Annotated in this window: 101 protein-coding genes, 3 tRNA genes and 1 pseudogene (2 of these 105 running past the window's edge); 56 read left to right on the forward strand and 49 right to left on the reverse strand. The window is 68.5% G+C overall.

The annotated features are described in order from the left end of the window. Together ACIHFB_RS21180 and ACIHFB_RS21185 are read right to left on the reverse strand one after the other, a co-directional pair. On the reverse strand, nucleotides 1–243 hold the start of the coding sequence (locus ACIHFB_RS21180; RefSeq protein WP_400127600.1) for a globin domain-containing protein. The gene continues 1,515 nt to the left of window position 1, outside the view; 243 of the gene's 1,758 nt are visible here — the first part of the coding sequence; the start codon lies at nucleotides 241–243; its stop codon lies off the left edge, out of view. A 416-nt stretch (nucleotides 244–659) separates the two neighbouring features. Beyond that, nucleotides 660–1,292 (reverse strand): HAD family hydrolase, encoded by a 633-nt coding sequence (locus ACIHFB_RS21185; RefSeq protein WP_400127602.1) that lies wholly within the window; start codon nucleotides 1,290–1,292, stop codon nucleotides 660–662. Between the two features lie 217 nt (nucleotides 1,293–1,509). On the opposite strand from ACIHFB_RS21185, the gene ACIHFB_RS21190 reads away from it, so the two are divergent. After that, complete coding sequence (locus ACIHFB_RS21190) at nucleotides 1,510–2,376, forward strand: GNAT family N-acetyltransferase (protein ID WP_365271605.1); 867 nt, start codon at nucleotides 1,510–1,512, stop codon at nucleotides 2,374–2,376. A 62-nt stretch (nucleotides 2,377–2,438) separates the two neighbouring features. Here ACIHFB_RS21190 and ACIHFB_RS21195 read toward each other — a convergent pair whose 3' ends face one another. Continuing rightward, nucleotides 2,439–3,647, reverse strand: coding sequence for an MFS transporter (locus ACIHFB_RS21195; RefSeq protein WP_365271608.1), 1,209 nt, complete (start codon nucleotides 3,645–3,647; stop codon nucleotides 2,439–2,441). Between the two features lie 143 nt (nucleotides 3,648–3,790). Between ACIHFB_RS21195 and ACIHFB_RS21200 the strand changes: the two genes are divergently transcribed. Next, nucleotides 3,791–4,249: a MarR family transcriptional regulator gene (locus tag ACIHFB_RS21200; protein WP_365271610.1), complete on the forward strand. Its 459-nt coding sequence runs from the start codon at nucleotides 3,791–3,793 to the stop codon at nucleotides 4,247–4,249. 9 nt (nucleotides 4,250–4,258) lie between these two features. Continuing rightward, entirely contained in the window at nucleotides 4,259–4,711 is a 453-nt protein-coding gene (locus ACIHFB_RS21205; protein ID WP_400127604.1) for a GNAT family N-acetyltransferase, read from the forward strand. Nucleotides 4,712–4,771: 60 nt separating this feature from the next. On the opposite strand, the gene ACIHFB_RS21210 is transcribed toward ACIHFB_RS21205, so the two are convergent. Next, nucleotides 4,772–6,157 (reverse strand): serine hydrolase domain-containing protein, encoded by a 1,386-nt coding sequence (locus ACIHFB_RS21210; protein WP_400127605.1) that lies wholly within the window; start codon nucleotides 6,155–6,157, stop codon nucleotides 4,772–4,774. A 238-nt stretch (nucleotides 6,158–6,395) separates the two neighbouring features. Between ACIHFB_RS21210 and ACIHFB_RS21215 the strand changes: the two genes are divergently transcribed. Next, nucleotides 6,396–6,959: a dihydrofolate reductase family protein gene (locus tag ACIHFB_RS21215; RefSeq protein ID WP_365271619.1), complete on the forward strand. Its 564-nt coding sequence runs from the start codon at nucleotides 6,396–6,398 to the stop codon at nucleotides 6,957–6,959. Between the two features lie 214 nt (nucleotides 6,960–7,173). On the opposite strand, the gene dnaB is transcribed toward ACIHFB_RS21215, so the two are convergent. Continuing rightward, complete coding sequence (gene dnaB / locus ACIHFB_RS21220; protein WP_365271621.1) at nucleotides 7,174–8,646, reverse strand: replicative DNA helicase; 1,473 nt, start codon at nucleotides 8,644–8,646, stop codon at nucleotides 7,174–7,176. A gap of 460 nt (nucleotides 8,647–9,106) precedes the next feature. On the opposite strand from dnaB, the gene ACIHFB_RS21225 reads away from it, so the two are divergent. Continuing rightward, nucleotides 9,107–10,444, forward strand: coding sequence for an MATE family efflux transporter (locus ACIHFB_RS21225; protein ID WP_365271624.1), 1,338 nt, complete (start codon nucleotides 9,107–9,109; stop codon nucleotides 10,442–10,444). Between the two features lie 207 nt (nucleotides 10,445–10,651). Here the strand turns inward: ACIHFB_RS21225 and rplI are convergent, their stop codons facing one another. The 4 genes from rplI to rpsF all read right to left on the reverse strand — a co-directional run bounded on the left by rplI (nucleotide 10,652) and on the right by rpsF (nucleotide 12,400). Next, the gene (gene rplI, locus ACIHFB_RS21230; protein WP_210592323.1) at nucleotides 10,652–11,098 is read right to left on the reverse strand and encodes a 50S ribosomal protein L9; all 447 of its coding nucleotides are present in this window, start codon (nucleotides 11,096–11,098) and stop codon (nucleotides 10,652–10,654) included. Between the two features lie 18 nt (nucleotides 11,099–11,116). Then, the gene (gene rpsR / locus ACIHFB_RS21235) at nucleotides 11,117–11,353 is read right to left on the reverse strand and encodes a 30S ribosomal protein S18 (protein ID WP_003949403.1); all 237 of its coding nucleotides are present in this window, start codon (nucleotides 11,351–11,353) and stop codon (nucleotides 11,117–11,119) included. Between the two features lie 71 nt (nucleotides 11,354–11,424). Beyond that, complete coding sequence (locus tag ACIHFB_RS21240; protein WP_365271627.1) at nucleotides 11,425–12,033, reverse strand: single-stranded DNA-binding protein; 609 nt, start codon at nucleotides 12,031–12,033, stop codon at nucleotides 11,425–11,427. 76 nt (nucleotides 12,034–12,109) lie between these two features. Continuing rightward, nucleotides 12,110–12,400: a 30S ribosomal protein S6 gene (gene rpsF, locus ACIHFB_RS21245; protein WP_073787253.1), complete on the reverse strand. Its 291-nt coding sequence runs from the start codon at nucleotides 12,398–12,400 to the stop codon at nucleotides 12,110–12,112. Between the two features lie 277 nt (nucleotides 12,401–12,677). On the opposite strand from rpsF, the gene ACIHFB_RS21250 reads away from it, so the two are divergent. The 3 genes from ACIHFB_RS21250 (at nucleotide 12,678) to ACIHFB_RS21260 (ending at nucleotide 15,376) form a co-directional block, all read left to right on the forward strand. Beyond that, the gene (locus tag ACIHFB_RS21250; protein ID WP_365271630.1) at nucleotides 12,678–12,992 is read left to right on the forward strand and encodes a hypothetical protein; all 315 of its coding nucleotides are present in this window, start codon (nucleotides 12,678–12,680) and stop codon (nucleotides 12,990–12,992) included. 165 nt (nucleotides 12,993–13,157) lie between these two features. Then, complete coding sequence (gene femX, locus ACIHFB_RS21255) at nucleotides 13,158–14,279, forward strand: peptidoglycan bridge formation glycyltransferase FemX (protein WP_400127606.1); 1,122 nt, start codon at nucleotides 13,158–13,160, stop codon at nucleotides 14,277–14,279. A gap of 65 nt (nucleotides 14,280–14,344) precedes the next feature. Next, entirely contained in the window at nucleotides 14,345–15,376 is a 1,032-nt protein-coding gene (locus ACIHFB_RS21260) for an alanine racemase (RefSeq protein WP_365271636.1), read from the forward strand. A 111-nt stretch (nucleotides 15,377–15,487) separates the two neighbouring features. On the opposite strand, the gene ACIHFB_RS21265 is transcribed toward ACIHFB_RS21260, so the two are convergent. Next, complete coding sequence (locus tag ACIHFB_RS21265) at nucleotides 15,488–17,005, reverse strand: glycosyltransferase 87 family protein (RefSeq protein WP_365271639.1); 1,518 nt, start codon at nucleotides 17,003–17,005, stop codon at nucleotides 15,488–15,490. A gap of 121 nt (nucleotides 17,006–17,126) precedes the next feature. After that, complete coding sequence (locus ACIHFB_RS21270) at nucleotides 17,127–19,814, reverse strand: transglycosylase domain-containing protein (protein ID WP_400127607.1); 2,688 nt, start codon at nucleotides 19,812–19,814, stop codon at nucleotides 17,127–17,129. Between the two features lie 384 nt (nucleotides 19,815–20,198). On the opposite strand from ACIHFB_RS21270, the gene ACIHFB_RS21275 reads away from it, so the two are divergent. From ACIHFB_RS21275 to ACIHFB_RS21290, 4 genes are all read left to right on the forward strand, one after another. Beyond that, entirely contained in the window at nucleotides 20,199–20,879 is a 681-nt protein-coding gene (locus ACIHFB_RS21275; RefSeq protein WP_365271645.1) for a PadR family transcriptional regulator, read from the forward strand. 44 nt (nucleotides 20,880–20,923) lie between these two features. After that, nucleotides 20,924–22,006: an inositol-3-phosphate synthase gene (locus ACIHFB_RS21280; protein WP_365271648.1), complete on the forward strand. Its 1,083-nt coding sequence runs from the start codon at nucleotides 20,924–20,926 to the stop codon at nucleotides 22,004–22,006. A gap of 79 nt (nucleotides 22,007–22,085) precedes the next feature. After that, the gene (locus tag ACIHFB_RS21285; RefSeq protein WP_400127608.1) at nucleotides 22,086–23,348 is read left to right on the forward strand and encodes an MFS transporter; all 1,263 of its coding nucleotides are present in this window, start codon (nucleotides 22,086–22,088) and stop codon (nucleotides 23,346–23,348) included. A gap of 121 nt (nucleotides 23,349–23,469) precedes the next feature. Further along, entirely contained in the window at nucleotides 23,470–23,970 is a 501-nt protein-coding gene (locus ACIHFB_RS21290; protein WP_400127609.1) for a hypothetical protein, read from the forward strand. Nucleotides 23,971–24,085: 115 nt separating this feature from the next. Here ACIHFB_RS21290 and ACIHFB_RS21295 read toward each other — a convergent pair whose 3' ends face one another. Beyond that, on the reverse strand, nucleotides 24,086–25,552 hold the full coding sequence (locus ACIHFB_RS21295; protein WP_400127610.1) for a CCA tRNA nucleotidyltransferase: 1,467 nt from the start codon (nucleotides 25,550–25,552) through the stop codon (nucleotides 24,086–24,088). A gap of 299 nt (nucleotides 25,553–25,851) precedes the next feature. Here ACIHFB_RS21295 and ACIHFB_RS21300 point away from each other — a divergent pair, with 299 nt between their 5' ends. From ACIHFB_RS21300 to trxA, 7 genes are all read left to right on the forward strand, one after another. Then, complete coding sequence (locus ACIHFB_RS21300) at nucleotides 25,852–28,239, forward strand: DUF6049 family protein (protein ID WP_400127611.1); 2,388 nt, start codon at nucleotides 25,852–25,854, stop codon at nucleotides 28,237–28,239. Between the two features lie 44 nt (nucleotides 28,240–28,283). Beyond that, nucleotides 28,284–30,536 (forward strand): murein biosynthesis integral membrane protein MurJ, encoded by a 2,253-nt coding sequence (gene murJ / locus ACIHFB_RS21305; RefSeq protein WP_400127612.1) that lies wholly within the window; start codon nucleotides 28,284–28,286, stop codon nucleotides 30,534–30,536. 138 nt (nucleotides 30,537–30,674) lie between these two features. After that, on the forward strand, nucleotides 30,675–32,396 hold the full coding sequence (locus ACIHFB_RS21310; protein WP_365271663.1) for a protein kinase family protein: 1,722 nt from the start codon (nucleotides 30,675–30,677) through the stop codon (nucleotides 32,394–32,396). A gap of 31 nt (nucleotides 32,397–32,427) precedes the next feature. Next, complete coding sequence (gene sigM, locus ACIHFB_RS21315) at nucleotides 32,428–33,153, forward strand: RNA polymerase sigma factor SigM (RefSeq protein WP_400127613.1); 726 nt, start codon at nucleotides 32,428–32,430, stop codon at nucleotides 33,151–33,153. After that, nucleotides 33,150–34,049, forward strand: coding sequence for an anti-sigma factor family protein (locus ACIHFB_RS21320; RefSeq protein WP_400127615.1), 900 nt, complete (start codon nucleotides 33,150–33,152; stop codon nucleotides 34,047–34,049). Before sigM ends, ACIHFB_RS21320 begins: the two co-directional genes overlap by 4 nt. Nucleotides 34,050–34,218: 169 nt before the next feature. Continuing rightward, entirely contained in the window at nucleotides 34,219–35,187 is a 969-nt protein-coding gene (trxB, locus tag ACIHFB_RS21325) for a thioredoxin-disulfide reductase (RefSeq protein ID WP_365271672.1), read from the forward strand. Nucleotides 35,188–35,228: 41 nt separating this feature from the next. Then, nucleotides 35,229–35,561 carry a thioredoxin gene (trxA, locus tag ACIHFB_RS21330; RefSeq protein ID WP_123998972.1) on the forward strand — a complete coding sequence of 111 codons (333 nt, stop codon included), beginning with the start codon at nucleotides 35,229–35,231 and terminating at the stop codon, nucleotides 35,559–35,561. 73 nt (nucleotides 35,562–35,634) lie between these two features. Here the strand turns inward: trxA and ACIHFB_RS21335 are convergent, their stop codons facing one another. The 9 genes from ACIHFB_RS21335 to rpmH all read right to left on the reverse strand — a co-directional run bounded on the left by ACIHFB_RS21335 (nucleotide 35,635) and on the right by rpmH (nucleotide 42,545). Continuing rightward, complete coding sequence (locus ACIHFB_RS21335; RefSeq protein ID WP_365271676.1) at nucleotides 35,635–36,252, reverse strand: GNAT family N-acetyltransferase; 618 nt, start codon at nucleotides 36,250–36,252, stop codon at nucleotides 35,635–35,637. Between the two features lie 329 nt (nucleotides 36,253–36,581). After that, complete coding sequence (locus ACIHFB_RS21340; RefSeq protein WP_365271679.1) at nucleotides 36,582–37,676, reverse strand: ParB/RepB/Spo0J family partition protein; 1,095 nt, start codon at nucleotides 37,674–37,676, stop codon at nucleotides 36,582–36,584. After that, nucleotides 37,673–38,746 carry a ParA family protein gene (locus ACIHFB_RS21345; RefSeq protein ID WP_365273362.1) on the reverse strand — a complete coding sequence of 358 codons (1,074 nt, stop codon included), beginning with the start codon at nucleotides 38,744–38,746 and terminating at the stop codon, nucleotides 37,673–37,675. The genes ACIHFB_RS21340 and ACIHFB_RS21345 overlap by 4 nt, the downstream gene beginning before the upstream one ends. A 265-nt stretch (nucleotides 38,747–39,011) precedes the next feature. Further along, nucleotides 39,012–39,728 (reverse strand): 16S rRNA (guanine(527)-N(7))-methyltransferase RsmG, encoded by a 717-nt coding sequence (gene rsmG, locus ACIHFB_RS21350; RefSeq protein WP_365271681.1) that lies wholly within the window; start codon nucleotides 39,726–39,728, stop codon nucleotides 39,012–39,014. 127 nt (nucleotides 39,729–39,855) lie between these two features. Continuing rightward, nucleotides 39,856–40,368, reverse strand: a complete 513-nt coding sequence (locus ACIHFB_RS21355; protein ID WP_400127616.1) for a protein jag — start codon at nucleotides 40,366–40,368, stop codon at nucleotides 39,856–39,858. Between the two features lie 15 nt (nucleotides 40,369–40,383). Further along, the gene (gene yidC / locus ACIHFB_RS21360) at nucleotides 40,384–41,661 is read right to left on the reverse strand and encodes a membrane protein insertase YidC (RefSeq protein ID WP_365271686.1); all 1,278 of its coding nucleotides are present in this window, start codon (nucleotides 41,659–41,661) and stop codon (nucleotides 40,384–40,386) included. A gap of 3 nt (nucleotides 41,662–41,664) precedes the next feature. Then, complete coding sequence (gene yidD, locus ACIHFB_RS21365) at nucleotides 41,665–42,018, reverse strand: membrane protein insertion efficiency factor YidD (protein ID WP_210585434.1); 354 nt, start codon at nucleotides 42,016–42,018, stop codon at nucleotides 41,665–41,667. Continuing rightward, nucleotides 42,015–42,386, reverse strand: a complete 372-nt coding sequence (rnpA, locus tag ACIHFB_RS21370; protein ID WP_365271689.1) for a ribonuclease P protein component — start codon at nucleotides 42,384–42,386, stop codon at nucleotides 42,015–42,017. The genes yidD and rnpA overlap by 4 nt, the downstream gene beginning before the upstream one ends. A 21-nt stretch (nucleotides 42,387–42,407) precedes the next feature. Then, nucleotides 42,408–42,545: a 50S ribosomal protein L34 gene (rpmH, locus tag ACIHFB_RS21375; RefSeq protein ID WP_005482975.1), complete on the reverse strand. Its 138-nt coding sequence runs from the start codon at nucleotides 42,543–42,545 to the stop codon at nucleotides 42,408–42,410. Nucleotides 42,546–42,910: 365 nt separating this feature from the next. Here rpmH and dnaA point away from each other — a divergent pair, with 365 nt between their 5' ends. The 9 genes from dnaA to ACIHFB_RS21420 all read left to right on the forward strand — a co-directional run bounded on the left by dnaA (nucleotide 42,911) and on the right by ACIHFB_RS21420 (nucleotide 55,721). After that, entirely contained in the window at nucleotides 42,911–44,848 is a 1,938-nt protein-coding gene (dnaA, locus tag ACIHFB_RS21380; protein WP_365271692.1) for a chromosomal replication initiator protein DnaA, read from the forward strand. Between the two features lie 860 nt (nucleotides 44,849–45,708). Next, on the forward strand, nucleotides 45,709–46,839 hold the full coding sequence (dnaN, locus tag ACIHFB_RS21385) for a DNA polymerase III subunit beta (protein WP_210585431.1): 1,131 nt from the start codon (nucleotides 45,709–45,711) through the stop codon (nucleotides 46,837–46,839). 197 nt (nucleotides 46,840–47,036) lie between these two features. Beyond that, nucleotides 47,037–47,912: a phosphogluconate dehydrogenase (NAD(+)-dependent, decarboxylating) gene (gene gnd / locus ACIHFB_RS21390; protein ID WP_365271695.1), complete on the forward strand. Its 876-nt coding sequence runs from the start codon at nucleotides 47,037–47,039 to the stop codon at nucleotides 47,910–47,912. Between the two features lie 57 nt (nucleotides 47,913–47,969). Beyond that, nucleotides 47,970–49,091 carry a DNA replication/repair protein RecF gene (gene recF / locus ACIHFB_RS21395; RefSeq protein ID WP_365271698.1) on the forward strand — a complete coding sequence of 374 codons (1,122 nt, stop codon included), beginning with the start codon at nucleotides 47,970–47,972 and terminating at the stop codon, nucleotides 49,089–49,091. Next, on the forward strand, nucleotides 49,088–49,630 hold the full coding sequence (locus ACIHFB_RS21400; RefSeq protein ID WP_365271701.1) for a DciA family protein: 543 nt from the start codon (nucleotides 49,088–49,090) through the stop codon (nucleotides 49,628–49,630). Before recF ends, ACIHFB_RS21400 begins: the two co-directional genes overlap by 4 nt. 387 nt (nucleotides 49,631–50,017) lie before the next feature. Continuing rightward, entirely contained in the window at nucleotides 50,018–52,078 is a 2,061-nt protein-coding gene (gyrB, locus tag ACIHFB_RS21405) for a DNA topoisomerase (ATP-hydrolyzing) subunit B (RefSeq protein WP_365271702.1), read from the forward strand. Between the two features lie 42 nt (nucleotides 52,079–52,120). Continuing rightward, nucleotides 52,121–54,712, forward strand: a complete 2,592-nt coding sequence (gene gyrA / locus ACIHFB_RS21410; RefSeq protein ID WP_365271705.1) for a DNA gyrase subunit A — start codon at nucleotides 52,121–52,123, stop codon at nucleotides 54,710–54,712. Between the two features lie 18 nt (nucleotides 54,713–54,730). Continuing rightward, nucleotides 54,731–55,519, forward strand: a complete 789-nt coding sequence (locus ACIHFB_RS21415; protein ID WP_365271708.1) for a DUF3566 domain-containing protein — start codon at nucleotides 54,731–54,733, stop codon at nucleotides 55,517–55,519. A gap of 125 nt (nucleotides 55,520–55,644) precedes the next feature. Then, nucleotides 55,645–55,721: transfer RNA gene (locus tag ACIHFB_RS21420), tRNA-Ile, on the forward strand. A 155-nt stretch (nucleotides 55,722–55,876) separates the two neighbouring features. On the opposite strand, the gene ACIHFB_RS21425 is transcribed toward ACIHFB_RS21420, so the two are convergent. Beyond that, a complete protein-coding gene (locus tag ACIHFB_RS21425) occupies nucleotides 55,877–56,212 on the reverse strand; it encodes a DUF6344 domain-containing protein (RefSeq protein WP_365271711.1) in 336 nt (111 codons plus the stop codon). Nucleotides 56,213–56,539: 327 nt separating this feature from the next. Here ACIHFB_RS21425 and ACIHFB_RS21430 point away from each other — a divergent pair, with 327 nt between their 5' ends. Next, the gene (locus ACIHFB_RS21430; RefSeq protein ID WP_003999697.1) at nucleotides 56,540–56,668 is read left to right on the forward strand and encodes a DLW-39 family protein; all 129 of its coding nucleotides are present in this window, start codon (nucleotides 56,540–56,542) and stop codon (nucleotides 56,666–56,668) included. Nucleotides 56,669–56,866: 198 nt separating this feature from the next. Continuing rightward, nucleotides 56,867–58,228 (forward strand): hypothetical protein, encoded by a 1,362-nt coding sequence (locus ACIHFB_RS21435; RefSeq protein WP_400127872.1) that lies wholly within the window; start codon nucleotides 56,867–56,869, stop codon nucleotides 58,226–58,228. Nucleotides 58,229–58,267: 39 nt separating this feature from the next. On the opposite strand, the gene ACIHFB_RS21440 is transcribed toward ACIHFB_RS21435, so the two are convergent. Next, complete coding sequence (locus ACIHFB_RS21440; protein WP_400127617.1) at nucleotides 58,268–59,923, reverse strand: protein kinase; 1,656 nt, start codon at nucleotides 59,921–59,923, stop codon at nucleotides 58,268–58,270. Between the two features lie 270 nt (nucleotides 59,924–60,193). After that, nucleotides 60,194–60,742, reverse strand: coding sequence for a DNA-binding protein (locus tag ACIHFB_RS21445; RefSeq protein ID WP_210573411.1), 549 nt, complete (start codon nucleotides 60,740–60,742; stop codon nucleotides 60,194–60,196). 182 nt (nucleotides 60,743–60,924) lie between these two features. Here ACIHFB_RS21445 and ACIHFB_RS21450 point away from each other — a divergent pair. Then, nucleotides 60,925–60,997: transfer RNA gene (locus ACIHFB_RS21450), tRNA-Ala, on the forward strand. 428 nt (nucleotides 60,998–61,425) lie between these two features. On the opposite strand, the gene ACIHFB_RS21455 is transcribed toward ACIHFB_RS21450, so the two are convergent. Next, nucleotides 61,426–62,127: a DUF5324 family protein gene (locus ACIHFB_RS21455; protein WP_365271719.1), complete on the reverse strand. Its 702-nt coding sequence runs from the start codon at nucleotides 62,125–62,127 to the stop codon at nucleotides 61,426–61,428. 319 nt (nucleotides 62,128–62,446) lie between these two features. Here ACIHFB_RS21455 and ACIHFB_RS21460 point away from each other — a divergent pair, with 319 nt between their 5' ends. After that, nucleotides 62,447–62,980 carry a peptidylprolyl isomerase gene (locus ACIHFB_RS21460; protein WP_365271722.1) on the forward strand — a complete coding sequence of 178 codons (534 nt, stop codon included), beginning with the start codon at nucleotides 62,447–62,449 and terminating at the stop codon, nucleotides 62,978–62,980. A 109-nt stretch (nucleotides 62,981–63,089) separates the two neighbouring features. Then, complete coding sequence (locus tag ACIHFB_RS21465) at nucleotides 63,090–63,998, forward strand: rhomboid family intramembrane serine protease (RefSeq protein WP_400127618.1); 909 nt, start codon at nucleotides 63,090–63,092, stop codon at nucleotides 63,996–63,998. A gap of 272 nt (nucleotides 63,999–64,270) precedes the next feature. Here the strand turns inward: ACIHFB_RS21465 and crgA are convergent, their stop codons facing one another. Beyond that, nucleotides 64,271–64,525: a cell division protein CrgA gene (crgA, locus tag ACIHFB_RS21470; RefSeq protein WP_365271727.1), complete on the reverse strand. Its 255-nt coding sequence runs from the start codon at nucleotides 64,523–64,525 to the stop codon at nucleotides 64,271–64,273. A gap of 142 nt (nucleotides 64,526–64,667) precedes the next feature. Between crgA and ACIHFB_RS21475 the strand changes: the two genes are divergently transcribed. Genes ACIHFB_RS21475 through ACIHFB_RS21500 form a run of 6 tightly spaced genes read left to right on the forward strand, consistent with a single transcriptional unit; the run spans nucleotide 64,668 to nucleotide 69,030 of the window. After that, nucleotides 64,668–65,447: a DUF881 domain-containing protein gene (locus ACIHFB_RS21475; protein ID WP_365271730.1), complete on the forward strand. Its 780-nt coding sequence runs from the start codon at nucleotides 64,668–64,670 to the stop codon at nucleotides 65,445–65,447. 19 nt (nucleotides 65,448–65,466) lie between these two features. After that, nucleotides 65,467–66,162: a class E sortase gene (locus ACIHFB_RS21480; protein ID WP_365271733.1), complete on the forward strand. Its 696-nt coding sequence runs from the start codon at nucleotides 65,467–65,469 to the stop codon at nucleotides 66,160–66,162. Nucleotides 66,163–66,179: 17 nt separating this feature from the next. Continuing rightward, entirely contained in the window at nucleotides 66,180–66,377 is a 198-nt protein-coding gene (locus ACIHFB_RS21485; RefSeq protein ID WP_365271736.1) for a hypothetical protein, read from the forward strand. Continuing rightward, nucleotides 66,374–67,012 (forward strand): aminodeoxychorismate/anthranilate synthase component II, encoded by a 639-nt coding sequence (locus ACIHFB_RS21490; RefSeq protein WP_365271739.1) that lies wholly within the window; start codon nucleotides 66,374–66,376, stop codon nucleotides 67,010–67,012. The genes ACIHFB_RS21485 and ACIHFB_RS21490 overlap by 4 nt, the downstream gene beginning before the upstream one ends. Beyond that, nucleotides 67,009–68,262, forward strand: coding sequence for a class E sortase (locus ACIHFB_RS21495; RefSeq protein WP_365271742.1), 1,254 nt, complete (start codon nucleotides 67,009–67,011; stop codon nucleotides 68,260–68,262). Before ACIHFB_RS21490 ends, ACIHFB_RS21495 begins: the two co-directional genes overlap by 4 nt. 6 nt (nucleotides 68,263–68,268) lie before the next feature. Beyond that, nucleotides 68,269–69,030: a class E sortase gene (locus tag ACIHFB_RS21500; protein ID WP_365271745.1), complete on the forward strand. Its 762-nt coding sequence runs from the start codon at nucleotides 68,269–68,271 to the stop codon at nucleotides 69,028–69,030. Nucleotides 69,031–69,114: 84 nt separating this feature from the next. Here the strand turns inward: ACIHFB_RS21500 and ACIHFB_RS21505 are convergent. The 7 genes and pseudogenes from ACIHFB_RS21505 to ACIHFB_RS21535 form a co-directional block, all read right to left on the reverse strand. Next, nucleotides 69,115–70,100, reverse strand: a pseudogene (locus tag ACIHFB_RS21505) (restriction endonuclease). 567 nt (nucleotides 70,101–70,667) lie between these two features. Beyond that, the gene (gene pknB, locus ACIHFB_RS21510) at nucleotides 70,668–72,659 is read right to left on the reverse strand and encodes a Stk1 family PASTA domain-containing Ser/Thr kinase (protein WP_365271754.1); all 1,992 of its coding nucleotides are present in this window, start codon (nucleotides 72,657–72,659) and stop codon (nucleotides 70,668–70,670) included. Nucleotides 72,660–72,832: 173 nt separating this feature from the next. Next, nucleotides 72,833–74,305 carry a penicillin-binding protein 2 gene (locus tag ACIHFB_RS21515; RefSeq protein WP_365271757.1) on the reverse strand — a complete coding sequence of 491 codons (1,473 nt, stop codon included), beginning with the start codon at nucleotides 74,303–74,305 and terminating at the stop codon, nucleotides 72,833–72,835. Then, nucleotides 74,302–75,741, reverse strand: a complete 1,440-nt coding sequence (locus ACIHFB_RS21520; RefSeq protein ID WP_400127619.1) for an FtsW/RodA/SpoVE family cell cycle protein — start codon at nucleotides 75,739–75,741, stop codon at nucleotides 74,302–74,304. Before ACIHFB_RS21520 ends, ACIHFB_RS21515 begins: the two co-directional genes overlap by 4 nt. A gap of 27 nt (nucleotides 75,742–75,768) precedes the next feature. Then, the gene (locus ACIHFB_RS21525; protein ID WP_365273368.1) at nucleotides 75,769–77,340 is read right to left on the reverse strand and encodes a Stp1/IreP family PP2C-type Ser/Thr phosphatase; all 1,572 of its coding nucleotides are present in this window, start codon (nucleotides 77,338–77,340) and stop codon (nucleotides 75,769–75,771) included. Between the two features lie 90 nt (nucleotides 77,341–77,430). After that, nucleotides 77,431–77,943 (reverse strand): FHA domain-containing protein, encoded by a 513-nt coding sequence (locus ACIHFB_RS21530; RefSeq protein ID WP_365271763.1) that lies wholly within the window; start codon nucleotides 77,941–77,943, stop codon nucleotides 77,431–77,433. A 10-nt stretch (nucleotides 77,944–77,953) separates the two neighbouring features. Continuing rightward, nucleotides 77,954–78,814, reverse strand: a complete 861-nt coding sequence (locus tag ACIHFB_RS21535) for a DUF3662 and FHA domain-containing protein (protein WP_365271766.1) — start codon at nucleotides 78,812–78,814, stop codon at nucleotides 77,954–77,956. 474 nt (nucleotides 78,815–79,288) lie between these two features. On the opposite strand from ACIHFB_RS21535, the gene ACIHFB_RS21540 reads away from it, so the two are divergent. Continuing rightward, nucleotides 79,289–79,375 (forward strand) — tRNA-Leu (locus ACIHFB_RS21540). A gap of 203 nt (nucleotides 79,376–79,578) precedes the next feature. On the opposite strand, the gene ACIHFB_RS21545 is transcribed toward ACIHFB_RS21540, so the two are convergent. The 6 genes from ACIHFB_RS21545 to ACIHFB_RS21570 form a co-directional block, all read right to left on the reverse strand. Continuing rightward, a complete protein-coding gene (locus tag ACIHFB_RS21545; protein WP_365271769.1) occupies nucleotides 79,579–80,856 on the reverse strand; it encodes an alpha/beta hydrolase in 1,278 nt (425 codons plus the stop codon). 133 nt (nucleotides 80,857–80,989) lie between these two features. After that, nucleotides 80,990–82,453, reverse strand: coding sequence for a fumarylacetoacetate hydrolase family protein (locus ACIHFB_RS21550; RefSeq protein WP_400127620.1), 1,464 nt, complete (start codon nucleotides 82,451–82,453; stop codon nucleotides 80,990–80,992). 15 nt (nucleotides 82,454–82,468) lie between these two features. Continuing rightward, nucleotides 82,469–82,948: a 4-hydroxyphenylacetate 3-hydroxylase N-terminal domain-containing protein gene (locus tag ACIHFB_RS21555; RefSeq protein ID WP_400127621.1), complete on the reverse strand. Its 480-nt coding sequence runs from the start codon at nucleotides 82,946–82,948 to the stop codon at nucleotides 82,469–82,471. Nucleotides 82,949–83,276: 328 nt separating this feature from the next. Continuing rightward, complete coding sequence (locus ACIHFB_RS21560) at nucleotides 83,277–84,545, reverse strand: MFS transporter (RefSeq protein ID WP_365271778.1); 1,269 nt, start codon at nucleotides 84,543–84,545, stop codon at nucleotides 83,277–83,279. Nucleotides 84,546–84,574: 29 nt separating this feature from the next. Further along, the gene (locus tag ACIHFB_RS21565; protein WP_400127622.1) at nucleotides 84,575–85,525 is read right to left on the reverse strand and encodes an alpha/beta hydrolase fold domain-containing protein; all 951 of its coding nucleotides are present in this window, start codon (nucleotides 85,523–85,525) and stop codon (nucleotides 84,575–84,577) included. A gap of 13 nt (nucleotides 85,526–85,538) precedes the next feature. Next, nucleotides 85,539–86,543, reverse strand: coding sequence for an alpha/beta hydrolase (locus tag ACIHFB_RS21570; RefSeq protein ID WP_400127623.1), 1,005 nt, complete (start codon nucleotides 86,541–86,543; stop codon nucleotides 85,539–85,541). A gap of 118 nt (nucleotides 86,544–86,661) precedes the next feature. On the opposite strand from ACIHFB_RS21570, the gene ACIHFB_RS21575 reads away from it, so the two are divergent. Continuing rightward, nucleotides 86,662–87,654: a LacI family DNA-binding transcriptional regulator gene (locus ACIHFB_RS21575; RefSeq protein ID WP_365271786.1), complete on the forward strand. Its 993-nt coding sequence runs from the start codon at nucleotides 86,662–86,664 to the stop codon at nucleotides 87,652–87,654. 471 nt (nucleotides 87,655–88,125) lie between these two features. On the opposite strand, the gene ACIHFB_RS21580 is transcribed toward ACIHFB_RS21575, so the two are convergent. Then, the gene (locus ACIHFB_RS21580) at nucleotides 88,126–89,040 is read right to left on the reverse strand and encodes a LysR substrate-binding domain-containing protein (RefSeq protein WP_400127624.1); all 915 of its coding nucleotides are present in this window, start codon (nucleotides 89,038–89,040) and stop codon (nucleotides 88,126–88,128) included. A 160-nt stretch (nucleotides 89,041–89,200) separates the two neighbouring features. Between ACIHFB_RS21580 and ACIHFB_RS21585 the strand changes: the two genes are divergently transcribed. The 4 genes from ACIHFB_RS21585 to ACIHFB_RS21600 all read left to right on the forward strand — a co-directional run bounded on the left by ACIHFB_RS21585 (nucleotide 89,201) and on the right by ACIHFB_RS21600 (nucleotide 94,773). Continuing rightward, the gene (locus ACIHFB_RS21585) at nucleotides 89,201–90,568 is read left to right on the forward strand and encodes an MFS transporter (RefSeq protein WP_400127625.1); all 1,368 of its coding nucleotides are present in this window, start codon (nucleotides 89,201–89,203) and stop codon (nucleotides 90,566–90,568) included. After that, nucleotides 90,558–91,940 (forward strand): alpha/beta fold hydrolase, encoded by a 1,383-nt coding sequence (locus ACIHFB_RS21590; RefSeq protein WP_365271794.1) that lies wholly within the window; start codon nucleotides 90,558–90,560, stop codon nucleotides 91,938–91,940. The genes ACIHFB_RS21585 and ACIHFB_RS21590 overlap by 11 nt, the downstream gene beginning before the upstream one ends. A 99-nt stretch (nucleotides 91,941–92,039) precedes the next feature. Then, a complete protein-coding gene (locus ACIHFB_RS21595) occupies nucleotides 92,040–93,530 on the forward strand; it encodes a PLP-dependent aminotransferase family protein (RefSeq protein WP_365271797.1) in 1,491 nt (496 codons plus the stop codon). Between the two features lie 124 nt (nucleotides 93,531–93,654). Then, nucleotides 93,655–94,773: a pyridoxal phosphate-dependent aminotransferase gene (locus tag ACIHFB_RS21600; protein ID WP_400127626.1), complete on the forward strand. Its 1,119-nt coding sequence runs from the start codon at nucleotides 93,655–93,657 to the stop codon at nucleotides 94,771–94,773. Between the two features lie 108 nt (nucleotides 94,774–94,881). On the opposite strand, the gene ACIHFB_RS21605 is transcribed toward ACIHFB_RS21600, so the two are convergent. Continuing rightward, the gene (locus tag ACIHFB_RS21605) at nucleotides 94,882–95,535 is read right to left on the reverse strand and encodes an NAD(P)H-dependent oxidoreductase (protein WP_365271802.1); all 654 of its coding nucleotides are present in this window, start codon (nucleotides 95,533–95,535) and stop codon (nucleotides 94,882–94,884) included. Nucleotides 95,536–95,686: 151 nt separating this feature from the next. Between ACIHFB_RS21605 and ACIHFB_RS21610 the strand changes: the two genes are divergently transcribed. The 4 genes from ACIHFB_RS21610 to ACIHFB_RS21625 all read left to right on the forward strand — a co-directional run bounded on the left by ACIHFB_RS21610 (nucleotide 95,687) and on the right by ACIHFB_RS21625 (nucleotide 99,318). Beyond that, complete coding sequence (locus ACIHFB_RS21610) at nucleotides 95,687–96,049, forward strand: helix-turn-helix domain-containing protein (protein ID WP_365271805.1); 363 nt, start codon at nucleotides 95,687–95,689, stop codon at nucleotides 96,047–96,049. A 105-nt stretch (nucleotides 96,050–96,154) separates the two neighbouring features. Next, a complete protein-coding gene (locus ACIHFB_RS21615; RefSeq protein WP_365271808.1) occupies nucleotides 96,155–97,657 on the forward strand; it encodes a DUF2252 domain-containing protein in 1,503 nt (500 codons plus the stop codon). Nucleotides 97,658–97,815: 158 nt separating this feature from the next. Then, complete coding sequence (locus tag ACIHFB_RS21620) at nucleotides 97,816–98,727, forward strand: hypothetical protein (protein ID WP_365271810.1); 912 nt, start codon at nucleotides 97,816–97,818, stop codon at nucleotides 98,725–98,727. Nucleotides 98,728–98,988: 261 nt separating this feature from the next. Beyond that, the gene (locus ACIHFB_RS21625) at nucleotides 98,989–99,318 is read left to right on the forward strand and encodes a rhodanese-like domain-containing protein (protein WP_365273371.1); all 330 of its coding nucleotides are present in this window, start codon (nucleotides 98,989–98,991) and stop codon (nucleotides 99,316–99,318) included. Nucleotide 99,319: 1 nt separating this feature from the next. Here the strand turns inward: ACIHFB_RS21625 and ACIHFB_RS21630 are convergent, their stop codons facing one another. The 6 genes from ACIHFB_RS21630 to paaA all read right to left on the reverse strand — a co-directional run bounded on the left by ACIHFB_RS21630 (nucleotide 99,320) and on the right by paaA (nucleotide 104,202). Next, nucleotides 99,320–100,453 carry an acyl-CoA dehydrogenase family protein gene (locus tag ACIHFB_RS21630; RefSeq protein WP_365271813.1) on the reverse strand — a complete coding sequence of 378 codons (1,134 nt, stop codon included), beginning with the start codon at nucleotides 100,451–100,453 and terminating at the stop codon, nucleotides 99,320–99,322. Between the two features lie 147 nt (nucleotides 100,454–100,600). Further along, nucleotides 100,601–101,659, reverse strand: a complete 1,059-nt coding sequence (locus ACIHFB_RS21635; RefSeq protein ID WP_400127627.1) for a 2Fe-2S iron-sulfur cluster-binding protein — start codon at nucleotides 101,657–101,659, stop codon at nucleotides 100,601–100,603. After that, a complete protein-coding gene (gene paaD, locus ACIHFB_RS21640) occupies nucleotides 101,659–102,180 on the reverse strand; it encodes a 1,2-phenylacetyl-CoA epoxidase subunit PaaD (protein WP_365271818.1) in 522 nt (173 codons plus the stop codon). Before paaD ends, ACIHFB_RS21635 begins: the two co-directional genes overlap by 1 nt. Then, nucleotides 102,174–102,893: a 1,2-phenylacetyl-CoA epoxidase subunit PaaC gene (gene paaC, locus ACIHFB_RS21645; RefSeq protein WP_400127628.1), complete on the reverse strand. Its 720-nt coding sequence runs from the start codon at nucleotides 102,891–102,893 to the stop codon at nucleotides 102,174–102,176. Before paaC ends, paaD begins: the two co-directional genes overlap by 7 nt. Beyond that, nucleotides 102,890–103,177 (reverse strand): 1,2-phenylacetyl-CoA epoxidase subunit PaaB, encoded by a 288-nt coding sequence (paaB, locus tag ACIHFB_RS21650; RefSeq protein WP_073944895.1) that lies wholly within the window; start codon nucleotides 103,175–103,177, stop codon nucleotides 102,890–102,892. Before paaB ends, paaC begins: the two co-directional genes overlap by 4 nt. Continuing rightward, nucleotides 103,174–104,202 carry a 1,2-phenylacetyl-CoA epoxidase subunit PaaA gene (gene paaA, locus ACIHFB_RS21655; RefSeq protein ID WP_365271825.1) on the reverse strand — a complete coding sequence of 343 codons (1,029 nt, stop codon included), beginning with the start codon at nucleotides 104,200–104,202 and terminating at the stop codon, nucleotides 103,174–103,176. Before paaA ends, paaB begins: the two co-directional genes overlap by 4 nt. 234 nt (nucleotides 104,203–104,436) lie before the next feature. On the opposite strand from paaA, the gene ACIHFB_RS21660 reads away from it, so the two are divergent. The 3 genes from ACIHFB_RS21660 to ACIHFB_RS21670 are packed head-to-tail and all read left to right on the forward strand — an operon-like array spanning nucleotide 104,437 to nucleotide 107,167. After that, nucleotides 104,437–105,183, forward strand: a complete 747-nt coding sequence (locus ACIHFB_RS21660) for a DUF5819 family protein (protein WP_365271828.1) — start codon at nucleotides 104,437–104,439, stop codon at nucleotides 105,181–105,183. After that, nucleotides 105,180–106,415 carry an HTTM domain-containing protein gene (locus ACIHFB_RS21665; RefSeq protein ID WP_400127629.1) on the forward strand — a complete coding sequence of 412 codons (1,236 nt, stop codon included), beginning with the start codon at nucleotides 105,180–105,182 and terminating at the stop codon, nucleotides 106,413–106,415. The genes ACIHFB_RS21660 and ACIHFB_RS21665 overlap by 4 nt, the downstream gene beginning before the upstream one ends. After that, nucleotides 106,412–107,167: a TrmH family RNA methyltransferase gene (locus tag ACIHFB_RS21670; protein WP_400127630.1), complete on the forward strand. Its 756-nt coding sequence runs from the start codon at nucleotides 106,412–106,414 to the stop codon at nucleotides 107,165–107,167. Before ACIHFB_RS21665 ends, ACIHFB_RS21670 begins: the two co-directional genes overlap by 4 nt. A 5-nt stretch (nucleotides 107,168–107,172) precedes the next feature. Here the strand turns inward: ACIHFB_RS21670 and paaN are convergent, their stop codons facing one another. After that, nucleotides 107,173–108,864, reverse strand: a complete 1,692-nt coding sequence (paaN, locus tag ACIHFB_RS21675) for a phenylacetic acid degradation protein PaaN (protein WP_400127631.1) — start codon at nucleotides 108,862–108,864, stop codon at nucleotides 107,173–107,175. Between the two features lie 160 nt (nucleotides 108,865–109,024). On the opposite strand from paaN, the gene ACIHFB_RS21680 reads away from it, so the two are divergent. Together ACIHFB_RS21680 and ACIHFB_RS21685 are read left to right on the forward strand one after the other, a co-directional pair. Further along, nucleotides 109,025–110,542, forward strand: a complete 1,518-nt coding sequence (locus ACIHFB_RS21680) for a 3-hydroxyacyl-CoA dehydrogenase (protein ID WP_365271838.1) — start codon at nucleotides 109,025–109,027, stop codon at nucleotides 110,540–110,542. Next, nucleotides 110,539–111,129, forward strand: a complete 591-nt coding sequence (locus ACIHFB_RS21685) for a TetR/AcrR family transcriptional regulator (RefSeq protein ID WP_365271841.1) — start codon at nucleotides 110,539–110,541, stop codon at nucleotides 111,127–111,129. The genes ACIHFB_RS21680 and ACIHFB_RS21685 overlap by 4 nt, the downstream gene beginning before the upstream one ends. Nucleotides 111,130–111,142: 13 nt before the next feature. Here ACIHFB_RS21685 and ACIHFB_RS21690 read toward each other — a convergent pair whose 3' ends face one another. Beyond that, nucleotides 111,143–111,643: an Lrp/AsnC family transcriptional regulator gene (locus ACIHFB_RS21690; protein WP_400127632.1), complete on the reverse strand. Its 501-nt coding sequence runs from the start codon at nucleotides 111,641–111,643 to the stop codon at nucleotides 111,143–111,145. A 175-nt stretch (nucleotides 111,644–111,818) separates the two neighbouring features. Here ACIHFB_RS21690 and pdhA point away from each other — a divergent pair, with 175 nt between their 5' ends. Together pdhA and ACIHFB_RS21700 are read left to right on the forward strand one after the other, a co-directional pair. After that, nucleotides 111,819–112,952 (forward strand): pyruvate dehydrogenase (acetyl-transferring) E1 component subunit alpha, encoded by a 1,134-nt coding sequence (gene pdhA / locus ACIHFB_RS21695; RefSeq protein ID WP_365271844.1) that lies wholly within the window; start codon nucleotides 111,819–111,821, stop codon nucleotides 112,950–112,952. Then, nucleotides 112,952–113,569: the 5' portion of an alpha-ketoacid dehydrogenase subunit beta gene (locus tag ACIHFB_RS21700; RefSeq protein ID WP_365271847.1), read on the forward strand. It continues 387 nt past the right edge of the window; only the first 618 of its 1,005 coding nucleotides appear in the window; the start codon lies at nucleotides 112,952–112,954; its stop codon lies off the right edge, out of view. Before pdhA ends, ACIHFB_RS21700 begins: the two co-directional genes overlap by 1 nt.

A 113,569-nucleotide genomic window follows, 5' to 3' on the forward strand; every position in this document is an offset into this window, starting at 1 on the left:
CGTCGCGGCAGCCCGCGCGGGGTCGTGCGCCTGTGGCTCCGCATCGGTGGCCGCCGCGGGCCTGCTCACCGGCTCCGTGGCGGGCGCGGAGCTGCCCCTCGGCCGCATTCCGGCCAAGCGGCTGCCTTCCGCCACGTCCTGCTCGCCGTCCGGAGTCGTCGGTGGCTGCTTGCGCGGCGTGAACCAGCCGCCCCCGCCGCCGGAAGTGCCGTTGTCGGCCGACGTGGTGGTCGGAGCGTCCATGGTGTGCCTCGCCTCGAACATCTTTCGGTCGGTCTGCGCACTTCCCCAGTCGGAAGGTGCCTGCTTTCCCCCGCAGACGGTTTGCTGTCCCGTTCGGTGCCGCGGCCAATGCGGCCACATTCAACCCGTATTCGTGCTCCGTACGGACAAGTAAGGCGAGAGTGTGACATTGGCCGCAGTGCTGTTCCCGCAGCGTCCCACTCCGCCTGGAGGCCGAAGCCGCATAACCCGAAATGCGGGTCTTTGATCTCTCCGTCCCGTTAGGCTGCATTGCCCTGCTCTCGATCCGGACGGAGTGCTGGGCACCCCGCCCGGGAAGCGAACCGGAGTCGACCATACCGGCCGCGGCCCCGATCACAAGTCCCCCCTTGCTCCCCCACGAATAGGGCGAGAGGGCGAACCAGCAATTCCTTCAATTACCGGGCGGGTCGCACCAATTCATAGGCTTCCCATAGATCTCTCCCCTTGTAGGAATGCGTCGCGAGACCCGACAGGCGACGGTCCGCGTTGACCGCGACACAGACCGGCACCACGCCGAACAGATCCATGTCCGACGCCGAGTCGCCATAGGCGATGCAGTCGGCCCGGGTCACTCCGAACTCCGCGCACAGCATGTCGGCGATCTTGACCTTGGCCGCGCTGCTGAGCACTCCGGCGGGGTCCACCGGCTCGCTGAACGGGAGGGCGGGGAAACGGGATCCGTACGCCGCGTGCGCGCCCCAGGTGGTGAGGCGTTCGACGAAGAACGACGGCGAGAGCGAGACAACGGCGCAGTAGTCACCCTGCGCTGTGATCTCCGCCCACACATCGCGGATTCGCGTCAGCCATGGCGCAGCCTCGAAGGCAGCGGACACATGTGCCTCGGTGAGATCCGCCCACAGCGCGTGCACCCGCGTCGCATACTCCGGCGGACCGATCCGCCCCGCCGAGATCGCCTGCTCCAGCAGTACCGTCTCGGCCTCAAGTCCGAGCTGCCGTGAGATCTCCATGGGCGCGGAGGTTCCATGGAGCAGTGTGCCGTCCAGGTCGAAGAGATGAAGGCTCGCCATGGGCCTTGAGGCTAGTGGGACGCATCTCGGCATCCGGCACGAGGCCGTCCTGAGCAGCTCGGTCTGAGCGCCCGACGCCCTCCGTTCGCCCATGTTTCACGTGAAACACCGGCACCCGTCGAGGTGCCGTGCCGACGACTGCGACATGGCCAAAAGGTCGTACAACTCCCTGCAAACAAGTGGACGCCGAGGGTATGCGTCGGACAGCCTGACCTGCGTGCCGACTCCTTCTCTCGCCGCTCTGCCCATCCGCCGTCTGACGCTTCGCGATCTCACCGCCTGCGCCGACTTGTCCGAGGACCGGGGGTGGCCGCGCGAGGAGCACAAGTGGAGCTTTCTCCTCACCGCAGGGAAGGGCTACGGCATCGACGATCCCGACGGAGGGCTCGTCAGCGCCTGCGTCGTCACGGAGTACGGCCCACGGGAACGCCCTCAACTCGGCGCCATCGGTATGGTCCTGGTCGCCGAGCGGTACGCCCGCCAGGGCGTCGGCCGCCGATTGATGCGTCACATCGTGTCCGACCTGGGCACCACACCGCTGACACTGCATGCGACGCCGAACGGCCGCCCTCTGTACGAGGAGATCGGCTTCAAGGTCACCGGCCGGGCCGAGATGCTGCGCGGGCACTTCACTCCTGACGGTCGCAAGCCCGGGGTGACCACGCGCGCCGCCACCGCCGAGGACCTCACGTCGATCATCCGGCTCGACGAGGAGGTGTTCGGCGCGGATCGCACGCACATCGTCACGCGCCTGCCCGCCTTCGCCGACCGGCTGCGCGTCGCCGAGTCCAACGGCCGGATCGTCGGATACGCGGCTGCCTGGCCCAACATGGACACGCACGTCGTAGGACCGCTGATCGCCCACGACACGGAGACCGCCAAGGCGCTGATCGCCTCTCTGGCCGCCCACACCGACGGCCCGCTGCGCACGGACATCGACGTGCGTCATGAAGAGCTGCTGGCGTGGGCGAAGAAGCGGGGTCTGGCCTCCGTCGCGTTCAACGCGGTCATGACGTACGGCATCCCGGAACTGCCCGGCGACTGGACCCGGCGGTTCGCCCCACTCACGGTCGCCGCCGGCTGAGACCTCGATACGCCGACACCGGCCCCCTTGGGTGACGGGGACCGGTGCGGCGCCGAGGCGGATCAGTGGTGTACGGCAGTCTGCCGCTCGGCGGGCCCAGCACCGGCCACGACGGCGCCGGGTGCACTCTCGCGGCGCTCGAGGGCTGCCGAAAGGAAGGCCAGGACCAGGGCCGCCGCAGCCAGGAGAGCGCCGACCCAGTTGGGGGCGGTGTACCCGAGGCCGCCCGCGATGACGAGGCCACCGAGCCAGGCGGACAACGCGTTGCCGAGGTTGAAGGCGCCGATGTTCACGGCCGAGGCCAGGGTCGGGGCACCGTGCGCCTGGTCGAGCACCCGCTTCTGAAGGGGCGGGACGGTGGCGAAGCCCAGAGCGCCGATGAGGGCGATCGAGACGGCCGCGAGGACCTTGTTGTGCGCGGTGAGCGTGAACAGCGCGAGGACGACCGCCAGGGCCCCCAGGGAGACGTACAGCATGGGCATCAGGGCCCGGTCGGCGTACTTGCCGCCGACGAGGTTGCCGCCCACCATGCCGAGGCCGAAGAGGACCAGAAGCCAGGTGACGGAGCCGTCGGCGAAGCCGGCGACATGGGTCATCATCGGCGCGATGTAGGTGATGGCCGCGAAGACACCGCCGAAGCCGAGCACGGTCATCGCCATGGCGAGCAGGACCTGCGCGTTCTTGAAGGCGGCCAGCTCATGGCGCAGACGCACGCCCTCGGCCTTGGGCAGGTCGGGGACGAGCTTGGCGATGCCGGCCAGGCCGACGACGCCGAGAGCGGCGACGATGCCGAAGGTGACGCGCCATCCGACGGACTGTCCGACCAGCGTGCCCAGCGGCACGCCGACGACATTGGCGACCGTGAGCCCGGTGAACATCATCGCGATGGCTCCGGCCTTCTTGTCCGGGGCGACCAGGTCGGCCGCGACGACCGAGCCGATACCGAAGAAGGCGCCGTGGGCGAGCGAGGCGACCACACGACCGGCCAGCATCACGCCGAAGGCCGGGGCGAAGGCGGAGAGCAGGTTGCCCGCGATGAACAGGCCCATCAGCAGCATCAGCATCCGCTTGCGGGAGACCTTGGTGCCGAGCACGGTCATCAGCGGTGCGCCGAACATGACGCCGAGCGCGTAGCCCGTCACCAGGAAGCCGGCCGTGGGGATCGAGACCCCGAAGTCTCCGGCGACCTCGGGCAGCAAGCCCATGATCACGAACTCGGTCGTTCCGATTCCGAAGGCCCCGATCGCGAGGGCCAGAAGCGCGAGAGGCATGGAGGGGTACACCTTCCCAGACGATTGCAGGAGCGCTTTGCCTACGCCTACAATAATTGCAGACGCCTGATATTCGCAACAGCGGGCTATTGCGAGCCTGGTCTATCCTGGTGTCAGCCACTCCGGGACGGAGGAACACGCCCATGACAGCGACGGACCCCGCGCTCACCGCACTCGCCCAAGGCTGGTGCGCGCTCTCCCTGCTCCACGGGAGGATCGAGGCCCACATCGAACGAGCCCTTCAGGCCAAGCACGACCTGAGTGTGCGCGAGTACTCCCTGCTGGATGTCCTCAGCCGCCAGCACAACGGAGACGGCGGCCATCTGCAGATGAAGCAGGTCGCCGACGCCGTCGTTCTCAGCCAGAGCGCCACCACACGGCTGGTCACTCGGCTCGAGGACCGCAGCCTGCTCACCCGGTACCTCTGCCCCACCGACCGCCGTGGCATCTACACGAACGTCACCGAGGCAGGCCTCGAGCTGCTGGCGGAGGCACGGCCCACCAATGACGCCGCGCTGCGCGAGGCACTCGACGAGGCGGCCAGGAACCCCGAGCTGGCCCCGCTGGTACGTGTCGTGGAGTCGCTGAACGTGCCCGCGTAGGGTGCGGGCATGGGAGATCTTGAAATACGTCCCGCCACCGGGGACGACGTCCCCGCGATCGTGGCCATGCTCGCCGACGACCCCTTGGGCGCCCAGCGCGAGTCCCCGGAAGACCTGGCGCCGTATCTGGCGGCTCTGGAGCGCCTCCGCGACGACCCGAACCAGCACCTGGTCGTGGCCGTGCGGGAAGGGCGGATCGTCGGCACGATGCAGCTCACGATCATCCCTGGGCTGTCCCGCAAGGGGGCGATTCGCTCGATCATCGAGGCGGTGCGCATCCAGGCGGACGAGCGCGGCAGCGGTCTGGGGACACGGCTCATCGAGTGGGCGGTCGACGAATCCCGGCGCCAGGGCTGCCAGTTGGTCCAGCTGACCTCCGACTCCTCCCGGACCGACGCCCATCGCTTCTATGAGCGACTGGGCTTCGAGGCCTCGCATGTGGGATTCAAGCTCTTGCTGTGACGGAGGGTCCTGTTTCACGTGAAACAGGACCCACTCGTGTCGTTCGCGCCCTGCGACGGGCTACCGGATGCCGCGCCAGCCCTCCGGATCGACCCCGCCCGGCACAGAAGCCGTCTCGTCGTACGGCTGACGCGTGAACACGAACGACCCGAGGTCCAGGTGGTCCACGGTCCCGTCCGGGCGCCGTACGGCCTGTAGAAGCTCTCCCGCGTAGTAGCCCTCCAGGCCGGTCCAGGTGCCGTCCCCGTTCGACTGGAAGCGCGAGCGGCGGCCGTTGCCGGACAGCGGCCCCAGCGAGACGCCCTCACCGGCCGTGAGCCGCAGCGCGAAGGCGTGTGTCCCCCAGAACCACTGGCCCGCCAACTCCAGTGCGGGCGCGTCGACTTCGGCCACAGGACGCCAGGCTTCGGGGATGCGCGGCTCCGCTTCGGCGACGATGCTCACGAGGTCTGCGGCTACTTCGGCCAGCAGCGGGCCAGAGGTGCAGTTGGCCAGGACAACGGCCGCGACGTCATCCTCCTCGCTAAGCCTGAGGCACGCGAGGAAGCCCGGCAGCGAGCCCGAGTGACCGACGAGGGTCCGACCGTCCCGATGACTCATCTCCATGCCCAGGCAGTACGCATAGCCGCTCGCCACGTCCGCCGCCTCGACCGCCGCCGCCGGCGTCCGCATCTCCCGTACCGTTTCCGCACTCAGCACCCGGTCGTCACCCTTGGCCAGGAACACGGCAAATCGCGCCAAGTCACCTGTCGTCGACCAGAGTTGACCGGCGGGGGCCATCCGTCCCAGGTCCTCGGTCGGCTCGGGCAGCATCACATCGGCCCAGGGATGCACGGCCCAGCCGCCCGCATGCGGGGCCTGAGGTTGAGCGCTCGTGCGGTTCAGGCCCAGAGGTTCGAGCACTTCACGCCGTAGTACGTCCTCCCAGGCGGCGCCCCGCAGCTTCTCGACGAGCGCCCCCAGCGTCGTGTAGCCGGGGTTGGAGTAGTGGAATCGGCGGCCGATCGGATGCACGAAGGGCTGCTTGCCGAGCACATCGGCCAGCTCGGGGCGCAGGGTCCCCGGCGTTCGCTCCCACCACGGCGCGGGCGACTCGGCCGCCAACCCGCTGGTGTGCGCGAGGAGATCGGCGATGGTGGCCTCCCCCGCTCCGGTGCCCGGCAGATGCTTCTCCAGTGGGTCACCGAGGTCCAGCACTCCCTCGTCGCGCAGCCTCAGCACGAGAACAGCCGTGAAGGTCTTGGTGATCGACCCGATCCTGTACTGCACGTTCTCGTCGGGCGCGTGCCCGTCCACCGAGGTCCGGGCGCCGTGCCACACGGCCCGGCCGTCCCGCACCACCGCGGCGACCAGTGACGGGGCACGCCCTTCGGCCTGGGCGAGCGCGATCCGGTGCAGGAGCGCCCTGCGCGTGTCGGGAAGCAGCTCTTCCTGAGATGTGGTCATGTCCCCAGTCCATCCGGCGGGACGGCACACGTCGAGCGCATTTCCGTGTGCCGCCCGTCGTGCAGGGTCTCGCGCCTATGACATGTCGATCTTCTGTGACCTGCTGCTTCTCTGTTGTCTCACCGTGATGTCACCCGAGATCAGTCTCAGATCGATGCCATTTCCTCGGCGGACCGATGAGTTTCCCTCGCCGCGCCGGTCTGTACGCGTGAGACCGACTCACGGAAGGCCGGCGCCCATGCGGAAACTGATCTACGGCATGAACCTGTCCCTGGACGGGTACATCGCCGCGCCAGGCGACGACATCGGCTGGGGCGTGCCGAGCGACGAGCTGTTCCAGTTCTGGTCCGACCAGTTGCAGGCGACCGACCTGACGCTGTACGGGCGCAAGCTGTGGCAGACGATGAGCTCCCACTGGCCGACCGGCGACCAGCAACCGGGCGCCACCCCGGCGGAGATCGAGTTCGCACGCCGCTGGCGGGACATGTCGAAGGTGGTGTTCTCCTCGACGGTCGACAAGGTCGACTGGAACACCCGCCTGGTCACCGGCGACGCGGTCGCCGAGATCACCCGGCTCAAGGCCGAGGACGGCGGCCCGATGGACATCGGCGGCGCGACGCTCGCCGGGGCGGCCATGCGGGCCGGGCAGATTGACGAGTACGTGCTGGCCACCGCGCCGGTCCTGGTGGGCGGCGGCACGCCGTTCTTCACCGCGCTGGACAGCTGGGTGAACCTGAACCTGGTGGAGACGCGGACGCTTCCCTGCGGCGTGATCCTGACCAGGTACGAGACGAGGCGCTGAGCGCCCGTCATGCGGCTCGACCGTCGGCCGGGTCCACGCGAACATGAACGCCACCACCGGGGTGGACCAACGGAACGTCCGCTACGGACAAGCCGACTGCTGCTGACGGATACTCACCGTCGCCGTGACACTGTTCATCGCGTACCCCCGCCCCATGGGCAACGACCCGTACAACCACGGGTGTCAGCCAGGCACTGACGGGTCCGGCGTCGGATCAGGTCTGCGCCATGTCCACGAATCGCGAGTAGTGACCCTGGAAGGCGACCGTGATCGTCGCCGTCGGGCCGTTACGGTGCTTGGCCACGATCAGGTCGGCCTCGCCAGCGCGTGGTGACTCCTTCTCGTAGGCGTCCTCGCGGTGCAGCAGGATGACCATGTCGGCGTCCTGCTCGATGGAGCCGGACTCACGCAGGTCGGAGACCATCGGCTTCTTGTCGGTGCGCTGCTCGGGACCACGGTTCAGCTGCGAGAGCGCGATGACCGGGAGCTCCAGCTCCTTGGCCAGCAGCTTGAGGTTACGGGACATGTCCGAGACCTCCTGCTGACGGCTCTCGGCTCGCTTGGAGCCGCCGGACTGCATCAGCTGGAGGTAGTCGATGACGACCAGCTTGAGGTCGTTGCGCTGCTTCAGCCGGCGGCACTTGGCGCGGATCTCCATCATCGACAGGTTCGGGGAGTCGTCGATGTAGAGCGGGGCGGCGGAGACGTCCGGCATCCGTCGGGCCAGTCGGGTCCAGTCCTCGTCGGTCATCGTGCCGGACCGCATGTGGTGCAGGGCGACGCGTGCCTCGGCGGACAGCAGGCGCATCGCGATCTCGTTGCGGCCCATTTCGAGGGAGAAGATGACACTCGGCAGGTTGTTCTTGATCGACGCTGCACGCGCGAAGTCCAGCGCAAGCGTGGACTTACCCATGGCAGGTCGCGCGGCGATGACGATCATCTGGCCCGGGTGAAGGCCGTTGGTCAGCGAATCGAAGTCGGTGAAGCCGGTGGGCACACCGGTCATCTCGCCGCTGCGCGAACCGATCGCCTCGATCTCGTCGAGTGCGCCCTCCATGATGTCGCCGAGCGGCAGGTAGTCCTCGCTGGTGCGCTGCTCGGTGACCGCGTAGATCTCGGCCTGCGCGCGGTTGACGATCTCGTCGACGTCGTCGTCGGCCGCGTATCCCATCTGCGTGATACGGGTGCCCGCCTCGACCAGGCGGCGCAGAACGGCCCGCTCGTGCACGATCTCGGCGTAGTACTCGGCGTTCGCCGCCGTCGGCACCGTCTGTACGAGCCCGTGGAGATAAGACGCGCCGCCGACCTTGTTGATCTCGCCCCGCTTGGTGAGCTCGGCGGCGATCGTGATCGGGTCGGCCGGCTCCCCCTTGGCGTAGACGTCGAGGACTGCCTGGAAGATCGTTTCGTGCGCGGGCTTGTAGAAGTCGTTGCCCTTGAGGATTTCGACGACGTCGGCGATGGCGTCCTTGGACAGGAGCATGCCGCCGAGGACGGACTGCTCGGCGTCGAGATCCTGCGGCGGTACGCGCTCGAAGGATGTGCCCCCGCCGTCCCAGGCGCCGTTCTCCCCGCCGCGGTCGTGCTGTTCGCCGCGGCCTCCGTCGCCGCGTCGGCGAGAGGCGGGCAGACGATCACCCGGACCGCTGTCGGCCCACGGGTCGTCCAAGGGCTCGGAAATACTCACCGAGCCACCTCCTCCCGTCCGCCGAGCGGACCCTCGCCGTGCCCCTCTTTTCTACGGCACGGCACTGACAAATAAGAGGCCCAACTCCGGTTCTGGCGCGTCGGTTTTGTAAGGCTTTCCAGGCCGACGGACGGAGCGGGCGCCGGACCACCGTAGGCCCGTCGGCACCGTCAGCCAATCTGGTTATCCACAGGCCATGTGGACGACGGCCCCGATGCTGTGGAGAACTCCGCGAAACCTGTGCACGACACGGTGGACAGGCCTGTGAACAAGCCTCAGCTGCTCCAAGGAATACCGCCCTGACCTGCACCTTTCCCGTCCACCGGCTGTGCAGAAGAAAAACTTTCCCAGTCGGGCCAAGATCACTTCGATCTGCGCAGGGGAGTACACAGGCCGAGACGGTCAGTAAGGGTCTCACTACCTTTGCATCTCTTACCTGTGGACGATTACATTGATGCTCATGACACAGGCTCCAGCGACCCCCCGGGCCGCCCGACGACAGCACGATCGCGAGATCGTCGCACTGGCCGTCCCGGCCTTCGGCGCACTCGTCGCCGAGCCCCTCTTCGTCATCGTCGACAGCGCGATCGTCGGCCATCTCGGCACGGCACAACTCGCCGGACTCGGGGTTGCTTCAGCCCTCCTCATGACAGCCGTCAGCATCTTCGTCTTCCTCGCCTACGCCACCACGGCGGCCGTTGCCCGACGCGTCGGCGCCGGCGACCTCCAGGCCGCCATCCGCCAGGGCATCGACGGCATCTGGCTGGCGCTGCTCCTCGGTGCAGCGGTCGTGGCCGTCGTCCTGCCCACGGCACCAGCCCTCGTGGACCTCTTCGGCGCCTCGCACACGGCAGCGCCGTACGCGATCACCTATCTGAGGATCTCTGCGCTCGGCATACCGGCCATGCTCATCGTGCTCGCCGCGACGGGCGTCCTGCGCGGACTACAGGACACCAAGACACCTCTCTACGTCGCCATAGCGGGCTTCGTCGCCAACGGTGTCCTGAACGTGGGGCTCGTCTACGGAGCCGACCTCGGCATCGCCGGCTCCGCCTGGGGCACCGTCATCGCGCAGTTCGGCATGGCCGCGGCCTACCTCGTGGTGGTCGTCCGCGGAGCCCGCAGTCACGGCGCTTCGCTGCGCCCCGACATCGCAGGCATCCGGGCCTCCGCACAAGCAGGCGTGCCCTTGCTGGTGCGCACCCTCTCTCTACGGGCCGTCCTCATGATTGCCACGGGCGTAGCGGCCCGCCTCGGTGATGCCGACATCGCAGCGCACCAAATCATCCTGTCCCTCTGGAGCCTGCTCGCCTTCGCCATGGATGCCATAGCGATCGCCGGGCAGGCCATCATCGGGCGCTACCTGGGCGCCGGGGACACCGAGGGCGCCCGCGCCGCATGCCGACGCATGGTGGAGTGGGGTATAGCCACCGGGGTCGTACTGGGCCTGTTGGTAGTGGTCGCCCGCCCGCTCTTCCTGCCGCTGTTCACCAGCGACTCCGCGGTCACGGATGTCGCCCTGCCCGCCTTGCTGATGGTGGCCCTCTGTCAGCCGATCTGCGGCATCGTGTTCGTCCTGGACGGCGTACTGATGGGTGCGGGCGACGGACCCTATCTCGCACGGGCGATGGTGCTCACCCTTGTGGTCTTCACGCCTGTCGCGCTTCTTGTCCCCGTGCTCGGCGGAGGGCTCACCGCGCTCTGGGCCGCCATGACGCTGATGATGGCGGTCCGGATGCTGACCTTGTGGCTGCGTACCCGCTCGGGCCGCTGGATCGTCACGGGCGCGACCCGCTGAGCGTTTCACGTGAAACGACATGGTGGCCGTTTCACGTGAAACACCGTGGGCCGGGGCCGTCATGTTTCACGTGAAACACGCGCCGTTCCATCGTCCACCGGTCAGCAGTCCACCGTCCGCAGTCCGCGCACACCATCGCGATGGACACGGCGAAGGGCCGCACCCTGCTGGGTGCGGCCCCTCTTTCAGCTATGCCGAGCGCAGCGATCAGGCCGCGACAACCTCGATGCTGACCTTGGCGGCAACCTCGGGGTGCAGACGCACGGACGTCGCGTGGGCGCCCAGGGTCTTGATCGGCGCACCGAGCTCGATGCGGCGCTTGTCGACCTCGGGACCACCGGAAGCCTTGATCGCGGAAGCGATGTCGGCCGGGGTGACGGAACCGAAGAGACGACCGGCGTCGCCGGAGCGGACGGCCAGGCGAACCTTGACACCCTCGAGCTGAGCCTTGATCTGATTGGCCTGCTCGATGGTCTGGATCTCGTGGATCTTGCGAGCACGACGGATCTGCTCGACGTCCTTCTCGCCGCCCTTGGTCCAGCGGATCGCGAAGTTCCGCGGGATCAGGTAGTTGCGAGCGTAACCGTCCTTGACGTCGACGACGTCGCCCGCGGCACCGAGGCCGGAGACCTCGTGGGTGAGGATGATCTTCATTTGTCGGTCACCCTTCCCTTAGCGCGCGGTGGAGGTGTAGGGCAGCAGCGCCATCTCACGGCTGTTCTTCACAGCCGTGGCGACGTCACGCTGGTGCTGCGTGCAGTTGCCGGTCACGCGGCGGGCACGGATCTTGCCGCGGTCGGAAATGAACTTCCGCAGCATGTTCGTGTCCTTGTAGTCCACGTACGTGACCTTGTCCTTGCAGAAAGCGCAGACCTTCTTCTTAGGCTTGCGCACAGGCGGCTTCGCCATGGTGTTTCTCCTGTGTGATCAAGAAGTGTGGGTACGACCCGCCTTCGACCACGGGCACACGGCCCGAAGTCCTAGAAGGGGGGCTCGTCCGAGTAGCCGCCGCCACCGCCGCCGCTGTTGCCGCCGGAGTTTCCACCCCAGCCACCGCCGCCGCCCTGCTGACCACCGGCGGGAGCGCCGGTTGCCCACGGGTCCTCGGCGGGAGCACCGCCGCCGCCCTGCTGACCGCCGCCGGAGCCACCGCCCCAGCTGCCGCCACCCTGGCCGCCGCCGCCACCGCCGCCGAAGCCGCCACCGCCACCCTGGCCACCGCGGCCGGCGGTCTTGGTGACCTTGGCCGTGGCGCTGCGCAGGCTGGCACCGACTTCCTCGACGTCCAGCTCGTAGACCGTGCGCTTGACGCCCTCACGGTCCTCGTAGGACCGCTGCTTCAGCCGGCCCTGCACGATGACGCGCATGCCTCGCTGGAGCGACTCGGCGACGTTCTCCGCCGCCTGACGCCAGACCGAGCAGGTGAGGAAGAGGCTCTCGCCGTCCTTCCACTCGTTCGTCTGGCGGTCGAAGGTGCGGGGAGTGGACGCGACACGGAACTTCGCGACCGCCGCACCGGAAGGGGTGAAGCGCAGCTCGGGGTCGTCGACAAGATTGCCGACGACCGTGATGACGGTCTCGCCTGCCATGGGGGAACCTCTCGGCGGGTTTGCTGCTGGCTGCTTGTGCTGCTACTCGAATCCCGAGATCAGCTGAGCGGGAGGCTCAGTGGGTCTCGGGGCGGAGGACCTTGGTCCGGAGGACCGACTCGTTCAGGTTCATCTGGCGGTCGAGCTCCTTGACGATCGCGGGCTCAGCCTGCAGATCGATGACCGAGTAGATGCCCTCAGGCTTCTTCTTGATCTCGTACGAGAGACGACGACGGCCCCAGGTGTCGACCTTCTCCACCTTCCCGTTGCCCTCACGGACGACGGAGAGGAAGTTCTCGATCAGCGGGGAGACAGCGCGCTCCTCGAGATCGGGGTCGAGGATGACCATCACCTCGTAGTGACGCATGTGGAACCCACCTCCTTTGGACTCAGCGGCCACGGTCGTTCCGTGGCAGGAGGGTTGTTATGCGTTGTGCACCAGTGTTCGCCAGTAAATCAGCCGCCACTGACAATCGGCGGTTCCCCAGGGGATTCCGAGTCGTGACGTGGGCATACACCGGTGCAGAGGCTACAGAGTACCCGCACTCCGGCTTCCGGTTGAAATCCGGCCGCCGACACCGACACTCTGTACACATCGGGTGTGTTTGGCGCTACGATGCGCCGTCTTCCGCAGGAGGTGCCCTATGGCACAAGCATTGCGACCCAACACCGTCGGAGGCCTGTTCGCCACGGACGGCAAACCCCACCCGCTCCAGGACGCGCTTCTCGCGGTGACTCTGGTGCTGGGCGTCGTCTCGTTCGTCACAGCGATGTTCCACAGCCTGCATCTGCTCAGCTCCTGGACGGGCCTGGTGGGGATCGTCACCGGCGCCTACGGACAGTGGATCTCGGAGACGACCCGCGAACGCTTCGGTCTGATCCTGGGCCTCGGCGCCGCGGCGATCGGCTTCTTCCTGGGCATGGCGCACGGCGGCCTCTTCGGTGGGGTCTTCGGCTGACGCCAAGGACACCGTCCCCAACACCGCGGAATGCCTCGGCGGCCAACAGGCCGGGGCGAAGCTTCCGTATGCCCAGTCGGGGCGCTCCCCGGGCGCAGTAGGCTTCGGCGCTAGAGCCGGAGCCCCTGTACCCATGGGGACACACCAGCCCGAGGAGCGCCCTGAATGAGCCTGACCCTGAGGACGATCAGTCGCGAGCAGCATCTGGCGTATATCCAGACCCTGCCAGCGGCGAGCCACATGCAGGTTCCGGCCTGGGCTGATGTCAAGGCGGAGTGGCGCTCCGAGAGCCTCGGATGGTTTGACGACCGGACCGGTGAACTGGTCGGCGCAGGGCTCGTCCTCTACCGCCAACTGCCCAAGATCAAGCGCTACTTGGCCTATCTGCCCGAGGGCCCGGTCATCAACTGGTTCGCGCCGAATCTCACCGAGTGGCTGGAGCCGATGCTCGCGCACCTCAAGCAGCAGGGCGCCTTCTCCGTGAAGATGGGCCCGCCGGTGATCATCCGGCGCTGGGAGGCCGGCTCCATCAAGCAGGGCATTCAGAACCCGGATGTGAAGCGGCTGCGCGACATCGAGGCCGACTTCATCGAGCCCCGCGCTTTCGAGGTCGCCGACAAGCTCCGCCGTATGGGCTGGCAGCAGGGGGAGGACGGGGGCGCCGGCTTCGGCGACGTACAGCCCCGATACGTGTTTCAGGTGCCGCTGGCCAACCGCTCCCTGGAAGACGTCCACAAGAACTTCAACCAGCTCTGGCGCCGCAACATCAAGAAGGCGGAGAAGGCCGGGGTCGACGTCGTCCAGGGCGGCTACCACGACCTCGAGGAATGGCAGCGGCTGTACGAGATCACAGCGGTGCGCGACCACTTCCGGCCCCGCCCGCTGTCGTACTTCCAGCGCATGTGGACGGCCCTCAACACCGAGGACCCCAACCGCATGCGGCTGTACTTCGCCCGCCACAACGGTGTGAACCTGTCGGCCGCGACCATGCTGATCGTCGGCGGCCATGTCTGGTACTCCTACGGCGCGTCCGACAACATCGGCCGTGAGGTCCGGCCCTCGAACGCGATGCAGTGGACGATGCTGCGCGACGCCTATGCGCTCGGCGGCACCGTCTACGACCTGCGCGGCATCTCCGACTCGCTGGACGAGACCGACCACCTCTTCGGCCTGATCCAGTTCAAGGTGGGAACGGGCGGGCAGGCCGCCGAGTACCTCGGCGAGTGGGACTTCCCGCTCAACAAGCTGCTCCACAAGGCGCTCGACATCTACATGTCCCGGCGCTGACACACCACAATTTGCTTTCACATCTCTGATACACCGCAGCCACGAGAAAGGTTCCAGGTCCGGCCATGGCGCTCACGCTTTACGTCGACACCGCGCGCTGGCGGGCGCATCACAAGCACGTGCAGGAGCAGTTCCCGGGCCTGGTCCCGGTCTGCAAGGGCAACGGCTACGGCTTCGGACACGAACGGCTCGCCGAGGAGACCACACGGCTGGGCTCGGAGGTCCTCGCCGTCGGCACGACGTACGAGGCAGCGCGCATAAAGGACTGGTTCGGCGGTGACCTGCTGGTGCTGACGCCGTACCGGCGGGGCGAGGAGCCCGTTCCGCTGCCCGACCGGGTCATCCGCTCCGTGTCGTCGATCGACGGCGTGTACGGCCTCGTGGGCGCCCGGGTGGTCATCGAGGTGATGTCCTCGATGAAGCGGCACGGAGTGAGCGAGCGTGACCTGCCGCAGTTGCACGCCGCCATCGAGAACGTCCGCCTGGAGGGCTTCGCCATCCACCTGCCGCTGGACCGCACCGACGGCTCGGACGCCGTCGAGGAGGTCATCGGCTGGATGGACCGGCTGCGCGCGGCACGTCTGCCGTTGCACACCATGTTCGTCAGCCACCTCAAGGCCGAGGAACTGGCCCGTCTCCAACAGCAGTTCCCGCAGACCCGCTTCCGGGCCCGTATCGGCACCCGGCTGTGGCTGGGCGATCACGAGGCCACCGAGTACCGCGGCGCGGTCCTGGACGTCACCCGCGTCTCCAAGGGCGACCGCTTCGGCTACCGGCAGCAGAAGACGGCCTCCGACGGCTTCCTGGTGGTCGTGGCGGGGGGTACGTCGCACGGGGTGGGCCTGGAGGCCCCCAAGGCGCTGCACGGCGTCATGCCGCGCGCCAAGGGCGTCGCACGCGCCGGCCTCGCCACGGTCAACCGGAACCTTTCTCCCTTCGTCTGGGACGGCAAGCAGCGCTGGTTCGCCGAGCCGCCGCACATGCAGGTCTCCATCCTGTTCGTGCCCGCGGACGCCGCAGAGCCGAAGGTCGGCGACGAACTGGTGGCCCATCTGCGACACACCACCACGCAGTTCGACCGGCTCGTCGATCGCTGACGGCTGTCCGACAGCAGAAAGGCGCCGCCTGTCGGCGCCACGACAGAAGAAAGGCCGTACACGGAGACACCGTGTACGGCCTTTTGCGTGGCCCGACTACGCCCCGTTCGCTCAGAGCGAACGCTCCTCGGACGGCCCCGGGCTTGCACTGCCCCACTCCACTTGAGGTCCCTCGAAGTGAGCCGCGTGCCGCGGCGGATGGGCTGCCGCACCGAACACGAACACGTCCTCCGCGCCGTCGAGAACACCGCCCGAGGGGTCGTCGTCGCCGGACCTGCGCACCACGTCCCGCTCCGGCATCAGGATGTCGCGCACGATCACCGCGCACAGGTACAGCGTCCCCAACAGGTGCAGCCCGATGGCCCAGTGGTAGCCGTCGGTCGGAAGGCCCTTGTGAGCGTCTCCGCTGGTCGTGTACGCGAGGTACATCCAGATGCCCAGGAAGTACGCCACCTCGCAGGCCTGCCAGATCAGGAAGTCCCGCCACTTCGGCCGGGCCAGCGCGGCGAGCGGGATCAGCCACAGGACGTACTGCGGCGAGTAGACCTTGTTGGTGAGGATGAACGCCGCGACGATCAGGAAGGCGAGCTGGGCGAAGCGCGGACGGCGCGGTGCGGTCAGTGTGAGCGCCGCGATGCCGGCACAGCACACCAGCATCAGCAGAGTGGCGAGCGTGTTGACGGTCTCGGTGCTGAGCGGGTTGGTCGAGTTCTGGGACATGATCAGCCAGAAGGAGCCGAAGTCGACGCCCCGCTCCTGGCTGAACTCGTAGAACTTGGACCAGCCCTCGTAGGCGAACAGCATCACCGGCACGTTCACCACCAGCCAGGCGACGATCGCCCCGCCCAGTGCCGTCCCGAACTCCCGCCATTTGCCCGCACGCCAGCACAGCACGAGCAGCGGGCCGAGCAGGAGGAAGGGATAGAGCTTGGCGGCCGTAGCGAGCCCCAGGAGGACGCCGAAGGCGAGCGAACGGCCCCGCGACCACATCAGCATCGCCGCGGCCGTCAGAGCGACCGCCAGCAGGTCCCAGTTGATGGTGGCGGTCAGCGCGAGGGCGGGCGCCAAGGCGACCAGCAGACCGTCCCAGGGCCGCCGAGCGTGCGTACGGGTCACGCAGACGGCGATGACGGCGGCGCACACCATCAGCATCCCTGCGTTGACCATCCAGTACCACTGCTCCTGGTCCTGGATGCTGCCGCTGCCGGGCGTGAGCCAGGCGGCCACCTCCATGAACACTCCGGTCAGCACCGGGTACTCGAGGTACTGCATGTCGCCGGAGAGCTTGTCGAAGTACGGCACGAGCCCGTCGGCGAAGCCGCGCCCCTGGTAGAGGTGCGGAATGTCCGAATAGCAGGCGTGCGTGTACTGCGAGCTGGCGCCGAAGAACCAGGCACCGTTGTAGCAGGGCGCTTTCTGGACCAGGCCGAGAGCGAACATGCCGATCGCCACGAGCGCGATGATCCGTACCGGGGTCCACCAGGACGTCCCGAACAGAGCACGCCGGCCGATGGGACCACCGATCAGCTCGCTGCCGCGCGCGGCGACCGCGTCTTCCTTGGTCGGCGGCACCGGGTCCGACTGGTGCACGCTCGCTTGCGTCGATTCAGCACTGGGCATGGGGGACATCCTGCCGTACCCACCTAGGGATACGCCGAGGGCCGCCGCACCTCCTGGGTGCGACGGCCCTCGTTTCACGTGAAACATCCGGGTGTTTCACGTGAAACACGCATGCCGGACGGTCCGGCGGCTAACCGGACGACCCTCCGAGGAATCCTCCGTTGCCGTTGCCGTTGTTTCCGCTCTCGTCGCCTGTCTCCGTAGCGGTTGGTGAGGACGTCACACCGCCGTCCGTGCCTCCGGAATCTGTACCGCCCGAATCCGTGCCACCCGTTTCGCAGCCGAAGAAGCCGCAGGTCTCGCTGGCCGAGGGCGAGGGAGAAGTCAAGGTCTCGCTGGGCGTCGGCGTCGGCGTCGGGCTCTCCTCCTCCGTCTCCGTGATAGTGGGAGTGGGCGTAGGCGTCGGCTCATTGACGATCTTGCCAATGGGGTTGGCCGTCGGGAAATCAACCGACGGCTGACCCTTCAGCGCCGACTCCATGTAGTCGTGCCAGATCTGGGCCGGGAACGAGGCACCGTGGATCGACTCCTGGTCACCCGTGCCGTACATCTCCAGGAACGTACGGTTCTTCTTGGTCTCGTCGTCGTCGTACCGGAACATGGTGATCGACGTGGACAGTTGCGGGGTGTACCCGACGAACCAGGCGGACTTGTTGCCGTCAGTGGTACCGGTCTTGCCGGCCACCTCACGGCCGGTCAGCTGGGCGTTGGTACCCGTGCCCTTGTCCACGACCGTCTTCAGGACGTCCGTGACGTTGTCGGCGACATCCGCGGTGAACGCCTCCTTGGTCGCCGTCTCGTGCGTGTAGACCGCACCGTCCTTGCTCGTGACCTTCTGCACGGAGAACGGGTCACGCTGCTTGCCACTGGCCGCGAACGTGGCATAGGCACCCGCCATACGGATCGCGCTGGGGTCGGAGGTCCCGATGGAGAACGTCGGGTAGTTGGTGCCGGCCAGGCTGTCCTCCTTGAGGCCTGCGTTCATGGAGGCCTCCTTCACCTTGTCCAGGCCGACATCCATGCCGAGCTGCACAAAGGCGGAGTTCACCGACTCACGCATCGCCTCGCGGAGGTCGATCTGGTAGTTGGGCGGAGTGCCGTACGACTGGTCGCCGTCATTGACCTGAAGCCACTCCTTGTCCTTCTCGTTCTTCCAGACCTCTCCGGTGTAGTCCTCGATCTTGAGCTTGTTCTTGCCGCTGAAGAGGCTCTTGGGGGACACCTGGGTCCGCTCGTCCTGTGCCTGCGTCGCGCTCAGCTCCGGATCCCGTACACCCCACGTCATCGCTGCCGCGAGGACGAACGGCTTGAACGTCGAACCGACCTGGGCGCCGGTCACGTCGGCGTTGTTGGTGAAGTGCTTGGTCGCGTCCTCACCGCCGTAGATGGCCTTGATCGCGCCGGTCTTCGGATCCACGGAGGCACCGCCGAACTGGACGTGCGTGTCCGTCTCCGGGCGCTTCTTGGGGTCGATATTGGCCTTCTGGACCTTCTTGACCGAGTCCTCGAGCTCCTTGACCTTCTTCTTGTCGAAGGTCGTGTAGATCGAATAACCGCCCTGCTCCAGATCGCTCTGGGTGATCTTCGTGTTGTTGACCAGATACGCCTTGGCAAGGTCGACGAGATAGCCGACCTGGCCGCTCAGCGCCGCGTTCGAGCGCGGACTCTGGGTCTTGGGGAGTTCGGTGTACTTGGCCCGCGTCGTGGCGTCCAGATGGCCGTACTCGACCATCTTGTCCAGAGTGTCCTGCATTTGGATCTTTGCTCGCCGCTTGTTCGCCTCGGCACTGGCTCCGACCGGGTCGATGGAGGGCGAACCCGCCGGGTCGTAGTACGTGGCGCCCTTGAGCGTCGCTGCCAGGAAGGCGCACTGGCCCTCGTTCAGGTCGATGGCGTCCTTGTTGAAGTACGCACGCGCGGCCGCCTGGATGCCGTAAGCCCCGCGACCGTAGTACGCGGAGTTCAGGTAGCCGGCCATGATCTCGTCCTTGGAGAGCTGCGAGCCCACCTTGATGGAGACGAAGATCTCCTGGAACTTCCGGGAGACGGTCTGCGACTGGTCGTTGAGCATCGCGTTCTTGACGTACTGCTGGGTGATCGTGGAGCCACCCTGCGTCTCGCCGCCCCTGGCCATGTTGAACACGGCGCGGGCGATGCCCTTCGGGTCGATGCCGCTGTCGGTGTAGAAGGTCTTGTTCTCCTGGGAGATGACGGCGTTCCGCATCGCCTCGGGGATCTGCGAGAGGTTGACGATCTGACGGTTCGTCTCGCCACCCGTGGAGACCATCTCGCTGCCGTCGGACCAGTAGAAGACGTTGTTCTGCGCCTCTGCGGTCTTCTGGATGTCGGGGATTCCCACCATCGCGTACCCGATACCCGCCACGGCCACCAGGCTGCCGAAGAAGCCGATGCACAGACCGGAGACCAGCTTCCACGACGGCACCCAGCGCTGCCAGCCGTACTTGCCGGCCCGCGGGTAGTCGATGATCCGCTTCTTGCCGGTGGGGACCGCTCGCCCTCGGCCCCGTCCGGGACCGGTGGGGCCGCCGGGACCGGCGCGCCGGTCGGCACGGCCCGGGTCGGCCGCTCTGCGGCGGCCCCCCGCGCTTCTCTGTGCCGCACGCCGGGCCTCGGCGCGGCCGCCGTACGGCCGCTCCTCGCCACCCGACCCGGAATCCGACCCGTACGCATCGGAAGGAGACCCGGTGGCGCCTCGCGGTGCCGCGCGGCGACCTGTGGGCAAGCCGGACTGACCGCGTCGGGCCGCGGCACGTCCGCCTCCCTGCGGCTGCGGCGGTTTGCGACGGTGCTCGCTCATCGAACGACTACTCCTAGGGCAGGCGCACCGTGGCGCGCCTGGAAACGGCGGCAGGTTTCCGGTCCCCCCGAAGTACGGATGTGGTCGGTCCTGCATTCACCCGTACTGCACCGAGGACGAGGACGTCCCCAGGCGTCACTCGGTTCCCGGTGGTTTGCATGCCGCACAGACTACGCACCGTCAAAACCTGCCGAGTCCCGAAGTTCACCCCAAATCAGGCAACTTACTTCCTACGAATCGGTGATGTGATCCCGTTCACCGTTCTCCCTCTTGTCGCATCCGCAAGGTCGTTCTATCGTCGTGATGTATCGAGTCGATACATCAGCGCGGCATAAAGACCGTCACGGCGCCCGTCTGACGGGCCGCGGCAGAGAGGAGGCGACGATGAGCCGGCGTTCCGGGATCCTTGAGTTCGCCGTACTCGGCCTGCTCCGCGAATCCCCGATGCACGGCTATGAGCTGCGCAAACGACTCAACACATCACTGGGTGTGTTCCGTGCGTTCAGCTACGGCACGCTCTACCCCTGCCTCAAGACGCTGGTCGCCAACGGCTGGTTGATCGAAGAGCCGGGGAACACGTCCGAGGACGCCCTCGCCGCGCCCCTGGCCGGCCGCCGCGCCAAGATCGTCTACCGGCTGACGGCGGAAGGTAAGGAGCATTTCGAGGAACTGCTCTCGCAGACCGGGCCCGACGCGTACGAGGACGAGCACTTCGCCGCTCGCTTCGCTTTCTTCGGGCAGACGTCACGCGATGTACGCATGCGCGTGCTCGAAGGACGACGCAGCCGGCTGGAAGAGCGCCTGGAGAAGATGCGTGCCTCTCTGGCACGCACCCGGGAGCGCCTCGACGACTACACGCTTGAGCTCCAGCGCCACGGGATGGAGTCCGTGGAGCGCGAAGTGCGCTGGCTGAACGAGCTCATCGAAAGTGAGCGGGCGGGCCGGGACCGGAAGGGTCCCGCCCACGGAGAAGCCGCTCGCGACACCACAGAGGGAGCGCCGGGCGTCCTGCCCCGGACCGGGGACACCCCCGGTCCGGATACGCCCGGCGACACCACCACGTGAGACCCCTGCCAGGGCCTCACTCGTACACACAGGGAGCAACCGGAATGGGTTCGGTTCGCGTAGCCATCGTCGGCGTCGGCAACTGCGCTGCGTCGTTGGTGCAGGGAGTCGAGTACTACAAGGACGCCGACGCGGCGTCGAGGGTCCCCGGCCTGATGCACGTCCAGTTCGGCGACTACCACGTCAGTGACGTGGAGTTCGTCGCCGCGTTCGACGTCGACGCGAAGAAGGTCGGCCTGGACCTCGCGGACGCCATCGGCGCCTCCGAGAACAACACCATCAAGATCTGCGACGTGCCGAACAGCGGCGTGACCGTCCAGCGCGGCCACACGCTCGACGGCCTCGGCAAGTACTACCGCGAGACCATCGAGGAGTCCGCCGAGGCTCCGGTCGACGTCGTCCAGATCCTCAAGGACAAGCAGGTCGACGTCCTCGTCTGCTACCTGCCCGTCGGCTCCGAGGACGCGGCGAAGTTCTACGCCCAGTGCGCCATCGACGCCAAGGTCGCCTTCGTCAACGCCCTTCCGGTCTTCATCGCCGGCACCAAGGAGTGGGCGGACAAGTTCACCGAGGCGGGCGTCCCGATCGTCGGCGACGACATCAAGTCCCAGGTCGGCGCCACCATCACGCACCGCGTCATGGCGAAGCTGTTCGAGGACCGCGGCGTCGTCCTGGACCGCACGATGCAGCTGAACGTCGGCGGCAACATGGACTTCAAGAACATGCTCGAGCGTGACCGTCTGGAGTCCAAGAAGATCTCCAAGACGCAGGCCGTCACCTCCCAGATCCGCGACCGCGAGCTGGGCGCGGACAACGTCCACATCGGCCCGTCCGACTACGTCGCCTGGCTCGACGACCGCAAGTGGGCGTACGTCCGTCTCGAGGGCCGCGCCTTCGGTGACGTCCCGCTGAACCTGGAGTACAAGCTCGAGGTCTGGGACTCCCCGAACTCCGCCGGCGTCATCATCGACGCCCTGCGCGCCGCGAAGATCGCCAAGGACCGCGGCATCGGCGGCCCGATCCTGTCGGCGTCGAGCTACTTCATGAAGTCCCCGCCGGTCCAGTACTTCGACGACGAGGCGCGGGAGAACGTGGAGAAGTTCATCAAGGGCGAGGTCGAGCGCTAAAGACCCAGGTCTTGCTCGAAATTGAGGGTCCCCGGGGCATTCCCCTCGGGGACCCTCCCCGTATGTGAGGCTGTGCCCCATGGCCGTCGTCCGTGACCTGCGCGTCCTCCTGCGCTTCCAGGGCTTCCGACGCCTGCTCGCCGTACGCCTGCTCTCCCAGGGAGCCGACGGCGTGTACCAGGTCGCACTCGCCTCCTACGTCGTCTTCTCTCCGGAGAAACAGACTTCGGCCACCGCGATCGCCTCCGCGATGGCGGTCCTGCTCCTGCCGTACTCCCTGGTCGGCCCCTTCGCCGGCGTCCTGCTGGACCGCTGGCGCCGCCGTCAGGTTCTGCTGTACTGCAGCCTGCTGCGCGCCCTGCTCGCGACCGCGACGGCAGCCCTGATGATCAGCCACGTCCCGGACTGGCTCTTCTACGTCTCCGCCCTGTGCGTCACCGCCGTCAACCGCTTCGTCCTCGCGGGCCTGTCCGCCGCACTGCCCCGCGTGGTCGACACCGACCGACTGGTGATCGCCAACTCCCTGTCCCCGACCGCCGGAACGCTCGCAGCGACCGCCGGCGGCGGCCTCGCCTTCCTCGTACGGCTCCTGTTCGCGGACTCCGACGCGGCGGTGGTGCTGCTGGGCGCCGTGCTGTACCTGTGCGCCGGGCTGGCCTCGCTGCGGATCTCCCGGGACCTGCTGGGCCCCGACCGAGAGTTGGTGCAGCCCCGCCTCGCAACGGCGCTCTCCGGCACCGCACGCGATCTGGCGGCGGCCGTACGTCATCTCGCCGCGCCGAAGCGCCGGGAGGCGACGTGGGCCCTGTGTGCGATGACGATGATGCGGTTCTGCTACGGCGCCCTGACGGTCATGGTGCTGATGCTCTGCCGGTACGCCTTCACCTCCACCTCGGAGGACGGACTCGCCCTGCTGGGCCTGGCGTTGGCCATTTCCGCCGCCGGCTTCTTCGCCGCGGCGGTACTGACTCCCTGGGCGGCGGGCCGTCTCGGCCCCGGCCGCTGGATCGTCGTGTGCGCGGCGGCGGCCGCGGTCCTGGAGCTCGCTCTGGGCCTGCCGTTCGCCACAACACCCATGCTGGTCGCGGCATTCGTCCTGGGCCTCACCACCCAGGGCGCGAAGATCGCCACGGACACCATCGTCCAGTCCTCGGTCGACGACGGCTTCCGTGGCCGAGTCTTTTCGGTCTACGACGTCCTGTTCAACGCCGCGTTCGTCGGCGCCGCCGCTGTCGCCGCCGCGATGCTGCCCCCGGACGGTCGGTCGGCGCCGCTGGTGGTCACGGTCGCCGTTATCTACGGGGCAGTTGCTTCCACTATGTACCGGCTTGAACGGCAGTAAGTGTCACATCAATGACACAGAGCCACTCCTGACTACAGAGCTGTCAGTGGGGACCGGTAACTTACGTCCGTCTTATTCGCGCCATGTTCGCGTCACGTATCCAGTTCCAGGGGGGACCTCAGTGACAACTCCGCCGCCTCAGGGCCAGAACCCATTCGCACAGGGCCAGAACCCTTACGCCCAGCCCCAGGGCCAGGCTCCGTACCCGCCCCAGGGCGGAGCCCCCTACGCCCAGGGCCAGCCAGGCTTCCCCCCGCAGGGCGGCACTCCGTACCCGCCGGTTCCGCCGGCCACTCCTCCCCGGCGCTTCAGCAAGAAGCTGCTGCGCATCGTCGGGGTCATCGTCCTCGCGATAGTCATCGCCTTGGTCAAGTGGCAGATGGGGAAGACCGACGCCGAGACCACGTCCGTGGGTAGCTGCCTGCACAACAAGGGCAGCCAGTCAGAGCCGGACCTGGCGACGGTCGACTGCTCGTCCGGTGAGGCTCAGTACACGGTCGTCGAGAAGTTCGACAACACCAGCGACGGCAGCAAGTGCGATGCCGTCAAGGAAGCCGAGATCGCGTACTACCAGGTGGGCGACAGCCACGATGTCGTCCTCTGCCTGAAGTCCGTCAAGTAGCGCGAGCCCGACAAACACAGAGGCGATGTTTCACGTGAAACATCGCCTGGGGGCACCTCCAGAACGGGGCGGGGACATGTTTCACGTGAAACATGTCCCCGCCCCTTCTTCAGGCTCAGCCCTGCTCGGCCCACCACTCCTTGAGCGCCGCCACCGCCGCGTCATACTCCATCGGCCCGTTCTCCAGGCGAAGTTCCAGCATGTGCGTGTACGCACGTCCGATGACCGGCCCCGGTCCGACGCCCAGGATTTCCATGATCTGGTTTCCGTCGAGGTCGGGACGGATCGCGTCCAGCTCTTCCTGCTCCTGGAGTTGGGCGATCCACTCTTCCAGGCCGTCATAGGCATTCGCGAGTGCGGTCGCCTTGCGCTTGTTGCGTGTCGTGCAGTCCGAGCGGGTCAGTTTGTGGAGGCGGTCGAGGAGTGGGCCGGCGTCACGGACGTAGCGGCGGACCGCGGAGTCCGTCCACTCTCCGGTGCCGTAACCGTGGAAACGCAGGTGGAGCTCGACCAGGCGGGAGACGTCCTTCACGAGCTCGTTGGAGTACTTCAGCGCCGTCATTCGCTTCTTGGTCATCTTCGCGCCGACCACTTCGTGGTGGTGGAAGGAGACCCGACCGTCCTCTTCGAAGCGACGGGTGCGCGGCTTGCCGATGTCGTGCAGGAGCGCAGCGAGGCGGAGGATGAGGTCAGGGCCGTCCTCCTCGAGGTCGATCGCCTGCTCCAGAACGATCAGCGTGTGGTCGTAGACGTCCTTGTGCCGGTGATGCTCGTCGCGCTCCAGGCGGAGTGCCGGAAGCTCGGGGAGCACACGGTCGGCGAGCCCGGTGTCGACGAGCAGCGTCAGCCCCTTGCGAGGGTGCGCGGACAGGATCAGCTTGTTCAGCTCGTCCCTGACCCGCTCGGCCGAGACGATGTCGATGCGCTCCGCCATTTCCTTCATCGCCGTGACGACCTCGGGAGCCACCTCGAAGTCGAGCTGCGCGGCGAAGCGCGCGGCCCGCATCATCCGCAGCGGATCGTCCGAGAAGGACTCCTCAGGGGTGCCCGGGGTCCGCAGCACACGCTCCGCGAGGTCCTCGAGACCGCCGTGCGGATCGATGAACTCCTTCTCCGGGAGCGCCACCGCCATCGCGTTCACCGTGAAGTCACGCCGGACGAGGTCCTCCTCGATGGAGTCGCCGTACGACACCTCGGGCTTGCGTGAAGTTCGGTCGTACGCCTCGGACCGGTAGGTGGTCACCTCGATCTGAAAGCGTCGATCAACGTCTCCGACGCGGGCATCCTTCTGCACCCCGACGGTCCCGAAGGCGATTCCGACCTCCCACACGGCGTCCGCCCACGGTCGGACGATCTTCAGTACGTCCTCGGGTCGGGCATCGGTCGTGAAGTCGAGGTCATTGCCGAGTCGGCCGAGCAACGCGTCCCTGACCGATCCGCCGACCAGGGCGAGTGAGAACCCGGCCTCCTGGAAGCGGCGGGCGAGGTCGTCGGCGACAGGAGCGACCCGCAGCAGTTCACTGACCGCGCGGTGCTGCACCTGACTCAGGGCACTGAGGTTGTCTTCGTTGGCGTTCGGCACAACAGAAGAGGGTACGTGGCGCGGGCACCCCCGAGCGCCCCCATTAAGGAGGGCTACGTCAGGAGGGCACCGGCGCCTCGCCCAGAAGTCACTGGCACCTCGCCTCCCTGATACCCGCACAAGATCTGTCCTGGCGGCGTACGGAGACGCTCCTCTTTATACGGGCATATACAGGACAGCCCGGCGGCGTCCCCCGATCTTGTGGAGCGGTCCGCGGCACTTCCCCTCAGCGCGCATCGTTACCATGCGTGGGCGGACATTCCGACGACCACTGACGACGACGAGGGACGGACGAGCGCGTGGCCGAGGCGGCAGACTTCCAGGGGACCAGTCCCTCACCTGCCCGCCGGTGGCTGCGGCGCACGGGAGCAGTGCTCGCCGGGGCGCCCCTGCTGGCCGGGCTGCTACAGCTGCCTGCCGCCATGCCCGCGGACGCCGCCGGACAGACCTCCGCGAAGGCCGCGTCGGGCTCGAGCACGGTGGCCATCGCCCTCGACTCCCTCAGCCCCGACGCCCCCGTCGAGGGCGACACCCTGACGGTGTCCGGCACCGTGACCAACAACGGCAAGCAGGCCGTCACCGACGCCGAGGTGGATCTACGTCTGGGCCCCCGGCTGACCACCCGCTCCGCCATCGACACCGCCGCCCAGCGCACCGGCTACCAGGAGGGCGTCGACGGTTCGGTGGTCGACGACTACGTCCAGGAGTTCTCGAAGCTCACGCCGGGCGTGTCCGAGCGCTTCAGCATCGCCGTGCCCGTCGACAAGCTGGACCTCGGCCCCGACGGGGTCTACCAGTTCGCCGTCTCGCTCTCCGGCGAGACCTCCGCGCAGCCGTGGGACCAGGTGCTCGGCATCCAGCGGACGTTCCTGCCCTGGCAGCCCGGTGAGGCCGACACCAGGACGAAGACGACCGTCCTGTGGCCGCTCGTCTCCACGGTCCACATGACGGCGGAGACGGGATCGAACGAGCAGCAGACCCCGGTCTTCCTGAACGACGACCTCGCCAAGGAGATCTCCCCCGGGGGCCGGCTGGACCAGCTGCTGTCGCTCGGCAAGACCCTCGACGTCACCTGGGTGATCGACCCGGACCTGCTGGCCTCGGTCGACGCGATGACGCGCGGCTACCGAGTGAAGAACGACGACGGCACCACCACTGCCGGCAACCGTCAGGCGGTGGCGAAGAAGTGGCTCGCCTCGCTTCAGGAGGCGGTGGCCGACAAGGAGGTCGTCGCCCTGCCCTTCGCCGACCCCGACCTGGCCTCCATCGCCCACAACGGCACCAGCGTCACCGGCTCGCTGAGCCACCTCAAGGAAGCCACCGACGTCGTCGCCAACACGGTGGAGACGATCCTCCACGTGGAACCGACCACGGACTTCGCCTGGCCCGTGGACGGCGCCGTCGACCCGTCGATCGTCAAGGTCGCCACCTCGGCCGGCGCCGACAAGGTGATCGCGCGCAGTGACAGCCTGGAGGAGACGGGCGGTCTGCCGTACACGCCCTCAGCGGCGCGCCCGATCGGCGGTGGCACAACGGCGGTGGTCGCGGACGCACGGCTGTCGACGGCCTTCCAGGGCGACCTGACGAAGGCGTCGGCCTCCACGCTCGCCGTACAGAAGTTCCTCGCCCAGAGCCTCACGCTGAACCTCCAGACGAACAACGAGCGCAGCATCGTCGTCGCCCCGCAGCGCATGCCGACCGGCCGACAGGCCCAGGCGATGGCCGAGGCGGTGACCGCGCTCCAGGGCGGCTCCTGGTCCGAGTCCCAGGAGCTCACGGCGACCGCGGCCGCCGAGCCGGACGAGAGCGCCACCACGGAGGTGCCCTCCAGTTCCGCCTACCCCTCGTCGCTGCGCAAGCAGGAGCTGCCCCGGTCGGCCTTCGAGCAGATCGCGTCCACGCAGAACAAGCTGGACAAGTTCAAGGTGATCCTCTCCGACCAGTCCCGTGTGGTGACCCCCTTCGGGCGGGCGATGAACCGCGAGATGTCCACGTCGTGGCGTGGCCGGGCCGACACGGCGGAGAGCTTCAGGACCGACGTGGAGTCCTATCTCAAGTCACTCATCAGCCAGGTCACGCTGATCGAGAAGTCCGAGACCAAGCTTTCCGGACGCAGTGCCACCATCCCCGTGACGGTGCAGAACAACCTGGTGCAGGGCGTTGAGCACCTGGTTCTGCGCCTCACCTCGACCAGCCCGAACCGGCTCCAGATCGGCGGCGCCGCCTACGAGGAACAGCCCGTCACGGTCTCCGGCGGGCACAGCCAGACGGTGAAGTTCACCACCTCGGCCAAGGCAAACGGCCGGGCCACGGTGATCGCCCAGCTGTACACGCAGGACGGCCAGGCGTACGGCCGTCAGGTCACCTTCGACGTGAAGGTCACCGAAATCACGGCCACCGTGATGCTGGTCATCGGCGGCGGTGTCCTCCTGCTCGTCCTGGCCGGCTTCCGGATGTACACCCAGCGCAAGCGCGCCGCCGCCCGCGAGGCCGACGGGGACGGCCCCGACGAGGCCGGCGAGGTCGAGGACGGCCCGCAGAACCCCGAGGACCCCGAAGACCGTCTCAACAAGGAGTCCGGCACCCGGCCCCGGGCAGGCGACCCGGAGCAGCCGAGTGACCCGACACCGGACACCCCAGCGGAAAACGCAGACCCGTCCGGCACGGGTGAGAGAGTGGACCGTTGAGGATGTCGTGGCCGGTCGGCCCGGGACGATGAGGTGGGGTAACCATGAACGCGCCGTACGACGGTGACGGCGGCCAGGCCGCGGGCAGCTCGGGCCATCCCGAGGGCCTGCCGCCCGAGCACGGCCAGGTACCGCCGCAGCCTCCCGCGGACATGTACCTCCAGGACGCCTACGACCAGGACCCCTACCGGGCACAGGACCTCTCGGCCCAGGACCCGGTCGCCGAGGCTCTCTACGACCGTGCGGCCCACCCGCCGCCGCCCCCGGGCACGTACCCGCCGCCTCAGCAGCTCTACGCCCAGCCACCGCAGTCGCCGTACGCCCCCGACCCGCACGTGTGGGCCCAGACCCCGGCCCCCGAGCCGGACGGCGCGACCCAGTACCTCCCGTACGGCGACGACCCCCGCACCACCCAGTACGTGGGCGTCGACGACCTCGTCACCCACTCCTCCGAGGAGCGCCACGAGCCCGACGCCTTCGCGCATCTCTTCCGGGACCAGCAGCAGGGCAGCGGTCATCCGCAGTACGAGTCCCCGTCGGTACCCGGCCCGTCCCCGGCGCCGGGCCAGTACGGACAGTACGGCCAGTACCCCGCGGCGACGCCGCCTCCTCCTCTTACGGACGAAGCACCCGCACCCGCGCCCGCCCCGGCAGCGACCAAGAAGGGCGGCCGGGCGACCGGCCTGCTGAAGTCGAGCGCCGTGATGGCGGCGGGCACGATGGTCTCCCGCCTGACGGGCTTCGTACGCTCCGCGATGATCGTCTCGGCGCTGGGCCTCGGCCTGCTGGGCGAGTCCTTCCAGGTGGCTTACCAGCTACCCACGATGATCTACATCCTGACCGTCGGCGGCGGCCTGAACTCAGTGTTCGTGCCCCAGCTCGTCCGTGCCATGAAGGAGGACGAAGACGGCGGTGAGGCGTTCGCCAACCGTCTACTGACCCTCGTCATGCTCATCCTGGGCACGCTCACCGCGCTAGCCATGTTCGCCGCTCCGCTCCTGGTCCGGGCGCTGTCGACCCCCCTGGCCAACGACCCCGCGGCCAACGAGACCGCTGTCACCTTCACCCGGTATTTCCTGCCCTCGATCTTCTTCATGGGCATCCACGTGGTGATGGGACAGATCCTCAACGCCCGGGGCCGCTTCGGCGCGATGATGTGGACACCGGTCCTGAACAACATCGTCATCATCGTGACGCTCGGGGCGTTCCTGTGGGTGTACGGCACCGCTGAGCACTCCGGAATGAAGGTCACGAACATTCCACCGGAAGGCGTCCGGCTGCTCGGTGTCGGTGTCCTCCTCGGCCTCGTCGTACAGGCCCTCGCGATGATCCCGTACCTGCGCGAGACCGGGTTCAGGCCGCGGCTCCGCTTCGACTGGAGGGGCCACGGTCTCGGCAAAGCGGCGATGCTCGCCAAGTGGACGATCCTTTTCGTCCTCGCCAACCAGGCGGGCGCCCTCGTCGTCACTCAGCTGGCCACAGCGGCCATCACGGATTCCGGCGTCCCTGGCACCGGTTTCAGCGCGTATGCCAACGCCCAGCTCATCTGGGGCCTTCCCCAGGCCATCATCACCGTCTCCCTGATGGCCGCCCTGCTGCCACGCATCTCCCGCTCGGCCGCCGAGGAGGACACGGGCGCCGTCCGTGACGACATCTCCCAAGGCCTGCGCACGACGGCAGTGGCGATCGTGCCGCTCGCGTTCGGCTTCGTCGCACTCGGCATCCCCTTGTGCACGCTGATGTTCGGCTCCTCGGGCAAGAGCGAGGCCACGAACATGGGCTTCATGCTGATGGCGTTCGGTCTCGGCCTGATCCCGTACTCCGTGCAGTACGTCGTCCTGCGCGCCTTCTACGCCTATGAGGACACCCGAACCCCCTTCTACAACACGGTGATCGTGGCGGCGGGCAACGCCATCGCATCCGTCATCTGTTACATCGTCCTTCCGCCCCGCTGGGCGGTGGTCGGCATGGCCGCCTCGTACGGCCTGGCCTACGCGATCGGCGTCGGGGTCGCCTGGAGTCGGCTGCGCAAGAAGCTGAGCGGCGACCTGGACGGGACCCGCGTGATGCGCACGTACGCGAGACTCGGCATCGCCTCGGTGCCGGCGGCACTGCTCAGCGGTGCGGCCTGCTATGGGATCACCCAGACCCTCGGCCAGGGCGTAACCGGCTCCTTCGCCGCCATCCTCGCCGGCGGAGCCGTACTGCTCGGGGTCTTCTACTTCGCCGCCCGTCGCATGCGCATCGAGGAGCTGAATTCGCTCGTCGGCATGGTCCGCGGGCGTCTGGGGCGCTAGGTCGGGGGTACGCGCACAACCATCGACCGCCACCGTGTGTCGTGCATAGCGGCGGACTGTGGGCACAATTGGTTTCGGCGTCGGACTGCGCGCACGGAAGTCGAACGGCGCGCGATGAATGGGGAGGCAGGAACGACGGTGGCAGAACGGAGCACGGCTGCCGTCGACGTGGCAGACAACAGCGGCGATGAGCCGCTGACCGCACAGGCGGACCAGTCCACGGCCGACGGGGTGGTCAAGAATCGGGAGCTGGACACGGACACCGACGAGGCACAGGGGAGCGGCGGGACCGAGCGTCCCGAAAAGGCCTCACCGCCCGAGCTGCACAGCGGTCACAAGCTCGCCAGACGCTACCGCCTCGAGGAGTGCGTCACCCGTCTGGACGGATTCAGCAGCTGGCGGGCGGTGGACGAGAAACTCCGTCGCGCTGTCGGCGTCCACATCCTGCCCGCGGATCACACACGGGCGCGTTCCGTCCTCGCGGCGGCCCGCTCCTCGGCACTGCTCGGTGATCCCCGGTTCGTCCAGGTCCTCGATGCCGTCGAGGAGAACGACCTCGTCTACGTCGTCCACGAATGGCTGCCCGACGCCGTCGAGTTGACCTCGCTGCTCGCCCCCGGGCCGCTGGAACCGCACGACGCGTACCAGATGGCCAGCCATGTGGCCGCCGCGATGGCCGCCGCGCACCGCGAGGGTCTCGCCCATCTGCGTCTCAACCCCAACGCGGTCCTGCGCACGTCTTCCGGTCAGTGGCGGATCCGCGGCCTTGCCGTGAACGCCGCGCTGCGCGGCATCAGTTCGGACACCCCGCAGCGCACGGACACCGAGTCCATCGGCGCCCTGCTGTATGCGGCGCTCACCCAGCGCTGGCCGTACGAGAGCGATGCCTACGGCCTGTCCGGGCTGCCCAAGGACGTCGGTCTGATCGCCCCCGACCAGGTGCGCGCCGGCGTCCACCGCGGTCTGTCCGAGCTCGCCATGCGCGCGCTCGCCAATGATGGCGCGACCGCTTCGCGTCACGAGTCCCCGTGCACCACGCCGGAGGAGCTGGTGAAGGCGATCGGCGAGATGCCCCGCATCCGCCCGCCCGAGCCGACGTTCACCGCCCCGCCCGAGTACCAGCGCACGACGTACCAGCAGGGCACGTACGGCCGTCAGGCACCGCGCCCCGGAGTCCCCCAGCCGGTGCAGGCGCCACCGCCACCGCTGCAGAGCCGCACAGGCAAGGTTCTGAAGTGGGCCGTCTCGGCGCTCCTGATCGCGGCGCTGGGACTGGGCAGCTGGCAGCTCGCCGATGCGCTCATGGACCAGGGCAACAAGTCGGACGACACCAACCAGACGCAGACGCCGGACGACAACGACAAGAACGGCGACCAGGGCAAGCCGGTCGAGTCGATCGGCATCAAGGGCGCCGAGGAGTACGTGGCCGGAGGCGATGCCCAACATCCCGGCGACGTGGACCTGACGTACGACGACAGCTCCTCGACGGGGTGGCGGACCAACAGCTACAACGACGGCCCGGAGATAGTGATCAAGCCCGGTGTCGGCATCGTCTACGACCTCGGCTCCGCCCAGGAGGTGTCGACGGCGTCGCTCTCCCTCCGCTACGGCGGCCCGCACACCACCGTCAAGCTGTACGCGACCGACTCACTGGATTCCTCCACGCCGCTGAGCTCGATGAAGGAGCTGGGCGACGTCACCACGAACAGCACCTCCGCGAAGGTGACGGTCGACAAGCCGGTGAAGAGCCGCTACGTGCTGGTCTGGCTGACAGCGATGCCCTATTCGGGAGAGGATTCCGCCAACTACAGCCAGCCCGGCTACAAGCAGGCCATCACCGATGTGAAGTTCAACGGCTGACGGCTCGCCGCATCCCAGGGGAGGAGGTCCGATGGCAGATGCCACCGCATACGGCGACGCAAGCGATCAGGACCTCCTCGCTCGCCATGTGGACGGCGACCCCGACGCCTTCGGCGAGATCGTACGGCGCCACCGTGACCGGCTCTGGGCCGTGGCCCTGCGGACGCTGGGCGACCGCGAGGAGGCCGCTGACGCGGTGCAGGACGCCCTCGTCTCCGCATACCGGGCCGCCCATACCTTCCGCGGCCAGTCGGCCGTCACGACGTGGCTCCATCGCATCACGGTGAACGCCTGCCTCGACCGCGCCCGCAAGGCAGCCTCGCGCAAGACCTCTCCCGTCGATGACACCGAGCGCCTGGAGCAACTGCTGGAGCCGCATGAGTCGGCCTCGGCCCCCGCAGAGCGCAATGATCTCCACCGCCAGCTCCTCGAAGCGCTCGGTACGCTTCCGCCCGATCAGCGCGCGGCCCTCGTTCTGGTGGACATGCAGGGCTACCCGGTCGCCGAAGCGGCCCGCGTCCTCGATGTACCGACCGGCACAGTGAAGAGCCGCTGTGCCCGGGGCAGAGCGAGACTCCTCCCCCTTCTCACCCATCTGAGGCCGGAAAACGCCAACGACGACAGAGAACCCGGCCGTGGACGGAACCGGCCGCACGGGACATCCGTCCCACCGGCAGCGGAACCGCATGACCCCGGTTCACGCGAGACAGGACCCAGTGATTCAGCTGCTGTGAAGGGCGGAGGTGGGCGAGCGTGACATCCACGACAGACACGGCCGGGCACCCGGACGTCGCCGAGATCTCCGACCTCACCGAGGGACTGCTCCCGCCGTCCCGGACCGCAGACGTACGGCGGCATCTGGACGAGTGCGAGCTCTGCGCGGACGTCCATGCATCACTCGAAGAGATCCGGGGTCTGCTCGGGACGCTGCCGGAAGCACAGCGGATGCCCGACGACGTCGCCGGCCGTATCAATGCCGCCCTCGCCGCTGAGGCCCTCCTCCATGCCACCGCGCCCGGTGCCGTGACTGCCCCGGCGCCCATCGACGCTCCGGCGCTCGACGACCACGCTCATGTTTCACGTGAAACATCGGCATCGGCAGACCGCCCCGCAGGACACGCCCGTACGACGACCACCGGTCCGGGCCGCAAGGAGCGCAAGCGAGGCGGGCGCCGCAAGGCCACTGTTCTTGGCGCCGTGTTCGCAGTGGCGGCTCTGGGATTCGGTTCCGTGTTGCTGACATCGCTGAACGACGGCAACCCGTCCGGCAATGGGGCCAATGCCGCGGACACCTTTTCCGAGGGGAAGCTGGAGAACCAGGTCGCCGATCTGGTCTCCAAGAGCCAGGGCTCCGGGGACGGCTCACGGGATCCGAACAGTCTGGGTGCGGACGCGGTTCCCAACAGCGACGGCCCTCGGGTCTTCAAGCAGCCCACAGTCCCGCCGTGCATCCAGCAGGGCATCGACACCAACGACATGGCCATCGCAACCCAGGAAGGCACCTACCAGGGGACGGACGCCATGCTGGTGGTGCTCCCCGACCCCTCCGATGCCACCCGGGTCATTGCCTACGTCATGGATGCCACCTGTGTCGCGCACCCGTCGTCCGACGCGGCCAAGGTTCTGCTGAAGCACTCCTACACGCGTTCCTGAGCCCGGACGCTTCGTCTTCGTCCTACGTGGTATCCCGTACGGTGTTTCCCTCTTCGTGTGCCCGGACACACCGGGAATGCACGCCCCTTAGGATCCGTTGGGTGGGGTGAGAGTTCCGAGAGGGCTCCACCGGCCGTACTGACGCAGTCCAGAGACGAGGAATCAAGTCGTGAGCGACGTCCGTAACGTGATCATCATCGGCTCAGGGCCCGCCGGCTACACGGCGGCGTTGTACACCGCACGCGCGTCGCTGAAGCCGCTGGTGTTCGAGGGCGCCGTCACCGCGGGTGGCGCCTTGATGAACACCACCGACGTGGAGAACTTCCCGGGCTTCCAGGACGGCATCATGGGCCCCGAGCTCATGGACAACATGCGCGCCCAGGCCGAGCGTTTCGGTGCTGAGCTTGTCCCGGACGACGTGGTGGCCGTCGACCTGGCCGGTGAGATCAAGACCGTCACGGACACCGCAGGCACGGTCCACCAAGCGAAGGCCGTGATCGTCGCCACCGGCTCGCAGCACCGCAAGCTGGGCCTGCCGAACGAGGACGCGCTCTCCGGACGTGGCGTCTCCTGGTGTGCCACCTGCGACGGCTTCTTCTTCAAGGACCAGGACATCGCTGTGATCGGCGGCGGCGACACCGCGATGGAAGAGGCCACGTTCCTCTCCCGCTTCGCCAAGTCCGTGACCATCGTCCACCGCCGTGACACCCTGCGCGCCTCCAAGGCGATGCAGGAGCGCGCCTTCGCCGACCCGAAGATCAAGTTCGTCTGGGACAGCGAGATCGCCGAGGTTCAGGGTGACCAGAAGCTGTCGGGCCTGAAGCTGCGCAACGTCAAGACCGGCGAGCTCTCGGACCTGCCGGTGACCGGCCTCTTCATCGCGATCGGCCACGACCCGCGCACCGAGCTCTTCAAGGGCCAGCTCGACCTGGACGAGGAGGGCTACCTGAAGGTCGGTGCCCCATCGACGCGCACCAACCTGACCGGTGTCTTCGGCGCCGGTGACGTGGTGGACCACACCTACCGCCAGGCGATCACCGCGGCCGGCACGGGCTGCTCCGCCGCTCTCGACGCCGAGCGCTACCTCTCCGCCCTCGCGGACGAGGAGAAGGCCGAGCCCGAGAAGACCTCTGTCTGACCCCCATCCGCCCCACGCACCAACCAGTTAAGGAGCCCGCCGTGGCCGGCACCCTCAAGCACGTAACCGACGACTCTTTCGAGCAGGACGTCCTCAAGAGCGACAAGCCCGTTCTGGTGGACTTCTGGGCCGCCTGGTGCGGTCCGTGCCGCCAGATCGCGCCGTCCCTCGAGGCGATCGCCGCCGAGTACGGCGACAAGATCGAGATCGTCAAGCTGAACATCGATGAGAACCCGGGTACGGCCGCCAAGTACGGCGTCATGTCCATCCCGACGCTGAACGTCTACCAGAACGGCGAGGTCGCCAAGACCATCGTCGGCGCAAAGCCGAAGGCCGCGATCGTCCGCGACCTTGAGGACTTCATCGCCGAGTAGTCGATGTTTCACGTGAAACACGAATGGGCCAACCTCTGAGGGTTGGCCCATTCGTGTTTCACGTGAAACGTCTCTACAGCGGCCGCAGCGCCGGCTCCTTCTGCACCGCCCCCAGCAGCCGGTCCAATGCCATCTCCACGTCTTCCTTCCAGGAGAGCGTCGTCCGCAGTTCCAGACGCAGACGCGGATAGGTGGGGTGGGGCCGGACCGTCTTGAAGCCCACGGCCGTCAAATGATCGGCGGGCAGAACGCAGACAGGCTCCGACCAACGCGCGTCCCCGAAGGCTTCGATCGCCCTGAAGCCCCGGCGCAGCAGATCCTTCGCGACCGTCTGGACCATCACTCGGCCCAGTCCTTGCCCCTGGTAGCCCGGCATGATGAACGCGGTCATCAACTGCACGGCGTCGGGTGAGACGGGACTCGTGGGAAACGCTGTCGCTCGGGGGACATAGGCGGGGGGAGCGTAGAGCACAAAGCCCACGGGTACTTCGTCGACGTACACGACGCGGCCGCAGGATCCCCAGTCCAGCAGGACGGCAGAGATCCAGGCCTCCTTCTCCAGGGCCGGTGTACCCGCCTTTACCGCTGCTTCGCCGCTGACTGGGTCCAGCTCCCAGAAGACACACGTACGACAGCGCTTGGGAAGGTCCTGAAGGTTGTCCAGCGTGAGCGGTACGAGCCGGCGCCCCATGAAGGCTGTTCCTCGCTTCCTTCTCCCGCCGCATCACGAGCGGCCGTCAGGGCGCTTCGCTCCCGGAGCAGGCTGCCGACGAATCCGCCGACCGCCCCCAACCCCAAGCCCGCGCTCACCAGTCCGGTGCGGCTCACCGTTCGCATGGCCTCTGCCTCCCCTGAGAGGTGCTGCCGGGTGGATGCGCCATACCCGAACGCATCGTATCCACGATGCGATTCCATCGATACTGCCAAAAAGCAAAGAGCGGGCCGTGTTCCGGTACACACCGGACACGGCCCGCTCTGTCGGCCATCGCGGGCGGGACTTCCGTCCCACCGGCTGAAGGCTCAGTCCTCGGAGTCCTCGGCGTCGTCGTCCAGAAGACTCTTCTGCAGGACGGGTCCTTCGCCGGGAGCAATCGAGCCGAGGATGCGCTCAAGATCCTCTATCGAGGCGAACTCGACCGTGATCTTTCCCTTCTTCTGACCCAGGTCGACCTTCACCCGCGTCTCGAAGCGGTCCGAGAGACGGCCTGCGAGGTCGGTCAGCGCCGGGGAGACCCGGGCACCGGCGCGCGGCCCCTTGGCACGCTGGGCCTTCTGCGGGCGGGAGCCCATCAAGGTCACGATCTCCTCGACGGACCTCACCGAGAGACCCTCTGCCACGACCCGATAGGCCAGCCGCTCCTGTTCCTCCGGATCGTCGACGGAGAGAAGCGCCCGCGCATGCCCGGCGGAGAGCACCCCGGCAGCCACCCGGTTCTGGACCTTCGGCGTGAGCTTCAGCAGACGCAGGGTGTTGGAGACCTGCGGGCGGGACCGGCCGATGCGGTCCGCCAACTGGTCGTGCGTGCAGTTGAAGTCCTTGAGCAGCTGATCGTAGGCGGCCGCCTCTTCGATCGGGTTCAGCTGCGCACGGTGCAGGTTCTCCAGAAGGGCGTCCAGGAGAAGCTTCTCGTCGTCCGTGGCTCGCACGATCGCCGGGATCGCCTCAAGCCCCGCCTCACGGCAGGCCCGCCAGCGCCGCTCGCCCATGATGAGCTCGTAGCGGGAGGGGCCCATCTGCCGTACGACGACGGGCTGGAGGAGACCGACCTCCTGGATAGAGGTGACAAGCTCCTGCAGCGCATCCTCGTCGAAGATCTCACGCGGCTGACGCGGGTTCGGCGTGATGGCGTCGAGGGGAATCTCAGCGAAGTGGGCGCCGATCGGCGGCGCGGGCGTCTCTGCCACGCCATTGACCGACGGCTCTTCGGTTTCATATGAAACAGGCGGCAGCGATGTCACCTTCGCCGCGGCCACTCCGCGGTCGGTGGTCAGCACCGGTACCGCCGCGGGTGACGTGGCAGCGCCCCCTGCAGTTGGAGGCACCACCTTCTCCGTCGGGGCAGCGGGGATCAGTGCGCCGAGACCACGGCCCAACCCCCTCCGTCGCTCGCTCACTGGATCCCCTCCACCATGCTCGGGTCACTCTGGGCACCGATATGGGCGTGCGTCGCTTCGTAGTTGACGCCGACGCCCTTCAGCGCGATTTCTCGTGCCGCCTCAAGATAGGACAGGGCACCGCTCGATCCGGGATCGTACGTCAGTACCGTCTGCCCATAGCTCGGTGCCTCGGAGATACGGACCGAGCGGGGAATGCTGGTCCGCAGCACCTCGTCACCGAAGTGGCTGCGCACCTCGTCCGCGACCTGGGACGCAAGACGCGTCCGGCCGTCGTACATGGTGAGCAGGATCGTCGATACATGCAGGTCGGGGTTGAGGTGCCCCCGTACCAGGTCGACGTTGCGCAGCAGCTGGCCCAGGCCTTCCAGCGCGTAGTACTCGCACTGGATGGGGATGAGGACCTCTGCACCGGCCACCAGCGCGTTGACCGTCAAGAGGCCGAGCGAGGGCGGGCAGTCGATGAGGATGTAGTCCAGCGGCTGCTCGTAAGCCTGGATGGCCCGCTGTAGCCGGCTCTCGCGGGCCACCAGGGACACCAGCTCGATCTCCGCACCGGCGAGATCGATCGTGGCGGGCGCGCAGAAGAGACCCTCGACATCAGGGACCGGCTGAACGACTTCCGAGAGCGGCTTGCTCTCGACCAACACGTCATAGATGGATGGGACTTCTGCGTGATGGTCGATTCCCAGGGCGGTGGACGCATTGCCCTGTGGGTCGAGGTCGATCACCAGGACACGGCCGCCATGCAGGGCCAGCGAAGCGGCAAGATTGACGGTCGTCGTCGTCTTGCCCACGCCACCCTTCTGGTTGGCGACCACCATGACCCGGGTCTGCTCCGGTCGTGGCAGGCCCTCGCCGGCGCGGCCCAGGGCCTCTACCGCCAGTTGGGCAGCACGACCGATGGGAGTGTCGTCCATCGGGGGCGGTGTTTCACGTGAAACATCGTCCCCCATCGATTCGGTACGGGGACCGGGGACCGGATCGGTCATCGGTCCCGCGATGTTGGCGTCGGACCGCAAGGATTCACTCTCCTCGACTTCAGGCTCGCAATGAACAGAGCCTCCCATGCCTTCGGGGTCGTGAACCAGTGAGGCCTGGTGTTCTGTGGAGAAATCCACCTCTGTGGACAACTCCACACTCTCTCCGAGTGAACCAAGGGGCTTACGGTCGCGGGGTTCGGCCGCGGCGCGGCCCCGGCTGATGATGCCGTGCAGCAATGAGCGACGTTTCACGTGAAACACGATGCACAGCAGTGGCAGCCGAACTGTCGCGACACTCCGGCGTGGGTAGGTTTGGCGGCTTGTGTGGAGTACGTCTCGTCATCAGGACGGATCAGCGGCGCCTCCGCGCACGTCCAGTCCTGGCCGCCTTCGCGCGCTTCGCGGCGAAGCGCACACCGCCCGGACTCTCGCCCACCTCAACCCGTACGACCGTGGACAGCGGATCCACCACTCCCTCGCCCACATGGACGATGGACGTCTCCACCGCACCGAGCTTACTCAGTGCCGTCGCGGCGCTCTTGAGCTCTTCCTCAGCGGTGTCGCCCTTGAGGGCGAGCATCTCGCCGTACGGGCGCAGGAGCGGGATACCCCAGGTGGCCAGTCGGTCCAGCGGAGCCACGGCACGTGCGGTCACGACATGCACGGGTGTGAGCTTCCCCATGACCTCTTCGGCCCGCCCGCGCACGACGGTCACGTGGTCAAGGTCCAGAAGCTCGACGACCTCGGTCAGGAAGGTGGTACGCCGAAGGAGTGGCTCCAACAGAGTGATCTTCAGGTCTTCCCGAACCAGAGCCAGAGGAATGCCGGGCAGGCCGGCACCCGAGCCGACATCGCACACCGTCACCCCCTCGGGCACGACCTCGGAGAGCACCGCGCAGTTCAGCAGGTGCCGCTCCCACAGGCGGGGCACCTCACGCGGGCCGATCAGACCGCGCTGAACGCCCGCATCAGCGAGCAGCTCGGCATAGCGCACCGCATCCGCGAAGCGATCACCGAACACCTCACGCGCCTGCTCGGGCGCAGGGGGAAGCTCCGCTGCCTCCGTCACGGGGGACCGTCCTTCCGTACCGCATCGGCGTACCGAGCGCCGACCACGAGAACCACCAGAACTATCAGGCTGACAAAGTTCGGCCCCGCCTGCCGGGCAGACGGGGCCGGAGGACCGTAAGGACCGATCAGGCAGGAAGTACAACGACGAAGCGCTGCGGCTCCTCGCCCTCGGACTCGCTGCGCAGACCCGCGGACTTGACCGCGTCGTGCACGACCTTGCGCTCGAAAGGAGTCATCGGCTTCAGCTTCACGGGCTCGCCGCTGCTCCTGACCTCGGCAGCGGCCTTGGCGCCCAGCTCGGAAAGCTCCGCGCGCTTCTTGGCCCGGAAGCCGGCGATGTCCAGCATCAGACGGCTGCGATCACCGGTCTCCCGGTGCACGGCCAGGCGCGTGAGCTCCTGGAGCGCCTCCAGCACCTCACCGTCGCGGCCGACCAGCTTCTGCAGGTCACGGCCGCTCGAGTCGCTGATGATCGACACGGCGGCGCGGTCCGCCTCGACATCCATGTCGATGTCGCCGTCGAGATCGGCGATGTCCAGCAGACCCTCGAGGTAGTCCGCCGCGATCTCGCCCTCCTGCTCCAGGCGGGACAGGGTGTCTGCACCCTCGGCAGCAGCGGAGGTGGTGCCTTCCGTCACGGGATGGACTCCTTCTTACTTCTTGGACGGGGACTTGGGCCGCTGCGGGCCCTTGCGCCCGGACTGGGCCTTGCTGCGACCACCGGAACCACCGGAGCCGGGCTTCTGCTCGGCCTTCTTCGCGGCAGGCTTGGCGTCCTCGGGCTCGTCGGACTTGCTCAGCGACGTCTTCGGCTCGGAGGACTCACCGGCCGCCTTGGGGCCGCCGGTCTGCCGCTGAGACTTGCTCTGGCGCTTGGGCTGCTGACGCTTGGGCGTGCCGCTGGTCGGCGTACCGTCCTCGGTCTCGACAGCGGTCGCGCTCTCGCCCTTCACGACGGAACCGTCGGCCTGGGCCACGAGGCCGGCCTTGCTCAGGCCGTTGATGAACTTGCGCTCGTACTCGTTGCGGTCGCGGCCCTTGGCGACGATGGCCTTGACGATCGCGCGCTCACGCCGGTTGCGGGTCTTGCTGTGGTGCATGACGTGCTTGTGCAGGCGCTCCAGGTACGAGGCCTGAGCCTTGGAACCCGGGGTCGGGTTGTTGTGGATGACATACATCTGCTGGCCCATGGTCCACACGTTGGTGGTCAGCCAGTAGACGAGGACACCGACCGGGAAGTTGATGCCGAAGACGGCGAACATGACCGGGAAGACGTACATCAGCATCTTCTGCTGCTGCATGAACGGCGTCTTCACCGTGGTGTCGACGTTCTTCGTCATCAGCTGGCGCTGCGTGTAGAACTGCGACGCAGACATCAGGACGATCATGATCGCGGTGACGATCCGGACGTCGGTCAGCGTGGCGCCGAGCGCCTCCACCTTGGACGAACTGTCCGTGAACTTCGCCGCGAGGGGGGCACCGAAGATGTGCGCCTTCTGCGCGCTCTCCAGCAGGCTCTTGTTGATCACGCCGATGGTGTCGTTCGTCGCGATGCTGTTGAGCACGTGGTACAGGGCGAAGAAGAACGGCGACTGCGCCAGGATGGGAAGGCACGAGGAGAGCGGGTTGGTACCCGTCTCCTTGTACAGCTTCATCATCTCTTCGGACTGGCGCTGTTTGTCGTTCTTGTAGCGCTCCTGGATCTTCTTCATCTCGGGCTGCAGCGTCTGCATGGCCCGGGTCGACTTGATCTGCTTCACGAAGAGCGGGATCAAGCAGATACGGATCAGGATCACCAGGGACACGATCGACAGGCCCCAGGCCCACCCGGTGTCAGGGCCGAAGATGGCGCCGTACACCGAGTGGAACTGGACGATGACCCAGGAGACAGGTGTCGTGATGAAGCTGAAGAGGCTGGCAATCGTGTCCACTAATCATGCTCCTTGGGCATGGGACGGGGTCTCTGCGGCCGGGCTCGAAGGACTCTGTCCCTCTGTGGCCGTTTCGGCGGCGGAGTGCCCGCCCTTGCGTGCACGCCAGGCGTCACGCAGCATTTCGTGCCACCGCGGGCGCTTGCGCGGCGGGACATGGTCCACACCACCGAGCGACCACGGATTGCACCGCAGGATGCGCCAGGCGGTGAGTGCCGTTCCCTTGATGGCACCGTGCCGGTCGATGGCCGTGTAGCCGTAGTGGGAGCACGACGGGTAGTACTTGCAGACCGGCCCGAGCAGCGGACTGATCGTCCACTGATAGAGCTTGATCAGAGCAAGTAGCGGGTACTTCATCGTGCGCCCCCTCCCAGCAGCCGCTGCAGGGCGGCATCCAGGTCTTGGGCCAGTTGTCCATGGTCGGCGTCGCCCGCGCCGGGCAACGCTCGTACGACTACCAGGCTACCGGGGGGCAACAGGGCGACTCGCTCCCGCATCAGATGCCGGAGTCTGCGCTTCACCTTGTTCCGTACGACGGCACCGCCCACCGCTTTGCTCACGACGAAACCCGCACGCGTCGGGGGAGCGCTCTCCCCAGGCGCGTGCGGGTCCGTGGCACCGCTACGAAGGTGGACGACAAGAGTCGGGCGGCCGGCCCGACGTCCTCGCCGTACAGCGGTCGCGAAGTCCTCGCGCCGCCTCAGCCGATGCTCGGTAGGCAGCACGACGTCATGACCTGATCAGAATCAGGCGGACAGGCTGGCGCGACCCTTGCTACGGCGGTTCGCGAGAATCGCGCGTCCGGCACGGGTACGCATCCGCAGGCGGAAGCCGTGGGTCTTCGCGCGACGACGGTTGTTCGGCTGGAAGGTGCGCTTGCTCACTCGGGGGCTCCAGAAATCAATCGGTAGTGGCGGGTGCCGTCCTGGCTGTCACCGTGCGCCCACGAGTAGCTCGCGTTAACGCCCGAGTGCACCGCTTCCCGATCACCTTGACGCGATCTGTGCCCATCGGAGGCAGGCGGCAGCAGCCATCGACAACTCGACCTGGTTACGGTACGCGGGGCTACGCCATACGGTCAAACCAGCAGCCCTCACGAGACACTATCCACAGCCTGGGGACAACAACTTGAACCGCACCCGTCGCCCTGACTACCGTGGCTGGACTCCGATTCGCCCGTCCCATCCGATTTGAATCCCTAGCCGTCCCACAACCACACGTTCGTGGGACCCACGAGAGAGCGTGCCCTGTGGCTGACGTGCCTGCCGATCTTGCCGCAGTGTGGCCACGAGTACTCGAGCAGCTCCTCGGCGAGGGCCGCGGACAGGGAGTGGAGGCGAAGGACGAGCGCTGGATCCGCCGCTGCCAGCCGCTGGCGCTGGTCGCCGACACCGCTCTGCTCGCCGTACCGAACGAATTCGCGAAGGGCGTACTGGAGGGCCGTCTGGCGCCGATCGTCAGCGAGACGCTGAGCCGCGAATGCGGCCGCCCGATCCGCATCGCGATCACCGTCGACGACTCCGCCGGCGAGCCCCCGACCCCACCGGCACCACCCACGCGCCCTCGGTACGACGAGCCGGAACCCCCCTCCTCCCAGTACGAGGGCTACGGCCGCCACCGCGCCGACGACCGCCCCGGCACCCCGAGCGACCAGCTGCCCCCGCCCCGCGCGGATCAGCTCCCGACAGCCCGCCCTGCGTACCCCTCGGAGTACCAGCGCCCCGAGCCGGGCGCCTGGCCGCGCGGATCCCAGGACGACTACGGCTGGCAGCAGCAGCGGCTCGGCTTCCCCGAGCGCGACCCGTACGCGTCGCCGTCGCAGGACTCGTACGGATCCCAGGATTCCTACGGCTCTCAGGACTCGTACGGATCCCAGGACTCCTACGCCCCGCCGCCCCAGGACTCGTACTCCCCGCCGTCCCAGGACTACCGTCCGCAGTCGATGGAGCGCCCGTCCTACGACTCACAGCGCTCCGAATACGAACAGTCCCGCTCCGAGTACAACCAGCGTGACGCCCGCCGGGAACGGCACGAGCCGCCGTCCGGCTCCGGTCATGTGCATCGCGGCGGACCGGTCGGCCCCACGCTTCCCACCACCGGCGCCCCCGGCCCGCTGGCCGCGCAGCCCGCGCCGGCGACCGGTCCCGGCGAACCGACCGCGCGCCTGAATCCGAAGTACCTCTTCGACACGTTCGTCATCGGTGCCTCCAACCGCTTCGCGCACGCGGCCGCGGTGGCCGTCGCCGAGGCACCGGCGAAGGCGTACAACCCCCTCTTCATCTATGGGGAGTCCGGGCTCGGCAAGACGCATCTGCTGCACGCGATCGGGCACTACGCGCGGAGCCTCTACCCGGGCACGCGCGTGCGCTACGTGAGCTCGGAGGAGTTCACCAACGAGTTCATCAACTCCATCCGCGACGGCAAGGGCGACAGCTTCCGCAAGCGGTACCGGGAGATGGACATCCTGCTCGTCGACGACATCCAGTTCCTGGCGGACAAGGAGTCGACGCAGGAGGAGTTCTTCCACACCTTCAACACCCTCCACAACGCCAACAAGCAGATCGTGCTCTCCAGCGACCGGCCGCCCAAGCAGCTGGTGACGCTGGAGGACCGGCTGCGGAACCGTTTCGAGTGGGGTCTGATCACCGACGTCCAGCCGCCCGAGCTGGAGACCCGTATCGCCATCCTTCGTAAGAAGGCGGTGCAGGAGCAGCTCAACGCCCCGCCGGAGGTGCTGGAGTTCATCGCGTCCCGGATCTCGCGGAACATCCGCGAGCTGGAAGGCGCGCTGATCCGGGTGACGGCGTTCGCGTCGCTCAACCGGCAGCCGGTGGACCTGGGCCTGACCGAGATCGTGCTCAAGGACCTCATCCCGGGTGGCGACGACTCGACGCCGGAAATCACCTCGACGGCCATCATGAGCGCGACCGCGGACTACTTCGGCCTCACGGTCGAGGACCTGTGCGGCAGCTCCCGCGGCCGCCAGCTCGTCACGGCCCGCCAGATCGCCATGTACCTGTGCCGTGAGCTGACGGACCTGTCGCTGCCGAAGATCGGCGCACTGTTCGGCGGCCGCGACCACACGACGGTGATGCACGCCGACCGCAAGATCCGCAATCTGATGGCCGAGCGACGCTCCATCTACAACCAGGTGACCGAGCTGACGAACCGCATCAAGAACGGCTGACAGCCACAGAGTTACGACGACGAAGGGCGCCCTCCTGAGGAGATCCGGAGGGCGCCCTTCGTCGTGCCGGGGCAACCCGGTGTTCGAATACGCGCCGCGTTACGGCCACTCTCCACAGATTCGGTGACTTTCTGCCGTCCACACCCTGGGGACTGGGAAGTTGTCCAGATCCTGTCCACAGCCCACTCTGTTGACAGAGCATCAGGCCAGGTCAAGTGGTTGTGGATTCGTGGACGAACGATCTCCACAGACTGTGGACAGGGAAAAGATCCACAGGGTGTGCACGAAGTTGTCCACCGACAACCCACAGGCTGGGGCCAGTTGTCCCCAGTATTCGCCGGCTTCTCCACACCGCTGTCCACTGTTCGGCAACACGACGCGCCAACTCACCGGGTCGAGTGAAAGGCGTCACATCGAGAGCCCAGGTTGGGCTGTGGGAAAGGTGGGTAAAGCTGGGGACGGCGCTGGGGAGAAGTCACCTCAGGCTGTGCACGGCGTGTGCAGAACTTTCCGTTCTCCACAGATTCGCCTGGTTGTCCACCGTCGTCGCCCACAGGGCCCGTGGACAAAATCTCCTTGCTGACCTGGGAAAACAGGGTTATCCACCGTATCCACAGGCCCTACTACTACTCCCAACTAGAGAGAGTGAGGAATCCGTTTAGAAGGGGGTCCTGTGCACAACTTGCTCTTCGGCGCCCGACTGCCCCTCGTCACGACTTGACCCCGAGAGGCACCTACTGTCAGTGCCGTGCGTCAGACTGTTCCCCGGTGTCCTTCCCCTCACAGGGGCCGAACACACCGAGACAGACGACGAAGCCAGGCAGGCCGAGAAGCGCCGGCAACAGCAGGAGGCGGCAACAGTGAAGATCCGGGTGGAACGCGACGTACTCGCGGAGGCAGTGGCCTGGGCGGCGCGCAGCCTCCCGGCCCGTCCGCCGGCGCCGGTCCTCGCCGGCCTTCTGCTGAAGGCCGAGGAAGGCCAGCTGAGCCTGTCCAGCTTCGACTACGAGGTCTCCGCGCGCGTCTCCGTGGACGCCGAGGTCGAGGAGGAGGGCACGGTCCTCGTCTCCGGCCGGCTGCTCGCCGACATCTGCCGCGCCCTGCCCAACCGCCCGGTGGAGATTTCCACAGACGGTGTACGGGCGACGGTGGTCTGCGGCTCCTCGCGATTCACACTCCACACACTGCCTGTGGAGGAGTACCCGGCGCTGCCGCAGATGCCGACCGCGACCGGCACCGTCCCCGGCGAGGTCTTCGCCTCGGCCGCCTCCCAGGTCGCCATCGCCGCAGGCCGTGACGACACGCTGCCCGTCCTCACCGGTGTGCGCATCGAGATCGAGGGTGACCGGGTCACCCTGGCCTCCACCGACCGCTACCGCTTCGCGGTCCGTGAGTTCCTGTGGAAGCCGGAGAACCCGGAAGCGTCCGCGGTCGCCCTGGTGCCCGCCAAGACGCTCCTGGACACCGCCAAGGCGCTCACCAGTGGCGACAGCGTGATCCTGGCGCTGTCCGGCTCGGGCGCGGGCGAGGGCCTGATCGGCTTCGAGGGTGCCGGCCGGCGCACGACGACCCGCCTGCTGGAGGGCGACCTCCCGAAGTACCGCTCGCTGTTCCCGACGGAGTTCAACTCCATCGCCGTGATCGAGACCGCCCCCTTCGTGGAGGCCGTCAAGCGCGTGGCCCTCGTCGCCGAGCGCAACACCCCGGTGCGGCTCAGCTTCGAGCAGGGCGTGCTCATCCTGGAGGCCGGCTCCAGCGACGACGCACAGGCTGTGGAAAGGGTTGACGCCCAGCTGGAGGGCGACGACGTGTCCATCGCCTTCAACCCGACGTTCCTGCTGGACGGCCTCAGCGCCATCGACTCCCCGGTGGCCCAGCTGTCGTTCACGACGTCCACCAAGCCCGCGCTGCTCAGCGGCAAGCCGGCACTGGACGCCGAGGCGGACGAGGCCTACAAGTACCTGATCATGCCTGTGCGGCTGAGCGGCTGAGCGGTCGACGCCGCGGACGGTTGTCCACAGGGTGTGAGCTCCGAGTGGACAACCGGGCTCGCCCGTCTGTCGAAGCTGCAGGTCGGGGCGTACGTATGAGCGCGTATGCCCACAGGTGTGCGTGAGCGTCCGGGTTTAGGCTCGGACGTGTGCACGAAAGTGCCTCACACGCCACACCGCAACCTAAGGAACAACTGATGGAGCTCGGTCTCGTCGGCCTCGGCAAGATGGGCGGCAACATGCGCGAGCGGATCCGCCGCGCAGGCCACACCGTCGTCGGATACGACCGCAACCCGGACCTCGCCGATGTCCACAGCCTGGAAGAACTTGTGGGCAAGCTCAGCGGTCCGCGCGTCGTATGGGTGATGGTCCCGGCCGGTGCCCCCACGCAGTCGACCGTCGACGAGCTGGCCGAGCTTCTGGAGCCCGGTGATGTCGTCGTGGACGGCGGCAACTCGCGTTGGACGGACGACGAGAGGCACGCCGAGGAGCTCGCCGCCAAGGGCATAGGCTTCGTCGACTGCGGTGTCTCCGGCGGCGTCTGGGGCCTGGAGAACGGCTACGCGCTGATGTACGGCGGCGACGCGCAGAACGTCGCCAAGGTGCAGCCGGTCTTCGACGCCCTCAAGCCCAAGGGCGATCTCGGCGCGGTGCACGCGGGCAAGGTCGGCGCCGGCCACTTCGCGAAGATGGTCCACAACGGCATCGAGTACGCGATGATGCAGGCCTATGCCGAGGGCTGGGAGCTCCTGGAGAAGGTCGACTCCGTGACCGACGTCCGGGAGGTGTTCCGCTCCTGGCAGGACGGGACGGTCATCCGCTCCTGGCTGCTCGACCTCGCGGTGAACGCCCTCGATGAGGACGAGCACCTTCAGCAGCTGCGCGGTTATGCACAGGACTCCGGCGAAGGCCGCTGGACTGTGGAAGCCGCCATCGACAACGCCGTGCCGCTGCCCGCGATCACGGCCTCCCTCTTCGCGCGGTTCGCCTCGCGCCAGGAGGACTCTCCGCAGATGAAGATGATCGCGGCGCTGCGGAACCAGTTCGGCGGCCACGCGGTCGAGAAGAAGTAACCAGCAACGAAGACGTAACCAGCACTACAGGACACTGGGGGAGGTCGGCGAACGACCATGCACGTCACGCATCTGTCGCTGGCCGACTTCCGCTCGTACGCCCGGGTCGAGGTTCCGCTCGACCCGGGCGTCACCGCCTTCGTGGGCCCCAACGGCCAGGGCAAGACGAACCTCGTCGAGGCGGTCGGCTACCTCGCCACCCTCGGCAGCCACCGCGTCGCCTCGGACGCCCCCCTGGTCCGTATGGGAGCCGACCGGGCGGTCATCCGGGCGCAGGTCAAGCAGGGCGAGCGGCAGCAGCTGATCGAGCTGGAGCTGAACCCCGGCAAGTCCAACCGCGCCCGCATCAACAGGTCTTCGCAGGTCAGACCCCGTGATGTGCTGGGCATCGTACGGACCGTGCTGTTCGCGCCGGAGGATCTCGCGCTGGTCAAGGGCGATCCCGGGGAGCGGCGCCGTTTCCTGGACGAGCTGATCACCGCCCGCTCCCCGCGCATGGCGGGTGTGCGCTCGGACTACGAACGGGTCCTCAAGCAGCGCAACACCCTGCTGAAGTCGGCCGCGTTGGCCCGACGGCACGGCGGTCGCTCCATGGACCTGTCCACCCTCGACGTCTGGGACCAGCACCTCGCGCGCGCGGGCGCCGAGTTGCTCGCCCAGCGTCTCGACCTGATCGCCGCGATCCAGCCGCTGGCCGACAAGGCGTACGAGCAACTGGCCCCCGGCGGCGGCCCGGTCGCCCTGGAGTACAAGCCGTCCGCGCCGGGTGAGGCGCACCTGCGCGAGGACCTCTACGCGCAGCTGATGGCCGCGCTCGCCGAAGCCCGCAAGCAGGAGATCGAGCGGGGCGTCACCCTCGTAGGGCCTCATCGGGACGATCTGAGTCTCAAACTCGGTGAGTTGCCGGCCAAGGGATATGCCTCCCACGGAGAGTCCTGGTCCTATGCGCTGGCACTGCGGCTGGCGTCGTACGACCTGCTCAGGGCCGAGGGGAACGAACCGGTGCTGATCCTCGACGACGTGTTCGCCGAGCTGGACACCCGTCGGCGTGAGCGGCTGGCCGAGCTGGTCGCGCCGGGTGAGCAGGTGCTGGTGACGGCCGCGGTGGACGACGACGTACCGCACGTACTGACGGGGACGCGGTACACCGTGTCGGACGGGACGGTGGAGCGCGCATGACAGCCGACGATTCCAGGAGAGCACCTGAGCAGAAGGCGCCCGAGCCGTCCGGCGTCGACCTCGCGCGCGTGGCGTTGCGCGCCGCGAAGGAACAGGCACGCGCGCGTGGAGACGCCGCGCAGCAGAAGAAGCAGGCGCGGCGCGGCGGCCTGCGCTCCGGCGCGCGTGCCGACGGACGCGACCCCATGGCGCTCGGTGCCGCGATCAACCGCTTGATCAACGAGCGCGGTTGGGAGGCCCCGGCCGCGGTGGGCGGTGTGATGGGCCGCTGGCCGCAGATCGTCGGCGAGGACGTGGCCAAGCACTGCGAGCCGGAGAAGTACGACGAGGACGAGCACGTGCTGGTCGTGCGCTGCGACTCCACGGCCTGGGCGACCAATCTGCGCCTGCTCGCCCCCACGCTGGTCGCCCGCCTCAACGAGGACCTGGGCCACGGCACCGTAGAGATGATCAAGGTGAACGGCCCCAGTGGCCCCGTCCGCCGCTACGGTCCCCTGCGCGCCCCGGGCAGTACGGGACCCGGCGACACCTATGGGTGACGGACATCACGTCGGCGGTGTCGATCAACGCGCGTCGACGCCTGCGAAGCACAAGCAGACGCGGTTGCGAATCCCGACCTGACTCCGAAGTAGCCAAGGGTTGACAGCCGGAAGCGCTGAGTGCCTCTGTGAGCCTCTTGGAGCCCCGCTCCGTATATGGGGACCCGGTAGAGACCGATTCAGGGCGCCACATGAGGACTCAGGTACCGGCAAACCCCCATCACTGTCGGCGCTACCGGTAGACTGGAAGCTAATCCCGCCCCATCCGTGGGGACCGCCCGGGAAAAGCTGAGCAACGCTGATCAAGGCTTACCAACGCAACATGCCGCAGCCGCTCCGGCAACCCGCCGACGAGCCTGGCTGGTGCTGTGCCAGAAAGGGCGCTTCGTGGCCGATTCCGGCAACCCCAACGAGAACATCCCGTCCACCGACACCGGCGAGATCGGCGCGGTGACCTCGTCGAACGGCGAGGTCACCGCCTCGTACGACGCCAGCGCCATCACCGTCCTCGAGGGTCTGGACGCGGTCCGCAAGCGACCCGGCATGTACATCGGCTCGACCGGTGAGCGCGGACTCCACCACCTCGTGTACGAGGTGGTCGACAACTCCGTCGACGAGGCGCTGGCCGGCCACGCGGACACCATCGACGTGACGATCCTCCCCGACGGCGGTGTGCGCGTCATCGACAACGGCCGTGGCATCCCGGTGGGCATCGTCCCCTCCGAGAACAAGCCGGCCCTTGAAGTCGTCCTGACCGTGCTGCACGCGGGCGGCAAGTTCGGCGGCGGCGGCTACGCGGTCTCCGGTGGTCTGCACGGCGTGGGCGTCTCCGTGGTGAACGCGCTGTCCTCGAAGGTCGCGGTCGAGGTGAAGACCGACGGCCACCGCTGGACGCAGGACTACAAGTTGGGTGTCCCCACGGCGCCGCTCGCCCAGCACGAGGCCACCGGCGAGACCGGCACGTCCGTCACCTTCTGGGCCGACAGCGACATCTTCGAGACCACGGAGTACTCCTTCGAGACGCTCTCGCGGCGCTTCCAGGAGATGGCGTTCCTCAACAAGGGTTTGACGATCAAACTCACTGATGAGCGCGAGTCGGCGAAGGCCACCTCCGGGGCGGACGAGGCGGGCGCGGACGAGACCGCCGAGGTCAAGAAGGTCACGTACCACTACGAAGGCGGCATCGTCGACTTCGTGAAGTACCTCAACTCCCGCAAGGGAGAGGTGGTGCACCCGACGGTGATCGACCTCGAGGCCGAGGACAAGGACAAGGCCCTCTCCCTCGAAGTCGCCATGCAGTGGAACAGCGGCTACAGCGAGGGCGTGTACTCCTTCGCCAACATCATCCACACGCACGAGGGCGGCACCCACGAAGAGGGCTTCCGCGCCGCGCTGACGAACCTGATCAACAAGTACGCGCGCGACAAGAAGCTACTCCGCGAGAAGGACGACAACCTCACGGGTGACGACATCCGCGAGGGTCTGACCGCGATCATCTCGGTGAAGCTGAGCGAGCCGCAGTTCGAGGGCCAGACCAAGACCAAGCTGGGCAACACGGAGGCGAAGACCTTCGTCCAGAAGGCGGTCTACGAACACCTCAACGACTGGCTGGACCGCAACCCGAACGAGGCCGCGGACATCGTCCGCAAGGGCATCCAGGCCGCCACCGCGCGCGTGGCCGCCCGCAAGGCGCGTGACCTCACCCGCCGCAAGGGGCTGCTCGAGTCGGCGTCGCTGCCGGGCAAGCTCTCCGACTGCCAGTCGAACGACCCCACCAAGTGCGAGATCTTCATCGTCGAGGGTGACTCCGCCGGCGGCTCGGCCAAGTCCGGCCGCAACCCGCAGTACCAGGCGATCCTCCCGATCCGAGGCAAGATCCTCAACGTCGAGAAGGCGCGGATCGACAAGATCCTGCAGAACCAGGAGATCCAGGCGCTGATCTCGGCCTTCGGTACCGGAGTCCACGAGGACTTCGACATCGAGAAGCTGCGCTATCACAAGATCATCCTGATGGCGGACGCCGACGTCGACGGCCAGCACATCAACACCCTGCTGCTGACCTTCCTGTTCCGCTTCATGCGGCCGCTGGTCGAGGCCGGGCACGTGTTCCTCTCCCGCCCGCCGCTCTACAAGATCAAGTGGGGCCGGGACGACTTCGAGTACGCGTACTCCGACCGCGAGCGCGACGCCCTGACCGAGCTCGGTCGGCAGAACGGCAAGCGCGTCAGGGAAGACTCGATCCAGCGCTTCAAGGGCCTCGGCGAGATGAACGCCGAGGAGCTGCGCATCACCACGATGGACCAGGAACACCGCGTCCTCGGCCAGGTCACCCTCGACGACGCCGCCCAGGCCGACGACCTGTTCTCGGTCCTGATGGGCGAGGACGTCGAGGCACGCCGCCAGTTCATCCAGCGCAACGCCAAGGACGTCCGGTTCCTCGACATCTGAGTCGGTCTCAGCTGACCGCACCAGGAAGGATCTTCACCAGCAATGGCCGACGAGAACACTCCAGGCACTCCTGAAGACGAGGGCTTCACCCTGCGCGTCGAGCCCGTCGGGCTCGAGACGGAGATGCAGCGCTCGTACCTCGACTACGCGATGTCCGTCATCGTCTCGCGTGCGCTGCCGGACGTCCGGGACGGACTCAAGCCCGTCCACCGCCGCGTCCTGTACGCGATGTACGACGGCGGCTACCGCCCCGAGCGCGGCTTCTACAAGTGCGCCCGCGTCGTCGGTGACGTCATGGGCACCTACCACCCGCACGGCGACTCCTCGATCTACGACGCGCTGGTCCGCCTGGCGCAGTCGTGGTCGATGCGGATGCCGCTGGTGGACTCCAACGGCAACTTCGGCTCTCCGGGCAACGACCCCGCGGCCGCCATGCGCTACACCGAGTGCAAGATGGCGCCGCTGTCCATGGAGATGGTCCGTGACATCGACGAGGAGACCGTCGACTTCACGGACAACTACGACGGCCGCAACCAGGAGCCGACGGTTCTGCCGGCCCGGTTCCCGAACCTGCTGATCAACGGCTCGGCCGGTATCGCGGTCGGCATGGCGACCAACATCCCGCCGCACAACCTGCGCGAGGTCGCGTCCGGCGCCCAGTGGTACCTGGAGAACCCGGAGGCCTCGCACGAGGAGCTCCTGGACGCCCTGATCGAGCGCATCAAGGGCCCGGACTTCCCGACCGGAGCCCTGGCGGTGGGCCGTAAGGGCATCGAGGAGGCCTACCGCACGGGCCGCGGCTCGATCACCATGCGGGCGGTGGTCGAGGTCGAGGAGATCCAGGGCCGCCAGTGCCTGGTGGTGACGGAGCTGCCGTACCAGGTGAACCCCGACAACCTCGCGCAGAAGATCGCCGACCTGGTGAAGGACGGCAAGGTCGGCGGTATCGCGGACGTCCGTGACGAGACCTCGTCGCGCACCGGCCAGCGCCTGGTCATCGTCCTGAAGCGGGACGCGGTCGCCAAGGTCGTACTGAACAACCTCTACAAGCACACCGACCTCCAGACGAACTTCGGCGCCAACATGCTGGCGCTGGTCGACGGCGTGCCGCGCACGCTGTCGCTCGACGCGTTCATCCGCCACTGGGTGACGCACCAGATCGAGGTCATCGTCCGCCGCACGCGCTACAGGCTGCGCAAGGCCGAGGAGCGGGCGCACATCCTGCGCGGTCTGCTGAAGGCCCTGGACGCCATCGACGAGGTCATCGCGCTGATCCGGCGCAGCGACACCGTCGAGATCGCGCGCGTGGGCTTGATGGAGCTCCTGGAGATCGACGAGATCCAGGCCAACGCCATCCTCGAGATGCAGCTGCGGCGCCTCGCGGCCCTGGAGCGCCGGAAGATCGTCCAGGAGCACGACGAACTCCAGACGAAGATCAACGAGTACAACGAGATCCTGGCCTCGCCGGTCCGCCAGCGCGGCATCGTCAGCGAGGAACTCGCCGCGATCGTCGAGAAGTACGGCGACGACCGCAAGACCATGCTGGTGCCCTACGACGGCGACATGTCCATCGAGGACCTCATCGCCGAAGAGGACATCGTGGTGACGGTCACCCGCGGCGGTTACGTCAAGCGGACCAAGACCGACGACTACCGCGCCCAGAAGCGCGGCGGCAAGGGTGTGCGCGGCGCGAAGCTCAAGGAAGACGACATCGTCGACCACTTCTTCGTGTCCACCACGCACCACTGGCTGCTGTTCTTCACCAACAAGGGCCGTGTCTACCGGGCGAAGGCGTACGAGCTTCCCGACGCCGGCCGTGACGCGCGCGGCCAGCATGTGGCCAACCTGCTCGCCTTCCAGCCGGACGAGGCGATCGCCGAGATCCTCGCCATCCGTGACTATGAGGCGACGCCGTACCTCGTGCTCGCCACCAAGGGCGGTCTGGTCAAGAAGACGCCTCTGAAGGATTACGATTCGCCGCGTTCCGGCGGCGTCATCGCGATCAACCTCCGTGAGACGGCGGACGGTTCCGATGACGAGCTGATCGGAGCCGAACTCGTTTCGTCCGAGGACGATCTGCTGCTGATCAGCAAGAAGGCGCAGTCGATCAGGTTCACCGCTACGGACGAAGCCCTGCGCCCCATGGGCCGTGCCACCTCGGGTGTCAAGGGCATGAGTTTCCGCGAGGGCGACGAGCTGCTCTCGATGAATGTTGTTCGAACCGGTACGTTCGTGTTCACTGCCACCGACGGTGGGTACGCAAAGCGGACCCCTGTCGACGAGTACCGCGTCCAGGGACGCGGCGGCCTCGGTATCAAGGCCGCCAAGATCGTGGAGGACCGCGGATCGCTCGTCGGTGCGCTGGTGGTCGAGGAGACCGACGAGATCCTCGCCATCACGCTGGGCGGCGGTGTGATTCGTACGCGAGTCAACGGGGTCAGGGAGACAGGCCGTGACACCATGGGCGTCCAACTGATCAACCTGGGCAAGCGCGATGCCGTGGTCGGTATCGCACGCAACGCCGAGGCGGGGCGCGAGGCGGAGGAAGTCGACGGCGACGTGGCCGTGGACGAGACCGCCGAGGATGTCGTGACCACCGGCACGGACGAGGGTGAGGCGCCCTCGGCCGAGTAGCACGAGGAGTGAGTCATCGTGAGCGGAGCCACGGGCGCCGGATCGACCGGTACGAACACGGACGGCGGTGCCCCTGGCTCCGCCGCGCGTGTGACGGACTCGCACACGACCAATCTGCAAGCGGTCAAGTCACCCGCGACCGACTCGCACTCGCCTGATACTCAAGGATCCCAGGGGGGAACTGTGCCGGACACCCGAGGCTCGCAGACCCAGCAGTACCCGGCTGGAGCGGGCCCGGCCGCTGCGGGCGCCCAGCCCCAGCCGGCGGACCAGCCCGCCGCGCAGCCGGCACCGCAGCCGTCACCCTCTCCGCTGCCGGGGGAGCGCCAGCCCCAGCAGCCCGCCGGGCCCTACCACCCGCCGCAGGCCTACCAGCCCGCGGCGGCGCCCGCCGGCGCCGTACGCCGCCCCCGTACGGGCGCCCGTACGACGCCCCGCACCCGCAAGGCCCGGCTGCGGGTGGCGAAGGCCGACCCGTGGTCGGTCATGAAGGTGAGCTTCCTGCTCTCCATCGCGCTGGGCATCTGCACGATCGTCGCTTCGGCGGTGCTGTGGATGGTCATGGACGCCATGGGTGTCTTCTCGACGGTCGGCGGCACGATCTCGGAGGCGACCGGCTCGAACGAGTCGAACGGCTTCGACCTCCAGTCGTTCCTGTCGCTCCCCCACGTCCTGATGTTCACGTCGATCATCGCGGTCATCGACGTCGTCCTCGCGACGGCACTGGCCACGCTCGGCGCGTTCATCTACAACCTGTCCGCGGGCTTCGTCGGCGGCGTCGAGCTGACGCTCGCCGAAGACGAGTGACATTAACTGCGCGCGTCGTTTTCAAACCTCGGCCGACGGTCCTCTGACTATCGATTTTGGGACTGCCCACGTCGTGCGCTAATCTTCAGGGGTCAGCGCGCGGGACACACACCGCAGAGCGCGGCGGGGCTATAGCTCAGTTGGTTAGAGCGCATCCCTGATAAGGATGAGGCCACAGGTTCAAATCCTGTTAGCCCCACCAGCATGAAGACCCCCAACCGAACGTGGTTGGGGGTCTTTGGCATATACGGGTTCATGAGAAAGGCCCGGCCGCTCGATGAGCGGCCGGGCCTTGGTCCGGGCGGTGCTGTACGCAAGTCGCCGTGGCCGGATGGGGGAGGGAAGAAGGCGCCGGGGTCAGCGCTGGAGGGTGGCGACGGGCTCGGCCGGGTCGCAGAGGGAGGCGGCTTGGAGAGCCGTGTCCTCGACCGTGTCCTCCGAGGGGCGGTGGCGGCAGCTGGGGGACTTGCCGTGGGCCTCGGCGCGGATGCGCTGCTTCATGGTGGGGGGCAGTGAGCGGGACCAGGCCCAGGGGATGGGCGGTGTCGTCACCTGCGCGATGCTCTCGCTCGGCGCCTCGGTCTGCGGTACGGCAGCGGCGGCGGTCGTGGTGATGAGTCCGAGCGTCGTGCACAGCGCCAGGAAGGCGGTGATGATGGCGGTCCACAGCTTCATGACCTTGGTGCGGGCCATGGCCCCTCACTTTCGGGTTGGGCGATTTGCGTACTTTCCTCATGATGTGTATGTGGGCGGCGAAGTGGTGGACCAACGCCCATGACGCGTCGATCTTCCGATCAACACCACTCGGATGGCCGCAAGAGGGCTGAAAGGTAGGCGGACGGGCCCAAAGTAGCCGTCCGTGGCGATGTGATCACCCTCCGATCGGAGCGATGACATCCGCTTCTACTGCGGTCTTCCGGACGGGAGTTGGCTGCCGATACAGGTCACCGATCGATATCGGTCGGTGTGTATAGTCGGGCGCCAGAGGTCCCCTACGTCAATGAAAGACGAGGTCGCGCGGTGAAGAAGCTTCTCCTGGTCGCACTGGCCGCCATCGGCGGGCTCCTCGTGTACCGCCAGATCCAGGCGGATCGCGCCGAGCAGGATCTGTGGACGGAGGCGACTGACTCCGTGCCCACGGGTTCGTGAGTATCGACATCGGATTCTGAAAGACCCCGACCGCCCTCGCGGTCGGGGTTTTGTGTTGCGGGGCGGCCCCGGATGTGTCAGGGGTGCCTTTGAGGCAGGTGTTTCGGCCGCTCGTACGGATTGCGCGGATGACATACCCCCGATCGGGGCAGGATGGGCCACGGTCCCGGGTCCGGCGACGACGAGGGGTGGCGCGTGATGGGGCGGCGGTGCACGGCATGGTGGCGTGCGAGGGGGTGGCACGGTCGTTGTCCGTCGCGGCACGCGCGCGTGGCTGTCGTGGCAGTGGTCCTGGGTGCGGCGGCAGTCGTGCCGGGCGAGGCCGCGTTCGCCGCCGGGACGTCGCCCGGCTCATACGCCTTCGAGGCTCCCGGCCCGTACGCCTTCGATGAGAATGCCCGGTCCGTCGACGGGGCGACCGACACCACGGGCGCCGACCGGCTGGACGTGGGCACGACGTACCGCAGCGCCCTCCCACAGGACGGCAAGCTCTACTACCGCCTCGAACTCGACGCCACGTCGAACGTCTACGTCTCCGTGACAGCCGTCCCGCGCGCCGGCACCACGGTGACCCCCACCGACAACCTCAGGGTGACGCTTCAGGACACCGACAGCCGCTCCTGTTCCTACGAGACGGTCGGCTTCGGGAGCCGCAGCCCTCATCCGATCGCCGCCTGGGGAGCACGTGAGACCCCCGTGCCCGGTTCCTCCTGCCAGGGTGCGGGCACCTACTACGTGATCGTCGAGCGCGCCGACCGGGACGACTCCTCATCCGACGCCTGGGACCTGGAGCTCGCCCCCGTCTCCGAGCCGCGGCTGAGGCAGACCGGTGCGACCGAGGCACCCGAGGACTGGAACTCCGCCTCGCCCACGCCCCTGCTCGACGAGGCCGAGCACCGTGAGGGCGGCGACGGCTTCACCCGGGCCGCAACCGTCGGTCAGGGCGTCTGGCGCGACGACCTGCGGCCCGGGCAGACCGTGTTCTACAAGGTGCCGGTCGACTGGGGACAGCAGCTCTACGCCACCGCCGAGCTGGGCGGTTCGAGCGGCGGCGACGGCGGCTTGGTGGCCGTCGCCCTGGACATGTCCCTCTACAACCCCGTGCGCGCCCGCGTCGACGACGTCAGCGTCAGCTACAACGGCAGCCAGAAGACGGGAACGCTCGATCCGCTGCCGCCGGTCGAGTACGCCAACCGGTACGACAACTCCGACCAGGTCAACGGAATGCGGTTCGCCGGGTCGTACTACCTCGTCCTCCACCTCGCTGAGCAGGTGGGCGAACGGTTCGGCGACGGCCCCTTCGAGCTGACGCTGCGGACACGGGTCAGCGGCGCGGCAGAGGCAGGGCCCGGTTACGCGGGATCAGCGCAGCCGCCGAACCTCTTCGAGCTCACGGCTCAGGACCGGGAGGCCACGAACGTCGGCGGCTCTGAAGCGTCCGGGAGCAGCGACGACACGATGGCGGTGGTCGCCGTGAGCGGGATCGGCGCGGGCACGGTGCTGTTGGCGGTGCTCGGGGTGTGGACGCTTGTGGCACGTAGGCGGGTCGGGGCCTGGTAGGGCCGAGGGCGGGGTGACTCGGGTCCTTGGGGGCTGCGTTCAGATGCGCGTCAGCGCCCAGAACCCCACCGCGTAGCAGGCCAGGGCGAGCAGCAGCAGCGGGACGGTCACCTTCGCCGGTGGACCGGGGCGGCGGGGCGGGCGGGCCGCACGGTGGCGTGGCTGCGAAATTGCCTGCGCGGAAGGTGGAACCTGCGGGTCTTGAGCGGTGTACGAAGCAGTAGAGGCATCGCCGCGTGGGTGCGACACCGGTGTCAGGGCCTGAGTGGAGTGGCGCGGCGTGTGCGGATGGGGGGAGGACAGGACATGCGTGGGGTCGTAAGGCGAGTAGGCAGGGAGAGGGGCAGGGCTTGGTTGGCTGCCCTCGTATGGCTGGGACTGGGGCCGTGGCTGCGGCTGTGGGTGGTCGGTGACCTGAGGGGGCGGCAGGTGGAAGCTCCCGGTGTCCGACATGCTCGGCGGCTGCGAGCCCGTTGGCTGTCGGGGATCGGGATCGGGATCGGTGCCCGGCCCTGGAGTGCTCGGCTGCCGTGGATCTGTGCCTTGCCGCAGATCAGCCGGTACGACAGGGCTGCCCGGGCCGATCGGGACAGAGCCAGTCCCGGAGTTACTGGGTCTGGAACCCGCATGGGAGTCGGCCGCGAAGTGCCCCGCATCGGACTCGGCCGTCACATACCCCGGGACGGAGCCGGTCGGCACGTGCCCTGTGCCGGAGCCGTTCGGTGTGGAGCCCGTGCCCGACGACGCATCCCCTTCGTCCCGCCCGGCGGTCGACCCGCGCCCGGCCCTGAGCGAATCCACTCCGGGTGCGCGCTTGAGCGGTCCCTCGGGGGCGAACCCCGGGGGGAGCGGGCCGAGTTGGTCGAAGATCTCGATCAACTCGTCGTCGGGGCCGGCATCCGGGAGGAGCTCCGCGGCCGAGGCGAGCGCCTTGCGCGCCCCCGTGGCCGTGCGGAACCGCGCCTGTGGATCCGGCTGGAGCAGCGTGGCCACGACCTGCCACAGGGGTTCGGGAATGCCCGTGGGCGCCCCCGGAGTGCCGTGCTCGGCGAAGTACTGGATGAGTGCCTTGGCGTCCGGCTTGGCGCCCTCCAGCAGATACAGCGCCACCAGCCCTACGGCGAACAGGTCCGCGGGGAAGTCGGGTTCCGCGCCCATCATCTGCTCGGGGGCCAGATAACCGGGTGTGCCCACCACGAGATTGGTCTCCGTCAGCCGCGGTTCGCCCAGGCGCATGGCGATGCCGAAGTCCGACAGCCGCAGCCTCGGCCGACCCGTGCCGGTGGCCTCCAGCAGCACGTTCGCGGGCTTGATGTCGCGGTGCACGACGCCTTCCGCATGCACCGCGGCCAGCCCGGAGAGGAGTTGGTCGAGCAGAGTGCAGACGAAGGGCGCCGGCAGGGGGCCGTAGTCCCCGACCAGATGGACCAGCGAACCGCCGGCGACCAGATCCATGGTGAACAGGACCTTGTCGTCGTCTGCGGCCCAACTGGCGGGCGCGAGCACATGGGGGTGGTCGATCCGGAGCGCCTGCTCCCGGACAAAGCGCAGCAGCGAGTGCGCGTCGCTCTGTTGCAGCACCTTGGCGGCGACATAGCGGCGCCTGCGGTGGTCCCAGGCGCGCCACACGGCGCCCACACCGCCGCGTCCGATCGGGTCGGCCAGTTCATACCGGCCGGCGAAGACCTCACCCATGGCTGTGCGTCGCTCCTCCCCCTTCGGCTGTCCCCCTTGCTTCCCCCCGCGACGAGCAATACGACTCCTGCCGCCCCCTGTTGGATAAGAGATACCCCCGTAAGCCTGCGGCCCGTAAGACTGTGGCCCCCGTAGCCCCAGCCTTCGTAGCCACAGCCCTCGCAGCCCCAGCCCCCGTAGCCCGGAGCCCCCGTGCTCCGTGACCCCTGGCACTTCTCCTCGGCCGTCGACCCGGCTGCCGAACCCCCTTCGGTGACCGGGCCCGCCGGTTCAGCTCTGGTGGGACTGGTAGTGCGCGACTGCGTCGGAGGTGCGGCCCGCGCCGTACACCCGGAGGAACTCTGCCAGTTCCGGGTGGGTCGGGGCGAGAGTGTCCGCCGCCTCGATGATGTCTCCGGCCGCCGCCACCGAGCGCAGCAGCGACTGGATCTCGCGGACCACGCGCTTGACGGTCGGCGCTCCCGAACTGCTGGTTGTGGTCGTGGTGTTGCTGAGCACCGAGCCCCCCTGCGACTTCTTGATCTCTTCCATGCGCTCAGTCGCCTCGGCCGCACTCACGCTGCCGTCCGCGACCTGCCCGGCCAGATCCTGCAACAACTGCACCCGCTGAACCACGGCGGGATTGCCGATCTTCGCCCGCTGGCCGCTCATCAGCTGCGACAACATTGGTGCGGACAGGCCCAGTACCCCCGCGAGACGAGCCTGGTTGAGGCCAAGATCGTCTATCAGCTTACGGAAGAGCGCCCCCAGCGGCTCCCCATACCAGTTCCGCTGCAGTTCCCGCGCTCTTGCGGTGGCTTCCTGCTGTGCGGCGTCCATTGCGTCTCCCCATCGCTTTCCCCAAAACGGCGGTTCGCTGTCGCGAACCACGCCGAGCATCTTACGGAGAGTGGCCGTCCATCGGGACCCCCAATCGTTTTGCGAGATACGGGGGGTGACCCGGTACTCTGGTCTGCGGCGCCCGCCGGTATGCGGTTCTTCCGGTCGGACGCCTGTCTTCCGGGGCCTTAGCTCAGTTGGTAGAGCGCTGTCTTTGCATGGCAGATGTCAGGGGTTCGACTCCCCTAGGCTCCACATCTCGGACCGGTCAGGTGCCTTCGTGGCCCTGGCCGGTCCTTTTTTTGGGCTGGATTTCAGGGGTGACGTGCGTCACGTGACGTGGTCCGGCGTCGTTGCAGGTCTTTGCGCAAACAGGTGGAGGGCGCACAGACGGAGAGGCGGTCGCGCACGTGTCCGACGTGGTGCGAGTGGGGTGCTCTGCCCTGCGGGCCCTGTGTGAGCTGGAGTGAATGGACACGGGTAACCACGGAAATGCGTTCTGTTAAGGAAGTCTGTGCGGAACCTGCACAACTGGACCGTTGCAAACGTCATCGTGAGCGGTGTGCGTAAACGGGTGCCCGGTTGGAACACGGCGCGACTGTTCCACGTGAAACATCGCGGTGGGGCGGGAGACTCTCAAGTCTCCCGCCCCACCGCACAATTGACGCGATCTGCCGGAACGCTCACCGGTCCTCGTCGCGTTTGGCGGCCTCCTCCTCGGCCTCCTTGGCCTGAACCTCGGGGTCGAGCACGGACTGACCCGTGCCGTCCACCGAGGTGAGTCGGCCGCCCTCGGACACCTCTGTCGCGGCGGGCGGCTCGACCAGCCAGTCGGGGTTGGCCTGCTTGTCCCACCACTTCCAGGCGGCGAAAGCGCCACCCGCCAGCACACCCAGAACGGCCAGCGTCTTGGCGAGCCGACCGGCCCGTGCCCGCCGTTCGTGCCTGCGGTCCAGCTTCTGGATGTCCTCGGCCGAGACATGGCTGCGCAGCGCGGCCAGCGCGGCGGCGCTGCGAGCGGTGGCCTCGTCCTTGACGGGCCCAGCCGCGGCCACCGCCTGCTCGATGCGCGGCTTGGAATAGTCGGCGGCCTGTCGGGCGGCCTTACGGGTACGGACGGCGGCCTCATGGGCGGCCTGGTCGACCTTCGGCGGTACATGCGTACGGGCCTGCTCCAGACGCGGCACTACATACACGCCGTACTGGGCGCGGGCCTGCTCGGCGGCCAGCGACACCTTCGGCGCAAGCCGTACGCGTGCCTCGTGCGCATAGTGCGTGGCCCTGTCCTTGGCCGTGTCGGCGTAGGGCGCCACCACTTCCGCGGCGTGCAGCACGCTGTCCTTCGCCGAGCCGGTCGCGGCGCGCACGCTGTCGATGCGGGTCACGGGATCCTCCTCCTCGGTGGCGTACGGTATTTCGGCTATCCACCCTTTTACGGATCATGCCTCCAGGCGCACCCCGAGGCATGTGAGAGCGGGCATCCGGGTCATGGATCAAGTGCAATAGCGGATGAATACGGGGCAACAGGAGCTTGTCGTCGACAATGCCACGGATCGTCGCCCAGCGCTCCTGCCCCGGGGCCACTCGCCCGGATTTCGCGCAAGCGACACGCAGGCAAATCGGTGCGGAACCGGGCGCCGGGCGACGTAGGGCGTGGACCGTGCGAGGATCAGGGGGTCACAGGAAGACAACGGAAGGCAGATCGTGGCTGAGCAGCTTTACGCCACCCTGAAGACCAACAGCGGCGACATCGAAGTCCGGCTTCTGCCGAACCACGCGCCCAAGACGGTCCGGAACTTTGTCGAGCTCGCCAACGGCGAGCGTGAGTGGACCAACCCCACCACCGGTGAGCGGTCCACCAACAAGCTCTACGACGGCACGGTCTTCCACCGGGTGATCAGCGGCTTCATGATCCAGGGCGGTGACCCGCTGGGCAACGGCACCGGGGGCCCCGGCTACCAGTTCGAGGACGAGTTCCACCCGGATCTCGCCTTCGACAAGCCCTACCTGCTGGCCATGGCCAACGCCGGTCCGGGCACCAATGGCTCGCAGTTCTTCATCACCGTCGCCCCGACGACCTGGCTGAACCGCAAGCACACCATCTTCGGTGAGGTCACCGACGCGGCGAGCCAGAAGGTCATCGACGCCATCGCGACCGCCCAGACCAACCCGCGCACCGACCGCCCGGTCAACGACGTCGTCATCGAGTCGGTCGTCGTGGAGACCCGCGAGGGCTGAGCCCTCAACGGGGCGGATGCCCGAAGCGCCCCGCAGGGAACCAAACGCCCCGCTCATCCGTAAGGATGGGCGGGGCGGTTCTTATGAGGACGACGACCGAGGGGATCCCATGGACCAGGCGCCAGGCAGCCCGCAGGGCCCGGAGGACCAAGGCCCTCAGCCCGCACAGGGCGCATCTGTCTGCTACCGGCACCCGGACCGTGAGACAGGCGTGCGCTGCACCCGCTGTGATCGCCCCATCTGCCCCGAGTGCATGGTCAGCGCTTCCGTCGGCTTCCAGTGCCCCGAGTGCGTCCGCGGCGCCGCCGGCACCGGCGTCTCGCCCACCGCGGCCCGGCCCCGCACCATCGCCGGCGGCACCGTCACCGCCGACCCGCGGCTGATCACCAAGATCCTGATCGGGATCAACCTCGCGGTCTTCATCGCCGTCCAGTCATCGTCGTCGCTCCTGAACGACCTGGTCCTCATCGGCCAGTGGCCCCCGGCCCCCTTCGCACCCTCGGAAGGCGTCGCCGAGGGCGAGTGGTACCGCCTGTTCACCTCGATGTTCACGCACGAGGCCATCTGGCACATCGCCTTCAACATGCTCAGCCTGTGGTGGCTCGGCGGCCCCCTCGAAGCCGCCCTGGGCCGGGCCCGCTACATCTCCCTCTACCTGGTTTCCGGGTTGGCGGGAGGCGCCCTGACCTATCTGATCGAGTCCCCGACCACGGCCTCGCTCGGCGCGTCCGGCGCCGTCTTCGGCCTCTTCGGCGCGACCGCCGTTCTCGTGCGGCGCCTGAACTACGACATGCGGCCGATCATCGCCCTGCTGGTGATCAACCTGATCTTCACCTTCGGGTGGAGCAATATCGCCTGGCAGGCCCACATCGGCGGACTCGTCGCCGGAGTCGTGATCGGCTACGCCATGGTCCACGCCCCGCGTGAGCGGCGGAACCTCATCCAGTACGGCAGCTGTGTGCTGTTCCTGGCCGTGATCGTCGGGATGACGCTGTTGAGGACTGCCCAGCTCACCTGATCCCCAGGCATTGTCCACAGCGTGTGGCGGATCTTGTGCACGCTGTGTGGGAACAGTTGTGCCCCCTGTCCTGGACCTTCGTTTCCGCAGGTCAGGCAGGGGGCGAACGCACTTCCGAATCCGTCGTGCGACAGTCGTACCGGCGTCAACACCCGGTGGGTTATCCACAGATCGTCGTTCTTTATCCCCAGGCGGGGTGTGGAAATCTTGACAAGTTGTGGATAACTCAGCGGATAGCCCTGGGCAAAGCTGTGTTCACCGGCTTGTGACTGCTACTTCCACTGCGTCGAGACGCCGAAGCCGGCGGCGATGAAGCCGAAGCCCACGACGATGTTCCAGTTGTCGAAACTGTCGATGGGCAGCGAGCCGTCGGTGACGTAGAAGACGACGATCCATGCCAGGCCGATGAGGAACATGGCCAGCATGATGGGTGCCACCCAGGCGCGGTTGGTGAGCTTGATGGCCGTCGACTGCTTCGCCGGCGGAGGCGTGTAGTCGGCCTTCTTGCGGATACGTGACTTCGGCACGAGGGTCTCTCCTGTCGATGCGCTGCGTGGCCGCGCAGGGAACGGGGGCGGGCTCCGGGGCAGCGTACAAGGGGACTCTTAGCGCTCCCCCGGGCGTCCGTTAGCGTAGTGCTTCCGCGGCGCCGAAGGAGATAAGGGTACGTTGAGCAATTCTGCCGACTCCCCCGGGACGGGAACCAGCCCTGGCCGCGGACGCCGTTTCCGGCCGGTGCGGGTGCTCACAGCGGGTGTCTTCGCCCTCGCGGGGCTCATTTTCTTCACCAGTTTCAATACTGCCAAAGGCACCAATATCCGCACGGACGACTCCTTGCTGAAGTTGTCCGACCTCATTCAGGAGCGCAGCCACAACAACGGCCGGCTCGATGAGTCCAACGCGGGTCTTCGTGATGACATCGATGCGCTCGCCGAGCGGGACGACGGCAGCAGCAAGGCCGAGGACGAGAAGCTGGCGGGCCTGGAGAAGAACGCGGGTACGCAGAAGCTCACGGGTGAGGCGATCACGGTCACCCTCAATGACGCCCCGCCGGACGCCACCGCCAAGCTTCCCGGCTATCCCGAGCCGCAGCCCGACTACCTGGTCATTCATCAGCAGGACCTCCAGGCCGTGGTCAACGCGCTCTGGCAGGGCGGCGCCGAGGGCATCAAGGTCATGGACCAGCGGCTGATCTCGACCAGCGCCGTGCGCTGTGTGGGCAACACCCTGATCCTTCAGGGCCGCGTCTACTCACCGCCGTACAAGATCACGGCGGTCGGGGATCCGGAGAAGCTTCAGAAGGCGCTGGTCGAGAGCCCGGCGATCCAGAACTACATGGTGTACGTCAACGTCTACGGGCTCGGCTGGAAAGTCGAGGAGGACGGGGCGGTGACTCTGCCCGGCTACTCGGGCACAGTGGATCTGCAGTACGCCCAGCCCGTGGAGTGAGTCCGTTCAGGAGCTGCCGGTGCGCGTCGTCGTCAGGACCGTCAGCGAACTCTGTATCACCGTAGGCACGTTGATAGTCCTGTTCGTCGTCTATGTACTGTTCTGGACCGGCGTGAAGGCCGACCACGTCATGGACGACCAGATCGACCAGCTCCAGGAGCAGTGGGCGCGTGGGGCCGTGCAGCCCACGCCGACCCCCGGCGCGTCCGCCGCCCCGGCCGCTCCCGCGCAGCCGGCGCCGTATGCGAGCGGCAAGCCCTTCGCGATCATGTACATTCCGCGTCTTGGTTTCACGTGGAACAAGCCGGTGCTCGAGGGCACCGCCACCGGCACCCTCAAGAAGGGCCTCGGCCACTATGCGCGTACCGCCCAGCTCGGTCAGAAGGGCAACTTCTCGGTCGCGGGCCATCGGCGCACGTACGGGGATCCGTTCAAGGACTTTCCCGAGCTGAGGCGGGGTGACGCGGTGGTGCTGACGGACGGGGAGACCTGGTTCACGTACAGGGTCGACAAAGGGCCCTACAAAACCGTGCCCTCGGACGTTGAGGTGATCGACCCTGTGCCACGTAAATCGGGGTACACACGTGCGGGCCGCTATCTCACGCTGACCACCTGCGATCCGGAGTGGGGACACAGCCACCGGCTGATCGTCTGGGCGCATCTCGACTCCACACAGCCTGTGGAGGCCGGGAAACCAGATGCCCTGCGCCGTTAGTCTGGTGCGGGTACGGCGTGAGACTGGTGCCGTGGTGCGACGGAAGGGACGGCATGTACGGCTGGATCTGGCGGCATCTGCCGGGGAACGCTTGGGTGAGGGCGCTGCTCTCGCTCATGCTCATCGTTGCCGTGGTCTACGTCCTCTTCCAGTACGTCTTCCCGTGGGCCGAACCGCTGCTTCCCTTCAACGATGTGACGGTGGACAACCAGTGAGCGCGCGGATTCTCGTCGTCGACAACTACGACAGCTTCGTCTTCAACCTGGTCCAGTACCTGTACCAGCTGGGCGCCGAGTGCGAGGTGCTGCGCAACGACGAGGTGTCGACGGCGCACGCCCAGGACGGTTTCGACGGAGTGCTGCTGTCACCCGGCCCCGGTACGCCGGAGGAGGCCGGGGTCTGTGTGGACATGGTCCGGCACTGCGCGGCCACCGGGGTGCCCGTCTTCGGCGTCTGCCTGGGCATGCAGTCGATGCAGGTGGCGTACGGCGGTGTCGTGGACCGTGCGCCCGAGCTGCTGCACGGCAAGACCTCGCTGGTCGAGCACCAGGGCGAGGGCGTCTTCGCGGGCCTGCCGACGCCCTTCACGGCGACGCGCTACCACTCCTTGGCCGCGGAGCCGGGGACGGTCCCGGCCGAGCTGGAGATCACGGCCCGCACGCACGACGGCATCATCATGGGCCTGCGTCACCGCGAACTCCCGGTCGAGGGTGTGCAGTTCCACCCCGAGTCGGTGCTGACCGAGCACGGTCACCGGATGCTGGCCAACTGGCTGGTGGAGTGCGGTGACCAGGGTGCCGTGGCGAGGTCGGCGGGGCTCGCCCCGGTGGTGGGCAGGGCCACGGCGTGACCGCCCTGCGCCCCGAGCGCGAGTCCGGCGCGGCCGCCTACGGCAACGCCGGCGACCAGGGGACCCCGTACGGCGAGCAGCCGTACGGGGCGCCGGGTGTGTTCGAGGACTGGCAGGGCGCGCAGGAGCCGTACGGCCAAGGGGTGCAGGAGTCCTACGGCCAGGGAGTGCCGGAGGAGTACGGCCAGGGGACGCAGGCGTACGGGGTGGCGGAGACGCAGGCCTACGCCGTGCAGGAGCCGTATGCACCCTCGTATCAGCAGCCCCCTGTCGAGGACCCCTCCATACCGTCCGGCGGTGAGTCCTTCCTGCCTCCCGTCGACGAGGAGACCGTCGCCCTGCGGATACCCGATCCGCCCCCCATGACCGGCGGCGAGTCCATATCGGCTTCTGGGGCCTCTTCCGCGCAGTCCGCTCCGCCTGCTGCCTCGGGTGGCCGGGCGGCCCGCAGAAAGGCCGCCAAGGGCCGTCACGGGCGGCACGGCGGTGTGCGGGAGGAGTCTCTGCCGGCCGAGGCGGAGGGCGACGATCGACCGCTGTCGAGGGTGGAGGCCCGTCGGCGGGCGCGCGCGAACAAGCCGGGCGCCGGTGTCATGGCCAGCCGGGCGATCGGTGAGGTGTTCATCACCACCGGTGTGCTGATGCTGCTGTTCGTCACCTACCAGCTGTGGTGGACGAATGTCCGGGCGCACGCGCAGGCCGGGAAGGAGGCGAGCAACCTCCAGCAGGACTGGGCGAGCGGCAAGCGCAGCCCGGGCGCCTTCGAGCCGGGGCAGGGCTTCGCCCTCCTCTACATCCCGAAGCTGGACGTGGTGGTGCCGATAGCCGAGGGCGTTAGCAACAAGAAGGTGCTCGACAAGGGGATGGTCGGCCACTACGGCGAGGGCGAGCTGAAGACGGCGATGCCCAGCGCGAAGACCGGCAACTTCGGGCTCGCGGGGCATCGCAACACGCACGGCGAGCCGTTCCGGTACATCAACAAGCTTCAGCCGGGCGATCCGATCGTCGTCGAGACCCAGGACACGTACTACGTCTACAAGATGGCGTCGATCCTGCCGGTGACCTCGCCGAGCAATGTGAGCGTGCTCGATCCCGTGCCCAAGGCCGGCGGTTTCACCGGTCCCGGCCGCTACATCACGCTGACGACCTGTACGCCGGAGTTCACCAGTAAGTACCGGATGATCGTCTGGGGCAAGATGGTCGAGGAACGGCCGCGCAGCAAGGGGAAGCCGGATGCGCTCGTCTCGTAAGGGCGGATGAACGTGGCAGCGACCACTGACGACACCGAGCACGCAGAGCGCACCCACGCGCCCGGATCGGCGTCCGCGCCGCGCCGCCGTCCCGGGCGGATCGCGATGGCGGTCAGTGTCTTCGGCGAACTCCTCATCACGGCGGGCCTGGTGCTCGGTCTGTTCGTCGTCTACTCGCTGTGGTGGACGAACGTCGTCGCGGACCGGGAGGCCGACAAGCAGGCCGACAAGGTCCGTGACACCTGGGCCCAGGACAAGGACTCCGGCCCTGTCGCGTTCGACAGCAAGAACGGCATCGGCTTCCTGCACGTCCCCGCGATGAGCAGGGGCGAGATCCTGGTAGAGAAGGGCACCTCGTCGAAGATCCTCAACGACGGAGTCGCCGGCTACTACACCGACCCGGTCAAGTCCGCGCTCCCGACCAGCGGCAAGAACGGCAACTTCAGCCTCGCCGCGCACCGCGACGGCCACGGCGCCAAGTTCCACAAGATCGACAAGATCGACAAGGGCGACCCGATCGTCTTCGAGACCAAGGACAAGTGGTACGTCTACAAGGTCTACGCCGTCCTTCCCGAGACCTCGAAGTACAACGTCAAGGTCCTCGGCGCCATCCCGAAGGAGTCGGGCAAGAACAAGGCCGGCAAGTACATCACCCTGACGACCTGCACGCCGGTGTACACGTCCCGGTACCGGTATGTGGTGTGGGGGGAGCTGGAGCGGGTGGAGAAGGTGGACAGCGAGCGGACGCCGCCGGAGGAACTGCGTTAGCGTGACGTGTTGTCACGCTAAGAGCTGGGCCCGAAGCCGCAACTTTCCTTTGCGGCTTCGGGCCCTTTCCGTGTTGTTGCCGTGCTATTCCAGGATCTTCAGCGGCTCCCCGGTGCTCCACTCCTCGAGTACTCCACGGTGTACGGCGGTGATGCCGGCCTCGGCGGCGATGGTCAGGGCCTCAGGGGTGAAGGGGCATGTGGCCACGTAGAGGGCCACATCCGCGCTGTGGAGTACCGTCGCCGACCCGATGAACTTCTGGACCTCGGGGCTGGTGATGTTGAGGTAGGGCGCGAACCTCTTGCACTGGACGACGAGGCGTCGCCCGTCGGCCGTGAGCCCGATGATGTCTTGGCGATGTGGCGCTCGAAGGTGTGGCCGTTCATGGCGTCCATGGCGGCCATGACTCCTACGGCGGGCCGGTCATCTCGTACTCCTTCGAGCCGTTGCAGGCGGGCGTGGTGCTGGTGGAGCCGTCGTTCGATGCGCTGGACTCCCGTCCGCAGGGCGATCAGTTCCTTGCGGTGCTCGCCTGACGTTTCGATCAGGGCGTTGAACATGGGGACGACGGTCTTGCCGAGGATGTGGGTGATGCGCTGGTCGATGCGGTCGTCGAGAGAGACGACGTCAGTGGGAGTTGGGTTTTCCACAGGCTGTGTGCGCGCCAGGTACTCCATGTCGAGGAGGTACGTGCGCACCTGGCGGGCGACTTCACTGTCGCGGAGGAGCATGGCGACGTTGAGGACGGCTCGGCGGGAGTAAATGGTGAGGCTCCGGCGCGCCTGTGGATAACTGCCCAGCGAGAGTGACATGTTGTCACTCTCAAATTTCTGCAGGTCAGCGCCTCGCAGTACGGTCAGGCCGTTGAGTTCCAGCTCTTCACGGTGCCGCTTGGTCAGCTGGCGGATCGCCTAGACAGTGACACCGAAGTACGCCGCCACCATCGCCGTCGTCACATGCATCCCGTCCGGCAGCAGCGACAGTGCCTTGACTCTGTCGAGCACGTCCGTCCGCTCCAGCACGCTGCCGCGCAGGGTCTTCGATTCGAGCAGCGCCGATTCGTTGATCACGTTCTGCCCTTCCGTTTGTGGTGTGGCCGCATGGCCAGGGCGGAGCTCCGACACCCCACCCCATCCGATCAACGAGTTGTCACATGGGAAGACACGATCGGCTAGGACACTGCTGTGCGATGGAGGCGCCGAATCGCGGCTATGGGGTGGTCCGGAACCTGATCGCGGGCACAACGGAAGCCCGAAGCCGCGCTCTATAAGCAGCTTCGGGCAGTGGTCGCGGCATACTCGTGGTCACCCTTACCGCCCGTGGCCTGTGCCACGGTCAGTAGTGAACCTTCCCGTCATGCTGCTTGGACAGGAAACGGATCCGTGCGTGATGGCCGTCAGCGAGGGTGTCTGTGATGTGCCGTTCGAGCTTGAGCGTTGTGACCGGCCCGTTGAAGCTTGGGATGTAGATGAACCCGTCCGCTTGTGCGGGGCTGGCGGCCGGGGTGCGTGAACATGACAAACAATTGCTGATCATCGGGTGAGGGAATTCACGTCGATGGCCCCGACTCCTCTACGAGGAGTCGGGGCCATCGACGTTCTGCGCAGTCGAGCCAGTCCTCTGCCCGTGCCGCTTCCTTAGTCGGAGTCGTTGCCTCCGATGATGCCGCCGTTGTTGCCGTTGCCGCCGTTGCCGAAGCCCACGGTCTGCAGCGTGATCTGTGTGGCCGCAGGGTCATCGACACCGGTGTTCGCGCCGGGGTCCTGGGCCGTCACGATCGCGGTGTCGCTCTGGTCGCTGCCGTCGGCGAACTGGATGTTGTTGAAGCCTTGCGCCTGCAGGGTCTGCCTGGCCTGCGCCACCGTCGCTCCTACGACGTTCGGAACCGCGGTCTGCTGCTGGGCCTTGCCGATGTTGATCTGGACCGTGGAGCCCTTGTCGACCGAGGAACCGGCCGTCGGCGTGGTGTTGATGACCTTGCCGACCAGGTTCGGGTCGGCGGTGTCGACCTCGACGCAGTTGCCGGTGAGGTCGCTGGACTCCATCCGCGCCTTGGCACCGTCGCAGGACTCGCCGGTGACGTCCGGGACCGTGGCCTTCTCCTCGGCCTTGGCCACGGTGAGCGTGACCGTGCTGCCCTTCTCCACTTCCTCGCCGAGCTCCGGGTCCTGCTTCAGGACCTTGCCCTCGGTCTCGGTCGAGACCTGCTCTTCCTTCTTGACCTTGAACTGGTACTTGTCGTCCTCGAGCGTTGCCTTGGCCTCGTCGAAGTCCTGGCCGAGGACGCTCGGCACCGCCACCTTCGGCGCCCCCGTAGACACCACGACCTCGACCGAACTGCCCTTCTTGACCTCGGTCGGGGGCGTGGGGCTCTGCGAGCAGATGGACCCCTTGGGCGTGGTCTCGCACGCCTTGTTCGTGGGGTCGAGGGTCAGCTCCGCGTTGTCGGCCTGCTTCTTGGCGTCTTCCAGCGTCAGGTCGACGAAGTTCGGCACCTTCACGGTGTCGTTGCTCGCGCCGCCGGAGCCGTTGACGACCCACCTGCCGATCAGTACCGCACCGACCAGCACCAGCACACCCGCGACGACCAACAGGATCGTCGAGGTGTTCGACTTCTTCTGGCGCCGTCGGTCCGGGCGGTCGTCGTAGCCGAAGCCGCCGTCGTCCGGGTTCATGGGCGGCAGCATCGACGTGGCGCCGCCGTCGGCGGAGCGCAGGGCGGTGGTCGGCTGGTCGTCCGGGTAGCCGCCGTAGCCGACGGAACCCATCGCGGCCGTGGCGGCGACGGGCTGGCCGTCGAGGCAGGCCTCGATGTCGGCGCGCATCTCGTCGGCGGACTGGTAGCGGTAGTTCGGGTCCTTGGTCAGCGCCTTCAGGACGATCGCGTCCATCTCGGGCGTGATCTCGGGGTCGAAGACCGAGGGGGGCTGGGGCTCTTCCCGTACGTGCTGGTACGCGACCGCGACCGGGGAGTCGCCGACGAAGGGCGGGCGGACGGTCAGCAGCTCGTACAGGAGGCAGCCGGTCGAGTAGAGGTCGGATCGTGCGTCGACCTGCTCGCCCTTCGCCTGCTCCGGCGAGAGGTACTGGGCGGTGCCGATGACCGCGGACGTCTGCGTCATCGTCATGCCGGAGTCGCCCATGGCGCGGGCGATGCCGAAGTCCATCACCTTGACCTGGCCGTTGCGCGTCAGCATGACGTTGGCCGGCTTGATGTCGCGGTGGACGATGCCGTTGCGGTGGGAGTACTCCAGCGCCTGGAGGATCCCGACGGTCATCTCCAGGGAGCGCTCCGGCAGCAGCTTGCGGCCGGAGTGGAGCAGCTCACGGAGCGTCGAGCCGTCCACGTACTCCATGACGATGTACGGGATCGACACGTTGTCGATGTAGTCCTCGCCCGTGTCGTAGACCGCCACGATCGCGGGGTGGTTGAGCGAGGCGGCCGACTGGGCCTCCCGGCGGAAGCGGGCCTGGAAGGACGGATCGCGCGCGAGGTCCGCGCGGAGCGTCTTCACTGCCACGGTGCGGCCGAGGCGGGTGTCATGGGCGAGGTATACCTCCGCCATGCCACCGCGGCCGAGCACCTGGCCCAGCTCGTACCGGCCGCCGAGGCGACGCGGCTCTTCCATAAGCTACCTACCAGCCCTCTCCGTCGGTCCCGACCCGCACTGATGTGCGGCCCGGAGGCTGCCGTCCGGGCCTACCGTACCCGGCTCGCTTTGTATGACCTGGCCAAGCCCGTCAGCCGATACAGGACCGGTATCGCAACGTGCGGCGATGTGAAGGCGACGTGACGGGGTTCTCACTTCTTGCTGTTGATGACCGCCTCCATCACGCTCTTCGCGATGGGTGCCGCGAGGCCGCCGCCGGAGATGTCGTCACGGACGGCGTTCTCGTCTTCGATGACCACGGCCACGGCGACCGGCGCGCTGCCGTCGTCCGTCTTGGCGTAGGAGAGGAACCAGGCGTACGGGTTCTCGCTGTTGTCGACGCCGTGCTGGGCGGTACCGGTCTTGCCGCCCACGGTGACGCCGTCGATCTTCGCGTTCTGGCCGGTGCCGTCGGAGACGACGGTCTCCATCATCGACTGGAGGATCTGCGCGTTCTTCGCCGACAGCGGCTTGCTCATCTCCTCGGGGGACGTCTTCTCGATGGCGTCGAGGTTGTGCGTCTGGAGCTCGTCGACCATGTACGGCTTCATCAGGGTGCCGTTGTTGGCGACCGCCGAGGCGACCATGGCCATCTGGAGCGGGCTCGCGGCGGTGTTGAACTGGCCGATGGAGGACAGTGCGGTCTGCGAGGGGTTCATGTCGTCGGAGAAGACCGACGCGCTGGTGCGGGTCGGCGTGAACTGCTCCTCGGTGAAGCCGAACTTCTTGGCCTCTTCCAGCATCTTTTCGTTGCCGAGGTCGGAGCCGACCTTGCCGAAGACGGTGTTGCAGGACACCCGCAGCGCCTCCCGCAGGGTGGCGTTCTTGCAGGGGATGTTCCCCTCGTTCTTCAGCTCGGTGGTGGTTTCCGGCATGGTCCACGGCAGTGGCGAGTCCGTCTTGCTGTCCGCGTCCGAGTACAGGCCGTTCTCCAGCGCGGCGGCCGCGGTGACGACCTTGAAGGTGGAGCCCGGCGGGTAGACCTCGCGCAGCGCCCGGTTGAGCATCGGGTCGTCGGCGTTGTCCTTCTTCTGGAGCTTCTTCCATGCGTCTTCGTCGGAAGTGCTGCCGCCGGCGATCGTCGAGGGGTCGTACGACGGGAAGGAGGCCAGCGCCAGGATCTTGCCGGTGGACGGCTCGATCGCGGCGACGGCGCCCTTGCCGCCCTGGGCCTTCAGACCGTCGTACGCGGCCTTCTGCGCGGCGGCGTTGAGGGTGGTGACGACATTGCCGCCCTCCTTGGCCTTGCCGGTGATCATGTCGAGGGTGTTGCGGAAGAAGAGCCGGTCGTCGTTGCCGCTGAGGATGCCGTCCTCGATGGACTCCAGCTGGTTGGCGCCGTAGGCCTGCGAGACGAAGCCGGTGACGGGCGCCCACATGGCGCCGTCCTTGTACGTGCGCTTGTACTTGAAGTCGCCCGACGTCTCCTTGTACCCGGTGATCGGGTTGCCGTCGACGATGATGTCGCCGCGCGGGGTGGCGTACCGGGCGATGGCGACGCGGCGGTTCTTGGGGTCTTCCTTGAGGCTGTCGGCCTGGGCGTACTGGAGCCAGTTGTCCCGGATGAGCAGGGTGAGGACCAGCAGTCCGCAGAAGATCGCGATCCGGCGCAGGGGCTTGTTCACGGGCGGACCACCTGGGTCATCTCGGCGTCGGGGTTGGGTGCGGGGGCCGGCGCGGGGCGGCGGGCGGTGTCGCTGATTCTGATCAGGATGCCGATGAGCGCCCAGTTGGCGATGACGGAGGAACCGCCGTACGCCAGGAACGGCATCGTCATACCGGTCAGCGGGATCAGGCCCATGACGCCGCCTGCGACGACGAAGACCTGGAGCGCGAAGGCGCCGGAGAGGCCGATGGCGAGCAGCTTGCCGAACGGGTCGCGGGCGGCGAGGGCGGTGCGCACGCCCCGCTCCACGATCAGGCCGTACAGCAGCAGCAGCGCCATGACGCCGGCCAGGCCCAGCTCCTCGCCGAAGGTGGCGAGGATGAAGTCGGAGTTGGCGGCGAACCGGATGAGCTCGGAGTGGCCCTGGCCCCAGCCGGTGCCGAGGGTGCCGCCGGAGCCGAACGCCCACAGCGCCTGCATCGCCTGCTCGGAGTGGCCGTAGACGCCTTCCTGGCTGAGCGTGTACTCGCGCATCGGGTCGAGCCAGGCGTCGACGCGCTGCTGGACGTGCGGTTCGAAGCTGGCCACGCCGACCGCGCCGACCGCGGACATCAGCAGACCGAAGACGATCCAGCTGGTCCGCTCGGTGGCGACGTACAGCATGATGACGAACATTCCGAAGAACAGCAGCGACGTACCGAGGTCGGTCTCGAAGACCAGGATCAGGATCGAGATCGCCCAGACGACGATGATCGGGCCGAGGTCGCGGCCGCGCGGCAGGTACAGGCCCATGAAACGGCGGCTGGCCAGGGCGAGCGCGTCGCGCTTGACCATCAGGTAGCCGGCGAAGAAGACCGCCAGCACGATCTTGGCGAACTCACCGGGCTGGATGGTGAAGCTGCCGACCTGGATCCAGATCTTGGCGCCGTAGGTGAGTTCGGCGCCGAGGCCCGGGACGAGCGGCAGGAGCAGCAGGACCAGCGCGCCGACCATGGAGATGTAGGTGTAGCGCTGGAGGACCCGGTGGTCCTTGAGGAAGATCATCACGACGGCGAACAGTGCGACGCCCATGGCCGTGTACAGCAGCTGGTTGGTCGCCTTGCCGCCGGCCACGCCGATCTCCCGCAGCAGCTCGGACTGGTCCAGCCGCCAGATGGCGACGAGCCCGAGTCCGTTGAGCAGCGTGGCCAGCGGCAGCAGCAGCGGGTCCGCGTACGGCGCGAACTTGCGTACGACGAGATGGGCGACGCCGGCCAGCAGGCCGAGGCCCAGGCCGTAGCTGAGCAGCCCGGCCGGGATCTCGTCGTTGATGGCGAGGCCGACGTTGGCGTAGGCGAAGACCGGGATGAGGACGGCGAACACCAGCAGGGCGAGCTCGGTGTTGCGCCGGCTCGGGGTGCCGATCGAGCCGATCGTGGACGTGTGGTGCGTCGACGTGTTGGTAGAACTGCTCATCGTGTGACGGGGCCTCTCACGGCTTGCCTACTGCGTACCGCACTGCGAGACGACCTTCTGCTCTTCCTCCGAGAGAGTCGGGCCGGGCGTGGGTGTCGGTGCGGTCGGGGACGTGGATGGATTCGGAGCCGCCGACCCCGACGGATTGGTGGGTGTCGGTGTCGCTTTGGACGTGAAGGAGGAACGGGTGGTTCCCGTGGTGCCTCCGGCCTCGCCCTCGCCTGTCTTGGAGTTGTCCGCGCTCTCGGCCGCCTGCTGCTCGGACCGCTTCTTGCACGCGGAGGCCTGAAGGGCCAGTTCGTCGATCTTCTTCTGCGCCTGCTTCAGATCGCCCTCGGCGATCGTGCCCTCCACCAGCTTCTGCTGGTACGGCGGCAGGTACTTGAGTTCGATCTCGGGATGGTCCTTCTCCACGCCCGACAACGACACCCAGGCCAGGTCCTGGCTGATGCCCTGGTAGAGCGCGACATGCTCGTCGTTGACACCGACGTAGTACTGCGTCTGCGTCCAGCGCCAGCCGCCGTAGAGTCCGCCGCCGATGACGGCCAGCGCCAGGACGCCGTAGAAGGATCTCTTCAGCCACTTCCCGCGCTTGCGCGGCTTCACGAAGTCGTCGTCGGTGTAGTCCCCGAAGCTGCCCTCGGGGACGTAGCCGGTGGTGTCGCCGGAGCCGGGCGGGCCGAACTCGCCGCCGCCGCCCTGTCCGGGGACCTGGCGGCCGAGCCCGGAGGCGCGTCCTGCCGGGGTCTGCATGATGCCGTTGTCGTGCAGCTGGAGCTGGTTCTCGGCGACCGCGCCGACCACGACCGGGGTGTCGGACAGCTGCCCGGCGAGGGTGTCGCCGGTGTCCAGGTCGAGGACGTCGGCGACGATGACGGTGATGTTGTCGGGGCCGCCGCCGCGCAGCGCGAGCTGGATCAGCTCCTGCACGGTCTCCTGCGGGCCCTGGTAGCTGGCGAGGGTGTCCTCGAGCGTCTGGTGGGAGACGACGCCGGACAGGCCGTCCGAGCAGATCAAGTAGCGGTCGCCGGCGCGGACTTCACGGATGGAGAGGTCGGGCTCGACGTGGTCGCCGCTGCCCAGCGCGCGCATCAGCAGGGAGCGCTGCGGGTGGGTGGTGGCCTCTTCCTCGGTGATGCGGCCCTCGTCGACGAGGCGCTGCACCCAGGTGTGGTCCTGCGTGATCTGGGTGAGGACACCGTCGCGGAGGAGGTACGCGCGCGAGTCGCCGACGTGCACGAGACCGAGCCGCTGGCCGGTCCACAGCAGGGCGGTCAGCGTGGTGCCCATGCCCTCGAGCTGGGGGTCCTCCTCGACCATCGCGCGCAGCTGGTCGTTGGCCCGCTGCACGGCGGTGCCGAGCGAGGTGAGGATGTCGGAACCGGGGACGTCGTCGTCGAGCGCGACGATCGTGGAGATCGCCTCGGAGGAGGCGACCTCGCCGGCCGCGGCGCCGCCCATGCCGTCGGCGATGGCGAGCAGGCGGGGCCCGGCGTATCCGGAGTCCTCGTTACCCTCCCGGATCATGCCTTTGTGCGATCCGGCGGCGAAGCGCAGTGACAGACTCATGCGCACCTCGCCCGTCGGCTCCGGGTACATCCGCACGGTGCCCACCCTCCGGTCGGGAGCGCGCCGGGGTCCGGGGTGTGGACCGCCGTTGCGTGCTCGCTCCGCTCGCTCATTGTCGTACTACTTCCGCAGCTCGATGACTGTCTTGCCGATGCGGATCGGCGCGCCCAGCGGGATCGGTGTGGGGGTCGTCAGCCGGGACCGGTCCAGATACGTGCCGTTGGTGGAGCCCAGGTCCTCGACGATCCACTGGCCGTCGCGGTCCGGGTAGATCCTGGCATGGCGGCTGGAGGCGTAGTCGTCGTCCAGCACGATCGTGCTGTCGTGCGCCCGGCCCAGGGTGATGGTCTGGCCCTGGAGCGCGACCGTCGTGCCGGTGAGGGTGCCCTCCGAGACGACCAGCTTCGTAGGGGCGTTACGGCGCTGCCGGCCTGCGGCGGGCTGCTGCTGGCGCTGCTGCGGAGGCGCCTGGCGCTGGGCCTGCTGTGCCCGGCCCGCCTCCCGGCGCGAGCCGCGCTGGGTGACACGCGTACCGAACAGGTCGCTGCGGATGACCTGCACGGCCACGATCACGAACAGCCACAGTACGGCCAGGAAACCCAGCCGCATGACCGTGAGGGTCAGCTCTGACATTGCCCCCGCTTCACCCTTCGGCTTGCCGGTAAATGATGGTGGTGCTGCCCACGACAATCCGCGAGCCGTCGCGGAGCGTAGCGCGGGTGGTGTGCTGCCCGTCCACCACGATGCCGTTGGTGGACCCGAGATCCTGGATCGTCGAGGGCGTTCCGGTCCGGATCTCGCAGTGCCGGCGGGAGACGCCGGGGTCGTCGATCCGCACGTCGGCGTCGGTGCTGCGGCCCATCACCAGCGTCGCGCGGGAGATCTGATGGCGGGTGCCGTTGATCTCGATCCAGTGACGGGTGCGGCCGCCCGCGGCCGGGGCCGCGGGACGCTGGCCGCCCGCGGGCTGCGGGTAGCCGTAACCGCCGGGGCGGCCGGCAGGCGGTGGTGCGGACGGCATGGGCGGAGCGCCCGAGGGTGCGGCAGGCGCGGCGGCCGGCGGGTAGCCGTAGCCGGGGCGGCCTGCGGGCGGTGCCGCCGGGGCGCGCTCGGGAGCCTGCTGGTTGGTGGAGGAGGCGAGCGTACGGCTGCGCACCCGGTACAGGCCGGTGTCGAGGTCGTCCGCCTTCTCGAGGTTGACCTTGATGGGGCCCATGAAGGTGTAGCGCTGCTGCTTGGCGTAGTCGCGCACCATGCCGGCGAGCTCGTCGCCGAGCTGACCGGAGTAGGGGCTCAGCCGCTCGAAGTCCGGCGTGCTCAGCTCCACGATGAAGTCGTTGGGTACGACGGTGCGGTCGCGGTTCCAGATGGTGGCGTTGTTGTCGCACTCCCGCTGGAGCGCGCCCGCGATCTCCACGGGCTGCACCTCGGACTTGAAGACCTTGGCAAAGGTGCCGTTGACCAGACCTTCGAGCCGTTGCTCGAACTTCTTCAGGACTCCCATGGGGCACCTCCTCCTAAGCTGCCGTCCTGCGTACTGCTTCTTACCTGGTACTGCTTACTGATCGTATCCACGCGCCGGTGAATCGGCTGGTTCCCCCTGTCGGCCCCGCCGACAGATGTCGACGCCTGACGAAGTTCCCTCCGGAGGTCCCCTTCGAACTCCTTCGGGGACACAGTCCTGCCAAGGATCGTAGAGGCGGCCGCAGACCAGTGTCCCGCACCTGACTGTGGACCCCGACCGGCTCCTGGGGAGACGGGCGGTACCGGTACGAGGTTGATACGTGAACCGGTACACGTTGATACGTAGCCCGGGGGTCGGACGTCTCGCCCGTCGGCCGGGCCGATGCGAGAGACGTCGCTGGTGGGCGGCTTCCCGCGGGTAAGGGATGTGAACCCACCCCGTCCACCGTGCTAATGTTCTGCGTGTCGGAGGGCGCCACACCCCAAGGGGGAAGGGCCCGAGGACACACCCAATGCGCGGGTGGCGGAATAGGCAGACGCGCTGGATTCAGGTTCCAGTGCCCGCAAGGGCGTGGGGGTTCAACTCCCCCCTCGCGCACCAGAGAAAACCGATGAACGGACCTCTGTAGGTGACGGAAGTCACCGCAGGGGTCCGTTTCTCGTTTCCCGTAGGTGTCCGGTGGCTGTGAGACATCGCACAGCCTTGTCAGGACATGTGGCAGACCCCCAGCTCGTGAGCTTTCTCACGAGTGGGGCCTGTCCTCGTTTCCCCTGTCCCCTGGCGGTCTCGGACGTACTTCTGTCTCAGACGTACTTCTGGAGCCACGGCAGCATCAGGGCCCGGGTTGCCTTCGTCCCGATGTTGTCGGAGACCGAGTCATAGGCGTGATCCATGAAGGGGACCTCGACGTACCGGTGGGTGATGCCGGCCGCTGTCAGTTTGTCGGCGAAGGCCTCCGTGTGGTCGGCAAGGATGAGGTGGTCCCGGGTGCCGTGCAGGAGCAGGGTCGGCGGGGCGGCCGGGGTGATCTGGTCGGCGGAGTCGATGGCCCTGTAGCGATCCGGGTACTGGGCGGGCGTGCCGCCGACGTACTTGTCGCCGCTGTCCTCGCCGATCGCCGTGTCGCTCACCGTGGCCGTCATGTCGACCGCGGGGTACGAGGCGATCGACGCCTTCACCTTCGGCAGCTGGGCGGCCGTTCCGCAGCTTGGCTTCAGGGTGCCCGCGTTGATCTTGTAGGCGACGTTGACGGACAGGTTGCCGCCCGCGGATCCACCGAAGGTGGCCACCCGGTTCATGTCCCAGTCGTACTCGGAGGCGTGTGCGGTGGCCCAGGTCAGGGCGCAGCCGACGTCGGCGTCCGCGGTGTTCCAGGTGTGCCGGGTCTTGGTGGCGAGTCGGTAGTCGACGTCGAGAACGGCGTATCCGTGGTCGGCGAGCCAGCTCGTGTACACCGTGGGGCCGCGGGAACCCCCGATGAAACCACCGCCGTGGATGCTGACGACCAGCGGCGCGGCCGCGGCTGACGACGTCTCGGGCAGATACAGATCCGCCTTCATCCGCTCGCCGTCCAGCGTGGCGTACGTGACGGTCCTGTCCGGTCCTCGGCCGATGGCGGTTCCCGGGGCGGCCGGCGAGAAGGCGAACCAGTCGCCCGTCGCGCCGTGCACCGAGACCACCTGCACGGTGGTGGTGGTCAGTGCCAGCAGCAGAGCCGCTCCGCTCATCGCCGAGAGGGCGACGGGCAGTCGCCGTCGGCCTCGGCGGCGCAGCGCGATCACTCCCGCGGCCAGGGCGAGGACCGCCAGGAGGACGTCCCAGGAGCCGAACAGGTCCCGGAACACGGAGATGGCGAGCACGAGACTCTGGAGCGCCAGTACGGACAGGACAGGCGACCACCAGTCGACGGGCAGAACCGCCAGCAGCTGCTCGACCAGGAGGGCCAGAGCGAGGAGCAGCATCACCACGAGGAGCGTGGTGCGGGCGAAGCGCCCGATCCGGCCGGCACTCGGCCTCGGTCGGACCGCCCGGTCTGCCTCCGCTGTGGTGGTGGTGTCGGGACCTTCAACGTTCTTGTGCATGGGGGGAGGGGCGTCTCTCGTCTCGTTGAACATGGGCAAGGGGTGGCAGCAGCTGGATTGAGGTCGATGATCGCCATCGCGGTGGACCGGGACACGCGGCAACACGCTCGGCCCGTGTCCCACACGGCTGCTCTCAGCCGAGGCCGTCCGAGGTGTCGGAGGTGTGCGAAGGGTCGTGGACGCGGCGCCATCGCTCGAACTGTTCGTGCCAGTCGGGATCCATGGGGTAGAGCCCGTCCACGCTGTGTCCGGCGCGCACCTGCTCGGTGATGAAGCGTTCGCGCCGCTCCTGTTCCTGGCAGTCGGTGATCAACTCCTCGGCCAGATCGGGCGGTACGACCACGACGCCGTCCCGGTCGCCGACGATCAGGTCGCCGGGCTGGATCAGTGCGCCGCCGCAGGCGATGGGCATACCGGTGTCCCAGGGCACATGGCGGCGGCCCAGGACGGAGGGGTGCTCCCCGCCGTGGTAGACGGGCAGGCCGAGCTCGGTGATCGCGGCGCTGTCGCGGAGCCCGCCGTCGGTGACGACTCCCGCCGCGCCTCGCTGCTGTGCGCGCAGGGCGAGGATGTCGCCGATGGTTCCGGCGGAGGTGTCGCGGCGGGCGTCCATGACGAGCACGTGGCCTGGCCGTAGCTCCTCGATCGCCCGTTTCTGGGCGTTCATTCCGTTGCCGTACTTCTTGAAGAGGTCCTCGCGCAGCGGCAGGTAGCGCAGGGTGTGGGCGACGCCGACCATGCCCGCGCCGGGCTGGGTGGGGCAGACGCCGTCGATGGACATGTGCGGCAGACCGCGCTTGCGCAGCTGCGCGCTCAGGGTCGCGACGGCCACCGACCGCAGACCGACCTCAACTTCCTTGTCCAGCAGGTCAGTCGGGACGTATGCGGTTCCGTACGCCGCCTCGCGCTCGGTCGGACCGGCCTTGGGTATCGCCCCGTACGGCTCCAGGGCGGGCCCGACGGCGACCGGGTTGCGCAGGCGTCCGGTGGACTGGCCGCCGCCGGACACCTCGACCGCCACCACGTCACCGGGGACGACGACGGAGGCGCCGGTCGGTGTGCCGGTGAGGATGACGTCTCCCGGCTCCAGGGTGACGAGGCGCGAGAGGTCGGCGATCAGCTGCTCGAAGGGGAAGAGGAGCGTGTCGGTGGTGTCGTCCTGGACCAGTTGGCCGTTGACCCAGGTGCGCAACTGGAGTGCTGCGGGGTCGAGTCGGCGGGCGTCGAGGAGGCGCGGTCCGATCGGGGTGAGGCCGTCGGCGCCCTTGGAGCGGAGGTTGGAGCCGTGGTCGGCGTGGCGCAGGTCGTGGACGCCGGCGTCGTTCGCGGCGGTCACCCAGCGCACGCACTGCCAGGCGTTCTCGAGGCTCACCCGCTGTGTGCGCGAGCCGATGACGAGGGCGATCTCCCCTTCGAAGCCGAGGAGTTCGCACCCCTCGGGACGGACGAGAGCGTCGTCGGTGCCCGCGAGCGAAGAGGGCGGCTTGAGGAAGTAGGACGGGTGGTCGGGGATCCGTCCGCGTTCCTTCGCCCGGCTGCGGTAGTTGAGGTGGACCGCGATGATCTTCGACGGTGGGTTTCCGAGGGGGTGTGTCATGTCGTCCGCCCGGGTTCAGACGCGGTCCAGGAAGTCCTGGACCTTGGTCTTGTAGAACTCGCGGTCGTAGGACTTCACGTAGGCGCCGGCCATGCGGACGGGGTCGCCGAAGAAGTAGTACTCGGCGAACCAGTCGGCGGCGGAGGCGAGTGCCATGAGGGAGCTGTTCATGGAGTCGCCGGTGCGGCAGAGCATGCCGTTGCTGTGGTCGGCCCAGACCTTGAACGCGCTGCGGTGTTTGACCAGGTCGTCGGGCGTGGTCGGGGCGAGGAACGAGGTGCCGACCCGCTCGCCCGACGTGGGGGAGGTGCAAGTGAGGACATCCCTGTGGTCGTCCGAGTGCTGGAGGTCGTACAACTCGGCGTAGGTCTGCACGACGTTGCGGAACGCGGGGTGGTCCTGGATGCCGCCCTTGAGGGTCTCGCCCTGGATGTGCACGGTGGCACCGGAGCTGGCGAGGCGTTCGAGGTATTCCTTGCCGGTACGTGCGGCCATGGTGAGGTGCTCCTGAGGGGTGTGGACGGTTGGTCAGGTGAGGTATGTGAGTTGTGCTCTCTCACGCCGCGTGCGGTGGAAGGGCGGGCCTTTCCGAGGCGGCTCCGGCGCAGCCGACGGGCGCGCGGGGTTCTCGGGCGAGGCGGGGCGGAGCACTGGGTGCGGTGCTCCGCAGGGATCGGCGAGGGCCGGAGCCGGAGGCGAATCCCGAGCGAATAATCAAAGCTTTGATTGTTTCGACCGTACTCGCCGATACCCAGGAAGGAAACCCCTGGCCGGCAAGTTCTCCGGCGTTCTGGGTGACCCGCACTCCGACCGTGAACGATGACTACCGCGCGCTCTTGATCGGCACCACCGCGAGCGCGCCGAGGACGATGGCCACCAGGGAGCCGACGAAGAGAGCGGAGTAGTTCGGCCCCGCGTTCCCGATCGCCAGCATCCCTGTCGCCAGGACGGGGACGAGGACCTGGGGCAGCTGGTAGGACAGTGCGACGACGGCAAGCCCGGTTCCGGCGTCGGCGGAGGCCGGGAGCAGCTCCGTCATCATGGCGACGTCCACGGAGACGAAGGCTCCCTGGCCCATCCCGGCGAGGGCGACTCCTACGGTGAACATGGCCAGGTCCGGGGAGAACAGACTGATCAGCAGTCCGACCGCGGTGAACAACGCGGCGAACAGGACGATCGGCTTGCGTCTGCCGGTGCGGTCGGAGATCCAGCTGAAGACCAGGCTGGTGACGACGCTGCCCACGAAGTACACACCCAGTACGGTTCCCTGCGCCGCGGCGGCTTCGTCGGTGGCGATGCCGAGGTGATCGGTCAGGAAGTACAGCAGGTAACTGAGCACCGCCAGCAACGACATGGTGACGAGCAGCCGGCAACCCCATGCCCAGGCGAAGTCCTTGTGCCTCACCGGGTTGATCCAGTAACTGCGCAGCAGGCTCCGCCAGTCCACGGGCACCCGCTCGGAGCGCACGATGTCCCGTAGGACCAGCACCGTGCCGACATTGACGACGAGCGCGAACGCCGCCGGAACGCCGAACCAGTACAGCGGATTCCCGGGCAGCACCCCGACCAGCCAACTGCCTGTGGGCAGGGCGACGGCGGTGCTTATCCCGAAGGACGCCGCGACACGGGCCCGGATCCTGGCCGGTATCTGTTCGGCGAGCAGGGCGTTGAGGGCCATGTTCGTGGCGCCGAATCCGGCCTGGGTGATGCTCCAGCCGACGATGATCCACGCGGTGTTCGGCGCGGACGCGAGCACCAGCATCCCGAACACGCCGACGAGGGTGCCGCCGAGGATGAAGGGCCGCCGGATGCCGGCGCGTGCGGTCGAGGCGTCGCTGAGGCGGCCGAGCGGGGCCGTCACCAGGATCACCACGATGCCGCCGACGGCGATGGTCGCGGAGAGCAGCTGGGTCTTGTGTTCGGGGTCCAGTGCGGACAGTCGCAGGGGGATGCTGACCGCGGCTGCCGAGAGACCGGCGAGTGCCGCACCGAAGTAGGCGAGCAGGAACAGGGGCAGGAACGTCGCAGGCTGTCGCCGGCCCCGGAACGCGGCTGCGGTCGTGGCCGGCGGCGATTCGATGATCTCGGACATCATTGTCCTTCGCTCTCGGGCGGTTCTGATCAGTCGTGCAGCGTGCGCAGTGCCTCCGCAACAGCCGCTTGTGCAAGTCGCGCGGTGCCGGAGACCCGCTCGTACATCCCGCCCTCGTGGGGCAGGCCCAGCATCCGCAGCGCTGCCACCGGCACTCCGGCATCGGCGAGTGCCGCCGCGTATGCCTCGCCGTCGTCGCGGAGCGGGTCGCATTCCGCGGTGAAGACGTACGCGGGCGGCAGTCCCTCGAAGCTCTTGGCGCGCAGCGGCGACACAAGGGGGTCGAGCCGGTCCTCGGCCCGGGGCACGTACCAGGCGAGGGACATCTCAAGGTGTGCCAGTTGTTCCTCGGTGAGCCCCTCGACGCCGCGTTCCCTGGGACCGAGCGCCAGGTCGACGGCGGGGACCTCCAGAATCTGCATCGACAGCGGATGCCGTGCCCGGTCGCGGTTGAGCTGGGTCAGCGCGGCCACCAGGGTTCCGCCCGCGGACTGTCCCGCGAGCGCGATGCGCGTCGGGTCGACACCGAGGGAGCCGGCCTCGCGTACCAGCCAGTCCAGCGCGGCCCAGCCCTGCTCCAGCGCGGTCGGGTAGGGATGCTCCGGCGCCAGCGCGTAGGAGACCGCCGCGACGACGACGCCCGCCCTGGCTGCCCGCAGGGCGCACATGGCGTCGACACTCGGATGGTGCAGGCCGCCTTGGATGAAGGCGCCGCCGTAGAAGTGCAGACAGGCCGGGAGGCTGAGGTCGGCGGTCGGCTCGCGCGGGTAGTACAGGCGCACGAGCACGTCCGGCCGGCCTGTCACGGGTATGACGTGCTCGCGGACGGGCAGCCGCGGCCCGGTCGGACCGAGGTGCGGGTACACCGCCTGCTCGTACTGGAAGGCACGCGCGCGTTGCTCCTGCGGGTCCGTCGACAGCGCCGGGACGGGGACGCCCAGCGCGGCGATCGTACGGATCAGGTTGGGGTCGATCGGCATGGTGCGCCTCCGGTCAGTACGGGATGCTCGCGGACCTGCGTGCCCGGCTGCGCAGGAATTCTCCGACCCGGTCCTGCCATTCGCGCGCGATCGCGGACGTCCGGGTGAGCGCTCCGCTCCCGTGGAGTTGCCCGGGCGCACGCCAGGTCCGGACGGGCACACCGGCCTCGGCGAGCCGGGTGGCGTAGGCCTCGCCGCTGTCCCGCAGCGGGTCGAGTTCGGCGGTGATCACCAGAGCGGGCGGCAGGCCGGTGAGGTCGGGGACTTCGGCCGGCGCGGCCCAGCCCTCGGCGGGACCGGACACACCGAGGTACGCCGCGTGCAGGTCGGCGATGTCCGCGCCGAAGTCGCCCAGCGCGCTGTACGCGCGGTAGGAGTCGTCCTGCTCGAAGTCCAGGCTCACCCCCGGGACCTCCAGCACCTGATGATCGAGGCGGAGGCCGCGGTCGCGGGCGTGCACCGCGACCAGACCGGCGAGGTTGCCACCCGCCGAAACGCCGCCCACACCGATGCGGTCGGGGTCGATCCCGAATTCGCCGGCCGACTCGATGAGCCAGGTCAGGGCGTCGAGGCAGTCCTCGAGCCCGGCGGGGAAAGGATGCTCGGGGGCGAGCCGGTAGCCGACGTCGAAGATGTCGATGCCGCCGGCGACGGCCCGGCTCCGCGCGATCCGCTCGTTGACCACCTCGTGGACGCTGCCGAGGACGAAGCCCCCGCCGTGGAAGGCCAGGTGTGCCGTGCGCGGCCCGTCCGCGTGCGGCGGCCGGTAGTGCACGACGGTGATCTTCCCGGCGCGGGTGGGTACGCGGTGCTCGGTCACCTCGCACTCGGTGGGGCCGGGGAGGGTGAACCGCGTGGCGAGAGCGTCCGAAAGCTCTCGTGCCGCGCGCCGCCGCCGGGCCCAGTCGGGCGACTCCAGGTCGGGCAGCCCCGCGACGATCCCGCCGAGGGAGGCGAACGAGTCCACCACGGCCGGCTCACAGCCCGCCGCCCGGGCGAATGCCAGGTAATCCGTCATCGAACCTCCATCGAAGTGCTTCGACGAAGCACTTTAAGGCGGGTTCGAGTCACGGTCAATGACGGGGAGACGGGTGCCTGAGCCGGTGGGCTAGGGTGACTGCGTGGGGAGCTCGGGTGTGACGATCTACCAGGTGGCCAAGACAGCCGGTGTCAGCATCTCGACGGTCTCGCTCGCCCTCAATCACCCGGATCGGGTCAGTGTGTCGACCCGCGAGGAGATCATCAGGGTCGCGGGCGAGCTCGGCTACCGGCCCGGCGCGACGGCCTCCGCGCGAGCCCGGCGCCGTACCGGCCGGATCGCCGTGCTGGCGCCGTTCAGCAGCTATGGGACGTACCGGACCCGGCTCGTCGGCATCCTCCAGGCATTCCGTCCCGACGACGTCGAGGTCGTCGTGCTCGATGCCCCGTCGGCCGCCGAGGCGGACTCGCCACTGCTGGAGACCCTGCCCGTACGCGGCGATGTCGACGGTCTGCTGATCATGGGCATCCCGCTCGGCGAGCAGGGCGTCGACCGCCTGCGGCAGTGGGGGCCGCCGACCGTGCTGGTCGACTCCGCGCACCCCGCCTTGAGCACCGTCACCTTCGACGACGAGCAGGCGGGGTACTTGCTGGCCACCCATCTGCTCAGTCGCGGCCATCGGCGACTGGGCCACCTGCACGAGCCCCAGCGCTCGGAGGCCTACGTCTCCGCCGGCATGCTCCGCCACGAGGGGATCCACCGTGCGCTGCGCGAGGCGGACGGTGCCGAGCCCAGCTGTGAGGAGCTCGTCCTGGCCGACAACGGTCTGTCCACGGCCCGGGCGTTCGCGGCCGAGTTCGTCCGGCGGACCGACCGGCCGACCGCCGTCATCGCCCACCACGACGTCCTCGCTGCGGGCTTCCTCGCGGGGCTGCGCGCCGCCGGGACCGAGGTGCCCGACCAGGTCGCCGTCGCGGGCTTCGACGACGGACCGCTCGCGGAGGGGCTCGGCCTCACCACCATCCGGCAGCCGTTCGCCGAGTCCGGCCGCCGCGCAGCCGAACTGCTCCGCTCACTGATCCAGGCACCGCAGCAGACCCCCGGGCGCACGCTGCTCCTGCCGGAACTGATCGTCCGCGAAACCACCTGAGCCGACGGGCCGACGGAGCGTGTCACGGCGGCCGCCCGCGCGCACTCGGCGGCCGTCCCCAGTCGCTCGCCACTCGCACTCCCTCGCCGGCCACCCTTGCTCGCTTGGCCGCCAGTCGCACTCCCTCGCCGGCCACCCTTGCTCGTTCGGCCGCCAGTCGCACTCCCTCGCCGGCCACCCTTGCTCGTTCGGCCGCCAGTCGCACTCCCTCGCCGGCCACCCTTGCTCGCTCGGCCGCCAGTCGCACTCCCTCGCCGGCCACCCTTGCTCGCTCGGCCGCCGCCCGCGCTCGCTCGGCGTCCACTCGCGCTCGCTCGGCGGCCGTCCCCGCTCGCTAGGCGGCCACCCGCATTCGCTCGCCGGCCACCCCTGCTCGCTCGGCGGCAGTCCCAGGTCGCTCGGCGTCCAGTCGCGCCCGCTCGGCGGCCGCCCCTGCTCGCTCGCCGACCACCCCCCTCACTCGCCGGCCAATCAAGCCCCGTCGGCCACGCCCCCGCGATCGCGGCAGAATTCCACGAACGCCTCTGCTCGTCGGTTGAGTCGTATTGCCCTCGGCCAGGCGACCAGCACGCGCTGTGGGTCGATGGGTTCGGCGATCTCCTTGATGACCACCTGGTTGCCCTCGTACGTACGGTCGTTGGCGGGGCGCTGGACCAGCAGGGCGTAGCCCATCCCGCGGCCCACCAGTGCGCGGGTGAGTTCGAAGGTGCTCGGTCGGTAGCGCACGTAGGGGACGACTCCGAAGCGCTCGAAGAGCGCCAGGGTGTTCTGCGAGCTGGGCGGAGCGTCGAGGAGGACCATCGGGTCGTCGGTGAGGTCGACCAGTGACACGCGGGCTTCCCCCGCGAGGCGGTGGTCGGCCGGCAGCAGGATGTGCGGCCTCATCGTGCCGATGACGGCCCGTGCGACCTCGGGCTGGATCTCCATGTCGTAGAGGATCGCCAGATCGAGTTCGCCGTTGAGCAGGCGTCGTTGGAGTACGTCCTGGGTGCCCTCGACGAAGTCGAGAGTGAGGCCGGGGTGCAGCTTCGAGAACTCCTGGAGCAACGCGGGAAGCATGGTCGGCCCCAGCGTCACGTAACAGCCGATCGAGAGAACGCCGGTCAGGGCGGCGCCGCCCGACGCCGCGCTGCCCAGGTCCTGGGCCCGGCGCAGCAAGTCGCGGGCGTGCCGGAGCACTTGGGCGCCGGACGGCGTGAGCGTGACGCCGTGCGCCTTGCGGCGCACCGCGAGCTGAACTCCGAGCGCCCGCTCCAGCTCGGTCAGTGACTGGGACAGGCCGGGCTGCGAAACGCGCAGTCGGGCGGCCGCGTCGCTCAGGGTGCCGGCTTCCGCGATGGCGACGAAGTACTCCAGCTGGCGAAGGGAGAACTTGATCTCACTCATTGGCTCACCTTATTGCACCTTATTGATTCACCTTATGTGTCTCACAGTTTTCTTGTCTCTTTCCAATGTATGTCGCCGCTGTCACAGTGAAAGCGAGCCGCCGACGCCGTGATCAAGCACCTGGATCCGGCCATCGAGACACATCCCGCAGGAGCATCCCGTGAGAGCACGACACCCGGGCATCAGTCCCCTCAAAGTGGCAACAGCGAGTTTCGTGGGCACCGCCGTCGAGTGGTACGACTACTTCATCTACGGCATGGCCGCCGCGCTGGTCTTCGGCCCGCAGTTCTTCCCCGACCTGTCGCCCGCGACCGGCACCCTGGCCGCCTTCGCCACCTACTCGGTGGGTTTCCTCGCCCGTCCGCTCGGCGGTGTGGTCATGGGCCACTTCGGCGACCGGGTCGGCCGAAAATCGATGCTGGTCACCTCGCTCGTCCTGATGGGCACGGCGACGGTCGGGATCGGTCTGCTGCCGACGTACGACACCGTCGGCGTATGGGCGCCCGTGCTGCTCGTGACCCTGCGATTCGTGCAGGGCATCGGCGTCGGCGGCGAGTGGGGCGGTGCCGTCCTGATGGCCGTCGAGCACGCGCCCAGGAACAAGCGCGGCTTCTACGGCAGCTTCCCGCAGATGGGTGTGCCGGGCGGCTTGATCCTGGCCAACGTGGTCTTCCTCGTCGTCTCCAACAACCTCACCGACCAGGCGTTCGAGGACTGGGGCTGGCGGGTGCCGTTCCTGGCCAGCGGACTGCTCGTCGTGGTCGGCCTGGTGATCCGGATCAGCATCACCGAGAGCCCGGAGTTCGAGAAGGTCAAGGACGCCGGTGAGGTCGACCGCAAGCCCATCGTCACCGTCCTGAAGGAGCACCCCGTCCAGGTGCTGCTCGCCGCCGGCAGCTTCATGGGCAACAACACCGTCGGCTACGTCTTCATGTCCTACCTGCTGAGCTACGGCACCACCGAACTCGGCCTCTCCCGCAGCCTGATGCTCACCGTCACGCTCATCGGAGCCGTGGCCTGGCTGGCCGTCATCCCGTGGGCCTCCGCCCTGTCCGACCGCCACGGCCGCCGCCGGGTGCTGCTCTTCGGCTCCACCGGCCTCGCCGTCTGGACGGCCGTGCTCTTCCCCCTCGTCGACACCGCGACCCCCGCGCTGGTCCTTGTCGGCATTCTGGGCACGGCGATCTTCCTCGGTATCACCTACGGCCCCATCGCCGTGCTGTTCTCCGATCTGTTCTCGGCCAAGGTCCGCTACAGCGGCGCCTCCCTCGGCTATCAGGTCGGGTCGATCCTCGGCGGCGGGCTCGCGCCGACGCTGGCCACGGCCCTGTACGCCGCCGCCGATTCCTCCGCCCCCGTGACCGCCTACCTGGTCGTCGTCTCACTGGTCAGCCTTGTCTGCCTGGCCGTGGTGACCCGCGACGTCCGCACGCGCGTCCCGGCGGCGGACACCCCCGCCGCCAGTGACGCCGGCACCCAAATCCCCCACAGTGCAGAGAAGACGAGGTCTGTTCCTGATGCGCCCTAAGAAGAAGATCGTCATGGCGGCCGCGGCCGCCATGACAGTCGCAGCACTCACCGGCACCGGCATCGCGACCGCTGAGACGACGGACGCCGCTGCTCGCAAGATCACCGGCACGCTGCCCGACGGATCCACCTATCTGTTCGAAGTACCCGCCGACTGGAACGGCACCGTCCTGCTCTACTCCCACGGTTACAACGCCGGACCGTCCAACCCGGCCCAGGACGCCAGCTCGCCCGAAGTGGGCAAGGAACTGCTCGCGGACGGGTACGCACTCGCCGGTGGGTCCTTCCCCGGTGTCGGGTGGCAGACCCCCGACGCGCTGGGCTCCCAGATCGCCGCGCTCGACAAGTTCGCGACACAGGTCGCCCCGCCGCGACGCGTGATCGCCGCGGGCGGGTCCATGGGCGGGGAGATCACCACGTTGCTGTCCGAGCAGTACCCGGACAAGATCGACGGCGCGGTCGCGATGTGCCCCGACGTCGCCGGCCCGGTGCCGTGGTTCAACACCTACCTCGACGGCGCGTTCACCATGCAGACCCTGCTCGACCCCGACGGGACCGTCCCGCTCGTCGACATCTCCGACGCGGCCGCCGCCCAGACCTACTGGACGAAGCTCGTGAAGACCGCACAGGAAACGGCGGAGGGCCGGGCGAGGCTGGCGCTCGCGGCGTCCTTCACCACCCTGCCGACGTGGTCGCAGCCCGGCACGACCGAACCCGCCAGTACCGATTACGCGGCCCAGGAGCGCAACCAGTACTACAGCCTCAGCACCACCTTCACGGCGTTCCAGTCGGCGGTGCGCGCGGACATGGAGTCCAAGGTGGGCGGTGCGTTCTCCTGGAACACCGGGGTGGACTACGGCGAGCTGTACAGCGGTCTCGGCAAGGGCGCGAAGGCCGAGGTCAACGCCCTCTACAAGGAGGCCGGGCTCAGCGTCAAGAGCGATCTGGGCGCGCTCCAGGCCGCCCCGCGGGTCGAACCCAGCGACCCGCAGGCGATCGCCAAGATGAACGAGTACGCCCCGACCGGCTCCTCGCAGATGCCGATCCTGACCGTGCACACCACAGGGGACGACGCCGTCTTCCCCAGCCTGGAAACGCCCTACGCCGCCAAGGTGCGCGCCAACCAGAACAGCGCACTGCTCCGGCAGACCTACGTGTCCGCCCCGGGGCACTGCAACTTCACCACCGACGAGCAGATCGCCGCGATCAAGACGGTGGACCAGCGCCTGAGCACCGGCGCCTGGCCGAGCACGAGCCCTTCGGCCATGAACAAGCGCGCGGCCGACAACGGCACCGACTCCTCGCACTTCGTGTCCTTCCGGCCGGACCCCCTGCCGCGGCCGGAGCTCTACCCGTCGGCCCGTAAGCGGTAGGCGTCCCGCGGGGCGCGGTGGGCAACCGCGGGGACGCGACCCAACCTTGGGTTGATCCCTGGGGCAGGCGCGCGTTAAGTGAGTCGATGGGAGCCACTCATGGACCTCACCTCGCTCCACGGCGACCTCGACCGGAATTCCGAACAGCCGCTCCACATCCAGCTGTACCGGCGGTTCCGTGAGGCGATCCTCGACGGCCGACTGCCGTCGGGGACCCGCCTGCCGGCCTCCCGCGCGCTCCAGGAGCAGCTCGGGGTCGCCCGGAACACGGTGCTCAACGCCTACACGCAGCTTTTCGCCGAGGGCTACATCGAAGGACGGCAGGGCTCGGGAACGTACGTGTCCCGGGTCCTGCCGGACGACTTGATGTCGCCGGCGCGGCGGCGGTCCACCCGCGTGAGCGAATCCGCGCCCAAGGAACCCCGGCTCCTGTCCCGGCGGGGCCAACTGCTCGCGCAGTCCCCCACGATGCCGAGCGTGGAGTGGCGCAAGCCGCGCCCGTTCTACCCGGGCGTTCCCGCCTACGACCGCTTCCCGATGCGGATCTGGCGACGGCTGTGGAACCAGTGTCTGTCGGACCCGGCGCCCGACCTGCTCGGCTACCGCACTCCGCACGGCTACCGGCAGCTCCGAGTCGCCGTCGCCGAACACCTCAACGCCGTCCGGGGCGTCGACTGCGATCCCGACCGCGTCATCATCGTCAACGGCTCGCAGCAGGCCATCGATCTCGCCGTACGCGCCCTGCTGGACCCGGACGACGAGGTCTGGATCGAGAACCCGTGCTACCCCGGCGCCCGCAGCGCCCTGCTCGGAGCGGGCGCCAGGCTGGTGCCCGTGGAGATCGACGACTGCGGGATGGACGTAGAGCTCGGCATCCGGCTGAGCCCGCGGGCGCGGATGGCGTACGTGACGCCGTCACACCAGTACCCGCTCGGCCCGACCATGAGCGTCGCTCGTCGCATGCAACTGCTGCACTGGGCCGCGGAGCACGAGTCGTGGATCGTCGAGGACGACTACGACAGCGAGTTCCGCTACTCCGGTCGGCTCCTCCCCGCGCTCCAGGGTCTGGACACCACGGGCCGGGTGATCTACATCGGCACGTACAGCAAGGTGCTGTTCCCCGCGATCCGGCTCGGGTACATCGTCGTCCCCCCGGACCTGGTCGAGGGGTTCCTCGCGGCCCGTGCGATTCTCGACCGCCACCCCGCGACGCTCGATCAGGCCGTCCTCGCGGACTTCATCGCGGACGGCCATCTCGCGCGCCACATCCGGCGGATGCGGACCCTGTACGCCGCCCGGCAGTCGGCACTGATCGATGCCGTCGCACACCATTGCGGCGATCTGATCACCCTGGCGCCCGACGACACCGGCATGCACCTGATCGGCTGGCTCGCCGAGGGTCTGCGCGACACCGAAGTGGCCGCACGCTGTGCGGAGTTCGGGATCTCCGCGCCTCCCCTGTCGCCGTACTACCACGAGGGACGCGCTCCGCGAGAGGGTCTCCTGCTCGGCTACACCGGCTTCGACACCGACGCCCTCGAGGCCGGGGTGTCGGCGCTCGCGAAGGCGCTGCGCGCGGCCCGGGGATGACCGATGCGGCCGCCAGGACCTTGCTTTGGTCTCATCCGCGGGCACGGAATTGGATCCTGACAACAGTCCTCGCCCATTCATAGCCTGGGGTCCATTCAGGCACCGGATGATTGGACTCCCTCCCGTGATTCGCCCCAGCTCCACAGCCCTGGTCTCCGGCGAGGTCTATGTGCCGGGCCTGTCCACGGAGTACGTCGTGGACACCTACGGTGTTCCTGCCGAGGATGTCGCGAAGCTCGCGTCGGCGGAGAACCCGCACGGCGCCTCGCCCAAAGCCATGGCGGCCGTCGCGGAGGCACGCAACCGGCTGGACCTCTACCCCGACTGGACCGCTCTCGCGCTGCGCCGGGCCATCGGGGAGAAGTACGGCTTCGACCCCGAAGGGGTGGTGTGCGGCTCCGGGGAGACCGAGGTCATCTCCATGGTGATCCGCGCCTTCGCGGCACCCGACGAGCCCGTACTGATGCACGCGCCCTGCTTCCCGCTGTACCGGATCTACGCCGAGGCCGAGGGCCGCCGGCCGGTCTACGTCCCGATGGGCGAGGACTTCGACCTGCAGATCGAGCTCTACCTGGACACCCTGAAGAAGACCGCCCCCAAGATCGCCTTCCTCACCAATCCGCACAATCCCAGCGGCCGGATGCTGCCCGAGGCGGATGTCCGCAGGGTGCTGGAGGCGGCGCCCGGGCACACTCTGGTGGTGCTCGACGAGGCGTATGTCCACTATGCCGAGGCGACCTTCGGAATGGACCTGCTGCGGGAGTTCGACAACCTGATCGTGCTGCGCACCCTGTCGAAGGCCTTCGGCCTGGCGGGCCTGCGGGTGGGGTTCGGCATCTCCGCCAATGTGGACCTGATCCGGCCGCTGCGGCTGGTCAAGCCCACTTGGAACATGGGCCAGATGCAGATCGCCGGCGGTGTCGCGGGCATCGATGACGACGACCACGTCGCCCGGGCCGTGCGGACCGTGGTGGAGATGCGCGAGTACGTGACCGCGGGCGTGGACGCCCTCGACGGGTTCCGCGCCGTTCCCGGCTCGCGCGCCAACTTCTTCCTGACCGAGATCCTCGACCCGGAACTGGACTCGACACGCGTCTTCAAGGAGCTGCTCGCACGCGGGGTGATCGTCAAGGACGGTTCCGACATCGAGGGGCTCGGCTCGCGCTATCTGCGGGTGGACGTGAACCTTCGCAAGCACATGGACCGGTTCCTCCGGGCACTCCGTGATATCCGCGTCGGCTGACGATCCTGGTCGAGGAGCAGCGGGCAGAGCAGAGGCTCCCCACCGGACGAAAGCCCCGCAGGTCTCGGACCCGCGGGGCTTTTCCGTTGTCCGGACGGCCGGGGCCGCCTACGCCGCGAAGCGCTGCGCCAGCTTCTTGGCCTTGGTGGCGGCGTCATCGAGGGCGCGTTCGCGGGAGGCCTCGAAGAGCGGGACGAGCTCGGCCATCGCCGGGTTGTGCGGGGCCAAGGTGAGCTCCGGGACGATGAAGTCGAGGTCCATGGCGAGGGTGTCGGTGAAGATCGTCGACAGGTAGTTCTGCACGTACTCGTAGCCCTCGCGCGGGGTGCCCGGACCGTAGGCGCCGCCGCGGCTCGCGACGACGGTGACCGGGGTGCCCTTGACCTTCGAGTCCTCGGTGGCCGCGGTGCGGCCCATCAGGATCACGTGGTCCAGCCAGGCCTTCAGGGTGGACGGGATCGCGAAGTTGTACATCGGGGCGCCGATCAGCACGGCGTCCACCCGCTCCAGCTCCTCGATCAGCGTCAGGCGCTCCGTGAAGGCGGCCGCCTGCTCGGGGCTGTGCGCGGCCGGGTCGGCGAAGCCGGCGGTGTGGGCGTCGGCGGTGATGTGCGGGACGGGCTCCGCGGAGAGGTCGCGGTAGATCACCGTGCCCTCGGGGTGCTGTTCCTCCCAGGTCGTCCGGAAGGCGTCCGTGACGGCGCGGGACGCGGAGGCTCCGTGGGGGAACACGGACGAATCGATGTGCAGAAGCGTGGCCATGGGGGTCTCCAGGAAGAGGGGGGCCGTACGGGGACGACAGAGAGAGATGCCCGTACGAAGATGCAGTAACTGAGTTTTCGTACTCGACTATGAATAACACAGGTACTTACTTTTTTTCATCCCCTTGTTTCCGGGGCAGTACCCTGAAGCCATGGCGGGTGAGCAGATTCACGACGAGTCGATGTGCAAGCGGGTGGACGGCGGCATCAGCCGTGTTTTTCTGCTGCTCGGCAAGCGCTGGACCGGCCCGATCGTGTCCGTGCTGGTGGACCAGCCGGCGCACTTCGCCGATCTGCGCCGGGCCGTCCCCGGGATCAGCGAGCGCATGCTCTCCGACCGCCTCACGGAACTCGGCGCCGCGGGACTCGTCGTGCGCGAGGTCGACGACGGGCCGCCGCTGCGGGTTCTGTACCGGCTGACCGACGCGGGAGCGGCGCTGAAGCCTGCTCTTCAGGAGCTCGGGGACTGGGCGGCGAAGCATCTGCCCGAGGGCGGGCGGGACGGCGGCTGTTAGCGCCGCGTGCGGTGGGCCTCCACAGGGTGGAGTTGTCCACAGGTGTGGAGTTGTCCACAGGGTCTGACGCGTTTCGGCCGGCGGTTGTACCGTCGGCACGAGTTGATGTTCGTGCTTGTACGCGTCTACGCGCGTACGGGGGAGGCGGTCGGTGTGACCCAGGTGGATGCGGGAGCGGCTGAGGCGGTCCAGAGGGCTGCCGTGAGTGCCCGGGCGGCGCGTCGGCTGCCGCGCGTGCAGGGCTTCGCCGAGTGGTCCGCCGCGGGGGCGCAGTCGCCCAAGGAAGAGGGGAAGGCGCTGCGGAAGCTGGTTCCGCGGCACACGCACTCCGCACTCGACGCGGACGACTCCCGCCCCGACGCGGTGAGCGCCGTCGAGGAGTCCAGCCGCGGCCGGCTCCCCGAGCTCACCCCGCTGCGGATCGGCCGCATGGCCGCGACCCCCTTCGCCTTCCTGCGCGGCTCCGCGGGCCTGATGGCCTACGACCTGGCCCGCACCCCCATGACCCGGATCCGCGCCCAGATCTGCGGCGACGCACACGCGGCCAACTTCGGGCTCTACGGCGACGCACGCGGCAGCCTGGTCATCGATCTGAACGACTTCGACGAAACGGTCCACGGCCCCTGGGAGTGGGACCTCAAGCGGCTCGCCGCCTCACTGGTGCTCGCGGCCCGTGAGGCGGGCGCCGGCGAGGACACCTGCCGCAAGGCCGCGCACGACACGGTGGGCGCCTACCGCCGCACCATGCGGCTGCTGGCCAGGCTCCCGGTCCTGGACGCGTGGAACGCCATCGCGGACGAGGAGCTCGTCTCCCACACCGACGCCCATGACCTGCTCGGCACGCTGGAGCGGGTCGCCGAGAAGGCGCGGGCCAACACCAGCGGGCGCTTCGCGGAGAAGTCGACGGAGCCGACCGAGGACGGCGGGCGGCGCTTCGTCGACGCCCCTCCGGTGCTGCGACAGGTGCCGGACGCGGAGGCGGCGGCGGTGGCAGCGGGTCTGGAGGAGTATCTGACGACGCTCTCCGAGGACCGCCTCCCCCTCCTGGCCCGGCACGCGGTGCACGACGTGGCCTTCCGCGTGGTCGGCACGGGCAGCGTGGGCACGCGGTCGTACGTCGTGCTGCTGCTGGACCACCGTGGCGAGCCGCTGGTGCTTCAGGTGAAGGAGGCCAGGTCCTCCGTGCTGGTTCCGCACCTGGTGACGGCGGGGTTCGAGGCGCCGGAGGTGGGCCACGAAGGCCGCCGGGTGGTGCTCGGCCAGAAGCGGATGCAGGTCGTCAGCGACATCCTGCTGGGCTGGACGACGGTCGACGGACTCCCCTTCCAGGTACGCCAGTTCCGCAACCGCAAGGGCAGCGTCGACCCCGCCGCCCTCTCCACCGATCAGATAGACGACTACGCCCGTATGACCGGCGCCCTCCTGGCCCGCGCCCACTCCCACAGCGCCGACCCCCGCCTGGTCTCCGGCTACTGCGGCAAGAACGAGGAACTGGACGAGGCGATGGCCACCTTCGCCGTGGCCTACGCCGACCGCACGGAGGCCGACCACGCGGAGCTGGTGGCGGCTGTGCGGGCGGGGCGGGTTGCGGCGGAGACGGGGGTCTGACGGGGCCGGGATCGGGCGGGACCCGGGGTTCGGTGGGTGCCCGGCGGGGCCCGGCTTTCGATGGATGCCGGCTGCGCTCGGCCTTCGGCGGGTCGGCCATGGGCGGTGCCGTGCGGTGAGGCCGTCGGGCCGGGCGTGCCGTGGCCTACGCTGGGCGGGTGACGAGGTCGGAAGCTGAGCAGGGTGGGGTTGCCGGAGGGGCCGGGGTGACGCCGGAGGACGGTGTGCCGTCGGCCGAGGCCGAGGACGGTGCGCCCGGGCTCCAGGACACCGGCGCCCCCTCCGAGGACGCCGCGCCCCGTCCCGAGGAGCGGCTGGAGCGGGCGGTGCTGGCCGCTGAGCAGGCGCTCATCGAGTACGAGATCGCGATGGAGACCTTCCGTGTGGAGGTGGAGAACTTCTCGCGGCTGCACCATCAAAGGCTCGGTCCGATGTACGCCCGGCTCGACGAGTTGGACGCGCGGATCGCCGAGGCCGTGGCCGCCCGCACCGGAGATCCCGAGGACGTGCGCAAGGCGGACGAGGCCCGGGCCCGGGTCATGCCGATGCCGGGGGTCGAGGAGCTGTTCCACGGCTGGATGGACGGGGACGGACTGTTCCCGGAGGCCGCCGCGATGCTCACCGATCAGCCGGTACGGCCCCCACAGCGCGTGCGTCCCAGCGACGAGGCCCGCAAGCTCTACCGCGAGCTGGCCCGCAAGGCCCATCCCGACCTGGCCCAGGAGGAGGGCGAGCGCAAGCGGCGTGAGGAGTTCATCACGCGCGTCAACGCCGCCTACGCCCGCGGCGACGAGGCCCTGCTGCGGGAGCTGTCCGCGGAGTGGGCCGCGGGGCCGGTCCCCGAGGAGCGGCGGCCGAGCCCGGCCGAGGAGCTCTACGCCCGCCTCGAATGGCTCGCCCAGCGCAAGGAACTGATCGCCATCGTCGCCCGGGAACTGGAGGAGAGCGCGATCGGCGCGATGCTCCGGCTGGCACCGGACGACCCCGACCGTCTCCTGGAAGAGGTCGCCGAACAGCTTCTGGCCCAGGTCGCCGAGCGCGAGGCGAAGCTGGCGGAGCTGCTGCGCTGACCGGAGTTGGTGACGTCGGCCGGGGTTCGTGGGGGATTGTCGGGGATCGCCGGGCTGCGTCGATAGGGACCTGGGCTGTGTCGATGTGTGGCTCCGCCGCGATGGGGGTCCCCGCGAGAGCGGGCCGAGAGTGGGGAGCGACCGGCACGCCGGACCCGCAGACGAACGGCCACCTCAAGCCGCACGTCCCGCGGAGCGCTCCGCCCCGTCGGGCCGTGCAGTCGGTCCGGTAGCGTCGGGGGCATGAGTTTCGGAGCTGGTGTGCCCACGGTCGAGGTCGGTGACCTCAAGGACGGCGACTTTCTGCTGGACGTCCGCGAGGACGACGAGTGGCAGGCGGGTCACGCCGAAGGGGCGCTGCATGTCCCCATCAGTGAGTTCGTGGCCCGGTACGGCGAGGTGACCGAGGCGGCTCCGCAGGACGGCCGGGTCCATGTGATCTGCCGTTCCGGCGGACGTTCGGCCCAGGTCACGATGTACCTCGTCCAGCAGGGCATCGACGCCGTGAACGTCGACGGCGGCATGCAGACATGGGCGCACACGGGCCGACCGGTCGTCACGGACGAGGGGCAGCCCGGGTTCGTCCTCTAGGTCAGCCCAGTGGATGGGCGGCCAGCAGATCGCCCAGCGCCTCCTCGTGTGCCGCCGCCGGGCCGAGCGACAGCTCCAGGTGCTTGGCCCAGGCGTGGTACCGGTGCAGCGGATAGTCGGTGTCGGCGCCGAAGCCGCCGTGCAGATGCTGCGCGGTCTGCACGATCCGCCGTACGCCGTCCCCCGCCCAGATCTTCGCGACGGCCACGTCTCCGGCGGCGGGCAGTGCGCCCGGCGCCCCTGACGCGATCCGCCACGCGGCCTGCCACAGCGTGGCCTCCATCGCACGGAGGTCGATGTAGCGGTCGGCGGTCTGCACGGCGACCGCCTGGAAGGTGGCCACCGGGAACCCGAACTGCTCCCGTTTGCCGGTGTATTCGCTGGTCATCCGCAGGACCTGGGAGCCGAGCCCGAGGGCCAGCGCACAGGTCCCGGTGGCCAGCAGATCGCGCAGCCACTCCCAGGCGCCGTCGGCTTCGATGATGTCGCGGGCCGCGATCCGCGCGGAGTCCAGGTGCAGTTCGGCCAGCCGCTCCCCGTTCGTGGAGAACTGCTCGGCGAGCACCACGCCTTCATGGACCCGGGGAACCAGCGCGAGGACGGTCCGGCCGGCATCCGTCCGGGCCGGTACGACGACGAAATCGGCGTTGTACGCCCATGGCACCGCGGTCTGCACCCCGTCCAGCGTCCAGTGATCGCCCTCCTGACGTGCGGTGACGGCGAGTTCGGCCGAGTCGTGCCCGGTGCGGCCGGCGGCTGCGACGGTCAGGACCACCTCGCCGCGGCCCGCCCGCGCCAGCAGATCGGACGTCAACTCCTCGCCGCCATAAGCCTGTACGGCCGCCGCGGCCGCGCAGCTCTCCAGCAGCGGCACCCTCGCCAGCACTTTCGCCGACTCCCGCAGAACGAGGCACAGCGCGACGGCGTCGAGGCCCGCTCCGCCGTACTCCGGGGCGAGCAGCAGACTCAGCAGATCCGCGTCGGCGAGCCTGGCCCACAGCTCCCGGTCGAAGTCGTCGGCCACGGCGCCCATCGTGAGCGCCGGGCTGGGCACGGCGTCCGGCGCGACCCCGCCGAACACCCCCCGCGCCGCCTCGGCCGCCGCCTGCTGCTCCTCGGTGAAGGTGAAGTCCACAGTCCCTGCCCTCCGGCGGATGCGCTGATCTGACGGAGCGTCAAGATAGAACAGGTTCTAGGAGAAGGGAACGGCCTGCCGGGTGCAGATGCTCCCGGGCGGCGCGGGGCGACGGCTCTGACGGCGACGGTTCTGACGGCGACGGTTCTAACGGTCGAAGTCCAGCTCCACCTTCTCCGTCACCGGATGCGACTGGCACGCCAGCACATAGCCCGCCTCCGTCTCCTCCGGTTCCAGCGCGAAGTTGCGGTCCATCCGCACCTCGCCGGAGACCAGGAAGGCCCGGCATGTCCCGCACACGCCGCCCTTGCAGGCATAGGGCGCGTCGGAGCGGTTGCGCAGGACCGTCTCCAGCAGGGACTCGCCGTCCTGGACGGGCCAGGTCCCGGCGCGGCCGTCGAGTCGGGCGGTCATGGTGCTGTGGGCGGGGGCCGAGACCGGGGTTGCGGGAGCCGTCAGCGGGTCCACGTGGAAGATCTCCTCGTGGATGCGGGTTCGCGCCACTCCGAGTGCGCGGAGCGCCTGCTCGGCCCCCTGCACCAGCCCGAACGGACCGCACAGGAACCAGCCCGCGACCTCCTCCACCGGCAGCAGCGCCGGCAGCAGCCCGGTGAGCCGGTCCCGGTCCAGCCGACCGGACGGCAGTCCCGCCTGCTGTTCCTCCCGGGACAGCACCGTCACCAGATGCAGCCGCTCCGGGTAGCGGTCCTTCAGATCGGCGACCTCCTCCAGGAACATCGTCGAGGCGGACGTACGGTCGCTGCGGATCAGACAGAACCGGGCCCCGGGCTCACGCGCCAGCAGCGTCGAGGCGATCGACAGCACCGGGGTGATGCCACTGCCGCCGACGATCGCGGCATACAGACCGGGCGCGGGCTCCAGCGTGAAACGGCCTGCCGGAGTCATCACCTCCAGCTCGTCACCGACGTCGATCTCCTTGAGCGCGTACGTCGAGAAGGCCCCGCCCTCGACCAGCCGCACCCCGACCCGCAGGGTCCGCGGGCCCTCGGGGCCGGGCGCCGGGGAGCAGATCGAGTAGGTGCGCCGGACCTCCGCGCCGTCTGCCCTGCGCCGTAGGGCGAGGTGCTGACCCGGCGCGTACCGGTACTCCTCGCGCAGCTCCGGGGGCACGGTCAGGGTGAGGGCCACGGAGTCGTCGGTAAGCCGGTCGACCGCGGCCACCGGGAGCGTGTGGAAGCGGGCCATCACAGCTCCTTGAAGTGGTCGAACGGTTCACGACAGCTCAGACACCGCCGCAGCGCCTTGCACGCGGTGGAGGAGAAACGGCTGAGCAGCTCGGTTTCCGCGGAACCGCAGTGCGGGCAGCGGACGGGGTCCGTCTCGAGCGTGCGGGTGGGCCCCAACCCGACCGACACCGGCCCGGAGTCGCCCTGTACGCGCGGCGGCGCGATGCCGAACTCCCGCAGTTTGCGGCGCCCTTCGGCCGAGATGTCGTCCGTCGACCAGGCGGGCGCGAGCACCGTACGGACCGAGACCTCCCGGATGCCGTGTTCGTGCAGCGCGCGCTCTATGTCCAGGGACATCGCCTCGATCGCCGGGCAGCCGGTGTACGTCGGGGTCAGCTCGACCTCGACCGAGTCCATGCCGCGGACGTGCACCGCGCGCAGGACGCCCAGCTCCAGGAGGGTGAGCACGGGCAGCTCGGGGTCGGGCACCGCACCGGCGACCTCCAGCAGTTCCGCCTCCAGGGCGGTGACCGTCACCATGACGCCCCCGGGTGACTGCGGTGCAGATGCTGCATCTCGGCGAGCATCCGCCCGAACGGCTCGGTGTGCAGGCCCTGACGGCCCGCCCCGGCCGTCCACGCACCGGACCGCGGCCCTTCGGGGACGGTCAGGGCGGCCCGGCTCAGGACGCTGGTCACGCACTCCAGCCAGGCCGCCTCCAACTCCCCTGCGTCCAAGTCCAGGCCCTCGATCGGCCGGAACATCTCGCCGGTGAACCGCCACAGCGCCTCACCCGCGCGCTGCATCCGCTCATGGCTGACGTCCGTGCCGTCGCCGAGCCGCAGGGTCCACTGCTCGGCGTGGTCGCGGTGGTAGGCGACCTCCTTCACGGCCTTCGCGGCGAGTGGCGCGAAGGGGCCGTCTCCGGCGGCGAGGCGGGCGTAGAGCAGGTGCTGGTAGGTGGAGAAGTAGAGCTGGCGGGCGATGGTGTGGGCGAAGTCGCCGTTCGGCTGCTCGACCAGTTGGAGGTTGCGGAAGGCGCGCTCCTCGCGCAGATACGCCAGCTCGTCCTCGTCGCCGACCATCGCCAGCAGTACCCGCGCCTGGCCCAGCAGGTCGAGGGCGATGTTGGCGAGGGCGACCTCCTCCTCCAGCACGGGCGCGTGGCCCGCCCACTCGCCCAGGCGGTGCGAGAGCACCAGCGCGTCGTCGCCGAGAGCGAGCGCGGCCGTGGTGGGAACGGCGACGGTCACAGGTGCTTCACCCCTTCCGGGATTTCGTAGAACGTCGGGTGTCGGTACGGCTTGTCGGCGGCCGGCTCGAAGAACGGGTCCTTCTCGTCCGGCGAGGACGCCGTGATCGCGGACGAGGGCACGACCCAGATGGAGACACCCTCGCCGCGCCGGGTGTACAGATCGCGTGCGTTGCGCAGGGCGAGCTCCGCGTCCGGCGCGTGCAGGCTGCCGGCGTGGGTGTGGGAGAGGCCGCGGCGGGAGCGTACGAAGACCTCCCACAGGGGCCAGTCGGTGTTCGTCATGCGTGTACCGCTCCCGTCTCCTGGGGGCGCGGGGCGGGAGCGGTGTGCTTGGTCGCGTATGCCGCGGCCGCCTCCCGGACCCATGCGCCTTCGTCGTGCGCCCGCCTGCGCTGGGTGATGCGCTCTTCGTTGCACGGGCCGTTGCCCTTGAGGACCGCCCAGAACTCCGTCCAGTCGATCGGGCCGAAGTCGTGGTGTCCCCGCTCCGCGTTCCACCTGAGGTCCGGGTCGGGGAGCGTGAGGTCCAGGGACTCGGCCTGGGGGACGCAGATGTCGACGAAGCGCTGGCGCAGCTCGTCGTTCGAATGGCGTTTGATCTTCCACTCCATCGACTGCGCGGAGTGCGCGGACTCGTCGTCGGGCGGGCCGAACATCATCAGGGACGGCCACCACCAGCGGTCCACCGCGTCCTGCGCCATCGCGTGCTGCTCCGGGGTGCCACGGCTGAGGGCCAGCAGCAGTTCGTACCCCTGGCGCTGGTGGAAGGACTCCTCCTTGCAGATACGGACCATCGCGCGTGCGTACGGGCCGTATGAGCAGCGGCAGAGGGGGACTTGGTTGGTGATCGCGGCGCCGTCCACCAGCCAGCCGATCGCGCCGACGTCCGCCCAGGTCAGGGTGGGGTAGTTGAAGATCGAGGAGTACTTCTGGCGGCCGGTGTGGAGCTTGTCCAGCAGTTCGTCGCGGCCGGTGCCGAGGGTCTCGGCCGCGCTGTAGAGATACAGGCCGTGCCCCGCCTCGTCCTGGACCTTGGCCATCAGGATGGCCTTGCGGCGCAGTGAGGGAGCGCGCGTGATCCAGTTGGCCTCCGGCTGCATGCCGATGATCTCGGAGTGCGCGTGCTGGGCGATCTGCCGCACCAGCGTCGCGCGGTAGGCGTCCGGCATCCAGTCGCGTGGCTCGATGCGCTCGTCGGCGGCCACCGCGGTGTCGAAGGCATGCTCGTACGCTGCGGTGTCCGCGGTGCCGTCCTGTCCGCCGTACGCCTGTGTGCCGGCTGTCTGCTGCGCGGCTGCTGTCGCCATGGGGCCCCCTCGACCTCGGGCTCTGTCCGGAGCCTGCTCCCGACCGATCGTTCGGTTCGTGCGATTCCATGGTGTGACGGGCGCCGTAAGGTGTCAACCGCTGTGGATAACCTGCTGTGATCCGTTGTGGAAAACCGGCGGGAGAGCTGATGGGGGTGTGCCGGGTGGGCGGGGCTGAGTACCGTTCCCGTCCAAGCGGCCGGAAGACGGACCGGAATCGGGAGACGGGGCGGAATGGACGCGTACGACGGTGGCTCGCACGCCCCGGACGGGACGGACGGGGTGGTTGAACCGGACGGGCGCGAGGCGTCCGACGAACCGGCCGCCGACCCCCGCACCGGCGTCGCCGCGCTCTCCCTCCGCTACCAGATCGTCGTCGCCATCGCGCTGGCCTGCGTCGCCGTCGCCGTCTGTGTCCACATAGGGATGGTGTTCCTGCACGTCGCGCCGTCGAACACGGTCACCAAGCAGCACGGCCGGGTGATAGACGACTGGATCTACCCCGAGTTCGAGCAGAACTGGAAGCTCTTCGCGCCGAACCCGTTGCAGCAGAACATCGCCGTCCAGGTCCGTGCCCAGATCAGCACGGAGGACGGCGGCAGGCGGACCAGCGGCTGGTACGACCTGTCCGCCCAGGACGGCCGGGCCATCGACGGCAATCTGCTGCCCAGCCACACCCAGCAGAACGAACTGCGTCGGTCATGGGACTTCTTCGTCGCCACGCACGACGCCGAGAACCGCCCGTCGGGCCTGCGCGGCGCCCTCTCGGAGACCTATCTGCGCCGGACGGTGATGCTGCGCCTCGACCGCGACGACGCGGCCGGGCAGGGCGGCACGATCGAACGGATCCAGGTCCGCTCCCGCACGACCAACGTGCGCCCGCCCGAGTGGAGCACGGATCAGGTCTCGGACCAGCCGGTGTACCGCGTACTGCCCTGGTGGTCGGTCTCGGCCGGCGACGTTGAGGGGGACGCCCGGTGAACCGCTTCGCGCTGGCGATCTCGGGCGGCATCGCCCGAGTCACCGAGGCCGCCCTCGGCCCGTACCAGACCGCCGTGATCCGTATCGGGTTCAGCGCGACCTGGCTGCTGTTCCTGTTGCGGGAGCTGCCCCACCGCCAGGAGCTGTACGGCCCCGACGGTCCCTGGGACTTCACCCTCGCCGAGCAGCTGATCTCGACGAACGGCGCCTTCACGGCCCTGATCTGGTCCGACGGCGGGGTCTGGTTCGAGGCCGTCTACGCGCTCGCCGTACTGACGAGCGTCCTGTTGCTGCTGGGCTGGCGCACCCGCACCATGTCCGTGCTCTTCATGGTCGGCGTGCTCTCGCTGCAGAACCGCAGCATCTTCATGGGCGACGGCGGCGACAACGTCCTGCACCTGATGTGCATCTACCTCGTCTTCACGCGCTGCGGGCAGGTGTGGTCGCTGGACGAGCGCCGGGAACGGCGCGCGCATGTGGCACGCGCGCGTGGGGAGCGGGTGGTGGACCGGGTGGGTCCCGTCCTGTGGGGTGCGCTCGGGCTGGTGCTGATCGCGGTCACCGCGGGGGGCAAGCTCGACGGCGATCCGACCGTGCCGGTGATCCTTTGGGCGGTGTGGGTGGCCCTGGCGGTGTGGTGGCTCGTCGGCCGCCTGGCGAAGAGCGACGAGCCGCGGATCCTGCTCGACGTGATCGGCAACGTCGTGCACAACGGCGCCCTGGTCGTGATCATGGCCGAGGCCTGTCTGATCTACGCGACCGCCGGCTGGTACAAGATCCAGGGTTCGCGCTGGCAGGACGGCACCGCCATCTATTACCCGCTGCACCTCGACTACTTCTCGCCCTGGCCCGCCCTCGCCGACCTGCTGTCGGCCAGCGGTACCGCGGTGATGCTCGTGACCTACGGAACCGTCGCCGTCCAGGTCGCCTTTCCGTTCACGCTGTTCCACCGGCGGGTCAAGAACGTCCTGCTGGCCGCCATGATCACCGAGCACGCCGTGATCGCCGTCGTCCTAGGACTGCCCTTCTTCTCGCTGGCGATGATCGCGGCCGACGCGGTCTTCCTGCCGACGTCGTTCCTGCGCCGGCTGGGCGGCTGGGCGGCACGCGCGCGTGGACGTGTGTTCCGGCGCGAGGGCGGCCCCAAGGTGCCCGGGCAGCGGACCGGGGGCGCGGACGCCGCCCAGAACCCGGAGAACCCCGAGCACACGCACGTAGGCTTCACGGCATGACCGCAGCCGACCCCCTGGCCACCTGGCGCCGGCTCGTCGACGCCTCCGTCCTGCTCGACGGCTTTCACGCCCTCAAGCACGCGGTGCGGTTCGGGGCCGGTGTCCCGGTCGCGGTCGCCGTCGACCGGGCGGCAGCACTCGCTCTCGCCGACGAGCTGGCCCCTGACGTACGAGACACCCTGGACGCCCTGCTGACGGAGATCCCGGAGCCGACGTACAGGTCGTTGGTGCCGCGGCCGCACCCCACCGCGGTGGCCGCCCTCGCGGTACGGCCGTCCCGCGAGACGAACCTCCGGAAGCTGGTGCACACCCCCCGCACCGCGCCCGTCGTCGTCCTCGACAACCCGCGCAACCTCGGCAACGTGGGCGCCGTGATCCGTCTGGCCGCCGGTTTCGGTGCCACCGGCGTGGTCACCACGGGCACCCTCGACCCGTGGCACCCCACGGTCGTACGCGGCGGGGCGGGCCTGCACTTCGCGACCGCGGTGGAACGCCTGCCGCCGGACGAGCTGCCACCCGGCCCGCTCTTCGCCCTCGACCCCGAGGGCGACGACATCCGGGGCGTGAAGCTCCCGGACGACGCCGTCCTCGCCTTCGGGTCGGAGCGCAGCGGCTTGTCGGCCGAACTACGCGCGCGCACCGACCATTTGCTGTCCCTGCCGATGCGCCCTCAGGTCTCCAGCTACAACCTGGCGACCAGCGTGGCCATGACGCTGTACCACTGGAGCACGGCCACCGGAGCGCCCCTCTAGGGCTCTCAGGCCTCCCGCCGCACCTCGACGACCCGGAACCGGTTGGCGACGAACGCGCCGTCGCACAGTGCCGAGTTGGCCGCCGGGTTGCCCCCGGACCCGTGGAAGTCGGAGAACGCGGCCGTCTGGTTCACGTACACCCCGCCCGTGAGGTTCAACGACAGCTGAGCCGACTCCTCCAGGCAGACCTCGACCACCGTCTGCTCGACGTCCTCGTCCGTCGTGTACGCGCCGACCGTCATCGCGCCCTTCTCGCGGATCGTCCGCCGCAGCAGCTCCACCGCGTCCGCGGCCGAGTCGACGGCGACGGCGAACGAGACCGGCCCGAAGCACTCGCTCATGTAGGCGGCCTCGTCGTCCGGCTTGGCGCCGTCCAGCTTGACGATCACGGGCGTGCGGACGACCGCTTCCGGGAACTCCGGGTTGCTGATCTCCCTTGAGGCGAGGGCGACTTCGCCCAGGCCCGCGGCGGCCTCGAGACGCGCCTTCACGTCCGGATTGACAATGGCGCCGAGCAGGCCGTTCGCGCGCGCGTCGTCGCCGAGCAGGCCGTCGACCGAGCGGGCGAGGTCGGCGACGACCTCGTCGAAGGTCCGGGGGCCCTCCTCAGTGCGGATGCCGTCGCGCGGGATGAGCAGGTTCTGCGGGGTGGTGCACATCTGGCCGCTGTACAGGGACAGCGAGAACGCCAGGTTGGCCAGCATCCCCTTGTAGTTGTCGGTCGACTCCACGAGCACCGTGTTGACGCCCGCCTTTTCGGTGTAGACCTGCGCCTGGCGGGCGTTGGCCTCCAGCCAGTCGCCGAAGGCCGTCGAACCGGTGTAGTCGATGATCCGGATCTCGGGGCGCACGGCCAGGGTCTTGGCGATGCCCTCGCCCGGACGCTCGGCGGCCAGCGCCACCAGGTTCGGGTCGAAGCCGGCCTCGGCCAGCACCTGGCGCGCGACCTGCACAGTGAGCGCGAGGGGCAGCACCGCGCGCGGATGCGGCTTGACCAGGACCGCGTTTCCGGTGGCCAGGGAGGCGAACAGGCCCGGATAGCCGTTCCACGTCGGGAAGGTGTTGCAGCCGACCATCAGAGCGATCCCGCGCGGGACCGGTGTGAACTGCTTGGTGAGCGCGAGCGGGTCACGCTTGCCCTGGGGCTTGGTCCACTCCGCGGTGTCGGGGGTGCGGACCTGCTCCACATACGCGTACGCCACCGCCTCCAGGCCGCGGTCCTGCGCGTGCGGGCCGCCCGCCTGGAACGCCATCATGAAGGCCTGGCCGGAGGTGTGCATGACCGCGTGCGCGAACTCGTGCGTCCGGTCGCTGATGCGCCCCAGGATCTCCAGGCAGACCACGGCCCGGATCTCCGGGCCGGCGTCGCGCCATGCGCGCTGTCCGGCCTTCATCGCGGGCAGCAGGACGTCCAGGTCCGCGTGCGGGTAGGTGACGCCCAGCTCGATGCCGTACGGCGAGACCTCGCCGCCCGTGAAGTCGTCCGTGCCGGGCTGGCCGAGGTCGAGGCGGGTGCCCAGGAGGGCGTCGAAGGCTGCCTTGCCCGCCGCCGCGTCCAGGCTGCCCTGTTCGCCGTAGGCCTTGGGATGCTCGGGGTGCGGAGACCAGTACGCGCGCGTGCGGATCGCTTCCAGCGCCTGGTCGAGGGTGGGCCGGTGGGTGGCGATCAGCTGATGCGTGGTGAGTTCGGCGGCCATGCGGGACCAACTCCTCGTCTCAAGAACTCGACTGTGAGCTCATGACCTGGGCAGAGACATGGGCAGAAACAGCCAGACAGGGTTAGAGTAACCGAACGATCGGTCGGGACAAGGGGGTCCGCCGCATCTGTGGAAAACCCCGTGCGGGAGGATCGCGCACATGACAGCACTCGACCTAAGCAGCCCCGTGGCCGTCGTCGGCACCGGCACCATGGGCCAGGGCATCGCCCAGGTCGCGTTGGTCGCCGGCCATCCCGTGCGGCTCTACGACACCGTCCCCGGACGCGCCCAGGAGGCGGCCGCCGCGATCGGCGCCCGCCTCGACCGGCTCGTCGAGAAGGACCGGCTCACCGCCGCCGACCGGGACGCGGCACGCGCGCGTCTCCTGCCCGCCGAGAATCTCGCCGACCTCGCGGACTGTGCCCTGGTCGCCGAAGCCGTCCTGGAGCGTCTCGACGTCAAGCAGGAGATCTTCCGCGAGTTGGAGGGCATCGTCGGCGAGGACTGTCTGCTCGTCACCAACACCTCGTCGCTGTCGGTGACGGCCATCGGCGCCGCACTCAGCGACCCCGGCCGTTTCGTCGGCCTGCACTTCTTCAACCCCGCACCGCTGCTGCCGCTGGTCGAGGTCGTCTCCGGGCACGCCACCGACGTCACGATGGCCACGCGCGCGTACGAGACGGCACGCGCCTGGGGCAAGACACCGGTCGCCTGCGCCGACACCCCCGGCTTCATCGTCAACCGCATCGCGCGGCCCTTCTACGCCGAGGCCTTCGCGGTCTACGAGGCCCAGGGCGCCGACCCCGCCACCATCGACGCGATCCTGCGCGAGTCCGGCGGCTTCCGGATGGGTGCCTTCGAGCTGACCGACCTCATCGGCCAGGACGTCAACGAATCGGTCACGCACTCCGTGTGGCAGTCGTTCTTCCAGGATGTGCGCTTCACGCCGTCGCTCGCCCAGCGGCGTCTGGTCGAGTCGGGCCGGTTCGGCCGCAAGACCGGACAGGGCTGGTACGACTACCAGGAGGGCGCCGAGCCCTCCGAGCCGCACACCGCGGAACCGGCCCAGCAGCCCGCGTACGTCGTCGTCGAGGGAGACCTGGGCCCCGCCGCCGAACTGCCGGCGCTGATCCGCGAGGCGGGCATCCCCGTCCGCGACGAGGAGGAGGACCACGGCACCCGGCTGGTGCTGCCGAGCGGCGGACAGCTGGCGCTCGCCGACGGCCAGACCTCCGTGGAGTTCCGGGACGTCGTCTACTTCGACCTCGCGCTCGACTACCGCAGGGCCACCCGTATCGCCCTGTCCGCCTCCCAGGACACCACCTCACAGACCCTCACCGAGGCGATCGGCCTGTTCCAGGCGCTCGGCAAGGACGTCAGCGTCATCGGGGACGTGCCCGGCATGATCGTCGCCCGCACGGTCGCGCGGATCGTCGACCTGGCGCACGATGCCGTGGCCAAGGGTGTGGCCACCGAGGAGGACATCGACACCGCGATGCGCCTGGGCGTCAACTACCCGCTCGGCCCCTTCGAATGGAGCCGCAAACTGGGCCGCAACTGGGCGTACGCCCTCCTCGACGATCTGCATCTGCGTGAACCCTCGGGGCGTTACGCGCCCTCGCTCGCGCTCTACCGCCACGCATACGCCTCCGACAAGCGGGAGGGCAGTACGTCATGACCACCGCCAAGCGGGACACGTACACCCCGGAGACCCTGCTCTCCGTCGCCGTGCAGGTCTTCAACGAGCGCGGCTACGACGGCACCTCCATGGAGCACCTGTCCAAGGCGGCCGGAATCTCCAAGTCGTCGATATACCACCACGTCGCCGGCAAGGAGGAGCTGCTGCGTCGCGCCGTGAGCCGGGCACTGGACGGGCTCTTCGGGATCCTCGACGAGGACCACGCGCGCGTGGGGCCCGCCGCCGAACGCCTTCAGTACGTGGTCCGGCGCATGGTCGAGGTGCTGATCGGCGAACTGCCGTATGTGACGCTGCTGCTGCGCGTGCGCGGCAACACGGACACCGAGCGGTGGGCCCTGGAGCAGCGCCGCGACTTCGATCACCGGGTCGCCGAGCTGCTGAAGGCCGCCGCCGCCGAGGGGGACGTGCGCCGTGACGTGGAGGTACGCCTCGCGACCCGGCTGGTCTTCGGGATGATCAACTCGATCGTCGAGTGGTACCGGCCGGACGGCCGCGGCATGAGCGAGCGCGAGGTGGCCGACGCGGTGGCGCACCTGGTGTTCGGGGGACTGCGCCAGGCCTCCTAGACGGGTCCCGGCGTCAGCTCTGCGGCTCCAGGTCCTCCTCCTCGAACACCAGCAGCGTGCGGGTGCTGAGCACCTCGGGGATCGCCTGGAGGCGGGTCAGCACCAGCTCGCGCAGTGCCCTGTTGTCGGGCGTGTGCACCAGGAGCAGGACGTCGAAGTCGCCGCCCACCAGGGCGATGTGGGCAGCCCCGGGGAGCAGCCTCAGCTGCTCGCGCACCGTGCGCCAGGTGTTCTGGACGATCTTCAGGGTGATGTAAGCCGAGGTGCCCTGGCCTGCGCGCTGGTGGTCGACGCGGGCCCCGAAGCCGCGGATGACGCCGTCCTCGATGAGGCGGTTGATCCGGGCGTAGGCGTTGGCGCGCGAGACATGGACGCGTTCGGCGACCGACCTTATCGAGGCACGGCCGTCGGCCTGGAGCATCTGAAGGATGTCCTGATCAATGGCGTCGAGGGGACGCGGCGGCGGCAGGGCGACGCTGTTCTCGGGACCCTCGGCCATTTGTTCAGGTGCCATGTCCCCCCGCCTCTCTACCATGGACGTACTGCGTTCATTTCAGGGTGTGGAGAACCGTTTGTCCACAGCCTGAAGGTGCCTGTAGCCAAAATGTGCCGTCGACCGAACAATCGGTAGGTGAGGCACGTCACGGCCGGCGCGCCTCTCCAAGCCACTCCCACGAGGAGGTGCCGTCATGACGGTCATGGAGCAGCAGGGTGCGTATCGGCCAACGCCGCCGCCCGCCTGGCAGCCCCGTACGGACCCCGCGCCGCTGCTGCCCGACGCGGAGCCGTACCGCGTGCTCGGCACGGACGCCGCCGCACAGGCCGACCCCGCGCTGCTGCGCCGGCTCTACGCCCATCTGGTGCGCGGCCGCCGGTACAACGCGCAGGCCACCGCCCTCACCAAGCAGGGCCGCCTCGCCGTCTACCCCTCCAGCACCGGCCAGGAGGCCTGCGAGGTGGCCGCCGCCCTGGCCCTGGAGGAGCGCGACTGGCTCTTCCCGAGCTACCGCGACACGCTGGCCGCCGTCGCCCGCGGCATGGACCCCGTCCAGGCCCTCACCCTCCTGCGGGGTGACTGGCACACCGGCTACGACCCGCACGAGCACCGCGTCGCCCCCCTGTGCACCCCGCTCGCCACCCAGCTTCCGCACGCCGTGGGCCTCGCACACGCCGCCCGCCTCAAGGGCGACGACGTGGTCGCGCTCGCGCTCGTCGGCGACGGCGGCACCAGCGAGGGCGACTTCCACGAGGCGCTGAACTTCGCCGCCGTATGGCAGGCCCCGGTCGTCTTCCTGGTCCAGAACAACGGCTTCGCGATCTCCGTCCCGCTCGCCAAGCAGACCGCGGCCCCGTCGCTGGCCCACAAGGCCGTCGGCTACGGCATGCCCGGCCGCCTGGTCGACGGCAATGACGCGGCCGCCGTGCACGAGGTCCTCAGCGACGCCGTACGGCACGCGCGCGCGGGTGGCGGCCCCACGCTGGTCGAGGCCGTGACGTACCGCATCGAGGCCCACACGAACGCCGACGACGACAAGCGCTACCGGGCCGACGCCGAGGTCGAGACCTGGCGGGCCCACGACCCGATCGCCCTGCTGGAGCGGGAGTTGACCGAGCGGGGCCTGATCGACGAGGACGGCATCCGGCACGCGCGCGAGGACGCCGAGCGGCTCGCCGCCGACCTGCGCGCGCACATGAACCAGGACCCGGTGCTCGACCCCATGGACCTGTTCGCCCACGTGTACGCCGAGCCCACCCCCCAACTGCGCGAGCAGCGGGCCCAGGTGGCGGCGGAGCTGGAGGCAGAGCGGGAAGGGACGCACTGATGACCACCGTCGCCCTCAAGCCGGCCACCATGGCGCAGGCCCTCACGCGCGCACTCCGCGACGCCCTGGCCGCAGACCCCGCCGTACACGTCATGGGCGAGGACGTCGGCGCCCTCGGCGGTGTCTTCCGGGTCACCGACGGGCTCGCCAAGGAGTTCGGCGAGGACCGGTGCACGGACACACCCCTTGCGGAGGCGGGCATCCTCGGCACGGCCGTCGGCATGGCCATGTACGGCCTCCGGCCGGTCGTGGAGATGCAGTTCGACGCGTTCGCCTACCCCGCGTTCGAGCAGCTCATCAGCCATGTCTCGAAGATGCGCAACCGCACGCGCGGGACGATGCCGCTGCCGATCACCATCCGTGTCCCCTACGGCGGCGGCATCGGCGGAGTCGAGCACCACAGCGATTCCTCCGAGGCGTACTACATGGCGACTCCGGGGCTCCATGTCGTCACGCCCGCCACCGTCGCCGACGCCTACGGACTGCTGCGCGCCGCGATCGCCTCCGACGACCCGGTCGTCTTCCTCGAACCCAAGCGGCTGTACTGGTCCAAGGATTCCTGGAACCCCGAGGAGCCGACGGCCGTTGAACCGATAGGCCGCGCGACGGTGCGGCGC

The organism is Streptomyces sp. NPDC051963 (genome assembly GCF_044593495.1).
Taxonomy (GTDB): Bacteria; Actinomycetota; Actinomycetes; order Streptomycetales; family Streptomycetaceae; genus Streptomyces.

What these genes read in the sequence shown, in the direction of transcription:
- ACIHFB_RS21580 (WP_400127624.1), bottom strand. Translation starts at nt 89,040, where the DNA reads ATGAGTGAGATCAAGTTCTCCCTTCGCCAGCTGGAGTACTTCGTCGCC.
- ACIHFB_RS21615 (WP_365271808.1), top strand. Translation starts at nt 96,155, where the DNA reads ATGTTCGTGCTTGTACGCGTCTACGCGCGTACGGGGGAGGCGGTCGGT.
- ACIHFB_RS21670 (WP_400127630.1), top strand. Translation starts at nt 106,412, where the DNA reads ATGACCGCAGCCGACCCCCTGGCCACCTGGCGCCGGCTCGTCGACGCC.
- paaN (WP_400127631.1), bottom strand. Translation starts at nt 108,864, where the DNA reads ATGGCCGCCGAACTCACCACGCATCAGCTGATCGCCACCCACCGGCCC.
- ACIHFB_RS21345 (WP_365273362.1), bottom strand. Translation starts at nt 38,746, where the DNA reads ATGGGAGGCTCTGTTCATTGCGAGCCTGAAGTCGAGGAGAGTGAATCC.
- ACIHFB_RS21205 (WP_400127604.1), top strand. Translation starts at nt 4,259, where the DNA reads ATGGGAGATCTTGAAATACGTCCCGCCACCGGGGACGACGTCCCCGCG.
- ACIHFB_RS21685 (WP_365271841.1), top strand. Translation starts at nt 110,539, where the DNA reads ATGACCACCGCCAAGCGGGACACGTACACCCCGGAGACCCTGCTCTCC.
- ACIHFB_RS21335 (WP_365271676.1), bottom strand. Translation starts at nt 36,252, where the DNA reads ATGGGGCGCCGGCTCGTACCGCTCACGCTGGACAACCTTCAGGACCTT.
- ACIHFB_RS21590 (WP_365271794.1), top strand. Translation starts at nt 90,558, where the DNA reads ATGCGCCCTAAGAAGAAGATCGTCATGGCGGCCGCGGCCGCCATGACA.
- ACIHFB_RS21435 (WP_400127872.1), top strand. Translation starts at nt 56,867, where the DNA reads ATGGGGCGGCGGTGCACGGCATGGTGGCGTGCGAGGGGGTGGCACGGT.
- pdhA (WP_365271844.1), top strand. Translation starts at nt 111,819, where the DNA reads ATGACGGTCATGGAGCAGCAGGGTGCGTATCGGCCAACGCCGCCGCCC.
- ACIHFB_RS21185 (WP_400127602.1), bottom strand. Translation starts at nt 1,292, where the DNA reads ATGGCGAGCCTTCATCTCTTCGACCTGGACGGCACACTGCTCCATGGA.
- ACIHFB_RS21610 (WP_365271805.1), top strand. Translation starts at nt 95,687, where the DNA reads ATGGCGGGTGAGCAGATTCACGACGAGTCGATGTGCAAGCGGGTGGAC.
- ACIHFB_RS21260 (WP_365271636.1), top strand. Translation starts at nt 14,345, where the DNA reads ATGGCGCTCACGCTTTACGTCGACACCGCGCGCTGGCGGGCGCATCAC.
- ACIHFB_RS21565 (WP_400127622.1), bottom strand. Translation starts at nt 85,525, where the DNA reads ATGCCGATCGACCCCAACCTGATCCGTACGATCGCCGCGCTGGGCGTC.
- ACIHFB_RS21500 (WP_365271745.1), top strand. Translation starts at nt 68,269, where the DNA reads ATGAACGTGGCAGCGACCACTGACGACACCGAGCACGCAGAGCGCACC.
- ACIHFB_RS21275 (WP_365271645.1), top strand. Translation starts at nt 20,199, where the DNA reads ATGAGCCGGCGTTCCGGGATCCTTGAGTTCGCCGTACTCGGCCTGCTC.
- rpsF (WP_073787253.1), bottom strand. Translation starts at nt 12,400, where the DNA reads ATGCGTCACTACGAGGTGATGGTCATCCTCGACCCCGATCTCGAGGAG.
- ACIHFB_RS21465 (WP_400127618.1), top strand. Translation starts at nt 63,090, where the DNA reads ATGGACCAGGCGCCAGGCAGCCCGCAGGGCCCGGAGGACCAAGGCCCT.
- ACIHFB_RS21215 (WP_365271619.1), top strand. Translation starts at nt 6,396, where the DNA reads ATGCGGAAACTGATCTACGGCATGAACCTGTCCCTGGACGGGTACATC.
- ACIHFB_RS21195 (WP_365271608.1), bottom strand. Translation starts at nt 3,647, where the DNA reads ATGCCTCTCGCGCTTCTGGCCCTCGCGATCGGGGCCTTCGGAATCGGA.
- paaB (WP_073944895.1), bottom strand. Translation starts at nt 103,177, where the DNA reads ATGACGAACACCGACTGGCCCCTGTGGGAGGTCTTCGTACGCTCCCGC.
- paaA (WP_365271825.1), bottom strand. Translation starts at nt 104,202, where the DNA reads ATGGCGACAGCAGCCGCGCAGCAGACAGCCGGCACACAGGCGTACGGC.
- yidD (WP_210585434.1), bottom strand. Translation starts at nt 42,018, where the DNA reads ATGAAGTACCCGCTACTTGCTCTGATCAAGCTCTATCAGTGGACGATC.
- sigM (WP_400127613.1), top strand. Translation starts at nt 32,428, where the DNA reads ATGGCAGATGCCACCGCATACGGCGACGCAAGCGATCAGGACCTCCTC.
- ACIHFB_RS21225 (WP_365271624.1), top strand. Translation starts at nt 9,107, where the DNA reads ATGACACAGGCTCCAGCGACCCCCCGGGCCGCCCGACGACAGCACGAT.
- ACIHFB_RS21680 (WP_365271838.1), top strand. Translation starts at nt 109,025, where the DNA reads ATGACAGCACTCGACCTAAGCAGCCCCGTGGCCGTCGTCGGCACCGGC.
- ACIHFB_RS21265 (WP_365271639.1), bottom strand. Translation starts at nt 17,005, where the DNA reads ATGTCCCCCATGCCCAGTGCTGAATCGACGCAAGCGAGCGTGCACCAG.
- ACIHFB_RS21595 (WP_365271797.1), top strand. Translation starts at nt 92,040, where the DNA reads ATGGACCTCACCTCGCTCCACGGCGACCTCGACCGGAATTCCGAACAG.
- ACIHFB_RS21240 (WP_365271627.1), bottom strand. Translation starts at nt 12,033, where the DNA reads ATGGCAGGCGAGACCGTCATCACGGTCGTCGGCAATCTTGTCGACGAC.
- paaD (WP_365271818.1), bottom strand. Translation starts at nt 102,180, where the DNA reads ATGGTGACGGTCACCGCCCTGGAGGCGGAACTGCTGGAGGTCGCCGGT.
- ACIHFB_RS21570 (WP_400127623.1), bottom strand. Translation starts at nt 86,543, where the DNA reads ATGACGGATTACCTGGCATTCGCCCGGGCGGCGGGCTGTGAGCCGGCC.
- ACIHFB_RS21250 (WP_365271630.1), top strand. Translation starts at nt 12,678, where the DNA reads ATGGCACAAGCATTGCGACCCAACACCGTCGGAGGCCTGTTCGCCACG.
- ACIHFB_RS21535 (WP_365271766.1), bottom strand. Translation starts at nt 78,814, where the DNA reads ATGGGAGTCCTGAAGAAGTTCGAGCAACGGCTCGAAGGTCTGGTCAAC.
- gyrA (WP_365271705.1), top strand. Translation starts at nt 52,121, where the DNA reads ATGGCCGACGAGAACACTCCAGGCACTCCTGAAGACGAGGGCTTCACC.
- recF (WP_365271698.1), top strand. Translation starts at nt 47,970, where the DNA reads ATGCACGTCACGCATCTGTCGCTGGCCGACTTCCGCTCGTACGCCCGG.
- ACIHFB_RS21690 (WP_400127632.1), bottom strand. Translation starts at nt 111,643, where the DNA reads ATGGCACCTGAACAAATGGCCGAGGGTCCCGAGAACAGCGTCGCCCTG.
- ACIHFB_RS21525 (WP_365273368.1), bottom strand. Translation starts at nt 77,340, where the DNA reads ATGTACCCGGAGCCGACGGGCGAGGTGCGCATGAGTCTGTCACTGCGC.
- ACIHFB_RS21440 (WP_400127617.1), bottom strand. Translation starts at nt 59,923, where the DNA reads ATGGGTGAGGTCTTCGCCGGCCGGTATGAACTGGCCGACCCGATCGGA.
- ACIHFB_RS21280 (WP_365271648.1), top strand. Translation starts at nt 20,924, where the DNA reads ATGGGTTCGGTTCGCGTAGCCATCGTCGGCGTCGGCAACTGCGCTGCG.
- ACIHFB_RS21400 (WP_365271701.1), top strand. Translation starts at nt 49,088, where the DNA reads ATGACAGCCGACGATTCCAGGAGAGCACCTGAGCAGAAGGCGCCCGAG.
- ACIHFB_RS21285 (WP_400127608.1), top strand. Translation starts at nt 22,086, where the DNA reads ATGGCCGTCGTCCGTGACCTGCGCGTCCTCCTGCGCTTCCAGGGCTTC.
- pknB (WP_365271754.1), bottom strand. Translation starts at nt 72,659, where the DNA reads ATGGAAGAGCCGCGTCGCCTCGGCGGCCGGTACGAGCTGGGCCAGGTG.
- femX (WP_400127606.1), top strand. Translation starts at nt 13,158, where the DNA reads ATGAGCCTGACCCTGAGGACGATCAGTCGCGAGCAGCATCTGGCGTAT.
- ACIHFB_RS21200 (WP_365271610.1), top strand. Translation starts at nt 3,791, where the DNA reads ATGACAGCGACGGACCCCGCGCTCACCGCACTCGCCCAAGGCTGGTGC.
- ACIHFB_RS21560 (WP_365271778.1), bottom strand. Translation starts at nt 84,545, where the DNA reads ATGTCCGAGATCATCGAATCGCCGCCGGCCACGACCGCAGCCGCGTTC.
- rplI (WP_210592323.1), bottom strand. Translation starts at nt 11,098, where the DNA reads ATGAAGATCATCCTCACCCACGAGGTCTCCGGCCTCGGTGCCGCGGGC.
- ACIHFB_RS21545 (WP_365271769.1), bottom strand. Translation starts at nt 80,856, where the DNA reads ATGCACAAGAACGTTGAAGGTCCCGACACCACCACCACAGCGGAGGCA.
- gnd (WP_365271695.1), top strand. Translation starts at nt 47,037, where the DNA reads ATGGAGCTCGGTCTCGTCGGCCTCGGCAAGATGGGCGGCAACATGCGC.
- ACIHFB_RS21425 (WP_365271711.1), bottom strand. Translation starts at nt 56,212, where the DNA reads ATGGCCCGCACCAAGGTCATGAAGCTGTGGACCGCCATCATCACCGCC.
- ACIHFB_RS21210 (WP_400127605.1), bottom strand. Translation starts at nt 6,157, where the DNA reads ATGACCACATCTCAGGAAGAGCTGCTTCCCGACACGCGCAGGGCGCTC.
- rpsR (WP_003949403.1), bottom strand. Translation starts at nt 11,353, where the DNA reads ATGGCGAAGCCGCCTGTGCGCAAGCCTAAGAAGAAGGTCTGCGCTTTC.
- ACIHFB_RS21555 (WP_400127621.1), bottom strand. Translation starts at nt 82,948, where the DNA reads ATGGCCGCACGTACCGGCAAGGAATACCTCGAACGCCTCGCCAGCTCC.
- ACIHFB_RS21270 (WP_400127607.1), bottom strand. Translation starts at nt 19,814, where the DNA reads ATGAGCGAGCACCGTCGCAAACCGCCGCAGCCGCAGGGAGGCGGACGT.
- ACIHFB_RS21550 (WP_400127620.1), bottom strand. Translation starts at nt 82,453, where the DNA reads ATGACACACCCCCTCGGAAACCCACCGTCGAAGATCATCGCGGTCCAC.
- ACIHFB_RS21635 (WP_400127627.1), bottom strand. Translation starts at nt 101,659, where the DNA reads ATGGCCCGCTTCCACACGCTCCCGGTGGCCGCGGTCGACCGGCTTACC.
- ACIHFB_RS21520 (WP_400127619.1), bottom strand. Translation starts at nt 75,741, where the DNA reads ATGAGCAGTTCTACCAACACGTCGACGCACCACACGTCCACGATCGGC.
- ACIHFB_RS21605 (WP_365271802.1), bottom strand. Translation starts at nt 95,535, where the DNA reads ATGGCCACGCTTCTGCACATCGATTCGTCCGTGTTCCCCCACGGAGCC.
- murJ (WP_400127612.1), top strand. Translation starts at nt 28,284, where the DNA reads ATGAACGCGCCGTACGACGGTGACGGCGGCCAGGCCGCGGGCAGCTCG.
- ACIHFB_RS21660 (WP_365271828.1), top strand. Translation starts at nt 104,437, where the DNA reads ATGGACGCGTACGACGGTGGCTCGCACGCCCCGGACGGGACGGACGGG.
- ACIHFB_RS21530 (WP_365271763.1), bottom strand. Translation starts at nt 77,943, where the DNA reads ATGTCAGAGCTGACCCTCACGGTCATGCGGCTGGGTTTCCTGGCCGTA.
- ACIHFB_RS21445 (WP_210573411.1), bottom strand. Translation starts at nt 60,742, where the DNA reads ATGGACGCCGCACAGCAGGAAGCCACCGCAAGAGCGCGGGAACTGCAG.